Here is a 96,240-nt window from a genome sequence, read left to right as displayed (position 1 = left end):
TAAACCACAATACGTCCACACAAGGCCGGAATGACGGCAGAAAGAGTCGCAACCGCACTGAGCCTCTCGCCGCCCTGTCAGCCCATAACCCCGCACATGGCTGCCATGATGAGGTTTCCTCTGGCATGCGGCCGGGAAGACGGTAAGATCATCCCTTATGGCAGGCCCCTCCTCCCACCCCGGGCCTGCGCGGCAAAGGAGACCATGACCATCATACGAAATGCCCTCGTTCCTGAACTTGCCGTCAGCGACTGGCAGAAAAGCCGCGCCTTTTATTGCGACCTGATCGGTTTTCATGTGGTCTATGAGCGCCCCGAGGAGGGTTTCACCTATCTGGCGCTGGGGGATGCCCAGCTGATGATCGACCAGATCGGCGCGACCCGGACATTCGTGACGGACAATGCCGCGCTCGAATTTCCGCTCGGTCGCGGCATGAACCTGCAACTCGCCGTTCCCTCCCTGCAACCGATTCTCTCCCGGCTGGAGCGATCCTCCATCGACCTCGTCATGCCGCTGGAGGAAAAATGGTACAGGCGCGGCACGGTCGAAGTGGGCAACCGGCAATTCATCGTCGCCGATCCGGACGGTTATCTGATCCGCCCGTTCGAGAGCCTCGGCGAACGCCCCTTCCGGTTCGGTTAAGCCATGCTGCCTTTTCTTCCGCAGGCCGTGGTTTTCGACATGGACGGATTGCTGATCGAGAGCGAGAGGCTCTATCGCGATTCATTTCTGGCTGCCTCGGATGAAGGCGGCCACGGAATGAAGGTCGAGACCTATCAGAAGGTCTGCGGCAGCCCGTGGGACGTCATCACCGGCACCATCTTTGCCGATTATGGTGCGGATTTTCCCATCGACAGCTTCCGCGACGCCTGGCTCCGGCATCTTGGCGTGATGATGGCGGAGGGCGTGGCGCTGAAGCCCGGTGTCATCGACATCCTCGATCTGCTCGACCGCCTCGATATCCGCCGCGCCATCGCCACCTCGTCGCGGCACGATTCGGTGACGCGCCATCTCGGACCCCACGATCTTCTCAGACGTTTCGACACCATCGTCGCACGCGGCGACTATACCGAACCGAAACCCGCACCCATGCCCTATCTCACCGCAGCCCGACGGCTTTCCCTCGATCCGGGCCGCTGCCTTGCGCTGGAGGATTCGTACTCAGGCGTGCGCTCCGCGACATCGGCGGGCATGATGACGATCATGGTGCCGGACGTGGCGCCGCCGACCGAGGAAATGCGGGAGAAGTGCATTGCCGTTGCAAGCGACCTGCATGCGGTGGCCGGCCTTCTGCAAAAGGCGCAGCCCGTAACGAGATGAAAAGCGGGCTGAAAATGCGGAGAGGCGTCACATGTCCTTAGCCATCCCGCTTCACGATGAGGCTCATCTCGGCTGTAACGCCGAGATCGGCCGAGCGCCTTTGTCGGCGCATCCATAAGCGGGGTGATCATGCCGCCTTTTGCCGTGTCGCTCGTAACGCTGATACTGCTGGTTCTGTCCCTATTCCAGATTGCCCTTGCAGCCGGTGCACCCTTCGGACGCCTTGCCTGGGGCGGTGCACACCGGGTGTTGCCGGTCCGGCAAAGGATTGCCAGCGCGTCGGCTCCGCTTATTTATGCCTTTTTTGCGTCCTTTCCGCTGCAAAAGGCGGGTTATGCAGACATCTGGCCGTCCGGCTGGATCGAACCCGGCCTCTGGATCATCGCCTGTTATCTGGCAGTGAGCGCTGGATTGAACGCAATGTCGAAAAGCCGCCCGGAGCGGCTGGTGATGACGCCTGTGGCTGCCGTTCTTGCGATCCCGTTCTTTATCGTCGCCCTCTCCTAGCCGCATCGCCAGAGGCGCGATACCTCAAGGATCAAGCCGCCGTTCGGCGCATCGTCAGGCTCCCGGCTTGAAACGCCACTTACGCTCGATCGCTCCTTCAATATCGAGACCGTTATAATGGGCCAGCAACAGCACATGGCCGAGCAGATCGGCGGTTTCGTCGGCCAGATCCCGCTTCATCTCCTCTTTGCTCCTGCCCTTGATGCGCCCCCGTCCTGTCAGCCGATTCCAGGCCTGTGTGACCTCGCCAACCTCTTCCTGAAGCTTTAGCATGTACCAGTCCGGGTCGCGGAATATTCCGTTTTCAGCGGCATATTTTTGCGAGGCCTCTTCAAACCGAGGCATCATGTCAGCAAACATTTGTTCATCCTTTGTTCATGCGCTACAACTCTAATCATGATTCTCTGGCGGCGTCGACCCGTCAGGGCGTCACGCAGCCATGAACTGAAAATTCCGCGACATGTACATGCAAGCGGGATAGAGAAAAGATATTCGAACAACCGTGCCGTCACCCATGATCTCTCTCGATTTTTTCTCATCGCTCGTCACCGCGCATAGTCCGATGCTGCTCGCCATGTTTGCGGGCGCCGCCTTTCTCGCCGGCCTTGCCCGCGGCTTTTCCGGTTTCGGTGCGGCGCTCATCTTCATCCCGCTCGCAAGCGCCATCGTCGGGCCGCGTGTCGCCTCGGCAGTGCTGCTGGTGGTGGACGCCGTGCTGACGCTCGGCATGATACCGCCCGCATGGCGCATGGCGGACCGGCGCGAAGTCTTCATCATGGCGGCCGGCGCCTTTGTCGGCGTGCCGCTTGGAACCATGCTGCTTTCCAACGGCGATCCGCTGACGCTGCGCTGGATCATCTCCGCCGTGGTCGTGATGCTGCTGTTGTTTCTGCTTTCCGGCTGGCGTTACAGCGGCCGGCCGAAGACGCCGCTGACCCTCTTTACCGGGTTTCTGGCCGGGCTGTTTTCGGGGGCTGCGCAACTGGGCGGTCCGCCGGTCGTCGCCTATTGGCTCGGCGGCGCCCTCAAAGGCGCCTTCGTGCGCGCCAATGTCATTTTATATTTCGCGATCTCGACCGTGATCTCCACCGGCAGCTATTTTGTCAGCGGCCTGTTCACCGCCGATGTCTTCGTCTTTTTCCTGCTCGCCCTGCCCTTTTACGGGGCCGGGCTCTATGCCGGCGCGCGACTGCACGGGCTTGCCGACGAGGCGGCGTTCCGGCGCATCTGCTATGGGCTGATCGCCATCTCCGCCGTCATCGGACTGCCGCTGTTCGATTCGCTGCTGAAATAGGCAGGCCGTAAATGGCCTGCCCTGACCGCCCTTACGGATACATGCGGACCTTGGACCATGCACCGTCAGGCGTCTCGCGGCGGAATTCGATGCGGTCGTGCAGGCGGAACTTGCGGTCGTGCCAGAATTCGATGCTGAGCGGCCGGATGCGGAAACCGGACCAGTAGGACGGGCGCGGAATATCGCCGATGGCATATCTGGCGGTATATTCCGCCACGGCCTTTTCCAGCGCGAAACGGCCTTCCAGCGGCCGAGACTGCTTGGAAGCCCAGGCGCCGATGCGGCTGCCGCGCGGGCGCGAGGCGTAATAGATATCCGCCTCCTCGTCGCTGACGATCTCCACCTCGCCGCGCAGGCGCACCTGTCGCCGCAGGCTTTTCCAGTGGAAACACATGGCCGCTTTTTTCTGGCCGAGGATCTCCTGGCCCTTCTGGCTTTCGAAATTCGTGTAGAAAACAAAGCCGCGGTCGTCGACGCCTTTCAGCAGCACCATGCGCACATTCGGCAGGCCATTTTCGTCCACGGTGGCAAGCGCTACCGCGTTCGGATCGTTGATTTCGGAAGCCGTTGCATCCTTCAGCCATTCGGCAAAAAGCGTGAACGGTTCATTTTCTTCCGTGAAGTCACTGGATGTTAACCCCGTTTCCGACATATTGACTAAAATGCTCCCGAGCTGATTTGGACCCCAGAGATGATCTCTGGCGAAAGATGGTGACCGTCATAGCAAAGTCGAACAGTCGAACAAAGAGCCTCCTTTCGTCGGTAGCGGAAGTTTCCGCCGTCGTGTCAATGCTTGTGGTGCTGAGCGGCTGCGTCAGCCTCGACCTGTTCGGCGGCGACAAGGTCGACCGCTCGCTTTCCACGGCCTCCATTCCCAACCAGCCGAACAATGCGCCGCAGACGGACGATGCGACGATCCGAAATGCGGTGACGTCGGCCGATCTCGCCAAGCTCGCCGACCAGCCGCTGCCCTGGGCCAATGCCGCCACCGGCAGCGCCGGCGTCGTCACCGCCATTCACGAAGACAAATCCAGCGGCTTCGTCTGCCGCGATTTCAGGACGACGCGCCACTCCTTCGAGGGCGTTGCGAGCTATTCGGGACAGGCCTGCCTGTCGGAAACCGGCGAATGGCTGCTGACCCGCTTCGAGCAGAAATAATCTGTTTACCCTTAAATATGGAATAGAGCCGGCCCGGGCGCGGCGCGCTTCCTCCGTAAAGGAGTGATTAGCAACTTATTGCAACAGTCGTCGTTGATTAAACCGAGGGCGTGCAGGCGAATGATCGCGGGCATCCCTTTTCGGAGGGGTTAGTTTCAGGATTGCGCCATGAAGGGCGGCAGCGCCTGAGCCAACGTAACTGGTGTTTCGCATGCGCGATCCATATTCGATCCTCGGCGTAAAACGTGACGCCCGCCACGAGGAAATCAAGGCCGCCTGGCGCACGAAGGCGAAAACCGTCCATCCGGACGCCAATCGCGACGATCCCGACGCCTCGGCGCGATTCGCCGAGATCGGTCAGGCATACGATCTTCTCAAAGACCCGAAAAAGCGCGATCTCTACGATCAGGCCCGCAGGGCGGCCGAAAAGAAACAGCGCGGCGAAACCATCATGCAGCAGCGGGAAGCCGCGCGCGAGGCTGCCGAGCGCGCCAAGGCCGCTGAAAAGCTGATGGAGGAACTGGCCCGTGCGGACGCCCGCAACCGGGCGCAGACCGGCCAGAAAACCGACGCCAAGGCGGAAACCGCCGAAGATATCGTCGAACGGATTTTTGGTGCCGAGGCACAGAACGATCCCAAGGTGCAGCAGGCGGCCGAAGCGGCAAAGGCTGCTGCGGGCGCCGCAAAAAGCGATATGCCGGGTGCCGGCGAGACCGCGCAGCCCGGCGCAGGCGATGACAGGACAGCGCCCGCATCGCTCGCCGCCAATCTTTTCAGCGCTCTCGTGCGCCGGTTCCGCACGCAGCAGCCGGCTCCCGAAAAAGCGCCGGACATCACTGCGGAGGCCACCGTCACGGTCGCCGATCTGCTGGAACACAAGTGGGTGACCGTGTCGCTTGCCGACGAACGCGAGGTTCGCTTCCAGCTCGAAGCCGGCATGACCGACGGACACGTGGTGCGACTGAAGGGACAGGGGCTGAAGCTTCCCAACATGGCGCGCGGCGATCTTGCCGTGACTTTGCTGACCGCCCGTGACGACGCCTTTTCCCTTCGTGGCTTCGATATTCACACAACGCTGCCGATCTCGCTCAGCGACGCGGTTCTGGGGTGTGAAACGAAAGTCAGGACACCACTCGGTGAGGAAAACATTACCATTCCGGCCTGGTCCGGCTCGGACCGTGTGCTGAGGCTTACCGGCAAGGGCCTCGCCGACGGCAAGGGCGGACAGGGCGATCTCGTCATCGAATTGCGCATCGTTCTCTTGGAAAAGCCGGATGAAAAGGTGACCGACCTGATGCGGCACATGCGCGAAGGCCTTTATTTGTGAAAGTTTTGCGAATAGCCGGGACAACGCACCCTTTGTTACGCTCCCTAACAGTTGATGATCTTTGGCAATCTTGAACAGGATTGCAGCCTATGCCATAGGCAGGACCGATCAAAAGTACTAGGGAGCATAAAATGGCTCAGGCATCCGGCCTCATGGCTGGCAAACGCGGCCTCATCATGGGTGTCGCCAATAATCGTTCCATCGCTTGGGGCATCGCCAAGGCCTGTGCCGACGCGGGCGCGGAAGTTGCGCTGACCTGGCAGGGCGACGCGCTGAAGAAGCGTGTCGAGCCGCTGGCGCAGGAACTGGGCGCCTTCATGGCCGGTCACTGCGATGTGACCGATCTCGAGACGATCGATGCGGTTTTTGCCGGGCTGGAAAAGCACTGGGGCAAGATCGACTTCGTCGTGCACGCCATCGCCTTTTCCGACAAGGACGAGCTGACCGGCCGTTACCTCGATACCAGCCGCGACAATTTCAACCGCACCATGGACATTTCCGTCTTCTCGCTGGCCGCCGTTGCCAAGCGCGCCGAGCCGGTCATGAATGACGGCGGCTCGATCATCACGCTGACCTATTACGGCGCGGAAAAGGTCATGCCGAACTACAACGTCATGGGCGTGGCCAAGGCTGCTCTCGAGGCCAGCGTGCGTTATCTCGCCGTCGACCTCGGCAATCGCGGCATCCGCGTCAACGCCGTTTCCGCCGGCCCGATCAAGACGCTTGCAGCTTCCGGCATCGGCGACTTCCGCTATATTCTGAAGTGGAACGAATACAATGCGCCGCTGAAGCGCACCGTTTCCATCGAGGAAGTCGGCAAGTCGGCGCTGTACCTGCTGTCCGACCTTTCGACCGGCGTGACCGGCGAAATCCACCATGTCGATTCCGGTTACCACACCATCGGCATGAAGGCGGTGGATGCGCCTGACATTTCGGTGGTGAAGGACTAAGCCTGAAAAGTGTAAGAACGGGGTATCGCCTTGCTCGTCTATGTGATCCGGCACGGACAAACGGACTGGAATGCGATACGCCGGCTTCAGGGCCAGAAAGACATTCCACTCAACGATTTCGGCCGCCAGCAGGCGGTCGGTAACGGCAAACTGCTTGCGCATCTGCTGGGAGAACAGGCCACGGATTTCGACTACGTGGCAAGCCCGCTCGGGCGCACGCGCGAGACCATGGAACTGATGCGCGGCGCGATGGGCCTCGATCCGAAGGCCTATCGAACCGACGATCGCCTGATCGAAGTTTCCTTCGGCGACTGGGAAGGGCAAACCCTGCCGGAGCTGAAAAAAGAGTTCCCGGACCGGGTGAAAGCGCGCAAGGCCAACAAGTGGGATTTCATTCCCCCCGGCCAGGATGCCGAAAGCTATGAAATCCTCTCCTGGCGCATCGGCGCATGGCTTTCCTCCGTCGAAGTTCCGACGATATGCGTCTGCCACGGCGGCGTCATCCGCTCGATCTTCCGGCTGGTCTCCGGCATGGACAAGGACGAGGCGTCGCGAACGCAAATCCCGCAGGACCAGATTTTGAAGGTCGAGATCGACAGGAACAGTGCGGAGTGGATTTGGTGAGGGATCACGGAGTGCAATTCTCCGCGTCGTCCTCCTAGAGATACTTGTATATTGGCAGAGCGGACGCAGCGTGTTTCTTCTCCCCGCCGGGGAGAAGGTGGCCCGAAGGGTCGGATGAGGGGGCAACGCCAGCGATAGACTCGCACCCTTGCCCCCTTATCCCGCTGCCGCGGACTTCTCCCCGACGGGGAGAAGAAACAAGAGGCATCCGCTCGTTTCACAACGGAGGTTTTCGCGTGAGGGGCTGGTGCTTACTGCACGACCTGAAGATCGTCGACCACGCGTTTCCCATCCACTTCCGTGTAGAAAACCACGACCTTCACGCCCGCTTTCAGGCCTTCGAAATTGAACTCTTCCGGCACGCGATAGGTCTTGCCGTCGTTGAGCGTAATGCTCAGCCCATTCGCGTCGATCTTGCTGATCGTGCCTTCCACGTCGACGCTCTGGGCGTAGCCGTTGATGGGCATCAGGAGGTTGGCGGTGGCCAGAAGGGCGGCAATCATCATACGCATCGATCTAGCTTTCGTGGATTTGCGTGAAAACCTTACATGCATGAAGAATTGCCTTTCGAATGTGGCGGAAATTGCCCGCAACCATGACATTTTCGGCCCAATTGATGAACGGATTTGGGATCGTGTTCAAGCCGTTAGTGATTTTTACACCGCATTTCCCGGCAATATTGGAAAACTCCGGATTAACGTGGAAAACGACGGCGCTTTTACATTTTCGTCATTTCGAAAACGTCTCCGGCGGGTGCGAATCGCCCCATTGCCCTCATCCCCGTGCTGCCCCAGAAATAAGGGCACGGACATGCGGGTCTCCAGTCAGGACGCCGTGTCCTGCACTTATACCGCCGCAGCGAAAGAAAGGCTTTTGCCTTGCCCGGATTTTCCACTAAGACAAATCCGCTTGTTTTAAACGGCGCTCACCGCAGGCGCCCTGTTTTCCGGTTTTGAAAATATGTCGCATAACAGTTTCGGTCATCTTTTCCGCGTTACCACCTGGGGAGAAAGCCACGGGCCTGCACTTGGCTGCGTGGTGGATGGCTGCCCGCCCGGCATTCGCTTCACCCTTGCCGAGGTGCAGCACTGGATGGACAAACGCAAACCGGGCCAAAGCCGTTTCGTGACCCAGCGCCGCGAGGATGACATCGTCAAGGTTCTCTCCGGCGTGATGCTGGATGAGGACGGCGAGACGATGATAACCACCGGCACGCCGATTTCCATGCTGATCGAAAATACCGACCAGCGCTCCAAGGATTACGGCGAGATCGCCAAGCGTTTCCGCCCCGGCCATGCGGATTTCACCTATGACCTGAAATACGGCATTCGCGACTATCGCGGCGGCGGACGTTCTTCCGCACGCGAGACGGCGGCGCGTGTCGCCGCCGGTGCGATTGCCCGCAAGGTGGTGCCGAGCCTCAATGTGCGCGGCGCGCTGGTGCAGATCGGCAAGCACAAAATCAACCGCAACAACTGGGATTGGGATCAGGTCGACCAGAACCCGTTCTTCTGCCCGGATGCGGCCATGGTGCCGGTGTGGGAAGAGTATCTCGACGGCATCCGCAAGGCGGGGTCCTCCATCGGGGCCGTCGTCGAAGTGGTGGCGGAAGGGGTTCCGGCCGGTATCGGCGCGCCGATCTATGCCAAGCTCGATCAGGATATCGCCTCCAGCCTGATGTCGATCAACGCCGTCAAGGGCGTGGAGATCGGCGAAGGTTTTGCCTCGGCCGAGCTTTCCGGCGAGGAAAATGCCGATGAGATGCGCATGGGCAATGACGGCAAGCCGATCTTCCTCTCCAACCATGCCGGCGGCATTCTGGGCGGCATCGCGACCGGCGAGCCTGTCATCGCCCGCTTCGCCATCAAGCCCACTTCCTCCATTCTGACGGAGCGTCTTTCCATCGATACCGACGGCAACAATGTGGATGTGCGCACCAAGGGCCGCCATGACCCCTGCGTCGGCATCCGCGCCGTGCCGATCGGCGAAGCGATGATCGCCTGCACCGTTGCCGACCATTATCTGAGGGATCGCGGCCAGACCGGCCGCCGGTAGAGGACCGAAAAGTGCGAAGCGGTTTTCGGAAAATCCGATACCGAAACAAAAACGGAGAGCAACGTGCCGTTGCTCTCAAATAAGGGGATCGCCATGGCCTATGACCAGAAACGCGTCGTGGACGCCATCCGCGCTTTCGAAGCCGGTGAAATCGTTGTCGTGACCGATGATGACGACCGTGAGAACGAAGGCGATCTGATCATTTCGGCGGTTCACTGCACACCGGAGAAAATGGCGCTGATCGTGCGCCACACCTCCGGCATCGTCTGTGCGCCCATGCCGCGCGAGGAAGCCAAGCGGCTGAACCTCAACGCCATGGTGGCGGAAAATGACAGCGCGCATACCACGGCCTTCACCGTCAGCGTCGACTTCAAGCACGGCACCACGACCGGCATTTCCGCCGATGACCGCACCCTGACGGTGCGCAACCTTGCCAATCCGAATGTCGGCGCTTCCGATTTCACCCGGCCGGGCCACATCTTCCCGCTGATTTCCCGCGAGGGCGGCGTCTTGATGCGCTCCGGCCATACCGAAGCGGCGGTCGATCTCTGCCGGCTCGCCGGCCTTCCGCCCATCGGCGTCATCAGCGAGCTGGTGAATGACGACGGCACGGTGATGCGCGGACCGCAGGTGCTGGATTTCGCCGAAAAACACGGCATGAAGCACGTTTCGGTCGCCGATCTCATCGCCTATCGCCAGCGCAAGGAAACCCTGGTGGAGATGGAATCCTCCTTCACCATCGAAACGCCCTTCGGACCCGCCAAGGCGCAGACCTATTCCCTGCCCTGGGACCCGATGCAGCATATGGCGGTGATTTTCGGCGATATCAGAGACGGCATCGACATTCCCGTGCGCCTGCACCCGGAAAATGTCGCCGACGACGTGTTCGGCGACCGCCAGCCGGTTCGGCATTACATGCAGAAGATCGCCGAAGAAGGCCGCGGCGTTATCGTCTATCTGCGTGAAGGCTCCGTCGGCGTCGGCCAGGTGGCTGGACGCCGCAAGGCCCGCGATCCGGATGAGGCGCATGCGCAGGCCCGTTCGCGCGAAAACGAATGGCTGGAAATCGGCCTCGGCGCGCAAATCCTGAAAGACCTCGGCATCAGTTCCATCAAGCTGATGACCACCCGCGAGCGGCATTATGTTGGCCTTGAAGGCTTCGGCATCAAGATTTCGGCGACGGATATCGGGTGATTTGAGGGCTTCTGCCTAGCTTCAAAGGGCTATCGTGAGGCGAGCGGGTTCCGCTTGTTTCTTCTCCCCGCCGGGGAGAAGTCCGCGGCAGCGGGATGAGGGGGCAAGCTCTCCGCATATCTCTGCCGTCGCCCCCTCATCCGACCCTTCGGGCCACCTTCTCCCCGACGGGGAGAAGAAATATGCTGCAAGGCCGTGTGACGATGCCGCATCACGGATGAGTAACGTCGCGTCTGGATGCCCCGTCTCTCAATCACCCGAGCGACCGACCTTATTTTTCCTCCCGCCACCCATCCAGATAGTTCACACTCTCAACCCCGGTAAACTTCGCCAGCCTCACCAGTTCCGCGTCGAGCTTCTCCAGCCGACCGGCCGAAGCACGCACGCCGGGCTCCAGCCACAGGCGGCGCACATCCAGCGTGCCGCGCTTGCGATCCGCCTTCATGTCGATGCGGCCTATCAGCCGATCACCCTCCAGAAGCGGGAAGACATAATAGCCATATTGCCGTTTCGGCTCGGGCACGAAGACCTCGATGCGGTAATAGAAGCCGAACAGCCGCTCCGTGCGGTTTCGGTCGCGCAGCAGCGGATCGAAGGGGCTGAGGACACGGACGCGGGCGGAGGGTTCCGGCACGTCTGTCAGGTCGGCGGTGAAATCGGCAAAGGCAAAAGACGGGCGGGCATTGTCTCCATCGCTGGAGAGAAGCGAGACCTCGCAGAGTTCATCGCGATGGCTTTTGACCCAGTCCCTCGCCTCCTGCGGGGTGACGAGATCGAAAAAGGCGGCGATTTCGCCATGGGTGGCGAAACCCAGACGCTTCAGCGCCTCGCGGCAGGCCCAGTCGACAAATTCGGCGTGTTCTACCTCGGTTTCGTGATGCTCGCCGGGAATCACCCGTTCGGCGAGATCATAGACCTTCTGGAAGTTCACGCGGCCGGCAATCGCGAGCTTGCCGGTGTGCCAGAGATATTCGAGCGCGGTCTTGGAGGGATGCCAGTTCCACCAGCCGCCGGACTGGTGCCCCTCCTCCTTCAGCTCCCGCGCCAGAACCGGACCGGTGGCCGCAATGCGCTCCAGCGTTTCACCGAAAGCCGCATCGAAGCCCTCGCCGTGCCATTTGCGCCAGCGCTCCTGAATAATCGGCTCGCGGCGGCGAAAACGGTGTTTCCAATAGGGATAAAATTCCGTCGGCAGGATGGAGGCGTCATGCGTCCAGTGTTCGAAAAGCGCCCGGTCCTTTTCCAAAAGCGTGGTCAGGTGGCCGCGCCTGTAGGTCTGGTTGCGGGAGAAAATAATCTGGTGGTGGGCGCGCTCCACCGTGCCGATGCTGTCCACCTGCACAAAACCGATATCAGTGATGAGCTGCAGCAGGTCACTCTTGGAAAGCGCCTTGCCGGGCGGAGAGGAAAGCCCCTGCCGCGCCAGAAAAATCCGCCTTGCCGCTTCGTTCGAAACCTTGATCGCCATGACGCAGAAGGTAGAACGGCTTTTTCGCGATTGCAATGTTCTTTTTTTGTTCCTTGTTTCACTTCTGTTGATGACGGGGTATAGAACCGGAAAAGAGCGCGAGGATGTAAGCTTGGAAATCCGTTTTAACGCCGCCGGTGTCGCTTTCGAGGGTCGGCAGGCCCTGCAGCCGCTGTCTGTGACATTGACGGAACGGCGCATCGGCGTGATCGGCCTCAATGGTTCCGGCAAGACCACCTTTGCCCGGCTGATCAACGGGCTGAACAAACCGAGCGAAGGCAAGGTTTCGGTGAACGGTCTCGACACCGTGAGCGACGCCAAGGCGGTCTTGCAGGCGGTCGGCTTCATCTTCCAGAATCCGCAGAACCAGATCATCCTGCCGATCGTGCGCGACGATGTCGCCTTCGGTCTCAAGCGGCTCGGCCTCGGCAGAGCGGAAACCGACGCCAGGGTCAAAGCCGTCCTTGCCCGGCTCGGCATTCCTCATCTGGAAGACCGGCGCGCGCATGAGCTTTCCGGCGGCGAATTGCAGCTGGCGGCGCTGGCGGCGCTTCTGGTCACCGAACCGCAAATCCTCATTCTCGATGAGCCGACCAACCAGCTCGATCTCAAAAACCGAGCCACCGTGGAAAAGACCATGGCGGCGCTGTCGCAGGCGCTGATCGTCATCACCCACGATCTGCCGCTGGTTGCGGGTTTCGACCGGGTGCTGGTTTTCCATGAAGGCGCACTGGTGGCCGACGCCGCACCCGAAGAAGCGGTAGCGCGCTATCTGGAGGTGGCATCGCGATGAAATCGCTGCATGTCGAAGGCACTGGCTGGCTCTACCGCGTCTCGCCGCGCCTCAAGCTCGTGACGCTGATGGGTTTCAGCATCGCATTGTTCCTCACCCGCGATCTGCTGGTTCTCGCATCCGCGACGGTTCTGGCCGCCCTTATTCTGGGCGCTACCCGGCTGCCCTTCAAGGACATCGGCCTGCGGCTGCGGCCGGTGATGCTGACCATCTTCCTCGTCGCCGCCTTCAGCTACCTGCTGCTTCCGGCCCATGATGCCAGCATCAATCTTTTGCGGCTGACGGCGCTGGCGCTGCTTGCCACCGCCGTCACCATCACCGTCAGCATCTCGCAATTCATGGACGAGATCGCGCTTGCCGCCGCCCCGCTGGAAAGGCTGGGGCTGGTGAAGGCCGCCGATATCGGGCTTTCGGTCGGGCTCGTCGTGCGTTTCGTGCCTGAAATCGTCAATCGTTACCATGCGGTGCGCGATGCGCACCGGGCGCGTGGCCTGCCCGTGCGGATGGCCACCATCATCGTGCCGCTCGTCATTATGACGTTGAAGGATGCCGATGCCATTGCCGACGCCATTGACGCGCGCGGTTTCAGAGGCCAAAGCTGACGGCCAGATAACCATCCGGAGTTTCCGAGCCATGACGACCCGCGACCTTGTGCTGATTTCGCTGTTTTCCGCCATCATCATCGCACTCGGGCTTCTGCCGCCGATCACGCTCGGTTTCATCCCCGTGCCGATCACCGCGCAGTCGCTCGGCGTCATGCTGGCCGGTGTCGTGCTGGGCGCAAAGCGCGGTACGCTGGCGGTTCTCCTGACGATCCTGATTGCCGCCATCGGCCTGCCGGTGCTTTCGGGCGGACGCGGCGGCCTTTCCATCTTCACCACGCCGACCACGGGCTTCCTGATCGGCTGGATCGCGGCGGTTTTCGTCACCGGCACGCTCTCGGAAAAGCTCGTCAATCGCGGCCAGTCCGCTCTAACACAGGGCATCGGCTTTTTCGTCGCGAGCCTGATTGGCGGCGTGGTCGTGCTTTATGCTTTCGGCATCACCTATCTGGCGCTGGTCGTCGGGCTCGGTTTCGAAAAGGCCTTCATGGGTTCGCTCGCCTTCATTCCGGGCGATGCGCTGAAGGCCGTGCTCGCGGCCCTTGCCGGCCGCGCCGTGATGGCCGGTTATCCGCTTCTGCCGCAGCGCGTCTGAACAGACTTTCTTCGGGAGGAAAAGAATGGCGACGCGTTTATACGAACATCCGATCTTCCTCGAGCATATCACGCCATCCGGCCACCCCGAGCGGCCGGACCGCCTGCGGTCGCTGAACATCGCGCTCGAACACCCGAATTTCGAGCGGCTGGAACGCAAAGAAGCGCCGCAGGCCAATGAAGATGCCGTACTGCTGGCGCATCCGGAGGAGCATCTGCTTGCCATCATGCGGCAGATCCCCGAAGAGGATGGCGAGATCAACCGCGTCGAGGCCGACACCTATGTCTCGCACAAAAGCCTGCAGGCGGCGCTGACAGGCATCGGTGCGGCCATGGCGGCAGTGGATGACGTGTTTACCGGCGCTGCCGACAATGTCTTCGTCGCTGCCCGCCCGCCCGGCCACCATGCGGAAACCGCAAAGGCCATGGGCTTCTGTCTTTTCAACAATGTGGCGATTGCCGCCCGCCATGCGCAGAAGGCGCACGGCGCGGAGCGCGTCGCCATCATCGACTGGGACGTGCATCACGGCAACGGCACGCAGGATATCTTCTGGAACGACACGTCAGTGCTGTTCTGTTCCACCCACCAGATGCCGCTTTACCCGTGGAGCGGCGACAAAAACGAAACCGGCGTGAAGAACAATATCGTCAACGCCCCGCTTTCGCCCAACACCGGCAGCGAATATTTCCGCGAGGCCTTCAAATCCCGCGTGTTGCCGGCGATTGCCGATTTCTCGCCCGATCTCATCCTCATCTCCGCCGGTTTCGACGCGCATCACCGCGATCCCTTGGCGCAGATCAATCTGGTGGGTGAGGATTTCGACTGGGCAACGGGCCGGCTTCTGGAAATGGCGGATAAATACACATCGAACCGGGTCGTCAGCCTGCTGGAAGGCGGTTATGATCTGGAAGGGCTGGCGGAATCGGCAGCCATGCATATTTTGAGAATGATGAAGGGTTGAACATGACGGAAAATGCCAACACAGCCGATGTCAGCGGTTATTCCTTCGAAAAAGCCGTCGCCGAGCTGGAAAGCATTGTCGCACGCCTGGAACGCGGAGACGTGGCGCTGGACGAATCCATCGCCATCTATGAGCGCGGCGAAGCCCTGAAGAAGCATTGCGAGACGCTGTTGAACGCCGCCGAAAAGCGAATCGAGAAGATTCGCCTCGACCGTGCGGGCAAGCCGCAGGGCGTGGAGCCGCTGGACGGCGAGTGATTTTCCCCTTCCTCATTCCTGTGCTTGTCACAGGAATCTAGTCAGACCAAGTCCTTGGGCTGAAAAGACTCTTATCGCCGCGCAGACGCGCGTCGGCTGGATTCCTGTGACAAGCACAGGAATGAGGGAGGCTGTAGGTAAAGCCGCGTTCAACTCTCTCCCACGCAACCGGTGACAATGCACAAACATAGCGTTCGACATCCCGATACTCCCCCTCTCCGTCCGTTATGCTAAACTCCCGTCAGACGATACGAGGAGCTTGCGATGTCCTTCTTTCCCGGTAACGATCCCGTCGCGGGTGATGCTTTTGCCTGCGACGCCATCGAGAACCTCATCATTCCGCGCACGAGCGACATTGGCGGCTTTGCCGTGCGCCGTGCGCTGCCGGCCCGGCAGCGGCGTCTCGTCGGCCCCTTCATCTTCTTCGACCGCATGGGCCCGGCGATCCTGAAGGCCGGCGAGGCACTCGACGTCAAGCCGCATCCGCATATCGGGCTTTCCACCGTCACCTATCTGTTCGACGGCGAAATCAAGCATCGTGACAGTCTCGGCACCGAGCTTGTCATCCGCCCCGGTGACATCAACCTGATGACGGCCGGGCGCGGCATCGTGCATTCGGAACGCACGCCGGAAAACCTGCGTGGCCACCCGCTTTCCATGTCCGGACTGCAGACATGGCTTGCGCTGCCGGACCATATGGAAGAAATCGACCCCGCCTTTGCCCATACGGCCAGGGAAGACATGCCGCTGATCGATATCAAGGGCGCTACCGGCCGCGTGGTGATCGGCGAATTCGAAGGCCTCACCTCCCCCGTTTCGGCCTTTACCGATACGCTTTATGTCGATCTTTCGCTGGAGCCGGGGGTAAAATTTCCCTTCTCCGCCGATCATGAGGAGCGGGCGATCTATATTCTGTCCGGTTCGCTCGATGTGGCGGGCGATATCTTCGCCGCCGACCAGCTGCTCGTCTTCCGGCCGGGCGATGACATCACGCTTCAGGCCGGCAGCAATGGCTGTCACATCATGATCTTTGGCGGGGCGGCGCTCAATCAGCGCCGTTACATCTGGTGGAACTTCGTTTCGTCATCAAAAGAACGCATAGAGCAGGCCAAACAGGAGTGGAGAACCGGACGCTTCGATATCGTTCCCGGCGACGAAGAAGAGTTTGTCCCTTTGCCGGAAGGTTGAAATTCTATAGAAGTGTACGACATGCAGGAATGGACCGTCGGCTTTCCCGATGAAAGCCGCTCCGGTGCCCCCTGCTGACCACGAGAAAAGGCCGAACGATTGACCGGAATGCCCCAGACCCCACTGCTCGACCGGGTGAATTTTCCCTCCGATCTCAAGGAGATCGACGATCGCGACCTGCCGGAACTGGCACGGGAACTGCGCGACGAGATGATCGACGCGGTGTCGAAGACCGGTGGCCATCTGGGTGCCGGCCTTGGCGTGGTGGAATTGACGATTGCCATCCACAAGGTCTTCAACACGCCCGAAGACCGGCTGATCTTCGATGTCGGCCACCAATGTTATCCGCATAAAATCCTGACCGGCCGGCGCGACCGCATTCGCACGCTGCGGCAGGAAGGCGGGCTTTCCGGTTTCACGCGTCGTGCGGAAAGTGACTATGACGATTTCGGCGCCGGCCACTCCTCCACCTCCATTTCCGCCGGTCTCGGCATGGCCGTGGCGGCTGGGCTGGATCAGAGCGACCGTAAGGTGATCGCGGTCATCGGCGACGGCTCGATGTCGGCGGGCATGGCGTTCGAGGCGCTGAACAATGCCGGTGCGCTCGATGCGCGGCTGATCGTCATCCTCAACGATAACGACATGTCGATTGCGCCGCCGACGGGCGCGATGAGCGCCTATCTGGCGCGACTTGCCTCCGGCCGCACCTATATGGGTTTCCGCGATTTCGGCAAGAAACTGACGGCCTATCTCGGCAAGACCATCGACCGCGCCATCACCCGGGCCGTGACCCATGCGCGCGGTTACGTGACCGGCGGCACGCTGTTCGAGGAGCTTGGTTTCTACCACATCGGCCCGATCGACGGTCATTCCTTCGATCACCTGCTGCCGGTGCTGCGCAATGTGCGCGACAACCAGAAAGGCCCCGTCCTCATCCATGTGGTGACGCAGAAGGGCAAGGGTTATGCGCCGGCGGAAGCCGCAGCCGACAAATATCACGGCGTCAACAAGTTCGATGTCATCACCGGCGCGCAGGCGAAAGCCAAGCCGAATGCGCCGAGCTATACCAGCGTCTTTGCCGAAGCCCTGATCCAGGAAGCCACCCTCGACGACAAGATCATCGGCGTCACCGCCGCCATGCCGAATGGTACCGGCCTCGACAAGATGGCCGAGCTTTTCCCGACCCGCACCTTCGATGTCGGCATTGCCGAGCAGCATGCCGTCACCTTCGCGGCCGGGCTTGCGGCTGACGGTTACAAGCCGTTCTGCGCGCTTTATTCCACCTTCCTGCAACGCGGTTACGACCAGCTGGTGCATGATGTGGCGATCCAGAGCCTGCCGGTGCGTTTCCCCATCGACCGCGCCGGTTTTGTCGGTGCGGATGGGCCGACCCATGCCGGCTCCTTCGATACGACCTTCCTTGCCACCCTGCCCGGCATGGTGGTGATGGCGGCATCAGATGAAGCTGAGCTGAAACATATGGTCCGTACGGCGGCAGCCTATGATGAAGGCCCGATTTCCTTCCGTTACCCGCGCGGTGAAGGCGTGGGCGTCGAGATGCCCGCACGCGGTGAGATTCTTGAGATCGGCAAGGGCCGCATCATCAAGGAAGGCACCAAGGTTGCGCTGCTCTCCTTCGGCACCCGGCTGGCGGAATGCCTTGCGGCCGCCGAAGACCTTGAAGCGGCCGGCCTTTCCACCACGGTTGCCGATGCGCGCTTCGCCAAGCCGCTCGATCTCGATCTCATCCGCCAGCTGGCCAGCCATCACGAGGTGCTGGTGACGATCGAAGAAGGCTCCGTCGGCGGTTTCGGCGCACATGTGCTGCATTTCATGGCGAGCGCCGGCCTGCTCGACCATGGCCCCAAGGTCCGGACGCTGACCCTGCCCGACCAGTGGGTGGAGCAGGCCAAGCCAGAGACCATGTATGCCAATGCCGGCCTCGACCGGGCCGGCATCGTTTCCACCGTGTTCAATGCGCTCGGCCAGCGTCAGGCCGGCGTCGGTTTCGCCGGCTGACACGATTGCCGGGACAGGAGGCGGGACGATCCCGCCTCTTTCTCAGGATGCAGCGCCATCGAGAAAACCGACGACATTTTCGATCCGCCCCTCGGCATTCAGGCTGACGACATCGGTTCCGCCGGCGACATCGTCCCCCTCAGGCGAAATCAGACGCCATGAGAAACGGGTGAAGTTGCCGTGGCCATCCGGGGTGCCGGCGAGAACGAAACGATATCCCGGAAATTTCTGCCGCGCCGCCTCGATCATCGCGGCGATCCCCTGCTGCCCTTCGCCCTGCATCAGCGGATCGACGTAGCGCGTGTTTTCTGCCCACGCCTGACCGACGAGATGCCTGCGGCGTTCATTGTCCTCTTCGTCCCAGGCTGCGAGATAGGTTTCGGCGATTGCGAGATGCTGCGTCATGATTGCGCTCCTTCTGATTGACGGCCCAAACATGCCGGCGGTCAGGAAGCGGAACAATTACCTTAGAGGTAATCGCATTGCCGCTCTCTTCTGCTAGGTTGCGGGCATGACACATCATCGAGAACATGTCGGCCAGGTGCTGAAGGAATGGCGTGCGCGCCGCAGGTTGAGCCAGCTCGATCTGGCGATGGAGGCGGACATATCCGCGCGCCATCTGAGTTTCGTGGAAAGCGGGCGATCATCCCCCAGCCGCGAGATGCTCGCGAAACTGGCGGAGCAGCTTTCCATGCCCGCCCGCGCCGCCAACCGGCTGATGCTGGCGGCGGGTTATGCACCTGTTCATTCCGAACGGCCGATGGATGCGCCCGATATGGCGGCGGCCCGGCAGGCGGTCGAAACTGTGGTGCATGGGCATATGCCCTTCCCCGCCCTAGCCGTTGACCGGCACTGGAACGTCGTTCTCGCCAATGGGGCGATCACGTCGCTTCTGGCCGGCGTTTCCGAAGAGCTGCTTCGCCCGCCGCTCAACGCCTTGAGGCTGAGCCTGCATCCGGAGGGCTTGAGTTCCCGCATCGTCAACCTCGCCGAATGGCGTCATCACCTGCTGGAACGCCTGCGCCGTCAGGGCGAAGAGACGGGAGACGAGGTGCTTTCCCGGCTGCATGCGGAGCTTGCGGCCTATCCCGCGCCAAAGGCCTCGCCGCATGCGGCTGGGGCCGATCCGCTGGCCATACCGCTCCAGCTTCGCGATCCATCTTCGGGCGGCATATTGAGCTTCATTTCAACCACCACGGTTTTTGGAACGGCCACAGACGTCACGCTGTCCGAACTGGTGCTGGAATGTTTCTACCCCGCCGACGCGGCAACCCGCGAAGCACTGATGCAAGGCACCGAGGAGTAACACCCGTGCACACCACCTATCTCATCGGCTTCCAGGTCCGCCCCGGCCAGCGCGAGCGCTTTCTCGAATTGCTGAATGCGCTGCTCGACGCCATGCGGCACGAAAAGACCTTCGTGAACGCAACCCTGCACCGGGACGGTGAAAACGAGAACCGCTTCCTGCTGCACGAGACCTGGAGCGACCATCAGGACGTCATCGACGTTCAGATCCACCGCCCCTATCGGCAGGCATGGCACGATGCCCTGCCCGAGCTTCTCGACGCCCCGCGCGATATTTCCGTCTGGCACCCCATGCGGGCGGATCACGCCGCATAGCGACACGGACGATGGGAAAGCCGCGCGCGCCTATCCTTTGCGCGGCGCTAGGATTTTCGCGACAATATCCACGGTTCGCCGATTTTGAACCAGGCCTTGGCGATCCTGCCGCTCTCAACTTCATAGATACAGGCAACGTCGACCTCTCCCTTTCCTTCCGGAAAGTTGCGGGTGACCGTTTCATGGTCGATGACGACATTGCCAACGACAATGCGCGTCAGCAGTTTCCCATAGAGATCCGGTTCCTTGAAGCGCTCGATGTGGCGCTCCCGAATCTCTGCCGCGCTTCCTGCCAGAAGCGTCGCCGGGAAAGCGTAATACTGGCAATCATCCGCCCACCAAAGCATGAAGGCATCGATGTCACGGGCATTGTAGGCCTCAAGCTGCTTTTGTACCGGCAGTTCGATTTCACTATTCAAAACGCACCTCTTCAAAAAACGTCGTGGCGAAATGGCTTCCTAGACGAGGGAATGTCCGGCATTGAAGGGCTCCGGTTAAAGCCTGATCGCCGTTTCCTCTTTCGCCGTCTTGATGACGACCATGGTGACAAAGCGCGCGACATTGTGCTGGTCGCGGAAGAGCCTGTCGCACAGGGCGTCGAATTCTTCCATATCCCGCAGACGCAGCATCAGCACGACATCGGTTGCGCCGGTGACGGCATAGGCCTGCGACACGGCCTCTTCGGCACTCGCAATATCCAGAAAGCGGCGCATATGCTGCTCGCCGTGCAATTTCAGCTCCACCGTCACCAGAGCCTTGATCACCCGTCCCGCCTTTGCGGGGTTGAGGATCGCCACGATGCGGTCGATCACGCCAGACTTGCGCAGCCGCTGCAGGCGGCGCAGGCAACTGGATGGAGACAGCCCGACTTCATCGGCCATATACACATTGGTGCGCGACGCATCGTTCTGCAAAAGGTTCAGAAGTTTCCGGTCGATCCGATCCATGCCGGCAGCATATCGCCTGCCATTGGATTTGCAATAAAATTGCATGAAACTGCAATCTTTGACCGCAAATGCGAAGGGGCCGGGATTAGTGAATGGGAACAACCTTCAGGGAGTCTCACATGTCACTTTTCCTGCCCGTCTGGCAAAAAACGCGGGAAACGCTTGCGATCTACTGGGTGCTTGTGCGGATCACGGTTCCCATCGCCATTCTGACCGAGCTGTTGTCGAGGATGGGCACGATCGAGGCGGTGGCGCCTGCCTTTGCGCCGGTCATGAACCTCATCGGGTTGCCGCCGGAGCTTGGTCTTGCCTGGCTGACCGCGATGCTGGTCGGCATATGGGGCGCCGTGCCGCTCATCTTCACGCTTGTGCCCGCATCGTCACTCACCGTTGCGGATATCACCGTTTTTTTGGCACTCGTCCTGTTCGCCCATGGCCTGCCCATCGAACAGAAGATCATTGAAAAAGCGGGACCGGGCATGATCGTCACTACGGCGCTGCGCGTCGGCGGCGGATTGTTGTATGCCTTTATGCTGCATCACGTTCTGGAGGCGATGGGATGGCTGTCGGGCCCGGTAAACCCCGCCTGGATTGCGATGAGCGCCACGCCTGAATGGACCGCCTATTTCCTCGGTCTCGGGGAAACCATGGTCTGGATGCTCGTCATCCTGCTTGCACTTTCCCTTTGCCTTGAAATCCTCAGGCTGACCGGCCTTCTGGCGCTAATGATGAAAGCGCTCTCGCCCCTGCTGCGTCTTGCGGGCATTCGCGGCGAGGCTGAACATCTTACCGCGATCGGCTTGTTTCTCGGCATTTCCTACGGCGCCGGCTTCCTGATCCGCGAGGCGCAATCGGGGACGATCTCGCCGCGGCAGGTGTTTCTGTCCTGCGTGTTCATGGGTTTTGCCCATAGCGTGATCGAGGACACGCTCGTGGTGATGTCGCTTGGCGCGGATGTCTATGGCGTCCTGGCCGGGCGGCTTGTTTTCGCCATTGCCGCGACCGCCGGTATTGCCGCCCTGCTTCACCGCCTGTCGGACGAGCTGTTCTTTGCGCGGATGTTCCGGCCACAGGGCACATAGAACATTTCCAGAAAAAGTGGACCCCGGTTTTCCGTCCGGAAATGCGCCAAAACAAAGAGTTAGAGTGTTTTCGCGATTCGAAGAAAAGCGAAAAAACTCCAAGCGGCGTTTCCCGTCTGAAATGACCGACGCAAAAAGGGAGCCTTTCGGCCCCCAATCCATAGGTTCAATCTGAAAGCCCGGCTCAGAACTCCGTCCAGTCCTGATCCTTGGCAGCCGGTGCTTCGGCAGCACCGCCGAAGGCGCGGGCGAGGCTCTGGCCAAGCGCACGCGCCGGCGAGGCGACAGGCCTTGCGGTTGCGGAGGCCGATTTTACCGGAGCCTTGCGGGCCGGTGCGGCCGGCGCGGGCTGGAAGGCAGGCCTGGCGGAAGACTGGCGCGGCGCGGAATAGCCGCCGGCGCTGGCAACGGCAGCGCGTGCGCCATCCATTCTGAACTGGCCGAGCAGGCTGTTCAGCGCTTCCGCTTCGCGGGCCAGCGAATGGCTGGCGGCGGTCTGCTGTTCCACCATGGCGGCATTCTGCTGCGTGCCCTGATCCATGGTGTTTACGGCTGTATTGATCTCCTGCAGGCCGGTCGCCTGTTCGCGGGCAGCGACAACGATGGCGCTGACATGGGCATTGATCTCTTCGACTTCCGCCACGATGAGTTCCAGAGCCTTGCCGGTCTCGTCGACCAGATTGACGCCGTTTTCCACCTGCTGGCTGGAAGCGCCGATCAGCGTCTTGATTTCCTTGGCGGCATTGGCGGAACGCTGGGCGAGTTCGCGGACTTCCTGCGCAACCACCGCAAAGCCCTTGCCTGCATCACCGGCGCGGGCGGCTTCGACGCCAGCGTTCAAGGCCAGCAGGTTGGTCTGGAAGGCAATATCGTCGATGACACCGATGATGTTGCCGATTTCGCCCGAAGACTTCTCGATTTCACGCATGGCGGCAACAGCCTTGCGGACCACGACGCCGGACTTTTCCGCACCGGCGCGAGCGCGCTGGACCAGATTGCCGGCATCTTCCGCGCCGCGGGCGCTATCGCGCACCGTGGTGGTGACTTCTTCCAAGGCTGCGGCGGTTTCCTCGATGGAGGCCGCCTGCTGTTCGGTGCGGCGCGACAGGTCGTCGGCGGCGGAGAGCATTTCCGAAGCACCGGCATTGATCGCGGCTGCGTTCTCACCGACGGTGCGCAGCGCCTGCTGGAGTTTTTCGACGGCGCTGTTGAAATTCACGCGAACCGGATCGATGGCAGGCGCAAAAGGCGTCTCGATGCGATAGGAAAGATCGCCATCCGCGAGAGCAGCAAGGCCCTTGCCAAGCTCGGCGCTGGCAAAAGCGCTGGCGGCCTCGTCCTTGGCCTTTTCTTCCTCGTTGCGGCGGCGTTCAGCCTCCGTCGCGGAGCGCATGCGATCGGTCTCGCCGGCAAGGCGGGATTTTTCCAGCCCGGCTTCCTTGAAGACCAGAACGGCCTTCGCCATCTTGCCGACTTCGTCGCCACGATCCGTGGCGGGAACTTCCGTCGTCAGATCGCCATCGGCGAGCCTGCTCATCGCCGCCGTCATGCCAACGATGGGCGTGACGATGGAGCGCGACAACGCCCAGATGAGGGCAACGGCCAGAAGACCGGCGACAGCGCCGCCACCCAGAAGCGCATATTTCAGGTTCAGTGCGGCTGCCTGCTGTTCTGCCGCGTAAGCGGCGGACAGGCCGTTCAACTGCTCCTTGATCTTGGCGGCGGAGGCGCGGAAGCCATCGAGCTGGCCCTTGGCCTGATTGCGGCCGATTTCGATGATTTCGGAAATCGGCGCTTCGGTCGTCTTGCGTGCGGCGATCTGCGGTTCCGCCAGTTCCTTGAAGAACACGGTGGCGGATTTCTGCATGTCGTCGATGGATGTCAGAATGTCCGGCCGGCCGACGGCCAGCGCGCGGGCCTCATCGAGCTTCTTCAGCATCAGGTCGCGCTGGGCGAATACATCGTTATAGGTGCTGTCGCTGCGAAACAGCAGGAAGCCACGCTGATTGACGGCCTGTTCCAGCATGGCTGCCGTCGCGCCATCCACGGCCTGGATGATATCCTTGGTACGGTTGTTTTCGATCGTGACACGCTCGCTCCCCAGCGTCTGCCAGAATACGACCGCGGAAGCGAGCAGGCACACGCTCATCAAGGCACAGAAGGTGGCTATGAGCTTCAGATTGATGGGGAGGTTTTTAAGCGACATCGCAAACTCTCTCGGCGACCCGATGCCTCGAAGCAAGCGTCTGCGCTGCAACGGCCGCAATTTTGTGGATGGGAGGAGATGCCGTCATGGCAGGTTCCGGTGGCCGCACGGGCCTTGTGCACAAAGTGCAATACAAGCCTTTATATTGGATTAATCGAACATTCTGACTTTGCGGTGCAACATCAATGGGCGACAGCGGGCATCGTCGGTCCCTTTCAGCGATAAATCGCTTGCATCGGCGGGGTTTGGCGGTCATTGACACGGGACCATGTCCAAAACATCTGAAAATGAACGGCTTGACCAGCTTCTCGTGTCGCTCGGCCACTTCGCCAGCCGCTCGCGTGCGCGCGACGCGGTTGCACGCGGCACCGTGAGCGTCAACGGTAAAATCGTCACCAAACCGAGCCAGACCGTCGCCGGCGATGCCGAAATCGCCATCAGCGATCCGGCGCAGGCCTATGTTTCGCGCGCAGCGCTGAAGCTCGTGGCCGCGCTCGATCATTTCCGGCTCGACCCGTCGGGCCATGACTGTCTCGATGTCGGCGCTTCGACCGGCGGCTTCACCGAGGTACTGCTGGAGCGCGGCGCAAAACACGTCACCGCCATCGATGTCGGCCACGGGCAGATGCATGCCAGAATCGAGAACGATCTGCGCGTGACCAATCTGGAAGGGCTGAATGCGCGCTTCCTGACGGCGGAAGATATCGATGACCGGCCCATCGGCTTCATCGTCTCCGACGTGTCCTTTATTTCGCTGAAGCTTGCGCTTGCGCCGGCACTCGAGCTTGCGGAAACCGGCGCTCTCGCGGTTCTGCTGGTGAAGCCGCAATTCGAGGCGGGGCGTGACGCCATCAGCAAGGCCGGACTGTTGAAAGAACCGGAAACGGCGCCTGCCGTGGCCGCCGAACTGGAACGCTGGCTGACCGAGGACATGGGCTGGAAAAGCCTCGGCCTCATTCCCTCGCCGATTTCCGGCGGCGACGGCAACATCGAATTTCTTCTCGGAGGCGAAAAGCCATGAGCACACAGACCGTCACCATCAAGAGCCTCGGCGCGCAGGGCGACGGCATCGCGCACTGTCCCGACGGCCCGGTCTATGTGCCCTTCGCGCTGCCCGGCGAAACGGTCGCGATTGCGAAGGTGAAAGATCACGGCACCGTCATGTCGATAACGGAGGCCTCGGCGGAGCGCCGTGAACCGGCCTGCCGCCATTTCGGCCCCGATGGCAAGAACGGCACCTGCGGCGGCTGTTCGCTGCAGCATCTTTCCGATCAACCTTACCATGCCTACAAGCGGGAGCTGGTGGTTTCGGCACTGAAATCAAAGGGCCTGACGCCGCCGGTGGACGATCTCGTCATCTGTCGCCCCGGCGAGCGCCGCCGCGCGGTGTTTGCCGCCCGCAAGACGGAAAAGGGTCTGCTGCTCGGTTTCAGCCAGGCGAACAGCCATCACATCGTCGCTATCGAGGAATGTCCCGTCACCTCGCCCGGCATCGTTTCGCGGCTGGATGCCATCCGCGCCATCGGGCTTTCCATGGTGGCGAATGCCGAACCATTCCGCATGACCGTTCTCGAAACGCTCTCCGGTCTCGATATTTCGGTCGAAGGCATCAAGTCGGTCAGCGACAAGCAGCGGCGCACCCTCACGGAAACGGTGCTCCCCATGCGCGGCATTGCCCGTGTTTCGCTCTCAGGTGAAATCCTGATCGAACCGCAAAAGCCGATCATCGAATTCGGCGGCGTTGCGGTTTCACCCCCGGCCGGCAGTTTCACGCAGGCGACGAAGCAGGCGGAAGACGCCATGGCCGAGCTGGTGCTTGCCCATATCGGCAAATCGAAGCGCATTGCCGATCTCTTCTGCGGTTCCGGCACCTTCGCGCTAAGGCTCGCACGCATCGGCAAGGTGCATGCGGTGGAAGCAGAAGACAAGCCGCTGAAGGCGCTGGATTTTGCCGCCCGCAACACGCAGGGCCTGAAGCCGGTGAGCGTCGAGAAACGCGACCTCTTCCGCCGGCCGCTGATGACAAGCGAACTGAAGAATTACGATGCTGTCGTGTTCGATCCGCCGCGCGCCGGTGCGGAATTCCAGTGCAAGGAACTGGCCCGCAGCACGGTGAAGAAGATCGTTGCGGTGAGCTGCAATCCGCTGACGCTTGCGCGCGATCTCACCATCCTTACGGAAGGCGGCTATCGCATCACCCGCGTCACGCCGGTCGATCAGTTCCTGTGGTCGCCGCATGTGGAAGCGGTGGCGACGCTGGAGAAATAATCACCAGGCCGTATCGACAGTGCCGTTACCGACCACGCCCGAGCAGCGGCAGGCGCCGCCCACGCGGCCCCGCTCAATGGGGCAGACATAGGGCCGGCGGCGATTGGCGCTCTCCGGCGGGGTGATGACGCAGACGAAACGGGCGCGGCGCTGGCGGTCGCGGTTGCGGCCGGAATAATAATCCGAGCCATCGTCTTCGGTAATGACGGATTGCGCCAGAATGACATTGCCGGCGGCAGCCGCCGGAGGGCGCGTTATCGCCGCCGCTTCAGTGACAGTGGCGGCGCAGAGGAAGACGGACAGGGCGAAAACGACGTGACGCATGCGGGTGGCTTTCGGGCGATGACGTTGCATTATTTAACCCAACCCATATTGCCCGGTTGCTTAACCGCAAGGAATTCCTGCCGGAACGCTTAACGGCGCATGAATGCCTCGAAGGCGGCGCGCGCTTCGGCGCTTTGCAGCTGCGCGATGAAATGACGGCCTTCCTCTTCGATGCGGGCGAGAAGATCGTCCGGGTTGCCGCGAACCAGATCGCGGGCGATCTTCAGCGCCTGCTGCGGTTTGGCCGCAAGCCGGGTGGCAAGCGCCAGCGTTTCGCTCTCCACATGTTCAGGGGCGACGACTTTCCAGATCATCCCGGCCTGCAACGCCTGTTCAGCAGTAAAACCTTCGCCCATGGCAAGCAGCGCAAAGGCGCGCTGGTGTCCCATGAGCTTCGGCACGAGCAGGCTGGAGGCCGCTTCCGGCACCAGCGCCAAATCCACGAATGGGGTCTTGAACAGGCTGCGGCTGGAAGCGACCGTCAGGTCGCAATGCAGGTTCAGCGTCGTGCCGATTCCGATGGCGAGCCCGTCGACGCCGGATACCATGGGCTTTTCGAAAGCGACGAGCGCTTTCAGAAGCTCAAGCGCGGCAAGCTTGCCCTTGCCGCCCGACATGGCGAAGGCCAGAAAATCGGCCATGTCGTTACCGGCGGAGAAGCAGCCTTCCGTGCCGAGAAAGGCGACGACGCGAATTTCCGGGTCCGCATTGGCGGCCTGCAGGGCGTCTGCCATGCGCAGATACATGGCATCGGTGATGGCGTTTTTCTTGTCCGGCCGGTTGAAGCGGATGGTCAAGACTTCCGGCGCATGGCCGACGCGCTCGACGAGAATATGTTCGTCCGACATCTGAAGCTCCTCAAGCCAATACGGTGCGGGCGGCGGCAAGGCTTGCCGCGCCTGATATAACGCGGTCCTTCAGCGCCGCCGTTTCCGCCAGCAGATTCTCCGCAGCGAAACGGCAAAGGGCTGCGCGATGCCCGCTCCTGCCATCGTCGACGGCGGCCAATGCGCCCTTGGCGAGATAGGCGCCGGTGAGCGCCAGACCGAAAAGGCGCTGATAGGGCGTCGCGCCGGCGAGCGCGGTTTCGGTTTCGCCTGCCTTGATGCGGTCCAGCAGCCAGTCGGTCGCCGTTTCCAGATCGCCAAGGCTCGCTTCGAGATAACGGCCGGTCTCGCCGAGATCGTCGCGGTTCGACGCGGCTGTGCGGGCGGCGATCTCGCGCAGTTCGGCGATGAAACCGCGCACTTGCGCGCCTTCGGAGAGCGGCAGCTTGCGCAGCACCAGATCGATGGCCTGAATGCCGTTGGTGCCTTCATAGATCGGCGCGATGCGGGCATCACGCAGATAACGCGCCGCGCCGGTTTCCTCGATAAAGCCCATGCCGCCATGCACCTGAATGCCCATGGAGGCGACATCGACGCCAGCATCGGTGGAGAAGGATTTGGCGATGGGTGTCAAAAGGGCAGCGCGCTCCTGCCAGTGAGCGCGCTGCCGGGCGTCTTCAGTCGCATGCGCCATGTCGATGGCATGCGCACAGCTGAAGGAAATCGCCCGTGATCCTTGCGTCAGCGCCTTCATCGTCAGAAGCGTTCTGGCGATATCCGGGTGTTCGATGATCGGGCTCATGCCGGAGCCTTGCCAGCCGGGCGCCTTGCCCTGCGTGCGCTCCCTGGCATATTCGATGGCCTTCTGGGTCGCCGCTTCGCAGATCGCCACGCCCTGCATGCCAACGGCAAGGCGGGCGTTGTTCATCATGGTGAACATGCAGGCGAGCCCCTTGTTCTCCTCGCCGATCAACCAGCCGAGAGCGCCCTTTTCGTCACCGAATTTGCCGTCGCCGAAAATCATCGTGCAGGTGGGCGAGCCGTGAATGCCGAGTTTGTGTTCCAGCGAATGGCAGAACAGATCGTTGCGGCTGCCCGGCGCGCCGTTGTCATCGGGCAGGAATTTCGGCACGAGGAACAGCGAGATGCCACGCGTGCCGGCCGGCGCATCCGGCAGGCGGGCGAGAACGAGGTGGATGATATTGTCCGCCGCATCGTGTTCGCCCCAGGTGATGAAAATCTTCTGCCCGAAGATGCGATAGGTGCCGTCGCCATTGCGCTCCGCCCGGGTCTTCAGGACACCGAGGTCAGAACCCGCATGCGGCTCGGTGAGGTTCATCGTGCCGGTCCATTCGCCGGAGACGAGTTTCGGCAGATAGGTGCGCTTGAGGTCATCGCTGCCGTGGGCGACAAGGGCTTCCACCGCGCCCATGGTCAGCGTCGGCGCCAGCGCAAAGGCCATGGAGCCGGAATTCCACATTTCGAGTGCGGCGACATTCAGCATATGCGGCAGGTTCTGGCCGCCGAATTCTTCCGGCGCCGTCAGGCTGTTCCAGCCCGCTTCCGCCCAGCGGCGGTAAAGATCGGCCCAGCCATCCGGTGTCGTCACCTTGCCGTCGGTAAGCTTTGCGCCCTGTCGGTCGCCGATCTCGGCAAGCGGCGCGACCTCTGCCGTGGCAAAACGGCCGGCTTCGTGCAGAATGGCATCGACCAGATCTTCCCCAAGGTCTCCCAGCGCACCCGTCGATAGCGCGTCTTCAAGACCCGCTACATGTTTGAGTGTAAAGGCGATATCGTCCACCGGCGCGCTATACATGCTGCCTCCTCCCGAAGCTCTGGCATCTTGCTACTGCCTTCGGGCTAAATGATTTTTACGTAAACGTCAATTTGAAAATTCCCGTCATTTCGGCGGGATTGTTATAAAACTGTCATATGAATTTGCTCAGCATGCGCTGAAAGGCGCCTCGCCGCCGCCGCTCCCACACCGGCACGACGGACGCCTCCCTCCTCCCATCCAGCCGGTCAGGACTGCCACGATGGATCTCGTAACGCCCGTTATTCCCGGCCTTGTCTGGGCCTATCAATTTCATCCCGGTACGGCCCCCTGCCGGCGGCTCGCGCCCGATGCCGGCTTTCACGAAATGGCAGAGTGCGAAGGCTTCTTCTGGCTGCATCTCAACCTCGCCGATCAGCGTGTGGCGGGTTTTCTCGAGACCATAGAGGGTCTCGATCCGGCGGCGCGGGCAAGCCTTACGACCCATGAGACGCATCCGTCCATCGTGGTCGATGAAAAATCGCTCTATGGCACGTTGGTCGATTTCCAGCGGGAATTCGACAAGGAAACGCGCGATTTCGGCTGGCTGCATTTTGCAGTGAGCGACCGTTTCATCATCACCACCCGCCTGCAGCCGCTGCATTCGGTGGACCGGCTAAAAGCGGCGGTCGACAAGAATTCCAACCGTTACCTCACGCCATCGCATGTGTTCGAGGGGCTGGTGGCGGAGTTCCAGCGCTCGCTCATCAATCTGGTGATGGAGACGACGGAAGAACTGAACGCCATCGAGGATATGGTCTATGACAGCGAGAACCGTGACGAGCGGCGGCGTCTTGCCCCGCTACGCCGCACGGTGGTTCGCCTGCACCGGCATCTGCGCACCGTGCTGACCCTGATGCGGCGGGCTTCGGCCGCCGATGATGACGAGATGCCGGACGGTTTCGAGGATGTCGCCTCACGCCTGATGGGCCGTCTGGAGGCTGTCGACCACGATGTCTACGCCCTGCAGGAGCGGGCAAGGCTGCTGCATGAAGAAATCGATTCCAAACTCTCGTCGGAAACCAACCGGCACCTTTATATCCTGTCGCTGATGACGGCATTCCTGCTGCCGCCATCGCTGGTCACCGGTTTCTTCGGCATGAATACGGATGAGCTGCCGTTTACCGTCGGCACGGGCGGCACGCTGTCGGCCAGCATCTTCATCGTGATTTCGGTTGCGCTCGCCTGGTTCGTGCTGAAGCGCGCACGGATCTTGTGACAGCAAAAAGCCGCCCGGTGGCTACCGGACGGCTCTTTCGATTGAAGCGGCTCTATCAGCCGTAGGGCGAATAGCAGGGCTGGCGCGGGCCGTGATACGGCTGGAACGTGTTGCTATAGGCATCGTAGGAACGATAGCGGCCATAGCACCAGTTCACATGCGCGCGGCTCATGCCGCCACGATAGACCGGGCGATATTCGCGATAGACCGGGCGCGGACGATATTCCGGTACCGGGCGGTAGACTTCACGCGGCTGCGAGAGTGCGCCGCCGATGATCGCGCCCGTCGCAAAGGCTGCGAGCGGGAACCAGTAACCGTCATGGTGACGATAGCCCGGGCGGTAATCGCGATAACCACGGTGGCCGCGATACCAGCCGCGACGATCGCCCCAGCCGTCGCGATCACGCCAATATTGCACGTTCACGATATTCTTGCTGGCATCGTTGCCTGCGGTCTCAACGCTCTTCGGCGCGATCGGCAAAGGCATTGCTGCTTCCGCCGGAACAATCGCTCCCGCAACCACAATCGCAGAAAGACCGACAGCCAGGATATTCTTCATATAGCTTCTCATCTGACTTCCTCCATTCACGACGGTCAACAGGCCGTTCTCCGTGAATAATAACACTTTTTTATTCTCATTCGGCCAGTTTTTCGGTCTGGCTGGAACATTGCAGGTTGCAGGCTAGGCGTTTTCGCCTGAACCCAGCATTAACGATCCCATCACGCTTCGTTTACCCGATCCGGCAGCGGCAAAACAAAAGCCCGGATCAAAATTCGGGCTTTCGAAAATCCTGTCAGCGGCTGTAAGGCGATACGCATATGCGGCGCGGACCGCTGCTCGGCTATAGCTGTTGTCGTAAGCACGGTAGGACCGCCAGCGGTTCTGGCACCAGGAAACATGGCTGCCGCCATAGGTCGGACGCGGCTGCTGCATGGCGCCGCCGATGATCGCACCGGCCGCAAAGGCAGCGAGCGGGAACCAGTAACCATTGTGATAACGGTAACCCGGACGACGATCGCGATAGCCGCGGTGACCGTTATAATAGCCGTCACGCGGCGGGCGCGGGCGATACATGCGGTCGCCATGCCTGCGGTCGTATCGGCGGTCCCATTCACGGTACTGCACCGGCACGACATTGTCGGTCGAAACCGCCGGCTTGGGCATCGGAACAGGGACCTGGAACGCCTGCGACGGCGTAAAGCTGGTGAGGAACACGATCATCGCCGTGGCGACACTCGTTGTCCGGAAATTCATCATGGTCTTCCTCCGTTTGCTTCAGCGCGTTGGACCCGCGCCTTTTCACCCACTCGCTCTTGTCGGAGATATGGGACAGCCCCGTTTCATGCCCGAAAAGAATTCGATGACGTGCAAACGAGTTTAGAGAAATTTGGTTCCAAGACAACCATCCGGGGAAAGACGTATGAAATGAAACGTCTGCTCGTGTCAGGCTTCCACCTTTACATCGGTCAACGGGCGTGAGCAGCAGGCGAGAATATAGCCTTCCTCGATTTCCTCATCGAGAATGCCGCCATTGTGGTTCATCTCCACCTCACCGGAAAGCTTCAGCACCCGGCAGGTGCCGCAAATCCCCGATTCGCAGGCCGCCCCGATACGGACCCCGGCGGCGCGCGCCGTCATCAGAACCGTCTGGCCTGGCTGGCAGGGCATTTCTTTACCGGAAAGGGTGAAACCCACCATCGACAGCGCTTCGCCATCCGCACCGGTAAGCACGGCTTCACCAACAGTGACCGGCGCGGCCGGCGCGAAGCTTTCCTGATGATAGCGGCTCATGTCGAAGCCGGAGGCATCGAGCATCGAGCGGACGGCGGCCATGAACGGCTCCGGCCCGCAGCAGAAGACGGTGCGCTCCATGAAATCATGCGCGAGCAGCGCGATCTTGGCCTTGTCGACCATGCCCTTCAGCCCGGACCACAGATCGGTGCGCCCGCATTTCTCGACAATGAAGCCGAGAGACAGGTTCGGCATGAAGCGGGCGAGATATTCCAGCTCGTGGCGGAAGACGATATCGCCGGGGGTACGCGAACAATTGATGAAGGCAATATCGCTCTGCGGCGCGCGGTCGCTCATGTCGCGCACCATCGACATCATTGGCGTAACGCCGGAGCCTGCCGAGATGAACAGATATTTGTCGCCGGGATGCTTGACGTAAGAAAAATCGCCGAGCGGCCCGAGCGCCCGGATTTTCATGCCGGGTTTCAGATTGTCGAACATCCAGCGCGTGCCGATGCTGTTGGCCTGCGCCTTGACCGTGACCGACAGCGCATAGGGCCGCGACGGGCTGGAGGACAATGTGTAGGTGCGGTAAAGCGGCTCCTTGCCCACCGGCAATTCCAAGGTGACGAACTGCCCCGGCAGATAACGGAACCAGTTCTGATCCTCCGAGCGGAACAGGAACGTCATCACATCAGGCGTCTCGGGCGTCACCGAGATGCACTCCAGAAGCTGGAGCTTGTCGCTCCATGGCTTCATCTCGTCAATATGCTTATAGGTCACAACCATATTCATCTTCGCATCACGCTACAGCCGAAAGCCGGGCCTTATCGCCGGAGAGCCGGTCGACCATGAAATCGGAGTACCAGTTGACGAACTGCATCACGCCGCCCTCGTCCTCCATGGAATAGGGGCCGGGCTCGTAGGCGGGGGAACGAATGCCGAAGGCATTTTCCTCGACGATGCGGCGGTCCTGGTCGTTGGTCTCGTTCCAGACGTGGGTGAGGTCCTCGAGATCGTAGTCCACGCCTTCGACGGCATCCTTGTGCACAAGCCATTTGGTGGTGACCATGGTTTCCGTGGCGCTGAGCGGCAGCACCCGGAAGGAAATGGTGTGGTCGCCGAGGAAGTGGTTCCAGGTCGTCGGGTAATGGAACAGGAGCAGCGCGCCGATATGGCTGATGCTGACATCGTCTGACAGCGGCCGGCGCACGGCGCGCTTGCCGGACATGGTGTAGCTTTCCGCCTCGCCGATCAACGGCATGCGGGCGACGCGGAACTGGCCCTTGGGGTCGATCTTGAAACGGCTCGGCAGGCCGGCGGCCTCGCAGCGCGCCCAGTGGCCGCCGATCTCGGGATCGCTCGCACCGCCGTCCGTTCCCGTCACGCTCGGGTTTTCGGGATAGGTGCGGCAGAGTTCCGGGTGGTTGGCGGCGCAATGGTAGCACTCGCGGTTATTTTCCCAGACGAGCTTCCAGTTGCCCTTTTCGATGATCGTGCTCTCATGCGCGACCTTCGCTTCCCAGATGCGGTGCGGCGCCATGTAGCTCTCGACTTCCTTGCGCATGGGCTCGAAATCGGCCGGCTGATCGGCAAGGCAGATGAAGACGTAACCGGCGACGGTTTCGCAGGCGACCGGCTTCAGGCCGAAATCGCCCTTGTCGAACTCTTCTCCCATGTGACGTGCAAAAAGCAGCTTGCCGTCGAGATCGTAGGTCCACTGGTGATAGGGACAGACGAGGCGGGCCGACTGGCCCTTCTGCGTGGTGCAAACGCGGGAGCCGCGATGGCGGCAGGAATTGTGGAAGGCGCGGATCTGCCCGTCGCGACCGCGAACGATGACCACGGAATAGGCCCCGACCTGCACGGTGAAATAGCTGCCGGATTTAGACACTTCGCAATCATGGCCGACAAACAGCCAGTCGCGATACCAGATCGTTTCCATATCCAGCTTGAAATAATCCGGGTCCGTGTAGAAGGGCTGTTCCAGGCTGAAGCCTTCGCGGCGGTTTTTCAGCTGGCGCAATACGGTATCACGCAATTCCATGGCCAAATCCTCGATCAAACCGCCCTGCCCGACACCATTTGCGGGGTTGCGGAAGCATGTACTCATCTAAACACCGGCGCTCATTTGCGGCAGCACAAACAGCGACATTACCTTCCGCATTGGCGACAAATTGCGACATGCGCAATTCGCCCTCTCAGCCCATTCCGCTGGGAAATCCGACAGCTATTCAATGACGGAAATGACGTCGCAATATGACGCATGATGGCGCGCATCCTGCTCCCCACCCATTAAAAAACGGGGGATGCGGCGCAACGGAGTATTAACGCGCCCTAAATTATCTTGCCGGATCGACAGCAACGAGGGTGTTCCCGGTGGAGAAGGCGACACGCATACGCTATTTCGATGCGAGCAGGCATTCGCTCACACCGATACGCTCGAAGACCGCGCATTCCGATTTCCTGCGGACAGGGCGCATCAGCCGTTATGAAGAGCGATGGCTGCCGAAAGAACGCGTCTATTACAGCCATGACGAAGTGGCTGCGCTGACCGGGCGAAAGCTGGAAGCTGCCGCCGATGCCACCCACAGCCGTCTGAACGGCTTTCACCAGTCCATCCGTTTTCCGAAGATGGTTTTTCACCATCTGCTCAATGACCGGCCGCATCTCGGCTATTGTCACGTCACTGCGGCGAAAACCAGCTTCGATGCCGAGCGCCATGTGCTCTGGTCCTTCTATTTCGCGAATTTCTTCGCCGAGCTGAGCGGGGCCGAAAACTTCTTCGAAAATATCGATGCGCGCTATTCGCGGATGTATTTCGCCGTCGCCATCAACGCGCTTCCCGATCAGGAACTCGCCGTCGATACCTCCGTGCATCGCGGCGGCCTGCTGTTCCAGACCCACGATCCGCGGGTGGCGCTGAAAAACGTGCTCATGCTCGGCGCGCGGTCCGAGGAGATGCGCAGGATCATCAAGGCGATATAAAAGCCATAAAGCGCCTTGGGCGCTTTATTTTTGTTTTATGCATGTCGTTATCCCGAAACCGGCGACCACTTTCGGGCGACATGCATTAGCGCTTCCCACTCTGCCCTGAAATACGCTATTGACCGCCTTGAAAGGCAGCATCATGGCGCGTCATATCGATATAGACAAAGAGCGGGAAACGGCCCTGCAGGCATCCGTGGCGGAGCTTGCCGCCGGCCAGCCCATCGCCCTGCCGACGGAAACGGTCTACGGCCTTGCCGCCGACGCCACCAATCCGGCGGCGATTACCCGCATTTACGAGACAAAAGGCCGGCCGCAGTTCAACCCCCTGATCTGCCACATGGCCGATATCGCCATGGCCGAACGTTACGCCGTCTTCGACCCCATATCGCTGAAGCTCGCCGAGGCCTTCTGGCCCGGCCCGCTGACGCTGGTGCTGCCGCTGAAACCGGCGAGCGACATTCATTCGCTGGCGACAGCCGGTCTCGATACGGTCGGCATTCGTGTGCCGCAGGGTTTTGCCGGCGATCTGATCCGCCGCTTCGACAGGCCGCTCGCCGCCCCCAGCGCCAATAGTTCCGGCAAGATCAGCCCGACAAGCGCCGCCCATGTGGAGGCGGATCTCGGTCAGAAGATCAATCTCATTCTCGATGGCGGGGCCGCCGCCGTCGGCGTCGAATCCACCATCGTCAAGGTGGAAGAGGATGGCCGGGTGCGGCTGCTTCGTCCCGGCGGCATCGTCACCGCGGACATAGAGCGCATTGCCGGCAAACGGCTTGAACGGCCGAAAAAAGCCGCCGCCGCCATTGAAGCGCCGGGAATGCTGGCCTCGCATTACGCGCCGGGTGCTGCCGTGCGCCTTCACGCCACATCGGTTCTGCCGGGCGAAGCGCTGATCCGCTTCGGCGGCATCGCCATTGCCGGCGAAGAGACGGCGCGCACCGTGCTCGATCTCAGCCCCTCCGGCGATCTTTCCGAGGCCGCCGCCAATCTGTTCGATTATCTGAAAGCCGCCGATGCGAGCGGCGCAGACATGATCGCCATCACCGCCATTCCCACCCATGGTCTCGGAGAGGCGATCAACGACCGCCTTTCCCGCGCCGCCGCGCCGCGAGGCTGACGGCACCCAATCCTTTCGCCCATGTTTCAAAAGACAGCGAGACGCCGCCCATGACGACCACCGCCATCCCCTCCTCCGACATCCTCGACCGCTTTGCCGCCATTGTCGGCGAAAAAAACGCGGTCCGCGACCCGGCGGAAATGGCGCCGCGCCTTGTGGAAAATCGCGGGCTTTATCGCGGCGCCTCGCCGCTGCTCATCAAGCCCGGTTCGGTCGAAGAGGTTGCCGCCATCCTGAAGCTCGCCAGCGAGACCGGCACCGCCATCGTGCCGCAGACCGGCAATACCGGCCTCGTGGGCGGCCAGACACCGCGTGCCGAAGGAGCGGACATCATCCTGTCGCTGGAGCGCATGAACCGCGTTCGCGATATCGATCCGGTCGCCAATATCATCGTCGCCGATGCCGGCTGCATTCTCGATGACATCCACAAGGCTGCCGATTCCGTGGAGCGGATGTTCCCGCTGTCGCTCGGCTCGCAGGGTTCCTGCCGCATCGGCGGCAATCTCGCCACCAATGCCGGCGGCACGGCCGTGCTCGCCTATGGCAATATGCGCCAGCTTTGCCTTGGGCTGGAAGTGGTGCTGCCGACCGGCGAAATCTGGAACGGGCTGCGCCGGCTGAAAAAGGACAATACGGGTTACGATCTGCGCGATCTCTTCATCGGTTCCGAAGGTACGCTTGGCATCATCACCGGCGCGGTGCTGAAGCTCTTTCCGAAGCCGCTCGGCCATCAGGTGGCCTTTGCGGGGCTCACCTCCACCGAAGACGCGCTGAAGCTGTTCGAGATGGCCTCCAACCTATGCGGCACGGCGCTGACCGGTTTCGAACTCATGCCACGAATCGGCGTCGAATTCACCGCCCGGCATATTCCCGGCGTGCGCGATCCCCTGGAACAGCCGCATGAGTGGTACGCGCTCATCGATATTTCCACCTCCGACTCGGCCGAAACGGCGGATAGCATGATGCAATCGCTGCTGGAGCGCGGTTTTGAGGCCGGGCTGGTTCAGGATGCGGTGATCGCCGCGTCCGAAGCGCAGCGGCAGGCTCTCTGGCACATGCGCGAAAGCATGTCGGAGGCGCAGAAACCCGAAGGCGGCTCCATCAAGCACGATGTTTCTGTTCCGGTGTCGAAAATACCGGAATTCATGGCGACGGCGGAAAAGGCGGTTCTTGCTGCCATACCCGGCGCCCGCGTCTGCGCCTTCGGACATTTGGGCGACGGCAATATTCACTACAATATTTCCCAGCCGGTGGGTGCCGACAAGGCAGAATTCATTGGCCGCTGGCGGGACATGAACGAGATCGTGCACGGCATCGTGCTGTCGCTCGGCGGTTCCATTTCGGCCGAACACGGCATCGGGCAATTAAAGCGCGACGAACTGGCCGCCATCCGCCCCGGCATCGAAATGGAGCTGATGCGGCGCATCAAGCACGCTTTCGATCCCGCCGGCATCATGAACCCCGGCAAGGTTCTGGCCGGGTAAAGCGGCCCCCGAGGTTAGGCCGAGGCTCGCAGCGCCCAGGCGGGCACCATTTCCGCATTCAGCCGGCGCGGTTTCTGCGCGCCGACAAATTGCGTCAGGCTCATGCCCGATTTCGCAATCGACACGGCATGCTTCTTTGGCAGAAGATATCCGTGTTCCAATGGCGGAATACGCCGCAGCATACGGCTGAAGACATTGCGCCGGTGATAGCGCGAGGGCGAGAAACGGGCCGGCTGCGCGCAGATCGCCACATATTCGAGAATCTCGTCGATCCAGCCCGCCTGCGGGCGCGCGCCCGGCTCGATCAGAAGCAGCCAGCCGCCGCGTGCGGACTTCACCACGTCCTCGATGTCCCATTGCCCATAAAAACGGCAGCCGGCGGCATCGGCGACGCGCGACGATCCATCGCGCGAACCGTGATCGAGAATCACAACATCGCTTACAAGCCCTTCCACGGCCCCGGTTACAAGCGCAGACAATGTGTGCGCCAGTTCCGGCTCGTGATCCCGGCATTCCATTATGACTGTCAACATCTGGATAGCTCTAACGCATCGCACAATAAATTGCCACTATGCTCATCACGGTAAAATCCAAGGCTGTCCATGCCACCGACCGCAAAGTCTGCGGACGTGGCCGTGCCTGTCGCGGTCACATCCATCTCTGGAGAACGAGCCGAATTTGCAATTTTGTTCTTGTATTGTTCTCATTCCTGATGTAGGAATTTAATCATTCGGGAGGCGGTTGAAAGCCTGTTCGGATGGAAACGGTTTAGGGCGTTGAGCGTGCCTTGAGAGGCGTGCGGCGTCCTGGGAGCATCCAGATGAGAAACCATACGCTTTCGGGGCAGGCTGCCTTCCAGCCGAGCCATATGCCGGATATTGCCAATGCGCTGGCCGATGCATCCGGCTTGCGCATCGAGATCGACCGCCGTCGCGGCCGTGGTGCCGGGCTGAACCCGGATGGACGCTTCGAGACCCTGCAGCACGAGGTTTTCGACGATGGCTGGCAGACTCTCGAGGACATGCCGGAATTCCGCACCGAGGTGCAGGTGGAAAAGCCGCGCAGCATCATCACCCGTAATGAATCGCCCGATATCCCCTTCGACCGCTCCATCAATCCCTATCGCGGCTGCGAACATGGCTGCATCTATTGTTTTGCGCGCCCAACGCACAGCTATATGGGGCTTTCAGCCGGACTGGATTTCGAAGCCAAGCTCTTCGCCAAGCCGGATGCGGCAAAGCTGCTGGAACGGGAACTGGCAAAGCCGGGCTACAAGCCGCGGGTGATCGCCATCGGCACCAATACCGATCCCTATCAGCCGATCGAGCGCGAATGGCGCATCATGCGGCAGATACTGGAAGTGCTGGCCAAGGCCGATCATCCCGTCGCCATCGTCACCAAATCGGCGCTGATCAAGCGGGATATCGATATTCTGGCGCCCATGGCCAAAAAGGGGCTCGCCAAGGTCGGTATTTCCGTCACCACACTGGACCGGAAGCTCGCGCGCAACATGGAACCGCGCGCCGCCACGCCGGAGAAGCGGCTGGAAGCCGTCAAGGCGCTGACCGAGGCCGGTATTCCCGTGGCCGTGATGATGGCGCCTGTCATCCCGGCGCTTAACGATCATGAGATCGAGCGTATTCTCGAGGCCGGCAAGGCCGCCGGCGCCACCGAAGCGTCTTATGTGCTTTTGCGCCTGCCGCTGGAGGTGAGCCCGCTGTTCCGCGACTGGCTGCTGCGCAACTATCCGGACCGCTACCGTCATGTCATGTCGCTGGTGCGCTCCATGCGCGACGGCAAGGATTATGACGCGGAATTTGGAAAACGCATGAAGGGCGCCGGCCCCTATGCCTGGCAGATCGGCAGGCGTTTCGAGATGGCGACAAAAAGGCTCGGCCTCATCCGTCGCGGCATCCACCTGCGCGACGATCTTTTCGTGCCGCCGGGCGGTGCAGGCGTGCAATTGTCGCTGCTTTGAAAGACCGACGCTGAAAACAACTCCGCCTGATCGAAGCACCATACGCAACGTGCGGCGATATCAGGCAGAATATGACAGGGAGCGGCAGCCTCTTTTTTAGACCGGCCACACTCCCACGAAATGCCCGGCGGGTTTTCCCTGGCCCACCGGACATCGCCCCCGGAACCGCCGCCTCGCGTGCGATCGTTTTTCCTCCGCCGCCCCGTTGGAGGATCAAAGGTCATGATGACCTTCGGGGCACGGTGAGCCACGCCCCTTGACCCCGGCTCACCATGCCTGTCATCGCCCGCTTCCGGGGGCTTGCAGGAGATCGGGTGTGTGTGCCAGTTTCGCCGCATGAAACGCACGGCCACACCCGATTCTCCTGCTCTTTTTGATCTTGCCGATACCGGCCCCGATTTTTCCTTCGAACTGGAAGCGAAAAAGAAGGGCCTCTGGCCCGTGGCCGGCACAGATGAGGCAGGCCGGGGACCTCTGGCCGGACCGGTGGTTGCGGCAGCCGTCATTCTCGATCCGGACAATATTCCCAAGGGGATGGACGATTCCAAGAAACTGACGAAGCAGAAGCGGGAAAGCCTGTTCGTACAGATCATGGAAACCTCGATCGTATCCGTCGCCTCTTCCGGCCCCGGCCTGATCGACAGCATGAATATCCTGCGCGCCAGCCTCGACGCCATGCGCCGCGCCGTGCTCGGTCTCGAAATCTCCCCTGCCCTCGTGCTGGCCGACGGCCGCGACCGCCCGCCCGGCATTGCCTGCGAGGCCAAAGCCGTCATCAAGGGCGATTCCCGCTCCCTCTCCATCGCCGCCGCCTCGATCATCGCCAAGGTGACCCGCGACCGGATGATGGAACGCGCGGGTGTGGTACACACATCCTACGGCTTTGAAGGCCATGCCGGTTACGGCACGCCGGCCCACCTGCGCGCCATCGAAAGCCACGGGCCTTGCCCGCTGCACCGGATGAGCTTCAGGCCGCTGAAGCGGGATTGATGGCAAATAATGGAGTTCCAACCAGAACCTCCGCTATCGACCCGATCTGGACATCGACGAGCAACTATGCGCACCGTAAATCATGTCCCTGACGCAAGACCTCGAGAAAATTCTGGAAACTGTCCTGCCAACCGATCCCAGCTTTCGGCTGATCGAACAGGCGACGATAGACAGCTGCATTTGTGACACTCGACGATACGCTTTGGAGGGCTCCAAAGAGGCCTTTCTGTTCTCCGCGATGCGCCTGCTCGCACTTCCCGACAACGGACACACACGGCTGATCCCGAACGATTCCATCGCGGTGCTCCCGCTGAGGTTTGTGAGCGTCGGGACGGTGGTGCAGTTAACTGACACGGCACTGGAAACGACTGCGCCAAGAGGAGAGCTGATAGCAGTCAACGGCAGACCTTTGGGCCATATTGAAGCCGCCGCAGAGAAATTTCTGGCGGGAACGCGCCAGAGGAAGCGGGTCATCGGACCGATTCTTCTGGCATGGCCGTATGCGTTGGCCCATCTCGGTTTTTCTTCAAAAGAGAATACGACCGAATATCGCGTGAAAGACGAGAATGGGCGAATAACCGATTTGAAAGTGGAGAACGGGCATACGGTTCCTGCATCGATGCTCTACCCGAGAAACGAGCATGGCAAGGCTGATCCGGCCTGGAAGCCCGAGAGATTTGTGGAGATCAAGGACTGGCAGGGGCTTGGGCTTTCAATATCATTGCCAAGTTTCTTCGATCCAGGCGAAACTGCGCTGCCGAAGGCCATCTCTGGTGCAGCGGAGCATGTAAGCACCTGCCCGAACAAAAAACTCTTGATTGACGTTCGCGGAAACACGGGTGGCGACTTCCTTCAAACGATGCCCTTGATCGACGCCATCTCTGAAAACGCAGGCGGGCAGGTTGCTGTGCTTGTCGACAAATTCACGTTTTCCGCAGCGATAGTGTTCGTAGCCATCCTCAAACATCGTTTGGGACGTAGGCTCAAACTTATCGGGGAAGAAATGGGCGACGGGTTGAGGTTTTTTGCCGAGGGAGGGTTGCTGGATTTGCCGATCAGCGGAGCGGTCGTTCGATACTCATCGGCCTTTCACGACTGGGAGAACGGAACCAGCGACGAGACCACACCGGTTGAGATCGCGCAGCAACTGGTCCCGCTAGGAAAACTGAATTTGGATTGGGAATGGATCGTAAGGTCTACTGCTGAGAATGCACAAGGCGCGTTCTACCAACAAGTTCTAAAGAGTCTGAACGATTAGACGAACGGCGGCTTAGCCCACACTGCTGACGGTCGACCCTTGGAAAATGCTGCGCCAGGTATGGGAGGGCCGCCTTCGCTTTCGGCGCCGCGGCAATCAGGCGATGCACACTTCATCCGTCCGCTTCTGGCGCAAAGCGGAAGCGCAATCCGACATTCAGCGCCAAAAACAATAAAGCCAATCACCGCCACCTCCGAGGGACGCCTGCTGGAGCGCATGCCGCATTTCCATAGTACAGGCGGCACCATATCCCGAACCAGCCTTTTCCACCTCAAACAAAAACCCCTCACGGCTTGCGCCGGAGGGGCTTTGAACAGTCCGAGATAAATCTCAGTTCAGCTTCGACTTCACTTCGCCGATCGTGGCGGTGAAAAGCTTGGCCTTTGCGGCGGCGGTGGTCTTTTCGGCAATGAGCTTCTCGGAAGCGGCAATGGCGATATCCACGGCGGCGGCGCGGACGGCGCCGATGGCGTCGTCTTCGGCCTGCTTGATCTTCTGTTCCGAAAGGGCCGTGCGGCGGGCGACGAATTCTTCCGTCTTCTGCTTGGCTTCTTCCGTCAGGGCTGCGGCCTCGCGCTCGGCGGCGGCAACGATACCTGCGGCTTCCGCCTCGGCTTCCTTACGCTTGCGCTGATATTCGGCCAGCAGGTGCTGGGCCTCTTCGCGCAGGCGCTTGGCTTCGGCCAGCTCGTCCTGAATGTTCTGGGCGCGCTCGTCCAGAGACTTGGCGAGCATGCCGGGAACCTTGAGATAGGCGACCAGAACGAAGAAGAGGACGAGACCGACGAGAGCGAAAAATGATGCATCAAATGCCATATCAGGCTCCCTTCACGTTCGAAGCGGCGGCAATCGCTGCCTTGACGTCCGTGTCCTTGACCTTGGCGCCAACCAGCTGGTCGACGATGGCGGTCGCGGTTTCTTCGGCAATGGCGCCGACATCGGCGAATGCCTGTTCCTTGATGCCCGCAATGCGCTTTTCGGCGGCGGCGAGCTTCTCGGCAAGACCGGCTTCGATAGCGGCGCGGTCGGCATCGGCCTTCGCCTTTGCGGCGTCACGGGCCGCAGCGCCGATGGAGCCTGCCTTGGCGCGGGCTGCCGCGAGTTCTTTTTCATAGGTTTCGACGGCAGCGTCGGCTTCGCTTTTCAGCCGTGCCGCTTCATCGAGATCCTGTGCGATGCGTCCGTGACGGTTTTCGAGAATGCCGCCGACGCGCGGAACGATGACCTTCTGCATGAGCAGGTAGAAAAGGCCGAACGTGATCGCCAGCCAGAGAACCTGCGATGCATAAGTGGACTGGTCGAACGGCGGGAATACGCCGGAAGCGCCGTGTTCGGCGCCGTGCGCCACACCGGTTTCCGTGTGCGTGGCTTCCGGTTGCGGCTGGCCGACAGCCGGAGTTTCCGTATGCGTTTCACCTACGGTCGGTGCTGACTGGGCATAAGCCTCGGTCACGAACATGCTCACCTCCAGGGGTACTGCAAATGCGAAGGATCACGGCACGCCATTTGCGGGCCGTGATCCAGACCTGATGCCGATATTAAACAGCGAACAGGAGAAGGAGAGCAACGAGCAGCGAGAAGATGCCCAGAGCTTCCGTAACGGCGAAGCCGAATACCAGACGGCCGAACTGGCTGTCGGCAGCAGAGGGGTTGCGCAGTGCGCCGGACAGGTAATCACCGAAGATACGGCCGAGTGCGAGGGACGTACCAGCCATGCCGAGGCATGCGAGACCTGCGCCGATGTACTTTGCTGCTTCCGCTTCCATGTGAGACTCCTTGAGATATTGGTTGTTGCGGCTGTTTTTGACGCCCGTTGCCGGGGCCAGCGACTTTACTTCTCAGTGACCACCATGCACGGCGTCGTTCAGGTACATGCAAGTCAGTACCGCGAAGACATAAGCCTGCAGGAAGGCAACGAGAAATTCGAGAGCGGTCATGGCGACCGTCATGATGAGAGGCAGGACAGCACCGCCGACACCGAGCGCGCCGAGCGCGCTCATGGAGGCGACGAAGCCTGCGAAAACCTTGAGAGTGATGTGGCCGGCCAGCATGTTCGCAAAAAGACGAACCGAAAGGCTGATCGGGCGCGACAGGAACGAGATCATTTCAATCGACGCCACAAGCGGCAAAAGCGCCTTGGGCACGCCCGAGGGGGCGAAGATGCCGAAGAAATGCAGGCCATGCTTCCAGAAACCGTAAACCAGGACCGTGCCGATGACGAGGCAGGCGAGCGCGAAGGTGACGATGATCTGGCTGGTGACCGTGAAGAAATACGGGAACATGCCGAGAAGATTGGCCGTCAGCACGAACATGAACAGCGAGAATACGAAGGGGAAGAATACCATGCCCTTCTTGCCGGCGCCTTCGCGCAGCATGGAGGCGATGAATTCATAGGACATTTCAGCGACGGACTGCATGCGGGTCGGGATCAGACCGCGGTTCGACGTTGCGAAATAAAGGAAACCGGAAGCCGCAGCCACGGTCGCGACCATGAAGAGCGACGCATTGGTGAAGGAAAAATCGACGCCGCCAATTTCGATCGGAATGATCGGCTGCACCAAGAACTGATGGGTCGGATCGTTTGCCACCGGCTGCCCTCTTTACCTGTCGCCGCCTGTCGCGGCATCTCAACTGCAAGAAAAAACAGCTTAAACGCCGCCTTTTCCACCCTCGTCTCGCCTGTCCGCCTTCTCCAGCAGCGGCGGCTTGGCCACCGCGCCCGTCGAGCGCAACACATTCAATACGCCTGCGCAGAAACCGAGAAGAAGAAGAACGATCATCCCCCACGGCGTCGTGCCGGCAAAATAGTCCAGAAGATAACCCAGCATAGCGCCGACCACGATGGCCGAAATGAACTCCGATGAGAGCTTAACCGCCATCGCAAAGCCCTTCCGGCTTTCCGCAGCGTTGGTCTCCGCCCTCACTTCCGCCTCATCCTCCGCCTTCACCTTCGCCAACTCTTCGGCAAGACGCTTGCGGCGCTCGTCCAGACTATCGTCACGGTTGCCAGTCATCTTAAAATCCCACCCATTTTCTCCGTTCCAGCCATGCCAGAACCCTTTGGAGTTGTAAACGGTGACGGATTAAGCCTGTTCCAGCCCGCTCTGAAGTCGCGCGCAACATAGTTTTAGGGGCTTCTCTAGTCAAGGCACTGGCGACGGTTGTTGCAGCACAAATTAATCATGCAAAAACAACAGCTTGATCTCAAATCGCCGTTTGACTGCGATGTTTCGCAAAGGAATCGGCATTTTTGACACGCAAAATGCGATAAATCGGCGGTGGTATCAGCTCCAGCCGCCACCATAGGTACGGTAAAAGACGTGCAATCCGATTCTGCCGACCTTCTTCATCGTGCGGCCCCAGGCGGGACGCACATAAACGGCGTGATAATGGGTAGCCGAACCCACTTCCTTCATCCAGATTTTGCCGGCGGTGGTGGCCATGGCCACTTCGCGCGCCATTTTCCAATGCCGTTCGGAATTCACCCGGTCCTTGATATTGTCGCACGCGAAGGAAAACTGGCAGCGGTTACGCCAGTCCTTGTTCTGATAGACGACGCCGCAGATGGTTTTCGGATAAGCGGGATTGCGCACGCGATTGAGAATGACCTGCGCCACCGCCGCCTGCCCCTTCACCGATTCTCCGCGCGCCTCGAAATAGATACCGGAGGCGAGGCATTGCTGTTCGGCTGCGGAAAACACGGTGGCGGGCAGCGGGGTGGCTGCCCAGGCGTGGTCGTCCTCGGCGATCTGCGGCACGAAACGGCCGGCCTCGGGCTTTTTGAGAATGGCGTCGAAGGGCGACTCGCGGGCGAAATCCGGTTCGGACGGCGCATAGGCCGTGGCGAGAATATCCGGCGTGCGATTGGTGATGAGTTCGGCCAGCATCGGCGAGACGCTTCTGTCCGCCTTCTTTTCCTCGCGGCGGAAATAGAAGGAGGCGAGTTCCACATCCTTGCCGCGCTTCGGCTTGACGAAAGCGGTGCGGTCCTTGCGCTTCAGCGGCTCGATATCCAGCATGCTTGTGCGCTGCAGGACGGAACCGGCGGTGAAGGCCTTGGGCGGCTGCATGATTTCGGTGGCGACGATGCGGCCCTTCTTGGCCGCGCGGTTGACGCGCTCGCTGTCGGGCGTCGTTGCCTCGCCCTTCTTGTTGGTGACGAAGGCGACCTTGCTGCCATTGGGCAGGGTCATGCCGCCGCCCTGCAGCGCCGCCTCCCCTGCCGCATCGTTGAAGGTGAGCGAGGCATTGTGCACCGAGCCCGCCGGAGAGGCCGTCAGCACCATGCGCCATTGCTCGCCGCCATTATCCAGACCGGCCAGAAGCGAGGCCAGATCCGCGCGCGCAGCGAGGGAGGGGAAAACGAGCCAGGCGGCAAGGCCGAAGACGACGGGCGAGGTCCATTTTGACGCCCACCCCTGAAGGGACACGGGGGACCGACGACGCATTACTCTTTTCGAACGCAAAACCAGCACTCCGAACACCGACAACCATATTTGCTACAGGTGTTCGAGAATCTCTTATTAACCTTGATGCTTGGTTAACGCCGCGCGCGGACGCGGCTTCACGTTAATGTGTAACCATCTTCTAATGCGCGTGGCGTGGAGTCGAGTTCGCATGTGCCGATCATAACTGTCCCGCAGGGCATCTCCACATCCGTCATTCCGGCCTCGAGCCGGTATGACGGAAAGAAGGAGACCGCCCAGCTACACTAAGGGCACGCCCACTTCGTCAGACGACGACGTGCGAACCCAGTTCCACCACGCGGTTGGCCGGCAGGCGGAAATAATCGGACGGATCGGCGGCGGTTTCGGCCAGCGCGATGAACAGGCGGTTCTGCCAGCCCGGCATGCCAGATTTCGGATCCGGCACCAGCTTGCGGCGGCCGAGATAAAACGAGGTCGACATGATGTCGAACTTGTAGCCGGTGCGCCTGAGATAACCCAGCGCCTGGGTGACGTTCTGGGTTTCCATGAAGCCGAAATGCAGTTCGACCACGACAAAGCGCTCGCTCATCTTCGTCAGCGTATAACGATCTGCGGGATGAACGCGGGGCTGGTCTTCGGTGCGGATCGTCAGGATGACGTTCTTGTCGTGAAGGACGTGGTTATGCTTGAGATTGTGCAGCAATGCAGCCGGCGCCGCTTCCGGATCGCCGGTGAGGAAGATGGCCGTGCCGGGCACACGCACCGGCGCATGGGCGCTTTCCTTTTCCACCGAGGCGATGAAAGCCTTCAGCGGCACATCGATACGGCGGGTCTTGGCGAAGAGGATTCTCGAACCGCGCTGCCAGGTGGTCATGATGACGGTGAAGGCGATTGCCAGCAGCACCGGCACATAACCGCCATCGTGAATCTTCAGGAGGTTCGCGCCGAGGAAGATCAGCTCCAGCGCCAGAAGCGGGGCCAGAACGGCAATGGCCAGCCAGACCGACCATTGCCAGCGCTTGCGCACGAATTCGAAGAACATCAGGCTGGTGACGACCATCGCGCCGGTGACGGAAATACCGTAGGCGGTGGCCAGCGCATCCGAACTCTTGAAGGTGAGCACCAGCGCCACGACACCGAACAGCAGGATGGTGTTGACGGCCGGCAGGTAAATCTGCCCCGTATTGGTTTCCGAGGTGAAGAGGATTTCCATGCGCGGCAGGTAGCCGAGATGGATCGCCTGACGCACGAGCGAAAACGCGCCTGTTATGACCGCCTGGCTGGCGATGATGGTGGCGGCGGTCGCCAGAATGACGGCCGGCAGGATCGCCCATTGCGGGAACATCAGGTAGAAAGGATTGGACATCGCCGCCGGGTCTTTCAGCACCAGCGCGCCCTGCCCGAGATAATTCAGCGTCAATGCCGGGAAAACCAGACAGAACCACGCCCACTGGATGGGACGGCGGCCGAAATGGCCGAGATCGGCGTAAAGCGCTTCCGCCCCGGTGATCGTCAGGAAAACCGCGCCAAGCACAACGATGCCGTAGAAGCCTTCACTGGCCAGAAACTCCACCGCATGCCACGGATTGAAGGCAAAGAGGATGCTGAAATCATCGGCGATATGGAGGAGACCGGCCAGACCCATGACGATGAACCAGACGGCGGTGATCGGCCCGAAGAATTTCGCCACCGTACCCGTGCCGTGGGACTGGATGGCGAAAAGGCCGATGAGAATGCCGACGGAGATCGGGATGATGAAGGCGTCCATTTCCGGCGTGACGAGCTTCAGACCCTCCACCGCGGAAAGCACCGATAGTGCCGGCGTAATCATGGCGTCGCCCAGAAACAGCGCCGCGCCGATGAGGCCGAGCACGATGAGAACGCCACGATGGGTGCCCGCCGTTTTCATCAGCAGCGCCAGCAGCGACAGCGTGCCGCCCTCGCCGTCATTGTCGGCGCGTAGCAGCAGCGTGATGTATTTGAAGGTGACGATGATGGTCAAAGACCAGATCATCAGCGATGTGAGGCCGATGACTTCTTCCTGCGTCACGCCATCATAGGCGATGGGCCGCAGGGCCTCGCGGAAGGCATAGAGCGGGCTGGTACCGATATCGCCATAGACGACGCCGATGGAACCAAGGATCGCGGCGTAAAGCCCCTTGTTCTTGTGCTCGTCATCCGCATCCGGTTTCTCGGCAACATCCTTGTCAGCGATCTGGGACATGATGATCCTGGCTCCTCAGAGCCAGCCCTTCCAACGAAAAAAGAGAAACGGGATGATGGCGGACATCAGCATGATGACGAGCGCGAGCGGATAACCGAATGTCCAGTTCAACTCCGGCATGAGCTGAAAGTTCATTCCGTAGACAGAGGCCACCAGCGTCGGCGGCAAAAACACCACCGAAGCGATGGAAAAAATCTTGATGATGCCGTTCTGCTCGATGTTGATGATACCAAGCGAGGCGTCCAGCAGGAAGGTCAGATTGCCGGAAACGAAGGAGGCATGTTCGTTCAGCGACTGAATATCGCGGCCGATCGACTTGCCCTGCTCCCGCGCGCCCTTGTCTTCGCGCACCTGATCGCTGGTGGACAGAAAGGTCTGAAGGCGCGCCAGAGATGCAAGGCTCACGCGGACCTTCGATATCAGCCGGTGATAGGCTGCGATGTTGCCGAGGCGGTCTTCGAGATAGCGCGGCGCCTTGCGTTTGGAACGAGCCTGGCTGCCGAGAATGTCGGCAGCGAGATTGTCGATCCCCGTAACCGAGTTTTCGAGAATTTCCGCCGTGCGGTCGACGATGGTTTCCAGCAGCTTCAGGAGCAGCGCCGCGCCGCTGCGCATCTCGTGCGGAACGCGGGTGATGGCGGCAATGAAGAGATGGAAGGATTTCGGCTCGGCGTAACGGATCGTCACCAGACGCTTGCCGGCAAGGATGAAGGCGACGTCGGTGAGACGGGGATCGTCCGAATCCGCTTTCCACACCAGGGAGGCGGTCATGAAGACATTGCCGTCTTCCATATAAAGCCGGCTGGAGGGTTCGATATCCTTCAGATCTTCGCGGGTGGGCAGATCGAGCCCCAGCAGCTTTTCCACATGCTGCTCTTCCGCCCTGTCCGGATTGACGAGATCGATCCAGACGATGTCGTCGGGAATCTGTCCGGAGCCGTCGTCTGACGACAGGCTGATCGCCTCGCAATTGGCGCGATAGGCTTTTATCAATCCGTTTCTCCGCTCCACATTGCAGGCTTCAGCCGCAATGCTGCTTAACATATCCTGTTTGCGCTCGGCAAACCCTTGGACGACACTTCAGGGAACGCCGGAACGAGCGGGATTTTCACAATCTCGCCAGCCCGATGGACCAAGAGCCAAACGGCGCAGGCGTATGCGCCCAAAGCGAGATGCAATCAAGCAATATTTTTTCTCGACAGCATTGCAGGCGAAGCATTTCTGCAGTTCAAATCCGGAAAGCCCGCTCGATACTGGCGATTAATCTTCTGTTTTCAAAGGATTATTCAAATCGGCCAGACACCTGCCCGATTTTGTGTCCATGATTGCCGCGCTATTCGAAAACGATCTTCGGCGCCGCTTTTCTCTCGTCCGCACCGATGCGCGCCCAGACTTTTTCGGCAATATCGCGATAGATCGCGGCCTGCGGGCCATTGGGCTCAGCGGCGACGACCGGCGTTCCGGCGTCCGACATTTCGCGGATGGAGATGGTGAGCGGCACTTCGCCGAGGAAGGGCACGCCGATCCTTTCGGCTTCGGCCTTCGCGCCGCCATGGCCGAAAATATCGTAGCGCGCGCCGGTATCGGGCGCGATGAAATAGCTCATGTTCTCGATGACGCCGAGGAGCGGAACCTCCACCTTGCGGAACATGGTGATGCCCTTGCGTGCGTCGATCAGCGCCAGATCCTGCGGCGTGGAAACGATGACGGCGCCGGCGAGCGGCACCTGCTGGGCGATGGTAAGCTGCGCATCGCCGGTGCCGGGCGGCATGTCCAGCACCAGCACATCCAGTTCGCCCCAGGCCACCTCGCGCAGCATCTGCATGAGGGCGGACTGCACCATCGGCCCGCGCCAGATCATCGCGGCTTCCTCATCCACCAGAAAGCCCATGGACATGACCTTCAGCCCGTAATTTTCCATGGGAAGGATAATGCGGTCTTCCTGCTGCTGCGGGCGGCCGGAAATTTTCAGCAGTCGCGGCAGCGAAGGGCCATAAATATCGGCATCGAGCATGCCGACCTTGAGGCCGAGCGACTGGAGGCCGAGCGCCAGATTGACTGCGGTGGTCGACTTGCCCACCCCGCCCTTGCCCGAGGCGACGGCGATGATGGCCCGCACACCCGGAACGCCGACCTTCGACGAGCCGGGCTGTTGCGCCGGCCGGCCGGTTGCGGCGGCGGGGCGCGCGGGTGCGGGTTGCTGCTGGCCGGGCTTGCGGTCGGCCGTCAGCGCCACGACTGCGCCAACGATACCTTCCACGCTTTTGGCCGCCTGTTCGGCGGCAAGCCGCAACGGCTCCATCTCCGCAGCCTTGTCGGCCGGGACAGTGATCGAGAAATAGGCCTTCGCATCGGCGATGAAGATTTCCGAGACCATGCCGAGTGCGACAATGCTCTTGCCGCTGCCGGGATAGATCACCGCTTCCAGCGCCTTTTCCACCTGGCTTCTGCTGACCTCTGCCATATTCCTGCTCCGCTTCATCATCCGACCGGGTATTGCGTGCCATCCATAGACAAGCCGGAGCGCTTCGCCAATGCCAAAGCGCGACAGTCCGGCATTCGCGACGATTTAACGCTGCGGTTTCAGATTTCGTCGTCCATCTCGAGCGTTTCCGGATCGAAAACATGGCCGTCGAAAAAACAGTCGGGGCCGAGCACCAGACCCGTGCGCGATGCGCCGACATGAACAGGCTCGCGCAGCGTGCCCTCGAGCTTCAGATTAGCACCCGGCACCGGCACGAAAAGCGGTTTCATCGCCTTGCGGAAAATATCCGGCCGGTAGGCGTTGCGGGCCGCCTCCACCACGGCGGGATCGAACCGGTAATCGGCGGAAACCTCGCCCCAGCGCAACATCTGGCTGAAGAACCACAGGGCCTGGCTCTGCCAGGGAAAATTGGCGGCCTTGGCGCTGGTCACAAAAAACTCCTGAAAACGCTGCATGTCCCGCTGCGAGGTGGAAATATAGCCCGTCAGCGCCGGCAGCAGGAATTCGCCGTTCTCATCCATATATTGAGGGGCGGCGAGAATGCCGGCCAGTTCCTCTATATTGGCGGCATTGGCGCACCATTCGCCGGCACGGTAAAGGGCGCGCAACAGCCCTTCCAGAAGGGAGGGGTTCTCCTCCGCCCAGCGCTTCTTCGTAGCCAGTATCTTTTCCGGCGCATTGTGCCAGATCAACGCCCCCGTGGTGACGATCCGGCCGGCGCCGCCGAGCACCACGGCGCTGCCCGCCGGTTCGGCGGTACAGAGCGCATCGACCTTGCCGCTTTCCAGGAGCGCCGGCATCGCCTTCGGCAGGGCCTCGACGATTTCCATATCCCGGCCGAGCAGCACGCCGCAGCTGCCGAGCAGGTAACGCAGCGCATAAAAGGGCGTCGAGACGATATCCTCGACCGCAAAGACCGGCGGATTTCCGCCCGCCGCCCGGCGCGCGGCGCAGACACGGGCCATGGCGCGTCCAAAAGCCGCCGGGTCCGGCAGCTTCAGCCCTTCGCGGTAGAGCTCCTCATAAAATCCGTGGGAAACGGTCGTCGCCGATCCACCGAGGGAAAGCGTGAAAACGCCGACAATATCGGCCGGCAGATCGTCGAGGCCGACAGCGGAGCCGACGGGAACCGGAGCGGGCAGATGCGCGACGTGAACGCCATCCTCGCCAAGCGCCGCAAGCACGGCGCGGGCGGACTGTTTTCGGAAAAGTTCGAGTTCTATGCCTTCATCGGCAGCAAAGCCTTTTTCGGCAGCGGCTATCAGCACGGCGCAATCGATAGTCGGAGAAAATCCTGCTTTTACCTTATGCCGTTCCGGCAAACGATTTCTCCTTTCCGGTGATTCGAAAAGAGGATCGCCCAGGAAGCGGTTTATCACAATGATAAAATTAAGATTTCGCTATTTTATCAGGCCGACCCGCAGCGCTTTTGCGACGGCCTGGGTGCGGTTGACCGTGTCGAGTTTTTTCGTCGCGCGGTTCAGGTAATGATTGATGGTATGTTCCGACAGCATCATGATTTCAGCGATTTCGGCGCTGGTCTTGCCGGCGGCGGTCCAGTTCAGGCAGTCGATCTCCCGCTCGCTCAAGGTTTCGGGAACCCTGAGATCGAGGCGACGGATTTCAGACAGCCGGGCAAAGACATGGCTGGAAATATAAAAAAGCTCCGCAAGCCGGCTGGCGGGCACAGCCGTCTTGTTGCCGGAAAAGGATACCGCGCCCCGTCGCATGGTAATGTCGTGAACGGGGAACCAGACCGAATTGATCATCTCGAACCGTTCGAAAAGGTTGATCACGGTTTTCTTGGCGATTTCTCCGTCGCCTCTGACCAGAAAATCCATGGAGACGGAAAAGGGCACGGTCGATTTTTTCAACTGCGCCATCACCCGGCTGGTCTGGAGCATACCCTCTTCATCGTAACGCTGCAGAAGCTCGGCCGGCCAGCTGGTGATGATCGTATATTGCGACAGTTCGCTCGCCACTTCCGAAGACAGGTCGAGCACCATGAAAGCCTTGAATTCCCAGGCCTCCGTCAGCCGTTTCAGAAACCGGAATATATCGAATTGCGTGTTGAGATCGGCGATCTCGCGAACGCAATCAACACCAATCGACTGAACGGCGGCCGTCTCTGTTTTCTGCATCAAAGCTGTTCTTCGAGAATGAGAAAATGCCGCCGCAAAGGCCCGCCCTTGCCCGGAAATTGTTGCGGATGTTACTCACCAAAACGATTCATGCAAACAAAAGTTGAAAACTTAATTCAGAATAGTCGAAAATAATATCGAACGCATAAGAATGGGTGCATGGCCAGCGGTTCCGCACGGGAAAATCCAGGGACTGCGCACCCTATTTTCTTCAACCATCCGCAACCGGGGATAATCTGCAGGCAAGATCGTCGGAAATCCTGTCGGCGGTCTCGCGCACCAGAGGGGCCCATTTGCGAAGCTGTTCCACATCCACGCGATAGGCCGGACCGGTGACGGAAATCGCCGCGCGAAAATTGCGGCCGGGCGCCCGGACCGGCGCGGCGACGCAGTGAATTCCGATCTCGTGCTCCTGAAGGTCGAACCCGTAGCCGTTGTCGCGAATGGTCGCCACCTCCGCCATCAGCGCTTCCGGCGTCGTGACCGTGCTTTCCGTGAAGCGATGAAAATCCAGTTCCGCCGCCAGCTGCGCCAGATCGTCGGCTGACAGCAGCGACAGCGCCGCCTTGCCCACCCCGGTGCAATAGGCTGGCGAGGTTTTGCCCACCTGCGAATGCATGCGCAATGTATGCTGCCCCTCCATCTTGTCGAGATAGGTGACCTGTCTGCCGTTCAGCACGGCGAGATGCACCGACTCCTGCGTCACCTCCTGCAAGGCCGCCAGATGGGGGGCCGCGACGCTGCGCAGATCGTTGCCGCTCCAGGCTTTCGCGGCCAGTTGCAGCAACCTCAGCCCCACAGCATAGGTCTGATCGGCAGCGTGATCGACAAGGCCTTCGGCAACGAGATGGGCGAGCTGGCGGTGAACCGTGCCGCGCGGCTGGCCGCAGGCTTCGACCACATCGGTAAAGCGCATCGGTTTTTCAGCAAAGGCGATCAACTCCAGCAGCGAGACGGCCTTGCCGAGCGTGCCCGTCTCAACTCCGGTTTTCCGTTGCGTCATCGGAACCGCATCAGGCTTTTGCCCATTGGGCTTTTTATTATCGGGCATGGCAACATCCACCATCATCTGCCTTGACATAAGCGTGACGCCAAGAGAATAATTCCATTTAGTAAAATCTAGTTCCAAATAATGGAACAATCAAGCCTTTCATGGACGAGATGACGCCGATGACGCAAGCCCAATTTCCGGACCTCAAGGATGCGGGCGTGCTCGTCACCGGCGGCGGTTCCGGCATCGGGGCATCGCTGGTGGAAGCCTTTGCGATGCAGGGCGCGAAGGTTTCGTTCATCGATATCGCCGAAGAGCCGAGCCTGGCGCTCGTCAAGCGGCTTGCAACGACGACGCCGCATCCGGTCCACTTCTTCAAGACCGACCTTCGCGATATTGCGGCGATCGGAAAGACGGTGGAGGCGGCGGCTTCCGCCACCGGCGGCATCAAGGTGCTGGTCAACAACGCCGCCTGGGACGACCGCCACGACATAGACACGGTGACGGAGGCCTATTGGGACGCCAATCAGGCGGTCAATCTCAAGCAGATGTTCTTCACGGTTCAGGCAGCCCTGCCCTATCTGCGGCAGGCGAAGGACGCCTCCATCGTCAATTTCTCGTCCATCTCGTTTCTGCTCAACATGGGCGAGCTGCCCTCCTATGCGGCGGCCAAGGCCGGCATCATCGGCCTGACGAAAAGCCTTGCCGGACGGCTGGGGCCGGAAAATATCCGCGTCAACACGCTGCTGCCCGGCATGATCGTGACGGAGCGGCAGAAGGAACTATGGCTGACGGATGAGGGCATTGCCGCCACCACCGCGCGGCAATGTCTGAAACGCACGCTCGTCGCCGCCGATCTGGCTGGCCCGTGCCTGTTTCTCGCATCATCGGCATCGGGCGCCATCACGGCGCAATCCATAATCGTAGACGGAGGCCTCCTATAATGTCTGAACCCGCTTTCATCGCCGTCGACTGGGGCACGACCAGTTTCCGGCTCTGGCTCATGAGCCGATCGGGCGCGGTGCTGGCGGAGCGCAGAAGCACGGAAGGCATGACCACCGCCATGCGGACCGGTTTTGCCGATGTGCTGCAATCGCATCTCGACGCCATCGGCGCGCCGGAAGGTTTGCCGGTTCTCGTCTGCGGCATGGCAGGCGCGCGGCAGGGCTGGGTCGAGGCGGGTTATATCGACGTGCCGGCACCGCTTTCGGCCGTTCTCGATGGGGCGGTTCGCGTGCCGGGCCAGGTGCGGGATGTGCGTATTCTGCCGGGGCTGGCGCAACGGGACAAAAACGCGCCCGATGTCATGCGCGGCGAGGAAACGCAATTGCTCGGCGCTCTCGCTTCCTCGGACGCCGGTGAAAAGCTGGTCTGCATGCCCGGCACCCATTCCAAATGGGTAACCGTGAAGGATGGCGGCGTGACGGGTTTCGCCACGTTCATGACCGGCGAACTCTTCGAAGTCGTCTCGAAACAGACGATCCTTTCCCATGCGGTGGCCGAGGCGGAAGCCTTTACCGGCGAGCATGAGGCTTTCACGGCCGCGGTGCGCGACATCTACGCCAATCCGCAGCTTGCGACCAATCGCTTTTTCACCCTTCGCTCCGGCCAGTTGCTGCACGGCCTCACCGCCACCGATGCCAAGGCCAAGCTTTCCGGCATCATGATCGGGCTGGAAATCGCCGGCGCGCATTCGACAGCGCGGCGCGAGACGCCGGTGGTGCTGATCGGCTCCGGTGCGCTCGGCGCGCTTTACGAAGGCGCCTTCACCGCCCTTGATATCCACTATACGGTCATCGATGCAGACGAGGCCGTGCGGCGCGGATTGCTGGCCGCTGCAAATGCCATCTGGCCATAAGAAGAAAGATCGACCATGCGTATTCCCTTCCCTTCCATCAAATATCCGTTGATCGCCATCCTGCGCGGTCTGAAGCCCGAGGAAACCGAAGGCGTCGTCGGCGCGCTGATCGAAACCGGCTTCCGGGCCATTGAAATTCCGCTCAACTCGCCCGATCCGTTCCGCTCCATCGAGATCGCCGCGAAGATGGCGCCCGCCGATTGCCTGATCGGCGCGGGCACCGTGCTCAGCGTGGAAGACGTGGCCTCGCTGGATGCGGCCGGCGGCAAGCTGATGGTGAGCCCCAATGCCGACGCCGATGTGATCGTTGCCGCGCGCGTCAAGGGCATGGTGACGATGCCGGGTGTTCTGACCCCCACCGAGGCGCTGGTGGCCGCGAAGGCCGGCGCGACCGGGCTGAAATTCTTTCCCGCCAGCATCATCGGCCCCGCCGGCATCAACGCGATCCGGACGATCCTGCCGAAGGATCTGGTGATCGCCGCCGTCGGCGGCGTCTCGGACAAGAATTTCGCTGAATATACCTCGGCCGGTATCGTGGCTTTCGGCCTTGGCACCAGCCTTTACAAGCCGGGCATGACGGCAGCGGAGGTGCGCGAACGCGCCACTGTCACACTTTCAGCCTATGATGCAGCCATCGGAGGATAAGAGCTTGGCGACTGTTTTTCCCTTTGCCGGACGTGTTCTGGACGAGACGCCGATGCTGCTCGGTGAAGGCCCGACCTTCGACCCTGCGACCGGCACCGCCTGGTGGTTCAATATTCTCGAGCGGGAACTGCATGAGCTGCATCTCGCCTCCGGCCGCAAGACCGTGCACGCCCTGCCCTTCATGGGCAGTGCGCTCGCCAAGGTCAGCGACAGCAAGCAGCTGATCGCCTCCGATGACGGGCTTTTCCTGCGCGACACGGCAACCGGCGTGCTGACGCTGCATGCGGAGCTGGAAAAGGATTTGCCCGGCAACCGCTCCAATGACGGGCGCATGCACCCCTCCGGCGCGCTGTGGATCGGCACCATGGGCCGCAAGGCGGAGACCGGTGCGGGCAGCATCTATCATGTCGCGAAGGGCACCGTGACCAAGCTCTTTGCCGAGATCAGCATTCCGAATTCGATCTGCTTTTCGCCCGATGGCGCGACGGGATATTACGTCGATACCAAGGTGAACAGGCTGATGCGGGTGCCGCTCCATGCGGAGACCGGCCTTCCCGCGGGCAAGGCTGAAGTCTTCATCGATTCCACCGGTATCAAAGGCGGCATCGACGGGTCGGTCTGCGATGCCGAAGGGCATATCTGGAACGCCCGCTGGGGCGTAGGCGCTGTGGATCGTTACGACACGGACGGCAATCACATTGCCCGATATGAGGTGCCCGGCGGACAGACGACCTGCCCGGCCTTCATCGGCCCCGACGCATCGCGCCTTCTCGTCACCTCGGCGCGCGAACATCTCGATGACGACGCCATTGCCGCCAATCCGCAGCATGGGTTGACGTTCGAGCTGGGGGTTGAGGTGAAGGGTCGGTTCGAGCCGCTTTACAGGCTCTAAGGCGCGGCGCAGGCCGCACGCAACAAAACGTGGAGAGCCTTCTGGCAAGGGTTGTTCCCGAAACGACCTCCCTCATTCCTGTGCTTGTCACAGGAATCTAGCCAGCCCAAGTCCTTGGGCTGAAAGGAGTCGTTTCGCCGCGCAGACGCGCGTCGGCTGGATTCCTGTGACAAGCACAGGAATGAGGGTTGTGGGGATGCGCCGGCGCACACAAGCTTGGCCGAGATGCAGTTTTCTCCAACAAGCGTCACGGCCAAGCCGTACCGCCTCAGGAAATATCCGACAATATCTCGCGGTAATTCTCGTGCAGATACCGCTGGGTCGCGGCGGCATCGGCAGGGCGGCCGTAGAAATAGCCCTGCCCCATGGCGCAGCCGAGCGCGCGCAGCTTTTCCTCTTCCGCCCGTTCTTCGATCCCCTCGGCCACGACTTCGAGATCGAGCCCTTCGCACATGGCGACGATGGCCTTGATGATATGTTCGGAAGGGCGGTCGCTGCTGATGCGCGACACGAAGGCGCGGTCGATCTTCACCTTGTCGAAGGTGAAATCGCGCAGACGGCCGAGGCTCGACTGGCCGGTGCCGAAATCATCCAGAGAAATGCGAACGCCGGCGCTCTGCAATTCGCTGATGATGCGCTGGGCGGTATCGGCGGAAGTCATCACAGCCGTTTCGGTGATCTCAAGCTCCAGCCGGTGCGGATCGAGGCCGACACGCGAGAGGATGGAGAGAATATTGTCCGCCGTGCTGGGGTCCATCAATTGCGCGGAAGAGAGGTTGAAGGACAGGAAGAGTTCACGCGGCCAGAACAGGGCTGCCTCCGCCGCCTTTCGGAGCAAAGCTTCCGACAGCGCATCGATGAAACCGCGCTCTTCGGCAAGCGGCACGAAAACGGCGGGCGATACGAAACCGAGATCGGGATCGTTCCAGCGGGCGAGCGCCTCGAAACCGATGACCTTCGCCTCTTCCAGCCTGACGATGGGCTGGAAATGCACGTCGATGGCATCGGTTATGATGGCGTTTCTGAGCGCCTGTTCCAGTTGCGTGGCGCGCTTCATTTCCTGCGCGATTTCGCGCGAATAGACGGTGATCTGGCCGCGGCCACGTCTCTTGGAGCGATAGAGCGCCGTCTCGGCGCTTTTCAGTAAATCCTCGAATTCATCGCCGGCAAAAGGATAGATGGCGAAACCGAAGGAGGAAGACAGGCGGACATTGCGATCGCCGAGATCGTAAGGGGCCGAAAGCACGTCCTTGATCATGTTGCCGATGCGCTCGGCGCCCGTGCGCTCGAACACCAGCGGCAGCACGAAGGCGAATTCGTCGCCGTCATGGCGCGTCACGACCGCGCCATCGGGAATGCAGGCCTTCAGCCGGTGCGCGACCTGACACAGGATTTCATCGCCCGCCTGCACGCCGAACAGATCGTTGATGGGTTTGAAGCCGTCTATATTGGCGATGCCGACCGTGAAGGGCGCCGGATCGCTGGAGCGCTCGCTGGCAAGCATGCGAATCTTGTCCCGCAGACGGTAGCGGTTGCCGAGCCCCGTCAGCGGGTCGCTGTAGGCCATCGCCTGCAGCTCGTTCTGGCTGACCTGCAACGTTTGCGGCTCTGCCCGTTTCATTCCTGCATCTCGTGAATCCTGTGTCGACCGCGCTCACAATGCAGGGCAAGTATTAAAAAAGCCATAGCCTCCCGACAAAGGCAATTTCAGGCCTGCAGCCGCAGGACATCCTTGCCGAAAAGCCGCAGGAAAACCGCCTCGACCATATCCGGGCTGACGGGTTTCAGCAGCATGTCGTCCATGCCGGACGCCCGGCATTTGTCGAGATCGCCCTCGAAAGCGTGGGTGATGACGCCGACGATGGGAATGTGCTTCTCGCCGCAAAGACCGCGCATGCGGCGCGCGACTTCGAAGCCGTCGATATCGCCCAGCGTCGTGTCGAGCAGGACGGCGGAAGGCGGCTGTTCGGAAAAGAGACGCAGGGCTTCCTCGCCCGAGGTGGCAAGCCGCCAGGAAAGCCCGAGGCCCTCGAGTATCTGCGAAAAGACGATCTGGTTGACCCTGTTATCCTCGACGAGAAGTATATCGCAGACGCCGCCGGTCTTGAGGATTTCCGGAAGATCCTCCGTCATGATCTCCCAGTCCTCGTCGGCGGCTTTCTCCTTCGGGGACGATTGCAGCCCGGCCGCAAGATAATGCAGCAGCGAAGCGTCTATCTCCTCTTCCTCGATGGTGACGACGGGCAGATCATGCGCGGCGGCAATATCGAGGCAGGCGACGCTCATCTGGGCGTCGACAACGACCACATCGATGCTCACGCCGGCGGAGGTCGCGACGTCGATGAAGGCACGCTGCTCGTCCTCGCTCGTCACCGCCGCATGGTCCATGCCGCCCGCCGTCAGCCGGCGACCGGCGGCTTGCGCAAAGCGTCCGTTTTCAGAGACGATCAGCACCGCCTTGCTTTTTAAAACCCCGCCGCGATTGTCCGTTTCTTCGTCCTTGCCATAGGTGGAGGCGACGAAAGGGACATGTTCGAGCGAGGGAATGACGGGCGTGCCGTTGGCATCGATGGTGGCGAGAGCGGTCACGTCCTCCATCGTCGTCACCAGGAAATATCGGCCGGGCCTGCCCACACGCTGCTTGCGGGTGATGGTCAGCACCTCTTCGCCGTTCAGCCGCCGCACCCTTTCGGGGATGACGCTCGGCGTGCCGCTATCCAGCACCATACGATCGGCAATATCGATCCTTCCGGCGACCTTGCGCGAGTGGAGATCGAAAACGGTGCGGCCGAGAATGCTCTCGGGGCTGGTTTCGACCAAAGCGCAGGCGGATTTGTTGACGGCGGCATAGGCCATGTTCCGGTCCTTGACGAAGACGGGAAACGGCAGATTGTCGAGAATATCCTCGATGAGCTGCACGCGCTCGAGGTCGATGCGCCATTGCTCTTCACGTTTCTTCTGTTCGGAAATATCGGCAACCACGCTGATGCCGAGGCCGGACGGCAGACGGTTCATGACGAAGCGCAGGAAGCGTTCTCCCTTCAGCCGCTCGGTTTTTTCCGATCTTTCCTTCCAGTGCAGCGCCAGCCGCTCGCCGATCCATTCCTCCCGGCCGAGCGGGCGGGCATTGGCGGAGAGGCTTTCCGCCTCGAGCAGATAACAATCGTAAAGCGCGCTCAGATAGTCGCGCAGCCGCGCGCCCGGGCCGATGACGGCCTCTTCCAGCGGAAAAAAGCTCAAGAGTTTCCGGCTTGCGAAAATAATGTGATCGTTCCGGTCGTAAACGACGATCGCCGCGCCAAGCGCGTCGCAAAGGGCATCAAGCATCACCGTATGAACGCCCGCGCCAGAGGACGCCAAATCACTCAACTGCAAACTCCCGCCTGTTTTTCAGGGGTCAGGCTTATGTTTCTAGTGGAATCGTCCAGGGCAGATGCCGGGATGAAACGAAGAATTCCGAAAAAGAGACATCAGGGTTTGCAACTTGAAGCAGTCTTGAGGGGAAGATGACGCTCACCCATATTCGACGTCACACACCGCCCGGCGAAGGCGGCCCCGTTCCTGCGGTCATTTCAAGCCGCCTCACCATAATCAAGGCCGATTAAAGGCGGATTAACGCTTAACGCCATGTTGACGGAAATGATCGAATGCCAGACAGGCCGCAAAACATGTGCAAATTTCCGCAGCTCGAGTTTTTTGCTTTCGAAGCCACGGCGAATCCGCGAAAATGACGATCATGGCCATCAAGCAGCTTTCAGAAACCCTCATCAACCAGATCGCCGCCGGCGAGGTCATCGAAAGGCCCTCTAGCGCCACGAAGGAACTGGTGGAAAACGCCATCGACGCGGGCGCGACGCGGATCGAGATCGCCACGGCGGGCGGCGGCAAGGGGCTGGTGCGGATCACCGACAACGGCTCCGGCATGTCGCCTGCCGATCTGGAGCTTGCGGTCCGGCGTCACTGCACCTCGAAGATTTCCGATACGCTGGACGATATCCGCACGCTCGGGTTTCGCGGCGAGGCGCTGCCATCCATCGGCTCCGTCGCCAAGCTGACAATCACCAGCCGGCAACAGGGCGCGGAACAGGGTTCGGTGATTTCCGTTACCGGCGGCAAGGTGTCCGATGTGCGGCCCGCCGCCTCGAACGCCGGCACCATCGTCGAGGTGCGCGACCTGTTCTTCGCCACGCCGGCGCGGTTGAAATTCCTGAAGACAGAACGCGCCGAGGCGGCCGCCATCACCGAGGTCGTCAAACGGATGGCGATCGCCTTTCCGCATATCCGTTTCGTGCTCTCCGGCACCGACCGCTCGACGCTTGAAATCCCTTCGACCGGCGACGATCATCTTGGCCGCATGGCGCAGATTCTGGGTGCCGAGTTCAAGGACAACGCCATCGAGATCGATGCCGGGCGCGAGGATGTGACGCTGACCGGTTTTGCCGGCGTGCCGACCTTCAATCGCGGCAACTCGGCGCATCAATATGTCTTCGTCAATGGCCGCCCGGTGCAGGACAAGCTGCTTTTATCCGCCATTCGCGGCGCCTATGCCGAAACCGTGCCGCATGGGCGATATCCGGTCGCGGTGCTGTCCATCACGCTCGATCCCGCCTTTGTGGATGTGAACGTGCACCCGGCAAAATCCGACGTGCGTTTTCGCGATCCCGGCCTCATTCGCGGGCTGATCGTCGGAGCGATCCGGCAGGCGCTGACGCGTGACGGCGACAGGGCCGCAACGACGGGTGCAAGCCAGATGATGAACGCCTTCCGCCCCGGCTACAGCCCGTCCGGCCTCCGGCCCTCGCCTTCCATGGCAGCCCCCGCGCCGTGGTCCGCCGCCACCTCGCCCTCCCGCCCGCTTGCAATTTCAGGCGGGGCGCAATTTGCGGAGGCCGTGCAGTCACGCTTTTCCGACATCACCATGCCGACGGCGCGGGCCGAACCTCGGGACACTGACGAGACCGCCGCAAGCCCCTCGCCAGAACCTGTGCTTTATCCTCTCGGAGCCGCGCGGGCGCAGCTGCACGAGAACTACATCATCGCGCAGACGGAAAACGGCCTCGTCATCGTCGATCAGCATGCCGCGCATGAGCGGCTGGTGTTCGAACAGATGCGCAATGCGCTGCATTCCAGGCGGCCGCCTTCGCAGGTGCTGCTCATCCCAGAGATCATCGATCTGCCGGAAGAGGATTGCGACCGGCTGATGGATCATGCCGTCGGTTTCGATGCGCTGGGGCTCGTCATCGAGCGTTTCGGGCCGGGCGCAGTCGCCGTCCGGGAAACGCCCGCCATGCTGGGCGAGGTCAACGTGCAGGGGCTGGTGCGCCAGCTTGCCGACGAGATCGCCGAATGGGACGCCGCCTCCACGCTTGCCAACAAGCTGGAATATGTCGCGGCCACCATGGCTTGCCACGGCTCCGTGCGTTCCGGCCGGCGGATGCGGCCGGAGGAGATGAACGCGCTTCTACGGCAGATGGAAAACACGCCGGGTTCCGGCCAGTGCAATCACGGCCGTCCGACCTATATCGAACTGAAACTTTCCGATATAGAACGGCTCTTCGGCCGTAGCTGACGCCGCAAGCAGGCGGGGCTGGCCTTGCGCCGCGCCGGGCTATATAAATTTGAGATACTGGAGCACCCAATTGTTCAGGAAAACGCTGCGCCGTTTCGGACTGGGTGCCCTGACGGGACAGAGCAGGAGACGAAAACGGATGAACAGATTTGAGGGAGGCGGCAACCGCCTCGCCGTCATCGAATATCTCGACGGTGACTTCCGCATCGTCCAGACCGGCTCGCACGTCATCTGCGCCATCACCGGCAAAAGCATTCCGCTCGATGAGCTGCGCTACTGGAGCGTGGCGCGGCAGGAGGCCTATGTGGATGCGGCGGCTTCGCTGGAAGCCGAAAAGAAGGCTGGCAATTTGCCGGCGTGAGTTGGGAAGCGGCGCGCAGAGTATTTCCAGTAAATACATAGCGGTTTTCGTCCGGGAAAAATTCCAAAAGACTGCAAACGCCTTCAACACCCGGCGTCATCCTCGGGCCTGTCCCGAGGATCCAATCACCTATCGTAAAATCGATAGGCCGCAGATGCTTGGGACAGGCCCGAGCATGACGGAGGAGAGGTTTTCGGATTGCCATCACCCTCTAAAGCGACGTCCGCGCATTGTCCCGCAGCAGGCGCGCACGGCAGTTCCTCACCGCCGTATCGATGATCGTCGCGGCCGCGTTGGGGTCGTCGAACACCATGTCGATTTCGATCACCAGGCTGTTCCACAGCAATTCTTCCGCCCGGCCGTGGTGCCCGTTAAGCCGCACGGCGTCCTTGGCCGTCGTCACCAGTTGCAGGTTCTCTTTGCCGGCATCCTGCAGAAGATCGGCGATCTCATCGTCGCTAAATGGTGATGATCCGGGAAAGAGCGCTGCAGCACGATATCGCCGCCGAGCGCCTCGACGGTTCGATAGAACTTGGTCGGATCGGCGATGCCCGCATAGGCCAGCACGCGCCTTCCCCTGAAATCCTGCGGCTCCTGCGGCGTGATCGCCGCCACGAAGACGGGTTTGGCGGCCTTTGCCGCCTGCCGGACCAGGGCATCGGCCGCATGGCCGTTACCGACCTTCAGGAGCCCGGTCATGTGCCGCATCTGTTCGGCAAGCGGCGCCCTCACCGGGCCGCCCGGCACGAGATGGCCGTTGCCGATGCCGCGCATCGTATCGATGACGACAAGCGCATAATCCAGCGTCAGGCGTGCGCTCTGGAAACCGTCATCCATGATGATGAGATCGACGCCCTCCTTCACGAGCCGGTGTGCGCCTTCCACGCGCTTGCGGGAAATGACCGTGACCGCCTCTCGCGCCAGGAGCAGCGGCTCATCGCCGACATCGGCCGAGCGGTGCTGTCCGGGATCGACAAGGGTGGTGACGTCGAGCGTGCCGCCGTAACCGCGGCTGAGAAATCCGGGTTTCAGGCCTTTTGCAACGGCGGCTCTCGCAATTGCCATCGCCGTCGGTGTCTTGCCGGCGCCGCCCACGGTGAAGTTGCCGATGCAGATGACCGGAACGGCAACGCTTGCCCTCTTCGCCGTTCGCATCCGCCGGCCGGCGATCTTGCCGTAAAGAAGCGAGAAAGGAGACAGGAGCCACGCCTGCCAGCCCGCTTTCTGCCACCAGAACGGCGGCGCTTCAGAAACCATCTATTCCCGCTCCCGGCCGCGTCGCCCACGGCATTCCGTTCGCCCGTCACATGTCAGGAGGTTGTTTGCCAGAAAAAACCGTAAATTGCAAAAATGGAATAAACGAGTTTGATGGAGCCGCACCCGGCCCGGCGGAAATTCCACCGGGTTCAGAGAGCCCGTTCCGGCAAAAGCGCTTCAAGCGCGGTGATGTCGTCGAAACAAAAATCGGCATCGGCGCCGAGGCTTTCGCGTGAGCCTGTTCCCGTCAAAACAGCGATACGCAGACCGGCACCGGCATTTTTCGCCATGTGCAGATCGTGATTATTGTCGCCGACCACCGCCACACGCTCCGGCGGGAAGCCTATCGCCTTGCAGAAACCGAGAACCATGCCGGGCTGCGGCTTGGTGCCGTAACCGCTGTCATATCCCGCGACAAAATCGACATCCTTTTCGAAACCGAAGCGGATGGCCGTCTGGCGGATGGAGTTTTCATTGTCGCTGGAGGCGATGCCGAGCTTGTAGCCGCGCGCCTTCAACCTTGCGAAAAACGCCTTGAGATCGGTGACAGGTACGGATTTATCCGCCGCCTCGGTGAACAACCGGTCGAGGCGCGCCGTCAGTTCCCCGACATCGCAGGGCGAACCGGCGGCAACCAGACCGGCGGCGATTTCCGCCGTATTGCCGGCGGCCAGAAGGCTGTCCGGTACGACATGACCGGTAACGGGGTCCATGCCGCAGGCGGAAAGAAGCCGGTCGGCAAGAACGGGATCGCCCTTGGCGGCAATCGCAGCAAGCTCGCGGTTCACCGGACCCCAGCTGGCGTCATAGCCCAGAAGCGTGCCGTCCTTGTCGAAAAGGACTGCGGCAATCGATTGCGCCGCGTTGAGTTCGATATCCGCTACCATGAGCCGATGGCGCTCCGCGGTTGCAGCTTGGCGGAAACGGTAAGCGGATTGATATAGGGTTCCAGCGCCTTGACGGTGGAGGACAGCGCGCCGCGCATATCCTGAATGACCCGGTTGCCCGCATCGATCATCTTGTAACGCTCATTGTCGTTGACCAGCAGATAGTGCACCGCCTTGGCCAGCATCTCCACATCGCGGATGATACGACCGCCGCCGGCGCGGATCAGCTTCTGATAGGCCTCGCGGAAATTCTGCACATGTGCGCCAGACAGGACGGCGCAGCCGAGCATGGCCGGTTCCAGCGGGTTCTGCCCGCCCTCGGCAGTCAAGGAGCGGCCGACGAAGGCAAGCTCGGTCAGCCGCAGGTAAAGCCCCATTTCGCCGATGGAATCGCCGAGGAAAATATCGGTTTCCGGGGTGATCACGTCATTGCGGCTGCGGCGGGCGACCGAAAGATTCATGCCCTTCAGCATCGCCTCGACATCGTCGCCGCGCTCGGGATGGCGCGGCACGATGATGGTCAGTTGCCCATTGCGCGACTTGATCGCCGCATGCACGGTGGCGGCAGCCTTCTCTTCGCCGTCGAAAGTGGAGATGGCGGCCCATGTCTTGCGATTGCCGACCTGCTTGCGATAGCTCTCCAGAAGCGCCTCGTCGCAGGGCGGCGGGTCGGTGTCGCCCTTGAGGTTGCCTGAAATCACCACCGGCCAGGAGCCGAGATCGCGGAAGCGTTCGGCATCGAGATCGGACTGCGCAACCACAAGCGCCAGCTTGGAAAACAGCGATTCAGCAATGTCATGCCGGGCTTTCCAGCGGTCGAAGGAACGGTCGGAGAGACGTGCATTGACCCGGATCTGCGGAATGTGCCGGCGTTCCAGCTCCATCATCGTCACCGGCCAGATTTCCGATTCAGCGGTGATGGCGGCATCCGGCGCCCAATAGGTCAGGAAACGGTTGACCGCGATCTTGATATCGAGCGGCACATATTGGTGGATCACATCGTCGCCGAGCCGCGTGCGGGTCAGTTCGGCCGAGGTGACGGTGCCGGTGGTCAAAAGCACGAAGATGTCGCGCTTGCGGATTTCGCGGATCAGCGGAATAAGCGCCAGAGTTTCGCCCACGCTTGCGGCATGGAACCAGACCAGCGGCCCACGCGGGCGCTCGGCGCTGGCATAACCGAAGCGTTCGAGCCGACGGCGCTTGTCTTCCTTGCCCTTCGCCGCCCGGTAGGAAAGATAGGGCTTCGCGAACGGGTAAGCGGCGATACCGGCAATGCGGTAACCGGAAAGAGCGAAACGTGCGATACGGCTGCTCATGACATTCTGCCCTTGATCATTCCGCGCAATGCCCTTCCCCTGTTTTTGGTTGTTATCGCCGCCTACTTCTTCTCAAATTGCGTCATTTTTTGTCATCGGAAACGAAAGCGCGATCACATTTTCTCGCCCCGGTATTCCCGGCCTGCGCCGCTCGCGCAGGAATCACGGGAAAACTCGCTTTCACCCAATAGTATTACAACGCAAGGGCAAAAGGACTCAAATTTTGTCGTCCGGATTGAGAAGACGGTGCATATGCACGATAAAATAACGCATATGGGCGTTATCGACAGTCATCTGCGCCTTGGACTTCCATGCGGTGAGCGCGGAAGCATAGTCCGGATAGATACCGACGATATCGAGCGCCTTCAAATCCCGGAACTGAACATCCTGAAGGTTTTCCAGTTCGCCGCCGAATACGAGGTGCAGCAGCTGTTTCTGTTTGCCAGATTCCGTCATGTCTTTGTCTCTTTCTTAAACTCTGAGAGAGGCATTCATCTGCGGGATTTCCCGGCAAACGTCAACTGTCAGACAGATGTGAAAACGCTTTCAAAAGTGCAGGCAGCGCATAATCTGCTGCGGCGCACAATGCGGGGTGGTTCACCTGCCGGCGATTATACATCAGAGGTTTTCCATCCAGCCCGACCAGCCGGCCGCCGGCCTTCTCCAGAATGAGGTCGGCGGCGGCGAGATCCCACTCGTGCGAGTTCGCCTTGACCAGCGTTCCGTCGATGCGGCCATCCGCCACCATGGCCAGCCGGTAGGCGAGCGAGGGCACGTGCGGAATGCGCTTGACGCCGCCCCGCACCTCTTCCGGCAGATGCGCGATCACGTCTTCGGGTGCCGCCAGATGGAAGATGCCGGCATTTTCGCGCGCGGCAAAAACGGGCGCCCCGTTTTTCAGCGCTTCGCCGCCTTCAAATGCGGTGAATTCCTCGGCAAGCGCCGGGGCGACAAGGGCCGCGGCCACCGGCCGCCCCTCATGCACCACCGCGACGCTGACGCACCAGGTATCCCGGCCGCCGATGAAGGCGCGGGTGCCATCGATGGGGTCGACGACGAAGACGGTGGAACGGGAAAGCCTGGCCGTATCGTCATCCGTCTCTTCAGAAAGCCAGCCATAATCCGGCCGGGCGGAGCGCAGGATGGTTTCGAGGATTTCATTGGCGGCGTAGTCGGCCGCGCTGACGGGCGAAAGCCCGCCATTCTTCCACCAGACCTCGGGATCCTTGCGGAAGAAACCGAGGGCCGTCTCGCCCGCCTTGCGGGCGGCTTCGAGGACCAGCCTCAGATCGGAGGCCCAGCGGGCCTCAGCCATATCGTTCATTTTGCCGTCTTTTCCGCGCGCCTCACACGGCGCGCCTGTTTTTCTTTTCGCACTTGCACACAAAGTGCTGGCGAAAACAACCCGCAGGCCGTCTCACTTGCCCGCGATCGTCATGCCTTCGATGGCGAGCGTCGGGGCCGCGACGCCGTATTTGCGGTCGATATCATTGGCCGGCGTGACCCGCATGAACATGTCCTTCAGGTTCGAGGCGATGGTGACCTCGGAAACCGCAAAGGTCTTTTCGCCGTTCTCGATCCAGAAACCGCTCGCCCCGCAGCTATATTCACCCGTGATCATATTGGCGCCGTGACCGATCAGCTCGGTAACGTAAAAGCCGGTTCCGACCTGTCTCAGCAGGTCCTCCGGCGAGATGTCGCCCGGCTCCAGCGCCAGATTGGTGGAAGCCGGCGAAACCGCCGTGCCGCCACGCACGCCGCGACCGTTGGTTTCAAGGCCGAGTTCCCGCGCCGCCGAGGTGGACAAGAACCAGTGCTTGAGAACTCCGTCCTCGATCATCGTCATCTTCTCGCCGCGCACGCCCTCGCCATCGAAGGGACGCGAGGACGGGCCGCGCACGATCTGCGGATCGTCGGTGAGATAGAGGCCCTTTTTCAGAACCTGCTGGCCCATCTTATCGCGCAGGAAGCTGGTCTTGCGGGCAACCGACGCGCCGTTGATGGCGCCGGCAATCGCACCGACAAAACCGCGGGCGATGCGCGGATCGAAAACCACGGTAATGTTGCTGCCGGTATCGACCTGACGCGGACCGACGCGGCGCACCACTTTTTCACCGGCGCGGCGGCCGATTTCTTCGGCGGCATCGAGATCGGCATAATAAAGGCGGCTGTCGAAATCGTAGTCGCGCTCCATCTTCGTGCCTTCGCCGGCAATGACGCTGACGGAACGGCTGAAGCGGCTGCCCATATAGCTGCCGGAAAAACCGTGGGATGTGGCAAGGACAAGGCCGCCCATGCCGCTCGATGCGCCGGCGCCGGAGGAATTGCTGACGCCCTTGACCGCCAGCGCTGCCTCTTCCGAAGCAAGGGCCGCCTCGCGCAGCTGATCCGCCGATACTTCCGTCGCATCGAAAAGCTCGAGATCGTCATAGGAGGTCGCCAGCCGTTCCCTGTCGGCGAGGCAGGCAAAGGGGTCTTCCGGCGAGACCTTGGCCATGGCTACCGCCCGTTCCGCCAAGGTCTTCAGGTCGAAGCCCGGATTGGCCGAAACGCTCGCCACCCGGCGGCCAACGAAGACGCGCAGGGAAAAATCGTCGCTTTCGGAGGATTCAGTGCTTTCCACCTTGCCGAGCCGCACGCCGACCGATTGCGAGCGGGAGCGGACGACAACGGCATCCGCCTCATCCGCACCGGCGGCGCGGGCAAGATCGACAAGCTGGCTGGCGCGATCGAGAAGTTTGGAAGAATCTATTTCTGAGGACATGAGTTGGCCTTTCATTCCTGTTCCATTTATTGTGCCAGCAACCCCGCATCAAGGGCGAAACGCCGCTTTCTCCATTCGCACGGTATTGTCGCCACCCTATTCGAAAGTCCGCCCGCATGACCGAGCACGACGCTCTCTTTTCCGAACCCCTGCTGCTTCTGGCCGGCGCGGTCATCGCGGCCTCGGTTTTCCGCAAGCTCGGGCTTGGCACCGTGCTCGGTTATCTGGTGGCGGGCATCATCATCGGGCCGTTCCTGCATCTGGTCACGGATGCGAAGGACATCTTCAACGTCTCGGAACTCGGCGTGGTTTTCCTGCTCTTCATCATCGGGCTGGAACTGAAACCGTCGCGCATCTGGCAGATGCGGCGCGATATTTTAGGGCTGGGGATGGCGCAGGTGCTGGTGACGGGCAGCGTGCTGGCGGCCATTGCCTGGTGGGCAGGGCTGATCGACTGGCGCGGCAGCCTCGTCGCCGGTTTCGGCCTTGCGCTTTCCTCCACCGCCTTTGCGCTGCAAATCCTTGCCGATGACGGCGACATGAATACGCGGCACGGCAACCGCTCCTTTTCGATCCTGCTGTTTCAGGACCTCGCCATCGTGCCGCTTCTTGCCCTCGTCACCATTCTTTCCAACCGGCCGGATGTGCCGACGGATTCGATGGTGTCCGATCTCATCGCCTCCGTCGTTGCCGTGGCCGGCATGGTGCTGGCCGGGCGGTATCTGCTGACGCCGATGTTCCAGATCATCGCCCGCACCGGTGCGAGGGAGGTGATGATCGCCGCCGCCCTCTTCGTCATCATCGGCGCCGCCGCCATCATGGAGGCGGTGGGCTTGTCGATGGGCATGGGGGCGCTGCTGGCGGGGCTGATGCTGTCGGAATCCTCCTACCGGCACGAGCTGGAAGCCGATATCGAGCCGTTTCGCGGCCTGTTTCTGGCGCTGTTCTTCATGGCGGTCGGCATGTCGCTGCATATTCATATCGTCTATGAGCATATTCTGCTCATCCTGATCGCCGTGCCGGCGATGATGGCGGTGAAGGCGGCGCTGATCTATGGCCTCTGCCGCATCGCCGGCTCGTCGCGTTATGCATCGAGCCGCATCGCGCTGCTTCTGGCGCAGGGCGGCGAATTCGGCTTCGTGCTCTTCACCACGGCTGCCGCCTCCGGGCTGTTTCCGCAGGCGACGGCCTCGATCCTCGTTGCCGTCGTCACGCTTTCCATGGCGCTGACGCCGCTTCTGGCGGTGATTTCACGCCGGCTGACGGCGGAGGATGCGGAAGAGGACAAACTGGAAGAGGATTTCGACGGGGCGGGCGCGGATGTGCTGATGATCGGCTTTTCCCGCTTCGGCCAGATCGCCTCGCAGATCCTTCTCGCCGGCGGGCGCGACGTGACCGTCATCGATAGCTCGGCAGACCGCGTGCGGCAGGCCGCCCGTTTCGGCTTCCGCATCTTTTTCGGCGATGGCACCCGCAAGGACGTGCTGATCGCCGCCGGCATCGAGCGGGCCGATCTCGTTGCGGTCTGCACCCACAAGAAGGAGGTGACCGACCGTATCATCGACATGATCCAGTCGGAATTTCCGAGCGTGCGCATCTATGCCCGCTCCTATGACCGCGTGCATTCCCTCGACCTCAGGAAAAAGGGCGTGGAATATGAAATCCGCGAGACGCTGGAATCGGGCCTGCTGTTCGGCAGGCGCATTCTGGAGGGGCTGGATATGGATGGCGAAAGGGCGCTGGCGATTGCCGACGACATTCGCGAACGCGACGAGGAGCGGTTGCAGCTACAGGCCGTGGAAGGCCTCGCCGCCGGCCGGCAGATGCTGCACAACAAGCCGGTGCGCGAGGTGAAGCCCGAACCGCTGATGAAGCCGAAGACCAAGGCGGAAAAGTGGGAAGAAGAAGAGGATGCGGAGGACAGCGAGACGGAAGTTTCGCTGTAAATTGAGTTCAACTTAGTGACTGGAAGCGCACCGCTTGTTTCTTCTCCCCGCCGGGGAGAAGTCCGCGGCAGCGGGATGAGGGGGCAAGGGTAGCGATATTCGGAGAGGGCGCCCCCTCATCCGGCCCTTCGGGCCACCTTCTCCCCCTCGGGGAGAAGGAAAGGGGCGGCAACCTCACTTAACTTGTCGGGCCTCCACGCCCTGCCCGCGGTGAAACAGTTCCACCTGCATATCGATCTGCCGTTTCAGATCGTCCTTGATGCCGGCAGATGCGTTCAGCACCTCTTCGGACTTCAGGAAATCCAGCACACCGAAACGGTGCACGGGCGGGCGCAGGAAAATATGCGGCGGGCGTAACCTCAGTTTCAGGGCAATCGCCGCCTGCATCATCAGCTGGCTGGCGCCGAACAGGCTGTCCAGCCGGTTCGGCATGGTGGTTCCGTCGCCTTCCGGACCGCCGACGACATCGACGCCGATGACGATATCGGCGTGGTCCAGCAGATGCTCATAGGGCACCGGATTAAAAATGCCGCCGTCGATCATGATGCGGCCATCGATACGCACCGGCATGAACAATGCGGGAATGGCGGCAGATGCGGCCAGCGCCTGGATGATCTCACCGCGCTCCACCACCACTTCGGTCTGGGCGTAATAATCCGTGGCTATCACTTTGAGCGGAATGGCAAGCTCGGAAAAATCCTTCGGCAGAGCCTGCGGCATCAAGGCGTGCAGGATGAGTTCGAGGTTGAACTGCCCGAGGCGAAAACCGTCCACCGCATGGCGCATCGATGCCGGGCCGAGGCTCCAGAGCCGGTTGGCGACCGAGCCTTTTCGTCCCATCAGTTCAAGCGTGTATTCACGGATCTCCCGGCCGGTCATGCCGGCCGCCATGCCCGCGCCGATGATGGAGCCGATGGACGAACCGGAAATCGCCACGGGCCGGATGCCGAGTTCGTCCAGCGCCTCGATGACGTTGATGTGGCAGATGCCGCGTGCGCCGCCGCCGCCGAGCGCCAGTCCGAAAGTCGGCTCATGGCCGCCCGCGCCGTCACCTTCGAGAACCTCTTCCCCGGCGCGGACGATCATTATGCTCTCGTTTACACCCTGCTCCATGCGAATACCCAAATTCTTTCCACGGCAAAGACTCTGCCTATTGCGCAAACAAGACAAGACCGTGGCGTGACGGGAAACGCTCCTGTTAGAGCATTTTCGCTTTTCTTCGAATCGCGAAAACACTCTAACTCTTTGTTCTATCGCATTTCCGGACGGAAAACCGGGCTCCAGTTTTCCTGGAAATGCTTTAGGGCTCGTAACGGTAGAAATGCATTTTCGTATCGCCGAAGATGCGGCTTTCGAGCGGTTTGAAAACCGGATCGACCTTGACCGTCACATCGCCGCGCTCTTCGAGAATGGCGAGCGCGCCGGGGTTCAGCCAACCGCCGCCATGGGCAGCCGCGAAAGCCTTTTCCCCATGGCCGTAGCCATAGGGCGGATCGGCGAAGAGAAGATCGAAGGGCTCTATATTGTTGACGCCGCCGAGCTTGGTGGCGTCACGCCGCAGAATGCGGGCGCGGCCATGCAAACCCAGCGCATCGATATTTTCCCAGAGCAGCCCCCTGCCCTCCACGCCGTTTTCGACGAAGAGCGCCACGCGACAGCCGCGCGAAAGCGCCTCCAGACCGACCGCACCGGTTCCGGCGAAAACGTCCAGAACGCGCGTGCCATCCAGACTTTCCGGATAGGCATGGCTCAGAATATTGAAGAGGCTTTCCCGCGTCCTGTCGATGGTCGGACGAATGGAATTCGATTTCGGCGCGGCCAGTGTCCGGCCGCGGAACTCACCGCCTACGATCCGCATTACGTGTCATTCCCCTGCCTCCAGAAGGTTTGCCACCCGGGCCTTTGCCGCCCGGCTTGCCGCCGCCGGGACCACCGGGGCCTTTGCTCTTGCCTGAGAAACCCGAACGTTCGCCACGTTCGCCCGATTTTCCGAAAGATGGCTTGCCGAATCCGGATTTACCGGCCGGCTTGCCGCCACGGGGCTTGTCTCCCGCCGGGCGCTCGCCGCGTGGGCGGTCACCGTCTTCACGGGGCCTGTCGCGGAACGGGCGATCACCGAAAGGTTTTTCGCCACGTGGGCGGTCGCTGCGCGGGCGGTCGCCCTCTTCGCGCGGCTTGTCACGAAACGGCCGGTCGCCGAAAGGTTTGCTGCCGCGTGCCGGGCGGTCGCCGAAGCTCTTTTCACCGCGCGGACGGTCGCTGCGCGGGCGATCACCTTCTTCACGCGGCTTGTCGCGGAATGGCCGGTCGCCGAACGGCTTTCCGCCGCGTCCACCGCGATCACCAAAACTCTTTTCGCCACGCGGACGGTCGCCGCGTCCGCGACCGCCTTCTTCTTCGCGTGGGGAATCCGAACGGATCCACTCGCCCTCGGCATCGGCATGCCGCACGACGTTGCGCCGCGCTTCGTCCTGGGCGGAAGGCTTCTTGAAGAGGTTTTCGGCTTCCGCGCGGGCGGAAGACTTGCGTTCCTTGCCGTCACGGGTGGGCCTTGCACCGGGCGCCATCCAGACATTGGCCGTGCGGCTGGTGCCGGCGGCCTGGCGTGGGCGGCGGTCGTCGCCTTCATCCTCGCTGCGGCCCTTGGCGCCAAATTTCCCGGCGGGCTTGGAGCCGAACTTGCCGGCCGGCTTGTCGCCGCGCTTGGTGTCGAGACGGCCGAGCGCCTTTTCACGACGGTCTTCGGACTTGCCGCTCTTTTCAAAGCGCGGCTTGCCTTCCGGGGCATCGCTCTTTGCCCATTCGGATTTTACGGGCCGCTTCGGCGCGTCGTCTTCTTCATCCTCAACGGGCGCATTGTAGATCGGCGCGTCGAAATTCGCGCCGGCCTGTTCGATCAGACGCGGGCCGAGCTGGTCGCGCAGCATACGGCCGCGCACTTCCAGCACCTTGCCTTCAGCGAGATCGCCGAGCTGGAACGGGCCGTAGGAAACGCGGATCAGGCGGTTGACCTCGAGACCGAGCGCGCCGAGCACGTTCTTGATTTCGCGGTTCTTGCCTTCACGCAGGCCCATGCTGATCCAGACATTGTGGCCCTGGGTGCGGTCGAGCGTGGCGTCGATTGCGCCGTAGAGCACGCCGTCGACGGCAATGCCTTCCTTCAGCTTGTCGAGTGCGGCCTGATCGACCTCGCCATGGGCGCGCACGCGGTAGCGGCGCAGCCAGCCGGTGGTCGGCAGTTCCAGCACGCGGGAAAGTCCGCCATCGTTGGTGAGCAGCAGCAGGCCTTCGGTATTGATATCGAGGCGGCCGATGGAGAGCACGCGCGGCAGTTCACCCGGCAGATTGTCGAAAACGGTTGGGCGGCCTTCCGGGTCGGAGTTGGTCGTCACCAGACCGGCGGGCTTGTGGTAAAGCCACAGGCGCGTGCGCTCGGCGCCGCGAATCGGCATACCGTCGACTTCGATCTTGTCGGACAGCGTGGCGTTCACCACCGGCGTATCCAGCTTGACGCCGTTCAGCGACACGCGACCTTCCATGATCATGCGCTCAACATCGCGGCGCGAGGCGACGCCTGCGCGCGCCATGATCTTGGAAATGCGCTCGGGCTTGGAAGCGCCAACGGTTTCCGGCACCGGGGCGGCCTTTGCCTCGGTCGGTTTCTTTTCGCGCTCTGCGGCGGGCTTGCCGGGGCCTTTCGGCTTCCTGTCGCGGCTAAATGTCTTGCCGCCGTCACGCTTCGGCTTGTCTTTAAAAGTCATTTGCTGTTTGCCTGTTGTTTGGGCTGTCCTATCAGGTCCAAGCACAAGGGTTAAGAGGAAATTGAAACGCAATGGCCGAAAGGACGCATTTCATGGAGCTGGCGCTTTCGGAAGCCCGTGCCGCGGCTAAGCGGCAGGAGGTTCCGATCGGCGCGGTACTGGTTATGGACGGCCGCGTCATCGCCCGTTCCGGCAATCGCACCCGTGAATTGAACGATGTGACGGCTCACGCCGAAATCGCCGTGATCCGCATGGCCTGCGAAGCGCTGGAGCAGGAACGCCTGCCCGGCGCCGATCTCTACGTGACACTGGAGCCCTGCACCATGTGCGCGGCGGCGATTTCATTCGCCCGTATCCGCCGGCTCTATTACGGCGCGCGAGACCCGAAGGGCGGCGCAGTGGAGAGTGGCGTGCGTTTCTTCAGCCAGCCGACATGCCACCATGCGCCGGATGTCTATTCGGGACTGGCGGAAAGCGAAAGTGCGGAAATCCTGCGGCAATTTTTCCGCGAGAAACGTCTCGACGATTGAGCGGCCGGCGGGAGGCGCAAGCTTTCCCGCAGGCCATCAGCCATTCGTTATTACTGGAAGGGGTTCCACCAGCTCTTGCCGGTGTTTGCCACGGCCGCTTCTTTCTTGCGGCGCTTTTCCTTCTTCTGCTCCGGTTCGCCGAGATCGGTCAGCTGATCCTGCGGAACGCTGCGGTATTCAGCCGGCGGATCGGTGAGGAACTTGCGCTGGGCGTTGACGACGGAGCCGCCCTGGGCTTCGGCCTTGGCCTTGCGGAAAGCTTCCCATTTCTGGGTTTCGGTCATCTGGCCGGCCGTGCCGTTGCCAGCAAGCAGCGGCGAGCGATAATGCGGGTTGTTCTTGTTGGCATCCGCCTCTTCGCGCAGGCGTTCGCGGGTTTCTTCCGGCGATTCGACCCATTGCGGATTGTTTTCGCGGCTTGCCATGTTCTGCTGCGGCTCTGCCAGCTGTTCGGCGCGGGCCTGGGCGGGAACGACGAGGCCCGGGCGGGGGCTGTATTTCAGGTTGCGCTTTTCCTGATCGTTGCCGGTGATCGAGGTCGCGTTGCCAAGATCGTCGACAAGCTGTTCCGCCGCCGTCTTGCCCGTTCCGTAGGTCGGGCTCGTGCACGCGCCGAGCAACACGCCTATCGTCGTGATGCCAACAACCGTGCGAAACATGCCCAAACCCTGCGCATTACCCTGCATCGTCTTCATTGAAACCCTTCCAGCCGTCCGTCCCACTTCGCCAGACATCGTCTTTCGGCAGGCGGCAGCCCGCATTGCCGTGCAAATCCGGCCATTTTCAGGCAGGTGTACCGGATGAAGAGGCAAAGCGCAATTCATCCGGTCATTTTCATCGCACATCGGCCCGAAACCCGGAATCAGGTTTCGACAGGAACGATGCGCAGCTTCGGATCATCCGAGGGCTGCAAGCTCTCGCAGCGCGGCCGCATCGCGGGCGGAAACCTCCGGATAGGCCGGATCGGAACCGACATCGGTGGTGATGCGCCAGGAACGGGCGCATTTTGCGCCTTCCGCCAGCTTCTGCTCGACCACGACCTTTGCCACTTCCGGCAGGCGGAAGCCATCGGCCGGGCCTTCATCGCCCACCACCGAAATGGCCGAGGTGATGCAGATTTCGGCGAAATCCTGCCCCTTCAGCGCCGCCAGAAGATCGGCGTCGGCAATGTGGACGACAGGGGCAGCTTCCAGCGAAGAGCCGATGCGCTTTTCACGGCGTTCCACTTCCAGCGCGCCGGTGACGACCGTGCGGACCTTGCGGATCTTCTCCCACTTCGCTTCCAGCGCATCGTTCTTCCACTCGGCCGGGATTTCCGGGAACTGGACGAGATGCACCGATTCCGCATCCGGGTAGCGCGAAAGCCACGCCTCTTCGGTGGTGAAGGGCAGCATGGGCGCGAGCCATGAGACAAGGCAATCGAACAGCTTCGCAATGACCGAGAGGGCGGCGCGGCGCTTCAGCGACGACGGCGCGTCGCAATAAAGCGTGTCCTTGCGGATGTCGAAATAGAAAGCCGAAAGCTCGACATTGGCGAAATCCACCAGCGCGCGGGCGATCTTCTTGAACTCGAAGCCGTCATAACCTTCGCGCACGACGCCATCCAGTTCGGACAGGCGGTGAAGCACCAGCTTCTCCAGCTCCGGCAGATCGGCATAGGCGATCTCCTCGCCCTTGTAATGGGCGAGCGTGCCGAGCATCCAGCGGATGGTGTTGCGCAGCTTGCGATAGGCATCGACATTGGTCTGGATGATGGCCTTGCCGAGGCGCTGGTCTTCCCAATAATCCGTGGTCATGACCCACAGGCGCAGGATATCCGCGCCGGCGTCCTTCATGACTTCCTGGGGAGAAACCACGTTGCCCTTGGACTTCGACATCTTCTCGCCCTTCTCATCCATGGTGAAACCATGGGTGACAACGGCGTTATAGGGCGCACGGCCGCGCGTCGCGCAGCTTTCGAGCAGCGACGAGTGGAACCAGCCGCGATGCTGGTCGGAACCTTCCAGATAGACATCCGCCGGCCACTTCATGTCCGGGCGGTCTTCCAGCGTGAAGGTGTGGGTGCAGCCGCTGTCGAACCAGACGTCGAGAATGTCCATGACCTGCTGCCAACGGGCATGATCGTGGTCATTGCCGAGGAAGCGTTCCTTGGCGCCTTCGGCGAACCAGGCGTCAGCACCTTCGGCCTCGAAGGCCTCAAGGATGCGGGCGTTGACGGCCTCATCGATCAGGACTTCACCCTTCTCATCCGCGAAGACGGCGATCGGCACGCCCCAGCTGCGCTGGCGCGACAGAACCCAGTCGGGCCGGCCTTCGATCATGGCGCGCAGGCGGTTCTGGCCGGAGGCCGGAACGAAGCGGGTGTCGTCGATAGCGCTCAGCGAGCGCGAACGCAGCGTCGTGCCGTCGCCCAGTTCCTTGTCCATATAGACGAACCATTGCGGCGTGTTGCGGAAGATGACCGGCTTCTTGGAGCGCCAGCTATGCGGATAGCTGTGCTTCAGACGGCCACGGGCAAACAGGTTGTTTTCCGCGATCAGCGCCTTGATGACGCGGTCATTGGCATCGCCCTTCTTGCCGTTATCGTCCATGACGCGGGCAGCACCGCCTTCGGCGGACGGGCCGAAACCGGGGGCGTCTTCGGTGTAGAAACCGTCATCGCCGACCGGGAACGGGATGGCCGACGAAACGCCGCGCGCTTCCAGCTCACGCTGATGCGCGGTCCAGACGTCAAAGTCCTCGCGGCCGTGGCTCGGCGCAGTGTGCACGAAACCCGTACCGGCATCGTCGGTGACGTGATCGCCTTCGAGAAGCGGAACCGGGAAATCGTAGCCAAGCGACGCCAAAGGATGGGCGCAGGTGATGGCGGCCAGTTCTTCGGTTTTCACGTCGCGAACGAGCTTGAAGGTCAGCTTCGCCTTGGCTGCGGCCTCATCGGCGAGCTTCTTGGCGAAGATCAGCTTTTCACCCGGCTGCGGACCGAAATCGTTCTGCGCGCCTTCCACTTCGTAGAGGCCATATTCGACCCGCGAAGAGAACGCGATGGCGCGGTTGCCGGGGATGGTCCACGGCGTGGTCGTCCAGATGACGACGGAAGCACCGGAAAGAACAGGAGATGCCTGCACAACCGGGAACTTCACCCAGATCATATCGCTCTCGACATCGGCATATTCGACTTCGGCTTCCGCCAGCGCGGTGCGCTCGACGACCGACCACATGATGGGCTTCGAGCCACGATAAAGCTGGCCGGTGCGGGCGATCTTCAGGAGTTCGCCGGCGATGCGGGCTTCGGCGTGGAAGTTCATCGTGGTGTAGGGATTGTCGAAGTCGCCCTCGATGCCGAGGCGTTTGAACTCTTCTGACTGAACCTTGATCCAGCCAGCCGCGAAGTCACGGCATTCCTTGCGGAATTCGTTGACCGGAACCTCGTCCTTATTCTTGCCCCTGGCGCGATAGGCTTCCTCGATCTTCCATTCGATCGGCAGGCCGTGGCAATCCCAGCCCGGAACGTAATTGGCGTCGTAACCGCGCATCTGGAACGAGCGGGTGATGACGTCCTTCAGGATCTTGTTCAGCGCGTGGCCGATGTGGATGTTGCCGTTGGCGTAGGGCGGGCCATCGTGCAGCACGAATTTTTCGCGGCCCGCGGCGGAGGCGCGCAGGCGTTTGTAGAGGCCCATTTCCTGCCAGCGCTTCACCGTTTCCGGTTCCTTCTGCGGCAGGCCGGCGCGCATCGGAAAATCCGTCTGCGGCAGATAGAGGGTGGCGGAGTAATCCAGTTTTTCTGCGGTGTCGCTCATAATCGTACCGTTGTTGCGCGCCGTGTCGGTCGCGCCGTCTCAATTTCAAAGAGGGCAAATACGGAAAGCGCCATGACCAAAGTCATGACAAGCGCCAAAATCCCGGACCTTCCGGCTCGTCAGAGCGGGCGGAAGGCCGGGCCAATAATTCGGCCAATCTGAGTTTTGAACATCAACCGGTATTGGGACATGGCCGGTTGTTTATGCGGTTTTCCGGCAAAAAGGAAGAGAAAAGCGACGGCAATATCGGCCGGAACAGGGGCTGACCGGCCTTACCCGGTCAGAACGCGATCCTGGCGTCCAGTTCGCTGAGCGGACGCACGCCCGATAACATCGCCCTCGCCTCTTCTTCATCGCGCCTGATCTGGGCGACGAGCAGATCGAGACCGTCGAATTTCAGCTCGTCGCGCAGGTGCCCGAAGAAGGAGACCGAACAGACCTCGCCATAAAGATCGCCGGAAAAATCGAAGACGAATGTTTCGAGCAGCGCCGCACCGTTTTCGGTAACGGTCGGGCGGTAACCGAAGCTTGCCACGCCATCGCGGATCGAACCGTCCGGGCGGCGGAACCGCACGGCATAGATGCCCGCCCTCAGTTCCGTTTCCGGCGCCAGCGCCATGTTGGCGGTGGGATAACCCAGCGTGCGGCCGAGCTTCTGGCCGCCGATGACTTCGCTTTCCACCGTGAAGCGATAACCGAGCAGACCTGCGGCGCCCGCCACATCGCCTTCGCACAGAAGCGAGCGAATCCGGCTGGAGGAGACGACATCCGCGCCCTCGTCGCGGAAGGCATCCACCAGCGTTACGTCGAAGCCATGGCGTTTGCCGGCCTCCATCAGAAATGCCGGGCCGCCTTCGCGGCCCTTGCCGAAATGGAAATCGAAGCCGGTGACGACAGCGCTGGCGTGGAGCCAATCGACCAGAATGGACTGGACGAATTCCTCCGCCGAGCGCTGCGAAAATTCCCGGTCGAAGGGATATTCGATGACGGAGCGGAAACCGATGGCCTCAAGGATGCGCGCCTTCAGTGGCGCGGGCGTGAGACGAAAGACCGGCGTATCGGGACGGAAGACGGAACGGGGATGCGGCTCGAAGGTCAGCACCAGCGCGGGAACGCCGCGGGCTTCCGCCAGCTCCAGGGCACGATCCAGCACAGCCCGGTGGCCGCGATGCACGCCGTCGAAATTGCCGATGGCGATGACGCCGCCGCGAAGAGCTTCCGGCAGCGGCTCCTTTTTTTCATTGCGGTGAAAGACGGTCATGGCAATCGATCCATTCCTGCGCCAGCTATTCCTTAGGCAAGACGTCCTCAGGCGAGACGGGGCATCCACCAGCCGGGAGCAGCACCCTGCCCCTTGAGATAGGCGTTGAGAAGCGCCTCGTCCGTCTGGCCGTTCAGCGTATATTCGGCGGCGTGAATGCCGCCGCTGATATAAAGAAGGTTGAGACCGCTCGCAATCGCGCCCTTCACATCCGTCGGCATGCCGTCGCCGATGGCAAGCACGCGATCCTTGGCGAAAGCGCCGCGCACTTCTTTGGCCGCCGCAAGGCAGGCTTCATAGATCGGCGCATGCGGCTTGCCGGCAATGCGGACCTCGCCGCCGAGCTGTTCGTAGTAAGCGGCCATAGCGCCGGCGCAGGGAATGATGCGCTCGCCGCGCTCTACCACCAGATCGGGATTGGCGCAGATCATCGGCACGTTGCGGGCAATGAAGCCCTTGAGCATTTCGGTATAATCCTCAGGCGTTTCCGTCTCGTCGTCAAAGAAACCGGTGCAGACCACGGACTGCGCTTCCGCCTCGCCGACGCGCTCGACATCGAGACCGTCCAGCAGCGGCAGATCCCGCTCCGGGCCGAGCAGGAAGACTTTTTTCGGACCTTCCGCGATCAGGCCGCGGGTAACGTCACCAGAGGTAATGATGCGGTCATAGGCTTCATCCGGCACGCCGAGAACGCGAAGCTGGGCGATGACGCCGGGAGCGGGACGCGGCGAATTTGTGATGAGCACCACCGTCTTGCCGGCCTTGCGCGCTTCCCGCAGCGCAACCGCCGCATCCGGAAAGGCGCTGACGCCATTGTGCAGCACGCCCCAGACATCCGAAAGAATAACGTCGAACCCAGCCGTAATTTCGCCGAGAGTGAGAATGCGATGGGCCATGAGATGCTTTCCGGATGCGAGAAGAGGGTGAGCGTGACATCGCAAAGCGGGACGCCGATGGCAAGGAAAAAAGCGTCGCCAGACCGGTCTTTGGCCCGCCTGACGCAGCATGAACACAAATGCCCCTTAGATGCGATGCGGCCGGAACGCACGAAAAGAATGTCGTCGTGGCGCCCGTCCGCGCATGGGAAATTTCTGTCATGGAACGCTGATAACCATAAGCCATGAAATTTTTCAGACAGGGCGTTCTTGACTCCGGCAGAAGCCCTCCTTATCTCGGTTCCGCTGGCACTCGATAAAGGAGAGTGCTAACACCCATCAGGCGAGTTCCAAAAGCTCGCGCAGTCATTTGATCGAGGGATTAGACAATGACAAGCACCAATTTCCGCCCGCTTCACGATCGCGTCGTCGTTCGTCGCGTTGAGTCCGAAGAAAAGACCAAGGGCGGCATCATCATTCCCGATACCGCCAAGGAAAAGCCGCAGGAAGGCGAAATCGTCGCCGTCGGTTCCGGCGCACGTGACGAGGCCGGCAAGGTCGTCGCTCTCGACGTCAAGGTTGGCGATCGCGTTCTGTTCGGCAAGTGGTCGGGCACCGAAGTCAAGCTCAACGGCGAAGACCTTCTGATCATGAAGGAAGCCGACATCATGGGCATCATCGGCTGATTTCAGTCGACCCATCGTTTCCTTAAATTCCAAGCCGGACCCGATCCGGCCATTCGAAACCAGGAGTTTTGAAAATGGCAGCCAAAGAAGTAAAATTCGGCCGCACAGCACGCGAAAAGATGCTCAAGGGCGTCGACGTTCTTGCTGATGCAGTAAAGGTCACCCTCGGCCCGAAGGGTCGTAACGTCGTTATCGACAAGTCCTTCGGCGCTCCGCGCATCACCAAGGACGGCGTTTCCGTCGCTAAGGAAATCGAACTGGAAGACAAGTTCGAGAACATGGGCGCACAGCTCGTTCGCGAAGTTGCCTCCAAGACCAACGACATCGCCGGTGACGGCACCACCACCGCGACCGTTCTGGCCCAGGCCATCGTTCGCGAAGGTTCCAAGGCAGTTGCTGCCGGCATGAACCCGATGGACCTGAAGCGCGGTATCGATCTGGCCGTTGCTGAAGTCGTCAAGGACCTTCAGGCCAAGGCCAAGAAGATCAACACGTCTGAAGAAGTTGCGCAGGTCGGCACGATCTCTGCAAACGGCGAGCGTCAGATCGGTCTCGACATTGCTGAAGCAATGCAGCGCGTCGGCAACGAAGGCGTCATCACCGTTGAAGAAGCCAAGACCGCTGAAACCGAACTCGAAGTCGTCGAAGGCATGCAGTTCGACCGCGGCTACCTGTCGCCCTACTTCGTGACCAACCCGGAAAAGATGGTTGCGGACCTCGAAGACGCCTACATCCTTCTGCACGAAAAGAAGCTCTCGAACCTCCAGGCCATGCTGCCGGTTCTCGAAGCCGTCGTTCAGACCGGCAAGCCGCTCGTCATCATCGCTGAAGACGTCGAAGGCGAAGCTCTTGCAACGCTCGTCGTCAACAAGCTGCGTGGCGGCCTCAAGATCGCTGCCGTCAAGGCTCCTGGCTTCGGCGACCGCCGCAAGGCCATGCTGGAAGACATCGCCATCCTGACCGGTGGTACCGTCATTTCCGAAGACCTCGGCATCAAGCTCGAAAGCGTTACCCTCGACATGCTCGGCAAGTCGAAGAAGGTTTCGATCTCCAAGGAAAACACCACGATCGTTGACGGTGCCGGCCAGAAGTCGGACATCGAAGGCCGCGTTGCCCAGATCAAGGCGCAGATCGAGGAAACCACTTCTGACTACGACCGCGAAAAGCTGCAGGAACGTCTTGCCAAGCTCGCTGGCGGCGTTGCCGTGATCCGCGTTGGCGGTTCGACGGAAGTTGAAGTGAAGGAAAAGAAGGACCGCATCGACGACGCTCTCAACGCGACGCGCGCTGCCGTTCAGGAAGGCATCGTACCGGGCGGCGGCGTTGCCCTGCTGCGTTCCTCCACGAAGATCACCGCCAAGGGCGCAAACGACGACCAGGAAGCTGGCATCAACATCGTTCGCAAGGCTCTGCAGGCTCTGGTTCGCCAGATCGCAGAAAACGCTGGTGACGAAGCTTCCATCGTTGTTGGCAAGATCCTCGACAAGAACGAAGACAACTACGGCTACAACGCCCAGACCGGCGAATATGGCGACCTGATCCAGCTCGGCATCGTCGACCCGGTCAAGGTTGTTCGTACGGCTCTGCAGAACGCAGCTTCGGTTGCTTCGCTGCTGATCACCACCGAAGCCATGATCGCCGAGCTTCCGAAGAAGGAAGCTGCAATGCCGGCAATGCCGGGCGGCGGCATGGGCGGCATGGACTTCTAATCAGTCCTGTCTCTGGAATACGAAAGGGCGGTCTCCGGATCGCCCTTTTTCTTTGCCGCCCATGCTCTTTTGGCGGTCTGGCGTCGCAAGCGCGCCAGACGGGCGGCATGGACTTCCAATCAATCCTGTCACCGGAATTCAGAAAGGGCGGTCTTCGGATCGCCCTTTTTCTTTTGCCGCCCATGCCTCTTGAGTGGTCCGACGTCGCAAGCACGCCAGACGGGCGGCATGGACTTCTAATCAGTCCTGTCACCGGAATTCAGAAAGGGCGGTCTTCGGAGCAGCAAAATACTCCACCCGTGCGATAGGCCCCAAAATATTGTATCCTTTTGGGACACAAATAGCCTTAGCCGGCTTGTTTTTGGAAGTGCATGCAATAATAGGACACCGCTAAGGGCGAATCACAATCGCAGATGAGGCCGAGTTTCGACCTCACCGGCCTATAAATTCGACACATAGTTGTCTTTTTTCATATATTTCGCGATTGCGATGAAGGAATACATAATATTTTTGATTTTCTCTCTGACTGGTTGTTGTGGGTAAGAGAAAATAAACTATAAGTCAGCCCCCGTAAGGGTGCCGCGACGGGACGCAAGCATTGAAGGGGTTCGATGCCTGGCTAAAAGTTTCGACTGCGGGTGGCGGTGGAAGTTCAACTTGGCAGTGACGCTTGAAATTGCGTCGCTGGTACGATGTTCATGCGGGGGCGCGATTTGTTCGAAATCTCAAGACGCAACGATGCTCTGCCTGCGGCCGTGACGACCACGCCCGATCCCAGAACCCTGTCCAATTTCTTCATTTCGGAAGAGTGGAGCAGCGATCTTTCAAGCGGTGTCATCAGGCTTGGCGAACAGGCCTCCTTCATGCACGGCCTGCCCCCCGGCGAGTGCGGTCTGCTCAGCCTTGTCCGCTGCTACGATCGCAGCGACCATGCCCGCGTGCTGGAACTTTTCGAGCAGGCCTCCACTGCGCCTTCACGATTCTGCTTTTCCACCAACCTCTTCATCCTTCCGACAATGCGCCAGCCCGTTATCTGCATGGGTGAATCCGCCGGTTTTGAGGACGATCGGCAGGGGCGGATTTCCGGGCTTTTCCTGTTTCCGCGTTTCGAAGATATTCGCTTCGCCGCCTGAACAACTTGCCGAAGGCTCGCCATCGTTCACAAAATGACGACAAATCGTCTCCTCTTGTTCATCTTTATGGACGGGTGATTTTCCGCCATTGATATCTCCCGACATCGCCCTGCAGCTTAACCGGCGACACGCCGATCAATTACCGGAGATTTCCATGTCCAGCAGCCAGAACGTTCTCGTTCTCATCGCCCGCATTCTGCTTTCCTTCATCTTCATCTCTTCAGGCTTCAGCAAGCTCGTCGATCCAGCCGGTACGGCCGGCATGATCACGGGCGCCGGCCTGCCCGCCGCAACCGCGCTTGCCTATATTGCAGGTCTGTTCGAACTCGTTGCCGGCCTTGCCATTCTCACTGGTTTCCAGACCAGGATCGCCGCCTGGGCGCTTGCCGTCTTCTGCGTCTTCACCGGTCTGGTGTTCCACAGCGGCACCGTTGCCGTTCCCGGCTGGCCTGAACCGGCTCTTGGCTGGATCAACACGCTGAACGGCATCATGATGGTGAAGAACATCACCCTTGCCGGCGCTTACATCCTGCTTGCCGCCTTCGGCCCCGGCGCCTACTCCGTCGACGCTAAGCGCGGCGTGGCTGTGGCCCACGCATAAGCCAAACAACAGATCGACCAATAAAAAAGCCGCCGGATCGCTCCGGCGGCTTTTTGTTTTACGTCGTCAGACCGCAGCCCTGATACGCGAGGCGATCTCCTGAACCGCCGCATCGCCTTCGTGTTCCGGCTTGCGGGCACGCACAAAGCAGGCTTCCGAACGGACGATGATGCCGTCAGAGAGAATTTTCAGGTGGTTGGCCTTCAGCGTCGAGCCGGTCGAGGTGATATCGACGATGATATCCGCCTGCCCCGCCGCCGGTGCACCTTCGGTCGCGCCAAGGCTTTCGACGATGCGATAAAGCTGAATGCCGTGCTGGCGCGAAAAAAACTGCTGCGTCAGCCGCCAATATTTGGTGGCGATGGCAAGCCTGCGGCCATGGCGGGCGCGGAACTCCGAAGCGACATCGCCGAGATCGGCCATGCTGTCCACATCCAGCCAGATTTCCGGCACTGCGACCACGACATCCGCATGGCCGAAACCGAGGCGGGCGCAGAACTCCACCTGCGCATCGGCATTGGTTAGTCCCTCGCGCACAAGGTCCTCTCCCGTCACGCCGAAATCCACGGTGCCGGCGCCGATCTCGCGGGCGATCTCGGAGGCGGAGAGATAGGCGATCTCGATATCGTCGCGCCCTTCGATGCGGCCGCGATAGGAGCGGTCATTGCCGACGGCCGCGACCTTCAGCCCGGCGCGTTCCAGAACGGCGGAGGCGTCTTCCTTCATCCGGCCCTTGGAGGGCAATGCGATGGTGATCATGGCTTGTCGCTCCCGCGCACCGTTTCGATGCGATCCAGCCAGAGCGAGAAGCCCACGGCCGGGATTTTTTCCTGTGCGCCGAGCAGGGTCAGCAGCCGGTCGAAACGGCCGCCACCGGCCAGCACGCTGTCGTCGCCCGCTTCCACCACCTCGAAAACGAGACCGGTATAATAATCGAGCGGACGACCGAAGGCCGCGCCATAGGTGACGGTTTCGAGATCGACGCCGGCATTGGCAAGAGCTGCGACGCGTTTATCGAAAGCGGACAGCGCGCCATCCAGTTTCAGCTTCGCCTTTGCGGCAAAATCGGCCAGAACCTGCGAGGCCTTCGGCAGCGGTGCCTTCAGGGCCAGGAACTGCTTGAGCAGCGCAAAGCTTTCATCCGGCAGGCGTGTGGCGGCAAGCGCCAGTTTTTCCCGCAGGCGGCGGGCGATTTCCTGCGGCGCACGGCTGGCATTGGTGGAATAGCCGGTCTCCTGCATCACCGTATCGAGATAATCGACCAGCACCGCCTCGTCGCCCGTCGCCAGCAGGCCAGCGACGCGGGCATCGAGGCCGGTCATCGGCTTGGGATGCACAAGGCTTTCCAGCAACGCGTCGAGCTGCGCCATATCGCCGAAGGCCTGCACCAGCCGCTTCTGCCAGCCGAGCGGCAGGCCAAGGGCGGCAACCACCGCCTCGAACACCTGCTGGTCACCCAGCGTGACCGCAAGCGCCCGGCCCGGCAGCAGGCGCTGCAGAATGCCGGTGGCGTCAATGACGGCACGGGCATCGGCGGCGGCGATATCGGTATCGCCGAGATCCTCGATGCCGGCCTGATAAAACTCGTTGGCACCTTCGCGGCGCTGGCGGAAGACTTCGCCGAGATAGGAATAACGCTTCGGCGTTCCGGTCGCCGTTTCGATATGGCGCAGGCAGACCGGGATGGTGAATTCGGGGCGCAGACACAGGCTCTCACCCGTTTCGCTCTCCGTCATGAAGATACGGCGGCGCAAATCCTCGCCGGCCATATCCAGAAAGGGTTCGGCGGGCTGGATGACAGGCGTGTTCACGCGGCTCGTGCGGCGCGCGGCGAATTCTTCCAGTAGCTCTCCGGAAAATTCCGGCATGTCGATCAGGGGCATGGAACGGTACTTTTCGTCACGGTTCGAGCGGCTGCATCATTTCGATGCGGTTTCCGAAGGGATCATGGACATAAAACCGGTGATACCCTTCAAGCGGCTCATCCTCAACCACATGGCAGCCTGCTGTTTCAAGTGTTTTTCGCAAGGTTGCCATATCATCGACCAGAAAGGCCGGATGGGCTTTCTTCGCCGGGCGGAAATCCTGCTCGACGCCGAGATGCAGTTTTATCGAACCCCGGCTGAACCAGCACCCGCCGCGCGCGGCGAGATTGGTGGGCTTGGCCTGCTCCGCAAAGCCGAGCAGGCCGCCATAAAAAGCGCGCGCCTCATCTTCACGGCCCGCCGGCATCGCCAGTTGAACATGGTCGAGCGCGAGGATCGCCATGGCCTTAACGCCCTTCGGTGGCGCGGCGAACGTCCTCTGCCTGATGCTCCAGAATCTCGCGAACCTTCGCCACCAGCTCAGCTTCCGGCACGCTGACCTGCGCCACGCGCGCCTCGCGCCAGCTGGCATTGTCCTCGATCTCGCCGGACAGACGCTTGCCTTCGATCAGATCCTTGATCTGCACCACACCTTCGGCACGCTCGTCACCGCCCTGGATGATGGCGATGGGGGAGCCGAGACGGTCGGCATATTTCAGCTGGTTGCCAAATTTCTTCCAGTTGCCCTGATACATTTCAGCGCGGATGCCCTCGGCGCGCAGTGCCTGCGTGAAGCGCTGGTAGCGGCCCATGCTTTCCACATCGCCATCCATGACCGTGATCAGAACGGGGGCAAGCGGCTTGACCTGACCGAGCTTGCCGAGGTTCTTCAGCGCCGTCATCAGGCGCGAAACGCCGATGGAGAAGCCTGTGGCCGGAACCGGCTGGCCCATGAAGCGCGAAACGAGGCCGTCATAACGCCCGCCGCCGCCGACGGAACCGAACACGACCTTTTCGCCCTTTTCGTTGGTGACGTCGAAGCTCAGCTCGGCTTCATAGACCGGGCCGGTATAATATTCGAGGCCGCGAACGACCGAGGGGTCGATCTTGATGCGCGTTGCATCGTAACCGGCACTGGTGACCAGAGCGCCGATGATGTTCAGTTCCTCAACGCCTTCCTCGCCTTTCGAGGTGCCCGCGACCAGTTTAGCCAGATCATCGGCGCTTGCCGCATAATCCTTGATGCTGACGAAAAACAGCACCTTTTCGATCTGCTCCTCGCCAAGACCGGCGCCCTTGGTGAAGTCGCCGGATTCATCCTTGCGGCCGGGGCCGAGCAGCAGCTTCACACCTTCGGGACCGAACTTGTCGAGCTTGTCGATGGCGCGCAGAACGTTGAGGCGACGACCGGCATTGTCCTCGCCGCCGAGGCCGATGGCTTCCATGACGCCATCGAGCACCTTGCGGTTGTTGACGCGAATGACATAGTCGCCGCGCTGAATTCCGAGTGCTTCCAGCGTATCGGCCATCATCATGCACATTTCGGCATCGGCCTGCACGCCGGCGGCCCCCACCGTATCGGCATCGAACTGCATGAACTGCCGGAAGCGGCCGGGGCCGGGCTTTTCATTGCGGAACACGTAACCGGCGCGATAGGTGCGGTAGGGCAGCTGGATTTCGTTGAAATTTTCCGCAACATGACGGGCGAGCGGCGCGGTCAGATCGTAGCGCAGGCTCATCCATTGGTCGTCATCGTCCTGCAGCGAAAACACGCCTTCGTTCGGGCGGTCGCTATCGGGCAGGAATTTGCCGAGCGCATCGGTATATTCGAACAGCGGGGTTTCCACCGGATCGAAGCCGTAAAGCTCATAGACCCTGCGGATCTTTTCGATCATCTCATTGGTGGCATGAATATCGGCAACCGAGCGATCCACGAAGCCGCGCGGCAGGCGGGCTTTCAGTTTCTGAGGCTTTTTTGCTTTTTCGCTCATGGGGCCGATCCGATATTTTCCTGAAATCAAGCCGGTGTATTAGAGGATGAAGCCCGGTGCGGCAAGCCGCAAAGGCTCCGGTTTTACTGGCTCACGCAGCCAAGCGGGCTATATGGGATACATGTATCCCAATTCGGATCGGGAAGGACGCGACCCATGAGCAAACAGACGGCCATCCGCTTGCCTGATGAGACCTATGAGCGGCTGAAGGCGCTGTCCGAGCGCACCGGCCGCACATCCGCCTATTACATCCGCGAGGCGATCGAGAAACATATCGAGGATATGGAAGATCTCCATCTCGCCGAGGAAGCGACGCGGCGCATTCAGCGTGGAGAATCGAAGGTTGTAAGCGCCGAGGAGTTCTGGCGTGATCTGGACAATTGAATATCACACGCTTGTCCAGAAAGAGATGCGCAAGATAAATCCGGAAACGCGCCGGCGAATCCGGAGTTTTCTGCACGAACGATTGGCGGCACTGGATGATCCACGCCAGACCGGCGCCGCCCTGCAAGACTCCGAGCTTGGAAATTTCTGGCGATACCGGGTGGGCGATTACCGCATCATCTGCGATATACAGGATCACAAGCTCGTCGTGCTGGTGGTCGAAATCGGCCATCGCCGTTAAATCTACCGTTAGGCATTCATGATCCTCGAAGCCCTGCAATATGCCGCCACACGCGCGGTCACGCCGAAAGAATTCCGGCCGCATATCCGCTATTCCGTCAACCTCTGGGCGCGCGCCAACCGCTGCGCCAAAGCCTGGGCGGAGCATGAAAACAACAGCCGGCAATTCGTGCTGCACTCGGCCAGAAAGCTGAAGCTGCGGCGAACGGCGGTCGTGCTGGGCTCGGGCCTGTTGCGCGATGTGCCCTATGATGCGCTGGTGGCGATGTTCGATACGGTCGTGCTGGTCGATCTGGTGCATCTTGCCAGCGTGCAGGCGAAGCTGCGCCTCAATGCCAAAAAGAATGTCCGCATCGCCAACCGCGATCTTTCCGGTTTTGACGGTGTTCTCGCCGGCCGGCCGGCCGAACCGCTCGATTTCCTGCGGCGGGTGCCCTATCTCGATCTCGTGGTATCGGCCAATCTCCTGTCACAGATCGGCACCGGCGCACGCCACCGGCTGGAGCGGGAAAAGATCGCAAATGCCCCGGGCGATCTTCTGCCGAAGCTCATTCACACCCATCTGGAAGCGCTGGCTGGCCTGCCCTGCAAGGCCTGCCTGATAACGGACACCTCCTTCGACATCATCGGCAAGGACGGTAAGCTCCACCAGCACGAAGACCTGCTGCATGGCATCGAGCTTCCTGCCCCTGCCGCCGCATGGGAATGGCCGCTTGCCCCGTTTGGCGAGGAGAGCAGGGATTACCGCATCGTGCATCACGTCATTGCGCGTGAACTAACCTGATCGTCATGCTTATTCCATAATTCCAGCGGTAAATTCACGCCATGTCCCAGGTCGTCCGTACATTGATGTTTCTTGCCTGCCTGCTATACGGCGCAATGCCAGCGCAGATGGCGATGAGCATGCCGATGGCCACGGGCATGGCAGCGTCCTCGCAGGTACCGATCAAACATGACGATGCCCATTCGCATCGAGCCGCTGATCTGGACCAAGGGTCTCAGGCGCATGCGGAGAATGGGGCTCATGGAGGGGGCACGGGCGGTTGCTGCCCGCATGGTGGCGATGCCGCACATCCCGGTTCCTGCGCCGCCTGCCTGATCGTGGTTCCGCGAACGATCTTCGCCGATAGCGGCCGGGTGACATTCGCCTATCCGAAGCCGCAGCGCGGCATCGTCTTTGACGGCAAGGCTTCCGCGCCGCCGCTGCCGCCTCCCCGCGCCTGACCCCAGATTTTTTCAGACCCATCTTCGAAAAATCCGTCAGACACAGGAAGGATAATCCATGTCTATCAAGACCATCACGCTCGCCGCCGCTTTCGCAACCGTCTTCGCCATGCCGCTTTTCGCACAGGAAGCGGGCGGCCATGCCGGACATGACATGTCAAAAGGCACCATGAGCGACAGCGCTTCCACCAAGGCGTTCATGGAAGCCAGCAAGAAAATGCATGGCGATATGGCCATCGATTATAGCGGCGATGCCGATGTCGATTTCGTGCGCGGCATGATCCCGCACCATCAGGGCGCAATCGATATGGCCAAGGTCCAGCTCGAATACGGCAAGGACCCGGAAATCCGCAAGCTGGCCGAAGAGGTCATCAAGGCGCAGGAAGGCGAGATCGCCATGATGAAGGCCTGGCTGAAGTCCAAGGGCAAGTAATTGATGCTGACGAATGGGGAACGCTAGTTGCGGCGCTCCCCTTTTCTTCTCCCCGCCGGGGAGAAGGTGGCCCGAAGGGTCGGATGAGGGGGCAGGCTCTCGGTCTATCTCTGCCGTCGCCCCCTCATCCCGCTGGCGCGGACTTCTCCCCCGCGGGGAGAAGAAACAAGCGTCGGCCTTCCCATGCCAACGGTGCCACTCGCCACTCTGCTACAACCCCGCGAGACCGGCCTTGTAGTCCTCCGAGGCCGCACGGCTGAGGCGCTCCAATTCCATGGCCGCCCGGCTGGTATGGCGTTCCTTGTGACGCAGCAAAGCGAAGTTTCGGGCAGGCAGATCGATGCCGGCTCGGACAAGCAATCCCTGCCGCAAAAACAGCGAGGCGACGGAAGCAGAAACTGCCGTGGCCGCACCGCCGGAGCGTGCCGCCATCACCACCGCCTCGTTGGACGGCAGTTCGAGCATGACGGAAAGCTCGCCGGGGTCCACCCCCATCTGCCGCACCGCCGCCTCGAAGGCGGAGCGGGTGCCGGAGCCCTGTTCGCGCAGAACCCATGAGGTGCCGTACAGCATATCGAGCGCGGTGAGATAACGGCCATCCGCGAAGGGATGCGCCGAACCGGTGACCACCAGCAGCTTGTCGGACACGACGGGCTGCACCACCAAAGCCGGCTCATCGATCCTGCCTTCGATGAAACCGACCTCGGCCAGACCGTCAAGCACGGCCTGTGTCACCGTTTTCGTATTACCGATATCGAGTTTCAGCGTGACGCCCGGATAAAGCTTCTTGAACTGCATCAGGATCGGCGGCAGCCAGTAGCTTGCAATGGTCTGGCTGGCGCAAACGGTGATTTCACCGCGCGTCAGCCCGCCCATTTCGGAGAGAATCAATTCCGCATTGCGCACACGCGCCAATGTCGCCTTCGCTTCACCCAGAAACACCCGGCCGCTTTCGGTCAGTTCGATGTTGCGGCCGACCCGGTGAAAAAGCTCGACATTGTAAAAGGCCTCGAGATTCTTGATGGCGGAGCTGACGGCGGAGGCGGTCAGACCGATGGCTTCGGCGGCCCTTGTGAGGTGCTCCCGTTCGGCAACGGCGATGAAGATGCGGAGCTGTTCGAAGGTCATGGCTTTTCATTCGATTTTATCGAATAATATATGCCATATTATTTGATAGAATAAAACAGGTGGCTACGGCATTGTCTGGCCATGGCACACCATCGCACCCTCGCTCATCCCTTTCAGTTTTCGCTTCGCTGGCTCACCCCGCTCCTGCCGGGCATTCTCATCTGCGCGGCGGTCAGCTGCGCCGCCATTCTGGCGGAGCGCTTTCAGGTGCGGCTTGCGGGCCATGCATGGCTCGGCGATCTCGTGCTCGCCATTCTGATCGGCACGCTGCTGCGTTCGCTGGTGTCTCTGCCTGCGGTCGCTTCGGCCGGCATCAAATTCAGCGCCAAGACGCTGCTCGAAATCGCGGTGGCGCTTCTCGGCGCGTCCTTGAGCCTTTCCATCCTCAAAGGTGCCGGCGGTTTGCTGATCGGCGGCATTGCGTTGATCGTCGCGCTGTCGCTGATCGTCAGCTATGCCGCCGGGCGGATGCTCGGTCTGCCGCCCAAGCTTGCGACGCTGATTGCCTGCGGCAATTCCATCTGCGGCAATTCCGCGATTGCCGCCGCCGCGCCCGCTATCGGCGCGAAGCCGGAAGATGTTGCCGCCTCGATTGCCTTCACGGCCGTTCTCGGCGTTGCCGCCGTGCTGCTGATGCCGTTTCTGCCGCAGCTTCTGGGTCTCGACGCCACCCAATATGGCATTTTCGCCGGCCTGACGGTCTATGCCGTGCCGCAGGTTCTGGCCGCAACCGCTCCGCTCGGCGCAATCGCCGTGCAGACCGGCACCATCGTCAAGCTCATCCGCGTGCTGATGCTGGGACCTGTGATCGCCGCCCTCTCCGTCATCCATGGCCAGTCCGGCACGGAACGCCTGAGATTACAGCAGATGGTTCCGTGGTTCATCATCGCCTTCGTGCTGATGATCATGGCCCGGTCCTTCGGCCTCATTCCCGAGGCTCTGATCGGCCCTGTCGCCTCGCTCTCCAACATCCTCACCATCATGTCGATGGCGGCGCTGGGCCTTTCGGTCGATATTCGCAGCCTTCGCCATGCCGGCGGCAAGGTCATCGTCGCCGCCAGCCTGTCGCTGGTGCTGCTGGGCGTTCTGAGTTTTGGCCTGATCCTGCTGACACAGACGACCTAAGCAAAAGGCGGGCTGTTATTTCCCGGTGCTGACCGTCAGCGTGTAATGCGCGCCAAGACCGCGGCGTGGCGATCCCAGGATGAGCGTCGGGCGGATCAGCCATTCCGTATCCGCCTTCGGCGTCAGGGTTGCGACCTTGCCTTCGGAATCGCTGAAGAAGATCGCGTCCTCATCCGGCGTCGAAAAATCGAAGACCGCCATCAGCACGAATTCGCTGGAGGCGGCAAGCTCGATCTTCACCGTCTGCCCGGCCTTCACCTTCAGGCGATAGACATCGCCGCGCCCGCGCCGCGTCCAGCCGTCAAGCTTCAGCGGCCCGGCCGGCGGCAGCGCCACCTGCTTCAGCCTTTCACCGTCATCGAGCCAGATACCGTCGACATTGCGGCCTTCCGCGAAGGAGGCATGCGGCGCGGCGGCCACGGCCATGGTGAGAGCCAGAAGAAGGGAGGTTACCTTCATGGACGTACAAACTCCCGCCGCATGGCCTCTATCGGCTGGCGGCAATGACAGCCTTCGATATGATCGTTGACCATACCCATGGCCTGCATGAATGCATAGACGGTCGTCGGGCCGACGAAACTCCAGCCCCGCTTCTTCAGGTCCTTCGAAAGACGGATGGAGGCGGCGCTGGTGGGGTTGGCCCTTAACGTCGCATAGTCCAGCCTTTGCGGCCTTTCTGCGGCGACCGGTTCGAAACCCCAGAAATAACGGGCAAGCGAACCGAATTCATCGCGCAACTCCATGGCGCGGCGGGCATTGTTGATGGTCGAGACGATCTTGCCGCGATGGCGGATGATGCCCTTGTCGGCTAGGCAACGCTCGATATCGGCCTCACCGAATTCCGCCACTTTTTCGAATTCGAAATTGGCGAAGGCAAGACGGAATGCCTCGCGCTTGCGCAGAACCGTCAGCCAGGAAAGGCCGGACTGGAAACCTTCCAGACAGATCTTCTCGAAAAGGCGGCGATCGTCGGTGACGGGATAACCCCATTCCTCGTCGTGGTAACGGCTGTAATCCGCAAGTCCCTGCTGCCAGAAACACCGCACAAGGCCATCCGCGCCCGTTTCAAGTCCCGCTTCATTCATTCCGCAACCACCTTTTCCGCTCCCGCCCGTGACCGGTTCAGACCGCGCACTTACCACTCATTCACCACGTTTCAAAACCGGGTGCTAACCTTAAATCCAGCTTTCCCTAATCAAGCGCTTTTTAATGAACAGCCATTTACGATTCGCTGGCGTCGAGGTGCGAACGTGTCCGGCAAAGCGGGCGAACAGTCCCGCAAATCCATAGTTGCGACATCCCGCAGAGAGAGTCCACCCGATGACGATGAAGTCCGTTTTTCTGGCGCTGAGCCTCGTTTCCACCTTTGCCGCCCCGGCCGCCATGGCCAACGAGCGTTATCGCGAGCGCCCGCCCGTCGTCGTTAGCCCGGATCTTTCGGCCCCCTGGGTCACCCAGCTCGGCGGTCGCGGCAATGTGCGGCCCGTGGTTTATCCGCGCGCGCCTGCCGCACGCCAGCCGTTCTTCCAGCAGCGCCAGGCCGCCATGCCGCAGCGCCCCAGCTCCGGCGTCACATCGCAGCGCCCGGCACGGGTGCAGAATGCCACCGTCCGCCCCAATGCG

The 96,240-nt window shown here is 61.1% G+C and carries 96 protein-coding genes and 2 pseudogenes (1 of these 98 running past the window's edge); 48 read left to right on the top strand and 50 right to left on the bottom strand.

From position 1 onward, the window contains the following. Positions 1–204: 204 nt before the first annotated feature. The 3 genes from L901_RS24475 (at position 205) to L901_RS24465 (ending at position 1,827) form a co-directional block, all read left to right on the top strand. A complete protein-coding gene (locus L901_RS24475) occupies positions 205–642 on the top strand; it encodes a VOC family protein (RefSeq protein ID WP_003521098.1) in 438 nt (145 codons plus the stop codon). A gap of 3 nt (positions 643–645) precedes the next feature. Beyond that, complete coding sequence (locus L901_RS24470; protein WP_059760840.1) at positions 646–1,320, top strand: HAD family phosphatase; 675 nt, start codon at positions 646–648, stop codon at positions 1,318–1,320. A 129-nt stretch (positions 1,321–1,449) separates the two neighbouring features. Next, the gene (locus tag L901_RS24465) at positions 1,450–1,827 is read left to right on the top strand and encodes a hypothetical protein (RefSeq protein ID WP_059760838.1); all 378 of its coding nucleotides are present in this window, start codon (positions 1,450–1,452) and stop codon (positions 1,825–1,827) included. 54 nt (positions 1,828–1,881) lie between these two features. Here the strand turns inward: L901_RS24465 and L901_RS24460 are convergent, their stop codons facing one another. Continuing rightward, the gene (locus tag L901_RS24460) at positions 1,882–2,187 is read right to left on the bottom strand and encodes a MazG nucleotide pyrophosphohydrolase domain-containing protein (RefSeq protein WP_003521095.1); all 306 of its coding nucleotides are present in this window, start codon (positions 2,185–2,187) and stop codon (positions 1,882–1,884) included. A gap of 154 nt (positions 2,188–2,341) precedes the next feature. Between L901_RS24460 and L901_RS24455 the strand changes: the two genes are divergently transcribed. Further along, a complete protein-coding gene (locus tag L901_RS24455) occupies positions 2,342–3,121 on the top strand; it encodes a sulfite exporter TauE/SafE family protein (RefSeq protein WP_059760837.1) in 780 nt (259 codons plus the stop codon). 31 nt (positions 3,122–3,152) lie between these two features. Here the strand turns inward: L901_RS24455 and pdxH are convergent, their stop codons facing one another. Next, positions 3,153–3,773, bottom strand: coding sequence for a pyridoxamine 5'-phosphate oxidase (gene pdxH / locus L901_RS24450; protein ID WP_003521093.1), 621 nt, complete (start codon positions 3,771–3,773; stop codon positions 3,153–3,155). A 56-nt stretch (positions 3,774–3,829) separates the two neighbouring features. Between pdxH and L901_RS24445 the strand changes: the two genes are divergently transcribed. The 4 genes from L901_RS24445 (at position 3,830) to L901_RS24430 (ending at position 7,180) form a co-directional block, all read left to right on the top strand. Continuing rightward, positions 3,830–4,279 (top strand): RT0821/Lpp0805 family surface protein, encoded by a 450-nt coding sequence (locus L901_RS24445; RefSeq protein ID WP_059760835.1) that lies wholly within the window; start codon positions 3,830–3,832, stop codon positions 4,277–4,279. Between the two features lie 211 nt (positions 4,280–4,490). Next, positions 4,491–5,606: a DnaJ C-terminal domain-containing protein gene (locus L901_RS24440; RefSeq protein ID WP_059760830.1), complete on the top strand. Its 1,116-nt coding sequence runs from the start codon at positions 4,491–4,493 to the stop codon at positions 5,604–5,606. A 131-nt stretch (positions 5,607–5,737) separates the two neighbouring features. Then, entirely contained in the window at positions 5,738–6,556 is an 819-nt protein-coding gene (gene fabI / locus L901_RS24435) for an enoyl-ACP reductase FabI (RefSeq protein WP_003521090.1), read from the top strand. Between the two features lie 30 nt (positions 6,557–6,586). Beyond that, on the top strand, positions 6,587–7,180 hold the full coding sequence (locus L901_RS24430; RefSeq protein ID WP_059760828.1) for a histidine phosphatase family protein: 594 nt from the start codon (positions 6,587–6,589) through the stop codon (positions 7,178–7,180). A gap of 251 nt (positions 7,181–7,431) precedes the next feature. Here L901_RS24430 and L901_RS24425 read toward each other — a convergent pair whose 3' ends face one another. Next, positions 7,432–7,692 (bottom strand): DUF1344 domain-containing protein, encoded by a 261-nt coding sequence (locus tag L901_RS24425; protein ID WP_003521088.1) that lies wholly within the window; start codon positions 7,690–7,692, stop codon positions 7,432–7,434. 448 nt (positions 7,693–8,140) lie between these two features. On the opposite strand from L901_RS24425, the gene aroC reads away from it, so the two are divergent. Further along, a complete protein-coding gene (gene aroC, locus L901_RS24420) occupies positions 8,141–9,235 on the top strand; it encodes a chorismate synthase (protein WP_059760826.1) in 1,095 nt (364 codons plus the stop codon). Positions 9,236–9,328: 93 nt separating this feature from the next. Next, complete coding sequence (gene ribB, locus L901_RS24415) at positions 9,329–10,429, top strand: 3,4-dihydroxy-2-butanone-4-phosphate synthase (RefSeq protein WP_003521085.1); 1,101 nt, start codon at positions 9,329–9,331, stop codon at positions 10,427–10,429. Positions 10,430–10,700: 271 nt separating this feature from the next. On the opposite strand, the gene L901_RS24410 is transcribed toward ribB, so the two are convergent. Further along, complete coding sequence (locus tag L901_RS24410; protein WP_059760824.1) at positions 10,701–11,897, bottom strand: winged helix-turn-helix domain-containing protein; 1,197 nt, start codon at positions 11,895–11,897, stop codon at positions 10,701–10,703. Between the two features lie 112 nt (positions 11,898–12,009). Between L901_RS24410 and L901_RS24405 the strand changes: the two genes are divergently transcribed. The 7 genes from L901_RS24405 (at position 12,010) to dxs (ending at position 18,312) form a co-directional block, all read left to right on the top strand. Further along, positions 12,010–12,690 carry an energy-coupling factor ABC transporter ATP-binding protein gene (locus L901_RS24405; RefSeq protein WP_059760878.1) on the top strand — a complete coding sequence of 227 codons (681 nt, stop codon included), beginning with the start codon at positions 12,010–12,012 and terminating at the stop codon, positions 12,688–12,690. After that, entirely contained in the window at positions 12,687–13,292 is a 606-nt protein-coding gene (locus L901_RS24400; protein WP_059760822.1) for an energy-coupling factor transporter transmembrane protein EcfT, read from the top strand. Before L901_RS24405 ends, L901_RS24400 begins: the two co-directional genes overlap by 4 nt. A 31-nt stretch (positions 13,293–13,323) precedes the next feature. Next, positions 13,324–13,887: a biotin transporter BioY gene (locus tag L901_RS24395; RefSeq protein WP_059760820.1), complete on the top strand. Its 564-nt coding sequence runs from the start codon at positions 13,324–13,326 to the stop codon at positions 13,885–13,887. A 25-nt stretch (positions 13,888–13,912) separates the two neighbouring features. After that, positions 13,913–14,848, top strand: coding sequence for a histone deacetylase family protein (locus L901_RS24390; protein ID WP_059760818.1), 936 nt, complete (start codon positions 13,913–13,915; stop codon positions 14,846–14,848). A 2-nt stretch (positions 14,849–14,850) separates the two neighbouring features. Further along, positions 14,851–15,105, top strand: coding sequence for an exodeoxyribonuclease VII small subunit (locus L901_RS24385; RefSeq protein ID WP_003503059.1), 255 nt, complete (start codon positions 14,851–14,853; stop codon positions 15,103–15,105). 264 nt (positions 15,106–15,369) lie between these two features. Beyond that, positions 15,370–16,293, top strand: a complete 924-nt coding sequence (locus L901_RS24380; RefSeq protein ID WP_059760816.1) for a pirin family protein — start codon at positions 15,370–15,372, stop codon at positions 16,291–16,293. 99 nt (positions 16,294–16,392) lie between these two features. Next, positions 16,393–18,312: a 1-deoxy-D-xylulose-5-phosphate synthase gene (dxs, locus tag L901_RS24375; protein ID WP_059760815.1), complete on the top strand. Its 1,920-nt coding sequence runs from the start codon at positions 16,393–16,395 to the stop codon at positions 18,310–18,312. 42 nt (positions 18,313–18,354) lie between these two features. On the opposite strand, the gene L901_RS24370 is transcribed toward dxs, so the two are convergent. Beyond that, entirely contained in the window at positions 18,355–18,717 is a 363-nt protein-coding gene (locus L901_RS24370) for a nuclear transport factor 2 family protein (RefSeq protein ID WP_059760814.1), read from the bottom strand. Between the two features lie 106 nt (positions 18,718–18,823). Between L901_RS24370 and L901_RS24365 the strand changes: the two genes are divergently transcribed. Both L901_RS24365 and L901_RS24360 read left to right on the top strand, forming a co-directional pair. Beyond that, a complete protein-coding gene (locus L901_RS24365; protein ID WP_059760813.1) occupies positions 18,824–19,618 on the top strand; it encodes a helix-turn-helix domain-containing protein in 795 nt (264 codons plus the stop codon). Positions 19,619–19,623: 5 nt separating this feature from the next. Further along, positions 19,624–19,932, top strand: coding sequence for a putative quinol monooxygenase (locus L901_RS24360; protein ID WP_059760809.1), 309 nt, complete (start codon positions 19,624–19,626; stop codon positions 19,930–19,932). Positions 19,933–19,979: 47 nt separating this feature from the next. Here the strand turns inward: L901_RS24360 and L901_RS24355 are convergent, their stop codons facing one another. Both L901_RS24355 and L901_RS24350 read right to left on the bottom strand, forming a co-directional pair. Next, a complete protein-coding gene (locus tag L901_RS24355) occupies positions 19,980–20,351 on the bottom strand; it encodes a nuclear transport factor 2 family protein (RefSeq protein WP_059760807.1) in 372 nt (123 codons plus the stop codon). A 75-nt stretch (positions 20,352–20,426) separates the two neighbouring features. Further along, a complete protein-coding gene (locus L901_RS24350) occupies positions 20,427–20,879 on the bottom strand; it encodes an Lrp/AsnC family transcriptional regulator (RefSeq protein WP_059760876.1) in 453 nt (150 codons plus the stop codon). A 119-nt stretch (positions 20,880–20,998) separates the two neighbouring features. Between L901_RS24350 and L901_RS24345 the strand changes: the two genes are divergently transcribed. Next, positions 20,999–21,961, top strand: coding sequence for a nucleoside recognition domain-containing protein (locus L901_RS24345; RefSeq protein ID WP_059760805.1), 963 nt, complete (start codon positions 20,999–21,001; stop codon positions 21,959–21,961). Between the two features lie 184 nt (positions 21,962–22,145). On the opposite strand, the gene L901_RS24340 is transcribed toward L901_RS24345, so the two are convergent. After that, positions 22,146–24,167 (bottom strand): methyl-accepting chemotaxis protein, encoded by a 2,022-nt coding sequence (locus L901_RS24340; RefSeq protein ID WP_059760803.1) that lies wholly within the window; start codon positions 24,165–24,167, stop codon positions 22,146–22,148. Between the two features lie 268 nt (positions 24,168–24,435). Here L901_RS24340 and L901_RS24335 point away from each other — a divergent pair, with 268 nt between their 5' ends. Both L901_RS24335 and L901_RS24330 read left to right on the top strand, forming a co-directional pair. Then, on the top strand, positions 24,436–25,188 hold the full coding sequence (locus L901_RS24335; protein WP_059760801.1) for a TlyA family RNA methyltransferase: 753 nt from the start codon (positions 24,436–24,438) through the stop codon (positions 25,186–25,188). Next, on the top strand, positions 25,185–26,435 hold the full coding sequence (locus tag L901_RS24330; RefSeq protein ID WP_059760799.1) for a class I SAM-dependent RNA methyltransferase: 1,251 nt from the start codon (positions 25,185–25,187) through the stop codon (positions 26,433–26,435). The genes L901_RS24335 and L901_RS24330 overlap by 4 nt, the downstream gene beginning before the upstream one ends. Here the strand turns inward: L901_RS24330 and L901_RS24325 are convergent, their stop codons facing one another. The 3 genes from L901_RS24325 to L901_RS24315 form a co-directional block, all read right to left on the bottom strand. After that, positions 26,436–26,759 carry a hypothetical protein gene (locus L901_RS24325; protein WP_059760797.1) on the bottom strand — a complete coding sequence of 108 codons (324 nt, stop codon included), beginning with the start codon at positions 26,757–26,759 and terminating at the stop codon, positions 26,436–26,438. 89 nt (positions 26,760–26,848) lie between these two features. Continuing rightward, complete coding sequence (locus L901_RS24320) at positions 26,849–27,607, bottom strand: crotonase/enoyl-CoA hydratase family protein (RefSeq protein ID WP_059760795.1); 759 nt, start codon at positions 27,605–27,607, stop codon at positions 26,849–26,851. A 10-nt stretch (positions 27,608–27,617) separates the two neighbouring features. Beyond that, positions 27,618–29,402, bottom strand: coding sequence for an acyl-CoA dehydrogenase (locus L901_RS24315; protein ID WP_059760793.1), 1,785 nt, complete (start codon positions 29,400–29,402; stop codon positions 27,618–27,620). A 220-nt stretch (positions 29,403–29,622) separates the two neighbouring features. Between L901_RS24315 and L901_RS24310 the strand changes: the two genes are divergently transcribed. Further along, positions 29,623–30,618: a transporter gene (locus tag L901_RS24310; protein ID WP_059760791.1), complete on the top strand. Its 996-nt coding sequence runs from the start codon at positions 29,623–29,625 to the stop codon at positions 30,616–30,618. A 55-nt stretch (positions 30,619–30,673) separates the two neighbouring features. Here L901_RS24310 and L901_RS24305 read toward each other — a convergent pair whose 3' ends face one another. The 4 genes and pseudogenes from L901_RS24305 to L901_RS24290 form a co-directional block, all read right to left on the bottom strand. Next, on the bottom strand, positions 30,674–31,189 hold the full coding sequence (locus tag L901_RS24305) for a BA14K family protein (RefSeq protein ID WP_020808794.1): 516 nt from the start codon (positions 31,187–31,189) through the stop codon (positions 30,674–30,676). Positions 31,190–31,412: 223 nt separating this feature from the next. Next, a pseudogene (locus tag L901_RS24300) lies at positions 31,413–31,876 on the bottom strand (BA14K family protein). A 186-nt stretch (positions 31,877–32,062) separates the two neighbouring features. After that, positions 32,063–33,145 (bottom strand): hybrid-cluster NAD(P)-dependent oxidoreductase, encoded by a 1,083-nt coding sequence (locus L901_RS24295; RefSeq protein WP_020808792.1) that lies wholly within the window; start codon positions 33,143–33,145, stop codon positions 32,063–32,065. Positions 33,146–33,152: 7 nt separating this feature from the next. Further along, positions 33,153–34,397 (bottom strand): aromatic ring-hydroxylating dioxygenase subunit alpha, encoded by a 1,245-nt coding sequence (locus L901_RS24290; RefSeq protein ID WP_059760874.1) that lies wholly within the window; start codon positions 34,395–34,397, stop codon positions 33,153–33,155. 332 nt (positions 34,398–34,729) lie between these two features. Here L901_RS24290 and L901_RS24285 point away from each other — a divergent pair, with 332 nt between their 5' ends. The 3 genes from L901_RS24285 to L901_RS24275 all read left to right on the top strand — a co-directional run bounded on the left by L901_RS24285 (position 34,730) and on the right by L901_RS24275 (position 37,942). Beyond that, on the top strand, positions 34,730–35,338 hold the full coding sequence (locus tag L901_RS24285; protein ID WP_059760871.1) for a DUF6656 family protein: 609 nt from the start codon (positions 34,730–34,732) through the stop codon (positions 35,336–35,338). A 142-nt stretch (positions 35,339–35,480) separates the two neighbouring features. After that, positions 35,481–36,458, top strand: coding sequence for an L-threonylcarbamoyladenylate synthase (locus L901_RS24280; protein ID WP_059760869.1), 978 nt, complete (start codon positions 35,481–35,483; stop codon positions 36,456–36,458). A gap of 50 nt (positions 36,459–36,508) precedes the next feature. Continuing rightward, positions 36,509–37,942, top strand: coding sequence for an FAD-binding oxidoreductase (locus tag L901_RS24275; protein ID WP_059760789.1), 1,434 nt, complete (start codon positions 36,509–36,511; stop codon positions 37,940–37,942). 14 nt (positions 37,943–37,956) lie between these two features. On the opposite strand, the gene L901_RS24270 is transcribed toward L901_RS24275, so the two are convergent. Next, entirely contained in the window at positions 37,957–38,475 is a 519-nt protein-coding gene (locus tag L901_RS24270) for a hypothetical protein (protein ID WP_003521054.1), read from the bottom strand. Positions 38,476–38,762: 287 nt separating this feature from the next. Here L901_RS24270 and L901_RS24265 point away from each other — a divergent pair, with 287 nt between their 5' ends. The 3 genes from L901_RS24265 (at position 38,763) to L901_RS24255 (ending at position 42,168) form a co-directional block, all read left to right on the top strand. Then, positions 38,763–39,920 (top strand): PA0069 family radical SAM protein, encoded by a 1,158-nt coding sequence (locus tag L901_RS24265; protein WP_020810756.1) that lies wholly within the window; start codon positions 38,763–38,765, stop codon positions 39,918–39,920. Between the two features lie 336 nt (positions 39,921–40,256). Continuing rightward, on the top strand, positions 40,257–40,910 hold the full coding sequence (locus L901_RS24260; protein ID WP_031233992.1) for a ribonuclease HII: 654 nt from the start codon (positions 40,257–40,259) through the stop codon (positions 40,908–40,910). A gap of 82 nt (positions 40,911–40,992) precedes the next feature. After that, positions 40,993–42,168 (top strand): hypothetical protein, encoded by a 1,176-nt coding sequence (locus tag L901_RS24255; protein WP_059760787.1) that lies wholly within the window; start codon positions 40,993–40,995, stop codon positions 42,166–42,168. Between the two features lie 330 nt (positions 42,169–42,498). Here L901_RS24255 and L901_RS24250 read toward each other — a convergent pair whose 3' ends face one another. From L901_RS24250 to L901_RS24195, 12 genes are all read right to left on the bottom strand, one after another. Next, complete coding sequence (locus L901_RS24250) at positions 42,499–42,984, bottom strand: F0F1 ATP synthase subunit B (protein ID WP_020810758.1); 486 nt, start codon at positions 42,982–42,984, stop codon at positions 42,499–42,501. A gap of 1 nt (position 42,985) precedes the next feature. Next, positions 42,986–43,627, bottom strand: coding sequence for a F0F1 ATP synthase subunit B (locus tag L901_RS24245; protein WP_059760786.1), 642 nt, complete (start codon positions 43,625–43,627; stop codon positions 42,986–42,988). Between the two features lie 79 nt (positions 43,628–43,706). Then, positions 43,707–43,934 carry a F0F1 ATP synthase subunit C gene (locus L901_RS24240; protein WP_003494147.1) on the bottom strand — a complete coding sequence of 76 codons (228 nt, stop codon included), beginning with the start codon at positions 43,932–43,934 and terminating at the stop codon, positions 43,707–43,709. Between the two features lie 72 nt (positions 43,935–44,006). Continuing rightward, positions 44,007–44,756: a F0F1 ATP synthase subunit A gene (locus tag L901_RS24235; protein WP_003521045.1), complete on the bottom strand. Its 750-nt coding sequence runs from the start codon at positions 44,754–44,756 to the stop codon at positions 44,007–44,009. Positions 44,757–44,816: 60 nt separating this feature from the next. After that, positions 44,817–45,182 carry an AtpZ/AtpI family protein gene (locus tag L901_RS24230; protein WP_059760782.1) on the bottom strand — a complete coding sequence of 122 codons (366 nt, stop codon included), beginning with the start codon at positions 45,180–45,182 and terminating at the stop codon, positions 44,817–44,819. A 270-nt stretch (positions 45,183–45,452) separates the two neighbouring features. Then, positions 45,453–46,616: a cell wall hydrolase gene (locus tag L901_RS24225; protein ID WP_059760780.1), complete on the bottom strand. Its 1,164-nt coding sequence runs from the start codon at positions 46,614–46,616 to the stop codon at positions 45,453–45,455. A gap of 283 nt (positions 46,617–46,899) precedes the next feature. Further along, on the bottom strand, positions 46,900–48,819 hold the full coding sequence (locus tag L901_RS24220) for a potassium transporter Kup (protein WP_020809266.1): 1,920 nt from the start codon (positions 48,817–48,819) through the stop codon (positions 46,900–46,902). Between the two features lie 15 nt (positions 48,820–48,834). Beyond that, positions 48,835–49,812 carry a magnesium transporter CorA family protein gene (locus L901_RS24215; protein WP_059760778.1) on the bottom strand — a complete coding sequence of 326 codons (978 nt, stop codon included), beginning with the start codon at positions 49,810–49,812 and terminating at the stop codon, positions 48,835–48,837. A 340-nt stretch (positions 49,813–50,152) separates the two neighbouring features. Continuing rightward, entirely contained in the window at positions 50,153–51,283 is a 1,131-nt protein-coding gene (locus L901_RS24210) for an Mrp/NBP35 family ATP-binding protein (RefSeq protein WP_059760777.1), read from the bottom strand. A gap of 119 nt (positions 51,284–51,402) precedes the next feature. Continuing rightward, positions 51,403–52,626, bottom strand: a complete 1,224-nt coding sequence (locus tag L901_RS24205) for a CmpA/NrtA family ABC transporter substrate-binding protein (protein WP_059760775.1) — start codon at positions 52,624–52,626, stop codon at positions 51,403–51,405. Positions 52,627–52,704: 78 nt separating this feature from the next. Beyond that, positions 52,705–53,445, bottom strand: coding sequence for an autoinducer binding domain-containing protein (locus L901_RS24200; RefSeq protein ID WP_020809269.1), 741 nt, complete (start codon positions 53,443–53,445; stop codon positions 52,705–52,707). 211 nt (positions 53,446–53,656) lie between these two features. Next, positions 53,657–54,526: an IclR family transcriptional regulator gene (locus tag L901_RS24195; RefSeq protein WP_059760774.1), complete on the bottom strand. Its 870-nt coding sequence runs from the start codon at positions 54,524–54,526 to the stop codon at positions 53,657–53,659. Between the two features lie 71 nt (positions 54,527–54,597). On the opposite strand from L901_RS24195, the gene L901_RS24190 reads away from it, so the two are divergent. From L901_RS24190 to L901_RS24175, 4 genes are read left to right on the top strand one after another with little or no spacing between them, the layout of a single operon-like run. Further along, positions 54,598–55,380, top strand: a complete 783-nt coding sequence (locus L901_RS24190) for an SDR family NAD(P)-dependent oxidoreductase (protein WP_059760772.1) — start codon at positions 54,598–54,600, stop codon at positions 55,378–55,380. Then, positions 55,380–56,294, top strand: a complete 915-nt coding sequence (locus L901_RS24185) for a 2-dehydro-3-deoxygalactonokinase (protein WP_059760770.1) — start codon at positions 55,380–55,382, stop codon at positions 56,292–56,294. The genes L901_RS24190 and L901_RS24185 overlap by 1 nt, the downstream gene beginning before the upstream one ends. 15 nt (positions 56,295–56,309) lie before the next feature. Further along, positions 56,310–56,939, top strand: coding sequence for a 2-dehydro-3-deoxy-6-phosphogalactonate aldolase (locus tag L901_RS24180; RefSeq protein WP_003521032.1), 630 nt, complete (start codon positions 56,310–56,312; stop codon positions 56,937–56,939). 4 nt (positions 56,940–56,943) lie between these two features. Further along, complete coding sequence (locus L901_RS24175) at positions 56,944–57,831, top strand: SMP-30/gluconolactonase/LRE family protein (protein WP_059760768.1); 888 nt, start codon at positions 56,944–56,946, stop codon at positions 57,829–57,831. Positions 57,832–58,099: 268 nt separating this feature from the next. Here L901_RS24175 and L901_RS24170 read toward each other — a convergent pair whose 3' ends face one another. Further along, positions 58,100–59,452, bottom strand: a complete 1,353-nt coding sequence (locus L901_RS24170) for a bifunctional diguanylate cyclase/phosphodiesterase (RefSeq protein ID WP_003521030.1) — start codon at positions 59,450–59,452, stop codon at positions 58,100–58,102. 86 nt (positions 59,453–59,538) lie between these two features. Beyond that, positions 59,539–61,158: a response regulator gene (locus L901_RS24165; protein ID WP_059760866.1), complete on the bottom strand. Its 1,620-nt coding sequence runs from the start codon at positions 61,156–61,158 to the stop codon at positions 59,539–59,541. 409 nt (positions 61,159–61,567) lie between these two features. Between L901_RS24165 and mutL the strand changes: the two genes are divergently transcribed. Together mutL and L901_RS24155 are read left to right on the top strand one after the other, a co-directional pair. Then, positions 61,568–63,400 (top strand): DNA mismatch repair endonuclease MutL, encoded by a 1,833-nt coding sequence (gene mutL / locus L901_RS24160; RefSeq protein ID WP_059760864.1) that lies wholly within the window; start codon positions 61,568–61,570, stop codon positions 63,398–63,400. A 139-nt stretch (positions 63,401–63,539) separates the two neighbouring features. Continuing rightward, the gene (locus L901_RS24155; RefSeq protein WP_020809536.1) at positions 63,540–63,761 is read left to right on the top strand and encodes a DUF2093 domain-containing protein; all 222 of its coding nucleotides are present in this window, start codon (positions 63,540–63,542) and stop codon (positions 63,759–63,761) included. 211 nt (positions 63,762–63,972) lie between these two features. Here L901_RS24155 and lpxK read toward each other — a convergent pair. The 6 genes and pseudogenes from lpxK to L901_RS24125 form a co-directional block, all read right to left on the bottom strand. Then, positions 63,973–65,018, bottom strand: a pseudogene (lpxK, locus tag L901_RS24150) (tetraacyldisaccharide 4'-kinase). A gap of 149 nt (positions 65,019–65,167) precedes the next feature. Then, positions 65,168–65,905: an HAD family hydrolase gene (locus tag L901_RS24145; RefSeq protein ID WP_059760766.1), complete on the bottom strand. Its 738-nt coding sequence runs from the start codon at positions 65,903–65,905 to the stop codon at positions 65,168–65,170. After that, positions 65,899–67,221 (bottom strand): lipid IV(A) 3-deoxy-D-manno-octulosonic acid transferase, encoded by a 1,323-nt coding sequence (gene waaA / locus L901_RS24140; protein ID WP_003521024.1) that lies wholly within the window; start codon positions 67,219–67,221, stop codon positions 65,899–65,901. The genes L901_RS24145 and waaA overlap by 7 nt, the downstream gene beginning before the upstream one ends. A 216-nt stretch (positions 67,222–67,437) precedes the next feature. Next, the gene (locus L901_RS24135) at positions 67,438–67,677 is read right to left on the bottom strand and encodes a DUF4170 domain-containing protein (RefSeq protein ID WP_003521023.1); all 240 of its coding nucleotides are present in this window, start codon (positions 67,675–67,677) and stop codon (positions 67,438–67,440) included. 61 nt (positions 67,678–67,738) lie between these two features. Further along, entirely contained in the window at positions 67,739–68,545 is an 807-nt protein-coding gene (locus tag L901_RS24130) for a 3'(2'),5'-bisphosphate nucleotidase CysQ (RefSeq protein ID WP_059760764.1), read from the bottom strand. Between the two features lie 93 nt (positions 68,546–68,638). Next, positions 68,639–69,985, bottom strand: a complete 1,347-nt coding sequence (locus L901_RS24125) for a TldD/PmbA family protein (protein WP_059760862.1) — start codon at positions 69,983–69,985, stop codon at positions 68,639–68,641. Positions 69,986–70,101: 116 nt separating this feature from the next. On the opposite strand from L901_RS24125, the gene L901_RS24120 reads away from it, so the two are divergent. Further along, positions 70,102–71,931 (top strand): monovalent cation:proton antiporter-2 (CPA2) family protein, encoded by a 1,830-nt coding sequence (locus L901_RS24120; RefSeq protein ID WP_059760762.1) that lies wholly within the window; start codon positions 70,102–70,104, stop codon positions 71,929–71,931. Between the two features lie 174 nt (positions 71,932–72,105). On the opposite strand, the gene L901_RS24115 is transcribed toward L901_RS24120, so the two are convergent. The 3 genes from L901_RS24115 to L901_RS24105 all read right to left on the bottom strand — a co-directional run bounded on the left by L901_RS24115 (position 72,106) and on the right by L901_RS24105 (position 75,692). Beyond that, positions 72,106–73,044 (bottom strand): patatin-like phospholipase family protein, encoded by a 939-nt coding sequence (locus tag L901_RS24115; protein WP_059760760.1) that lies wholly within the window; start codon positions 73,042–73,044, stop codon positions 72,106–72,108. 187 nt (positions 73,045–73,231) lie between these two features. Next, positions 73,232–73,789, bottom strand: a complete 558-nt coding sequence (gene rsmD / locus L901_RS24110) for a 16S rRNA (guanine(966)-N(2))-methyltransferase RsmD (protein WP_003522938.1) — start codon at positions 73,787–73,789, stop codon at positions 73,232–73,234. Continuing rightward, a complete protein-coding gene (locus L901_RS24105; RefSeq protein WP_059760758.1) occupies positions 73,770–75,692 on the bottom strand; it encodes a pseudouridine synthase in 1,923 nt (640 codons plus the stop codon). The genes rsmD and L901_RS24105 overlap by 20 nt, the downstream gene beginning before the upstream one ends. A gap of 71 nt (positions 75,693–75,763) precedes the next feature. On the opposite strand from L901_RS24105, the gene L901_RS24100 reads away from it, so the two are divergent. Beyond that, positions 75,764–76,222, top strand: coding sequence for a nucleoside deaminase (locus L901_RS24100; protein WP_059760756.1), 459 nt, complete (start codon positions 75,764–75,766; stop codon positions 76,220–76,222). 50 nt (positions 76,223–76,272) lie between these two features. On the opposite strand, the gene L901_RS24095 is transcribed toward L901_RS24100, so the two are convergent. From L901_RS24095 to L901_RS24080, 4 genes are all read right to left on the bottom strand, one after another. After that, positions 76,273–76,917: a hypothetical protein gene (locus L901_RS24095; RefSeq protein WP_059760754.1), complete on the bottom strand. Its 645-nt coding sequence runs from the start codon at positions 76,915–76,917 to the stop codon at positions 76,273–76,275. 201 nt (positions 76,918–77,118) lie between these two features. Continuing rightward, on the bottom strand, positions 77,119–80,022 hold the full coding sequence (gene ileS, locus L901_RS24090) for an isoleucine--tRNA ligase (protein ID WP_059760752.1): 2,904 nt from the start codon (positions 80,020–80,022) through the stop codon (positions 77,119–77,121). A gap of 280 nt (positions 80,023–80,302) precedes the next feature. Then, positions 80,303–81,283 carry a bifunctional riboflavin kinase/FAD synthetase gene (locus L901_RS24085; RefSeq protein WP_059760750.1) on the bottom strand — a complete coding sequence of 327 codons (981 nt, stop codon included), beginning with the start codon at positions 81,281–81,283 and terminating at the stop codon, positions 80,303–80,305. A gap of 47 nt (positions 81,284–81,330) precedes the next feature. Then, entirely contained in the window at positions 81,331–82,179 is an 849-nt protein-coding gene (locus L901_RS24080) for a TIGR01459 family HAD-type hydrolase (protein ID WP_059760748.1), read from the bottom strand. A gap of 368 nt (positions 82,180–82,547) precedes the next feature. Here L901_RS24080 and groES point away from each other — a divergent pair, with 368 nt between their 5' ends. The 4 genes from groES (at position 82,548) to L901_RS24060 (ending at position 86,287) form a co-directional block, all read left to right on the top strand. Then, entirely contained in the window at positions 82,548–82,844 is a 297-nt protein-coding gene (groES, locus tag L901_RS24075; protein ID WP_004440196.1) for a co-chaperone GroES, read from the top strand. Positions 82,845–82,918: 74 nt separating this feature from the next. Continuing rightward, positions 82,919–84,553 (top strand): chaperonin GroEL, encoded by a 1,635-nt coding sequence (groL, locus tag L901_RS24070; RefSeq protein ID WP_059760746.1) that lies wholly within the window; start codon positions 82,919–82,921, stop codon positions 84,551–84,553. A gap of 698 nt (positions 84,554–85,251) precedes the next feature. Beyond that, a complete protein-coding gene (locus L901_RS24065) occupies positions 85,252–85,686 on the top strand; it encodes a hypothetical protein (protein ID WP_035219017.1) in 435 nt (144 codons plus the stop codon). Between the two features lie 154 nt (positions 85,687–85,840). Further along, entirely contained in the window at positions 85,841–86,287 is a 447-nt protein-coding gene (locus L901_RS24060) for a DoxX family protein (RefSeq protein WP_059760744.1), read from the top strand. A gap of 66 nt (positions 86,288–86,353) precedes the next feature. Here L901_RS24060 and hisG read toward each other — a convergent pair whose 3' ends face one another. The 4 genes from hisG to hisS are packed head-to-tail and all read right to left on the bottom strand — an operon-like array spanning position 86,354 to position 90,083. Then, positions 86,354–87,046, bottom strand: coding sequence for an ATP phosphoribosyltransferase (hisG, locus tag L901_RS24055; protein WP_020812640.1), 693 nt, complete (start codon positions 87,044–87,046; stop codon positions 86,354–86,356). Beyond that, positions 87,043–88,170, bottom strand: a complete 1,128-nt coding sequence (locus L901_RS24050; RefSeq protein ID WP_059760742.1) for an ATP phosphoribosyltransferase regulatory subunit — start codon at positions 88,168–88,170, stop codon at positions 87,043–87,045. Before L901_RS24050 ends, hisG begins: the two co-directional genes overlap by 4 nt. A gap of 16 nt (positions 88,171–88,186) precedes the next feature. Then, the gene (locus tag L901_RS24045) at positions 88,187–88,555 is read right to left on the bottom strand and encodes a VOC family protein (protein ID WP_003494067.1); all 369 of its coding nucleotides are present in this window, start codon (positions 88,553–88,555) and stop codon (positions 88,187–88,189) included. Positions 88,556–88,559: 4 nt separating this feature from the next. Then, complete coding sequence (gene hisS, locus L901_RS24040) at positions 88,560–90,083, bottom strand: histidine--tRNA ligase (protein ID WP_059760740.1); 1,524 nt, start codon at positions 90,081–90,083, stop codon at positions 88,560–88,562. Positions 90,084–90,239: 156 nt separating this feature from the next. Here hisS and L901_RS24035 point away from each other — a divergent pair, with 156 nt between their 5' ends. Genes L901_RS24035 through L901_RS24015 form a run of 5 tightly spaced genes read left to right on the top strand, consistent with a single transcriptional unit; the run spans position 90,240 to position 92,364 of the window. Next, complete coding sequence (locus L901_RS24035; RefSeq protein ID WP_059760738.1) at positions 90,240–90,467, top strand: DUF6290 family protein; 228 nt, start codon at positions 90,240–90,242, stop codon at positions 90,465–90,467. Next, a complete protein-coding gene (locus L901_RS24030) occupies positions 90,451–90,708 on the top strand; it encodes a type II toxin-antitoxin system RelE/ParE family toxin (RefSeq protein ID WP_059760736.1) in 258 nt (85 codons plus the stop codon). The genes L901_RS24035 and L901_RS24030 overlap by 17 nt, the downstream gene beginning before the upstream one ends. A gap of 18 nt (positions 90,709–90,726) precedes the next feature. Next, positions 90,727–91,491: a hypothetical protein gene (locus L901_RS24025; protein WP_059760734.1), complete on the top strand. Its 765-nt coding sequence runs from the start codon at positions 90,727–90,729 to the stop codon at positions 91,489–91,491. A 41-nt stretch (positions 91,492–91,532) separates the two neighbouring features. Then, positions 91,533–91,931, top strand: coding sequence for a hypothetical protein (locus tag L901_RS24020; RefSeq protein ID WP_245289689.1), 399 nt, complete (start codon positions 91,533–91,535; stop codon positions 91,929–91,931). Positions 91,932–91,989: 58 nt separating this feature from the next. Then, entirely contained in the window at positions 91,990–92,364 is a 375-nt protein-coding gene (locus L901_RS24015; RefSeq protein ID WP_035218719.1) for a DUF305 domain-containing protein, read from the top strand. Between the two features lie 210 nt (positions 92,365–92,574). Here the strand turns inward: L901_RS24015 and L901_RS24010 are convergent, their stop codons facing one another. Continuing rightward, positions 92,575–93,492: a LysR substrate-binding domain-containing protein gene (locus L901_RS24010; protein ID WP_059760729.1), complete on the bottom strand. Its 918-nt coding sequence runs from the start codon at positions 93,490–93,492 to the stop codon at positions 92,575–92,577. An 81-nt stretch (positions 93,493–93,573) separates the two neighbouring features. Here L901_RS24010 and L901_RS24005 point away from each other — a divergent pair, with 81 nt between their 5' ends. Further along, positions 93,574–94,617 (top strand): YeiH family protein, encoded by a 1,044-nt coding sequence (locus L901_RS24005; protein ID WP_059760728.1) that lies wholly within the window; start codon positions 93,574–93,576, stop codon positions 94,615–94,617. A 15-nt stretch (positions 94,618–94,632) separates the two neighbouring features. On the opposite strand, the gene L901_RS24000 is transcribed toward L901_RS24005, so the two are convergent. Beyond that, complete coding sequence (locus L901_RS24000; RefSeq protein ID WP_059760726.1) at positions 94,633–95,076, bottom strand: hypothetical protein; 444 nt, start codon at positions 95,074–95,076, stop codon at positions 94,633–94,635. After that, complete coding sequence (locus L901_RS23995; protein ID WP_059760724.1) at positions 95,073–95,702, bottom strand: DNA-3-methyladenine glycosylase I; 630 nt, start codon at positions 95,700–95,702, stop codon at positions 95,073–95,075. The genes L901_RS24000 and L901_RS23995 overlap by 4 nt, the downstream gene beginning before the upstream one ends. A 235-nt stretch (positions 95,703–95,937) precedes the next feature. Between L901_RS23995 and L901_RS23990 the strand changes: the two genes are divergently transcribed. After that, positions 95,938–96,240, top strand: the 5' end (the start) of a protein-coding gene (locus L901_RS23990; protein ID WP_059760722.1) for a L,D-transpeptidase. It continues 474 nt past the right edge of the window; the window shows 303 of its 777 coding nt (coding positions 1–303); its start codon is at positions 95,938–95,940; its stop codon lies off the right edge, out of view.

Origin of the sequence: Agrobacterium sp. D14, assembly GCF_001526505.1 — a bacterium.
Lineage (GTDB): Bacteria > Pseudomonadota > Alphaproteobacteria > Rhizobiales > Rhizobiaceae > Agrobacterium > Agrobacterium leguminum.
Note: the sequence above shows the minus strand (reverse complement) of the source record. Positions and strands in the feature narration are given on the sequence as shown.

Coding starts and splice junctions, on each gene's coding strand:
- L901_RS24265 (WP_020810756.1), top strand. CDS start 38,763: ATGAGAAACCATACGCTTTCGGGGCAGGCTGCCTTCCAGCCGAGCCAT.
- L901_RS24015 (WP_035218719.1), top strand. CDS start 91,990: ATGTCTATCAAGACCATCACGCTCGCCGCCGCTTTCGCAACCGTCTTC.
- L901_RS24130 (WP_059760764.1), bottom strand. CDS start 68,545: ATGAACGATATGGCTGAGGCCCGCTGGGCCTCCGATCTGAGGCTGGTC.
- L901_RS24335 (WP_059760801.1), top strand. CDS start 24,436: ATGTCCAAAACATCTGAAAATGAACGGCTTGACCAGCTTCTCGTGTCG.
- L901_RS24305 (WP_020808794.1), bottom strand. CDS start 31,189: ATGAGAAGCTATATGAAGAATATCCTGGCTGTCGGTCTTTCTGCGATT.
- L901_RS24115 (WP_059760760.1), bottom strand. CDS start 73,044: ATGGAGCAGGGTGTAAACGAGAGCATAATGATCGTCCGCGCCGGGGAA.
- L901_RS24165 (WP_059760866.1), bottom strand. CDS start 61,158: ATGCTTGATGCCCTTTGCGACGCGCTTGGCGCGGCGATCGTCGTTTAC.
- L901_RS24345 (WP_059760805.1), top strand. CDS start 20,999: ATGTCACTTTTCCTGCCCGTCTGGCAAAAAACGCGGGAAACGCTTGCG.
- L901_RS24260 (WP_031233992.1), top strand. CDS start 40,257: ATGAAACGCACGGCCACACCCGATTCTCCTGCTCTTTTTGATCTTGCC.
- L901_RS24060 (WP_059760744.1), top strand. CDS start 85,841: ATGTCCAGCAGCCAGAACGTTCTCGTTCTCATCGCCCGCATTCTGCTT.
- L901_RS24270 (WP_003521054.1), bottom strand. CDS start 38,475: ATGTTGACAGTCATAATGGAATGCCGGGATCACGAGCCGGAACTGGCG.
- L901_RS24330 (WP_059760799.1), top strand. CDS start 25,185: ATGAGCACACAGACCGTCACCATCAAGAGCCTCGGCGCGCAGGGCGAC.
- L901_RS24195 (WP_059760774.1), bottom strand. CDS start 54,526: ATGTCAAGGCAGATGATGGTGGATGTTGCCATGCCCGATAATAAAAAG.
- L901_RS24400 (WP_059760822.1), top strand. CDS start 12,687: ATGAAATCGCTGCATGTCGAAGGCACTGGCTGGCTCTACCGCGTCTCG.
- L901_RS24125 (WP_059760862.1), bottom strand. CDS start 69,985: ATGTCCTCAGAAATAGATTCTTCCAAACTTCTCGATCGCGCCAGCCAG.
- L901_RS24245 (WP_059760786.1), bottom strand. CDS start 43,627: ATGTTCGTGACCGAGGCTTATGCCCAGTCAGCACCGACCGTAGGTGAA.
- L901_RS24465 (WP_059760838.1), top strand. CDS start 1,450: ATGCCGCCTTTTGCCGTGTCGCTCGTAACGCTGATACTGCTGGTTCTG.
- L901_RS24100 (WP_059760756.1), top strand. CDS start 75,764: ATGGCCGAAAGGACGCATTTCATGGAGCTGGCGCTTTCGGAAGCCCGT.
- fabI (WP_003521090.1), top strand. CDS start 5,738: ATGGCTCAGGCATCCGGCCTCATGGCTGGCAAACGCGGCCTCATCATG.
- L901_RS24045 (WP_003494067.1), bottom strand. CDS start 88,555: ATGGCGATCCTCGCGCTCGACCATGTTCAACTGGCGATGCCGGCGGGC.
- L901_RS24315 (WP_059760793.1), bottom strand. CDS start 29,402: ATGTATAGCGCGCCGGTGGACGATATCGCCTTTACACTCAAACATGTA.
- groES (WP_004440196.1), top strand. CDS start 82,548: ATGACAAGCACCAATTTCCGCCCGCTTCACGATCGCGTCGTCGTTCGT.
- L901_RS24005 (WP_059760728.1), top strand. CDS start 93,574: ATGGCACACCATCGCACCCTCGCTCATCCCTTTCAGTTTTCGCTTCGC.
- L901_RS24135 (WP_003521023.1), bottom strand. CDS start 67,677: ATGACGGAATCTGGCAAACAGAAACAGCTGCTGCACCTCGTATTCGGC.
- ileS (WP_059760752.1), bottom strand. CDS start 80,022: ATGAGCGACACCGCAGAAAAACTGGATTACTCCGCCACCCTCTATCTG.
- L901_RS24295 (WP_020808792.1), bottom strand. CDS start 33,145: ATGAATATGGTTGTGACCTATAAGCATATTGACGAGATGAAGCCATGG.
- L901_RS24250 (WP_020810758.1), bottom strand. CDS start 42,984: ATGGCATTTGATGCATCATTTTTCGCTCTCGTCGGTCTCGTCCTCTTC.
- L901_RS24000 (WP_059760726.1), bottom strand. CDS start 95,076: ATGAAGGTAACCTCCCTTCTTCTGGCTCTCACCATGGCCGTGGCCGCC.
- L901_RS24410 (WP_059760824.1), bottom strand. CDS start 11,897: ATGGCGATCAAGGTTTCGAACGAAGCGGCAAGGCGGATTTTTCTGGCG.
- L901_RS24190 (WP_059760772.1), top strand. CDS start 54,598: ATGGACGAGATGACGCCGATGACGCAAGCCCAATTTCCGGACCTCAAG.
- L901_RS24180 (WP_003521032.1), top strand. CDS start 56,310: ATGCGTATTCCCTTCCCTTCCATCAAATATCCGTTGATCGCCATCCTG.
- L901_RS24185 (WP_059760770.1), top strand. CDS start 55,380: ATGTCTGAACCCGCTTTCATCGCCGTCGACTGGGGCACGACCAGTTTC.
- L901_RS24325 (WP_059760797.1), bottom strand. CDS start 26,759: ATGCGTCACGTCGTTTTCGCCCTGTCCGTCTTCCTCTGCGCCGCCACT.
- L901_RS24225 (WP_059760780.1), bottom strand. CDS start 46,616: ATGCGTCGTCGGTCCCCCGTGTCCCTTCAGGGGTGGGCGTCAAAATGG.
- L901_RS24095 (WP_059760754.1), bottom strand. CDS start 76,917: ATGAAGACGATGCAGGGTAATGCGCAGGGTTTGGGCATGTTTCGCACG.
- L901_RS24020 (WP_245289689.1), top strand. CDS start 91,533: ATGTCCCAGGTCGTCCGTACATTGATGTTTCTTGCCTGCCTGCTATAC.
- L901_RS24425 (WP_003521088.1), bottom strand. CDS start 7,692: ATGCGTATGATGATTGCCGCCCTTCTGGCCACCGCCAACCTCCTGATG.
- L901_RS24280 (WP_059760869.1), top strand. CDS start 35,481: ATGGCGCGTCATATCGATATAGACAAAGAGCGGGAAACGGCCCTGCAG.
- L901_RS24230 (WP_059760782.1), bottom strand. CDS start 45,182: ATGACTGGCAACCGTGACGATAGTCTGGACGAGCGCCGCAAGCGTCTT.
- L901_RS24255 (WP_059760787.1), top strand. CDS start 40,993: ATGTCCCTGACGCAAGACCTCGAGAAAATTCTGGAAACTGTCCTGCCA.
- L901_RS24240 (WP_003494147.1), bottom strand. CDS start 43,934: ATGGAAGCGGAAGCAGCAAAGTACATCGGCGCAGGTCTCGCATGCCTC.
- L901_RS24275 (WP_059760789.1), top strand. CDS start 36,509: ATGACGACCACCGCCATCCCCTCCTCCGACATCCTCGACCGCTTTGCC.
- L901_RS24455 (WP_059760837.1), top strand. CDS start 2,342: ATGATCTCTCTCGATTTTTTCTCATCGCTCGTCACCGCGCATAGTCCG.
- L901_RS24475 (WP_003521098.1), top strand. CDS start 205: ATGACCATCATACGAAATGCCCTCGTTCCTGAACTTGCCGTCAGCGAC.
- pdxH (WP_003521093.1), bottom strand. CDS start 3,773: ATGTCGGAAACGGGGTTAACATCCAGTGACTTCACGGAAGAAAATGAA.
- L901_RS24035 (WP_059760738.1), top strand. CDS start 90,240: ATGAGCAAACAGACGGCCATCCGCTTGCCTGATGAGACCTATGAGCGG.
- L901_RS24105 (WP_059760758.1), bottom strand. CDS start 75,692: ATGACTTTTAAAGACAAGCCGAAGCGTGACGGCGGCAAGACATTTAGC.
- L901_RS24385 (WP_003503059.1), top strand. CDS start 14,851: ATGACGGAAAATGCCAACACAGCCGATGTCAGCGGTTATTCCTTCGAA.
- L901_RS24155 (WP_020809536.1), top strand. CDS start 63,540: ATGAACAGATTTGAGGGAGGCGGCAACCGCCTCGCCGTCATCGAATAT.
- hisS (WP_059760740.1), bottom strand. CDS start 90,083: ATGAGCGAAAAAGCAAAAAAGCCTCAGAAACTGAAAGCCCGCCTGCCG.
- L901_RS24220 (WP_020809266.1), bottom strand. CDS start 48,819: ATGTCCCAGATCGCTGACAAGGATGTTGCCGAGAAACCGGATGCGGAT.
- groL (WP_059760746.1), top strand. CDS start 82,919: ATGGCAGCCAAAGAAGTAAAATTCGGCCGCACAGCACGCGAAAAGATG.
- L901_RS24025 (WP_059760734.1), top strand. CDS start 90,727: ATGATCCTCGAAGCCCTGCAATATGCCGCCACACGCGCGGTCACGCCG.
- L901_RS24120 (WP_059760762.1), top strand. CDS start 70,102: ATGACCGAGCACGACGCTCTCTTTTCCGAACCCCTGCTGCTTCTGGCC.
- L901_RS24065 (WP_035219017.1), top strand. CDS start 85,252: ATGCGGGGGCGCGATTTGTTCGAAATCTCAAGACGCAACGATGCTCTG.
- L901_RS24085 (WP_059760750.1), bottom strand. CDS start 81,283: ATGACCGTCTTTCACCGCAATGAAAAAAAGGAGCCGCTGCCGGAAGCT.
- L901_RS24350 (WP_059760876.1), bottom strand. CDS start 20,879: ATGGATCGGATCGACCGGAAACTTCTGAACCTTTTGCAGAACGATGCG.
- L901_RS24170 (WP_003521030.1), bottom strand. CDS start 59,452: ATGAAACGGGCAGAGCCGCAAACGTTGCAGGTCAGCCAGAACGAGCTG.
- L901_RS24445 (WP_059760835.1), top strand. CDS start 3,830: ATGGTGACCGTCATAGCAAAGTCGAACAGTCGAACAAAGAGCCTCCTT.
- L901_RS24050 (WP_059760742.1), bottom strand. CDS start 88,170: ATGCCCCTGATCGACATGCCGGAATTTTCCGGAGAGCTACTGGAAGAA.
- L901_RS24320 (WP_059760795.1), bottom strand. CDS start 27,607: ATGTCGGACGAACATATTCTCGTCGAGCGCGTCGGCCATGCGCCGGAA.
- L901_RS24370 (WP_059760814.1), bottom strand. CDS start 18,717: ATGACGCAGCATCTCGCAATCGCCGAAACCTATCTCGCAGCCTGGGAC.
- hisG (WP_020812640.1), bottom strand. CDS start 87,046: ATGATCACCATCGCATTGCCCTCCAAGGGCCGGATGAAGGAAGACGCC.
- L901_RS24380 (WP_059760816.1), top strand. CDS start 15,370: ATGTCCTTCTTTCCCGGTAACGATCCCGTCGCGGGTGATGCTTTTGCC.
- waaA (WP_003521024.1), bottom strand. CDS start 67,221: ATGAGCAGCCGTATCGCACGTTTCGCTCTTTCCGGTTACCGCATTGCC.
- ribB (WP_003521085.1), top strand. CDS start 9,329: ATGGCCTATGACCAGAAACGCGTCGTGGACGCCATCCGCGCTTTCGAA.
- L901_RS24080 (WP_059760748.1), bottom strand. CDS start 82,179: ATGGCCCATCGCATTCTCACTCTCGGCGAAATTACGGCTGGGTTCGAC.
- rsmD (WP_003522938.1), bottom strand. CDS start 73,789: ATGCGGATCGTAGGCGGTGAGTTCCGCGGCCGGACACTGGCCGCGCCG.
- L901_RS24210 (WP_059760777.1), bottom strand. CDS start 51,283: ATGGCAGAGGTCAGCAGAAGCCAGGTGGAAAAGGCGCTGGAAGCGGTG.
- L901_RS24460 (WP_003521095.1), bottom strand. CDS start 2,187: ATGTTTGCTGACATGATGCCTCGGTTTGAAGAGGCCTCGCAAAAATAT.
- L901_RS24365 (WP_059760813.1), top strand. CDS start 18,824: ATGACACATCATCGAGAACATGTCGGCCAGGTGCTGAAGGAATGGCGT.
- L901_RS23995 (WP_059760724.1), bottom strand. CDS start 95,702: ATGAATGAAGCGGGACTTGAAACGGGCGCGGATGGCCTTGTGCGGTGT.
- L901_RS24340 (WP_059760803.1), bottom strand. CDS start 24,167: ATGTCGCTTAAAAACCTCCCCATCAATCTGAAGCTCATAGCCACCTTC.
- L901_RS24390 (WP_059760818.1), top strand. CDS start 13,913: ATGGCGACGCGTTTATACGAACATCCGATCTTCCTCGAGCATATCACG.
- L901_RS24145 (WP_059760766.1), bottom strand. CDS start 65,905: ATGGTAGCGGATATCGAACTCAACGCGGCGCAATCGATTGCCGCAGTC.
- L901_RS24310 (WP_059760791.1), top strand. CDS start 29,623: ATGGATCTCGTAACGCCCGTTATTCCCGGCCTTGTCTGGGCCTATCAA.
- L901_RS24200 (WP_020809269.1), bottom strand. CDS start 53,445: ATGCAGAAAACAGAGACGGCCGCCGTTCAGTCGATTGGTGTTGATTGC.
- L901_RS24290 (WP_059760874.1), bottom strand. CDS start 34,397: ATGGAATTGCGTGATACCGTATTGCGCCAGCTGAAAAACCGCCGCGAA.
- mutL (WP_059760864.1), top strand. CDS start 61,568: ATGGCCATCAAGCAGCTTTCAGAAACCCTCATCAACCAGATCGCCGCC.
- L901_RS24395 (WP_059760820.1), top strand. CDS start 13,324: ATGACGACCCGCGACCTTGTGCTGATTTCGCTGTTTTCCGCCATCATC.
- L901_RS24440 (WP_059760830.1), top strand. CDS start 4,491: ATGCGCGATCCATATTCGATCCTCGGCGTAAAACGTGACGCCCGCCAC.
- aroC (WP_059760826.1), top strand. CDS start 8,141: ATGTCGCATAACAGTTTCGGTCATCTTTTCCGCGTTACCACCTGGGGA.
- L901_RS24470 (WP_059760840.1), top strand. CDS start 646: ATGCTGCCTTTTCTTCCGCAGGCCGTGGTTTTCGACATGGACGGATTG.
- L901_RS24010 (WP_059760729.1), bottom strand. CDS start 93,492: ATGACCTTCGAACAGCTCCGCATCTTCATCGCCGTTGCCGAACGGGAG.